Genomic DNA, 115,343 nt, shown 5'->3' on the forward strand with positions numbered 1-115,343 from the left:
CCTTGGAACGAAACCTGGAATGGTTTCATCGACAGAAAGGCAGCCTTCGCCAGTTGTTAAATAAGCTTTTTCAATGGAATGGCTGATGATTTTAGGATTGAATAAAGCGTAGCTGTATTGCTTGTCATTTTCATCTTTAACGTGCACAGCAATCATTCTTTTGGAAACATTTATTTGCGGAGCAGCTAAGCCTACCCCGCCTCTTAATCCATACTTATCTGCTAATTCGGGATTTTGGCTATTTATTAAATATTCCATCATGCTTTTTAGAATGTTTTTTTCCTCTTCGCTTGGTGGCATGATAACTTCGCTTGCCACTTGTCTCAATGTCGGATGGCCATCGCGAATAATATCTGTCATTGTTATCAAAATAATCACTTCCTTGTATCTAACTGTTTATAAAAGTAGTCTAACAGAGATAGAATAAAAAGTTAATAAATGAGAATAGTACTTTATGCAAGAAGATAATTAGATATACCTATAATATATTATAGGACAAGCTAATATGTTTATAATATAAAAATATTTCTAAAGTCATCAGTGCTGCCTGTTAAAAAAATTGGAAACGGACAATTACGCAGGGAAGAATGGAGTTTTTATTAGATTCTTAAAACAGTCTAGATGATTAAGACGAAGGGAACCATTATTGTCAAAGTACAGAAGAATCGATATAGTAATAAGAAAGTGAGGAGGAAACAAATGAAACGAAGTGTTTTAATTAGTACAATTATGCTATTTACGATAATTGCTGCTGGGTGCAATTTTAATTCTCCAAGTGAGAAAATGTATGACAAACTAGAAGAAGTAGTTAAGATTGAAAGTGGTTTTGAAGAACAGCAAGATCCTCTTGTCAAATTAGAAAAGAAGGAACAAGATATTTATTCTAAAATAATTAGTCTTGGATTAGAGGATATGGATGAAATTACAAAATTATCGGACGAAGCTCTAGAATCCATTTCCAAAAGAAAAGAATATATGGATAAAGAAGCAGATAGTATAAAAAAGTCACAAGAAAAGTTTGAAACAATAACAACAGACATAGAAGAACTAGAAAAAAAGGAGGAAAAATCATTAAAGGATAAAGCGGATAATCTATACCAAACAATGATGGCCCGTTATAAAGAACATGATAAATTATACGCAAATTACATAGAAGGGCTTAATAGTGATAAAAAGCTTTATGAAATGTTTAAAGATAAAGATGTGAATATGGATGATTTAGAAAAACAGGTAAAAAAAATCAATGATACGTATGAGAAGGTTTATGAAAATAACAAAACATTTAATGAATTAACGAAGAAATATAATGATTTGAAAGTAGACTTCTATAAAGAAGCCGGCATAAAAATCAAAATGAATGAAGAGGAAGAAGAAAAATAAAGTAATATTTATTACTTGTAGCTTGTCGACAAAAAGATATTGGAGAAGTAAAAATGCATTTTCATGCGTTGCTTGGAGTGGAGGGGGTGAGACTCCTGTGGGATTAGCGAGACAGTCTAAGACCCTGCAGGCTGTAAGCCGAAGCGGCTTAGCGCGAGCCCCACGGAAAGCGAACCCCCGGAGCGGAAAGTAACGTCTAAATTCAAAGAGATTAATAAATATACTTTACTCAAACTTCTATTTCCAAAATACAGGAGTTTGTCTACAGTCTGAAGTAATATTTATTACTTGATTATTCCTTTTATCTATCCCATTAAAATTTTTATAAGTTACAAAATAGAGAGGACAAACGGAGCATGAATTTTGCTTCTTTGGACACACTTTGTTTTGTGGCTTTTTTTGTGGGATAATATTTCAGAATGTAGGAGGTGCTTTGTAACATGCAGTATTCAAAACATACGGAGTTCATAATAGAAAAGAAATGATTTTTCGACACTTTCGCAAGTTATTATAAAACAGTTGCAAATAGTGTTTTCTGTATGATACAGATGTTGTGTTGCAAATAATACAGATGTATTAATTTCATGTAAAAAAATAATAAAAACTTCGAGCTTAAAGATTGACGGATAATATTTAAGTATATTAAACTTATAAATGTATTGAACAGTTGTATTAATATTTACATATAAATAATTGATACAGTCTATACGGAAACCGAATTAATTTTATAAGACGTTTTTTCTTGCGTATTTTGTGGAAAACTGTTTAAGTATGGTTTTTTTTGTTGCTTAGAGCGATATGCTTTAAGGAATAGAAAGCGTTACCCAACTAAGTGTTTACCACATGGCAACACATTGTAAACATCTATTTGTTTTTACAGAAAAAAGTCTTTTAATATGAAAGGAAAGGGTGGCTTTAATGGCTTCTAAAACAAAGAAGGCACAATTTGATGTGCAAGCACAGCTTGAACAAGTGGCAAACCAATTTCAAACACTTCAGATTTTAAATGAAGAGGGCGAAGTTGTAAACGAATCTGCAATGCCTGATTTAAGTGATGAGCAATTACAAGAATTAATGACTCGTATGGTTTATACTCGTATTCTTGATCAACGCTCTATTTCCTTAAACAGACAAGGTCGCCTAGGTTTCTATGCACCTACTGCAGGACAAGAAGCTTCACAATTGGCTTCACAATTCGCATTAGAAAAAGAAGATTTTATTCTTCCAGGATATCGTGATGTTCCACAAATTATCTGGCATGGACTTCCTTTATCTCAAGCATTCTTATTCTCACGTGGTCACTTCCAAGGAAACCAAATTCCTGAAGGTGTAAACGTAATTTCTCCACAAATCATTATTGGTGCACAATACATCCAAACTGCTGGTGTAGCATTAGGAATGAAAAAACGTGGTGCTAAATCTGTTGCAATCACTTATACAGGTGATGGTGGGGCTTCACAAGGTGATTTCTACGAAGGAATTAACTTTGCTGGTGCATTTAAAGCTCCTGCAATTTTCGTTGTACAAAACAACCGTTTTGCAATTTCTACTCCAGTTGAGAAACAATCTGCCGCGAAAACAATTGCACAAAAAGCAGTTGCTGCAGGTATCCCTGGAATTCAAGTAGATGGAATGGATCCATTAGCAGTTTACGCTGCTGTACGTGAAGCTCGTGAAAGAGCAATCAACGGTGAAGGTCCAACATTAATCGAAACTTTAACTTACCGTTATGGTCCACATACAATGGCTGGGGATGACCCAACTCGTTACCGTACTGCTGATCTTGATAGTGAATGGGAAAAGAAAGACCCATTAGTTCGTTTCCGTAAATTCCTAGAAAACAAAGGCATTTGGAATGAAGAGAAAGAAAATGCAGTTATCGAGCGTGCTAAAGAAGAAATTAAAGAAGCAATCAAAATTGCTGATGAAGCTCCAAAACAAAAAGTTACTGACTTAATGAACATCATGTATGAAGAGTTACCAGTTAACTTAAAAGAACAATATGAAATTTATGCAGCAAAGGAGTCGAAGTAAGCCATGGCGCAAATGACTATGATTCAAGCAATCACTGATGCGTTACGCACAGAATTACGTAATGATCCAAACGTATTAGTATTTGGAGAAGACGTAGGTGTAAACGGCGGTGTATTCCGTGCGACAGAAGGTCTTCAAAAAGAATTCAGCGAAGATCGTGTATTTGATACTCCATTAGCTGAATCTGGAATTGGCGGTTTAGCAATCGGTTTAGGACTTCAAGGATACCGTCCAGTACCGGAAATTCAATTCTTTGGTTTCGTTTATGAAGTAATGGATAGTATTTCTGGACAAATGGCTCGTATGCGCTATCGTTCAGGTGGTCGCTACAACGCACCAGTAACTATTCGTTCTCCATTTGGTGGTGGAGTTCATACTCCTGAACTTCATGCCGACAGCTTAGAAGGATTAATGGCACAACAACCTGGTCTTAAAGTTGTTATCCCATCAACTCCTTATGATGCTAAAGGTTTATTAATTTCTGCTATTCGTGATAACGATCCGGTTATCTTCTTAGAGCATATGAAATTATACCGTTCATTCCGTCAAGAAGTTCCAGAAGAAGAGTATACTATTCCTCTTGGAAAAGCGGATGTAAAACGTGAAGGTAAAGACCTTTCTATCATTACTTATGGAGCAATGGTTCAAGAGTCTATTAAAGCAGCAGAAGAATTAGAAAAAGAAGGATACTCAGTGGAAGTAGTTGACTTACGTACTGTAAGCCCACTTGATATCGAAACAATCATTGGATCTGTTGAAAAAACAGGTAGAGCTGTGGTAGTTCAAGAAGCACAAAAACAAGCTGGTATTGCAGCTAATGTTGTTGCTGAAATCAATGATCGTGCAATTCTAAGCTTAGAAGCTCCAGTTCTACGTGTAACTGCACCAGATACTGTTTTTGCATTTACACAAGCTGAAACTGTATGGCTTCCAAACTTTAAAGATATTATTGAAACAGCTAAAAAAGTTCTAACTTTCTAATTAAAACCGAATAATATTCGCACAAGAATTAGAAGATAAGTTAGTTAAAAGAAGAAAATTTTTTCATAAGATATTAGGAGGTTGTCACATTGGCTTTTCAATTTAGATTACCTGACATTGGTGAAGGTATTCACGAGGGCGAAATCGTAAAATGGTTTGTTAAACCAGGCGATAAAGTTCAAGAAGATGATGTATTATGTGAAGTTCAAAATGATAAAGCAGTAGTAGAAATTCCTTCCCCAGTTGAAGGTACTGTAGAAGAAGTGAAAGTGGAAGAAGGAACTGTTGCAGTAGTAGGAGATATCTTAATTACATTTGATGCTCCTGGATATGAAAACCTTCAGTTCAAAGGCGATCATGGTGATGAAGCTCCAGCTGCTGAAGAAGCAAAACCTGAAGCTGTTGAAGAAAGCAAAGGTCAAGAGGCAGAAGTTGATCCAAGCAGACGTATTATCGCAATGCCTTCTGTACGTAAATATGCTCGTGATAAAGGTGTAGAAATTCAACTTGTTTCTGGTACTGGTAAAAACGGACGTATTTCTAAAGAAGATATTGATGCTTACTTAAATGGTGGTGCAACACCTGCTAGCCAACCAGCTGCAGAAGCTGCTCCAGCAGAAACAGCAGCGGAAGCTCCTAAGCCGCTTGCTATTCCAGAAGGTGACTTCCCAGAAACTCGTGAGAAAATGAGCGGAATCAGAAAAGCTATTGCTAAAGCAATGGTAAATTCTAAGCACACTGCTCCTCACGTAACATTAATGGATGAAGTAGAAGTGTCAAAATTAGTTGCACACCGTAAGAAATATAAAGAAGTTGCTGCTGCAAAAGGTATCAAATTAACTTTCTTACCTTATGTAGTAAAAGCTTTAACAAGCGCATTAAAAGAATTCCCAGCTTTAAACACATCATTAGATGATGCTACAAGCGAAATCGTTCATAAGCATTACTATAATATCGGTATTGCTGCTGATACAGAAAAAGGTTTATTAGTTCCTGTTGTTAAAAATGCTGATCGTAAAGGTATCTTTAACATCTCTAACGAAATTAATGAACTTGCTGTTAAAGCAAGAGACGGTAAATTAGCTCCAGCTGAAATGAAAGGTGCTTCTTGCACAATTTCTAACATTGGATCTGCTGGTGGACAATGGTTTACTCCAGTAATCAACCATCCTGAAGTTGCTATTTTAGGTATTGGTCGTATTGCTGAGAAAGCTATCGTTAAAGATGGAGAAATTGTCGCTGCTCCTGTATTAGCACTTTCTTTAAGCTTTGACCACAGAATGATTGACGGAGCTACTGCTCAAAATGCAATGAATCATATTAAACGTTTATTGAACGATCCAGAACTATTGTTAATGGAGGCGTAAAAACATGGTAGTTGGAGATTTTCCTATTGAAACAGATACTATAGTCATTGGTGCGGGTCCTGGTGGATATGTTGCAGCAATTCGTGCAGCACAATTAGGACAAAAAGTTACAATTGTTGAGAAAAACGTATTAGGTGGAGTTTGCTTAAACGTTGGATGTATTCCTTCAAAAGCTTTAATCTCTGCTGGACACCGTTACGAGCATGCTGCACATTCTGCAGACATGGGTATTACAACTGAAAACGTAACAGTTGACTTCTCTAAAGTTCAAGCTTGGAAAGACAGTGTTGTTAAAAAGCTTACTGGTGGAGTTGAAGGTCTATTAAAAGGGAACAAAGTTGATATTGTATACGGTGAAGCATATTTTGTAGATGCTAACACTTTAAAAGTAATGGATGAAAAATCATCTCAAACTTATACTTTTAAAAATGCAATTATCGCAACTGGATCTCGTCCAATCGAAATTCCTACTTTCAAATTCTCTAAACGTGTTCTTGACTCAACTGGTGCACTTGCACTTCAAGAAGTTCCAGAGAAAATTGTAGTAATCGGTGGAGGATACGTTGGTACTGAGTTAGGTGGAGCTTATGCTAACTTTGGTACACAAGTAACAATCCTTGAAGGTGCTGATGAAATTCTTGGTGGTTTCGAAAAACAAATGTCTTCATTAGTTACTCGCAACCTTAAGAAAAAAGGTGCTGAGATCATTACAAAAGCAATGGCTAAAGGTGTGGAAGAAACAGACACTGGCGTTGTTGTTAAATATGAAGTTAAAGGCGAAGAAAAATCAGTGGAAGCTGATTATGTATTCGTAATGGTTGGTAGAAAACCTAATACAGACGAACTTGGTTTAGAACAAGTTGGTATTGAATTAGGCGAACGCGGAATCATTAAAACAGATAAGCAATGCCGTACAACTGTAAGCAATATCTTTGCTATCGGTGATGTTATTTCTGGTCCTCCATTAGCGCATAAAGCTTCTTATGAAGGTAAAATTGCTGCTGAGGTTATTGCTGGACATAACTCAGAAATCGACTATTTAGGAATTCCTGCAGTAGTATTCTCTGAGCCAGAATTAGCAACTGTTGGTCACACAGAAGCTTCTGCTAAAGAAGCTGGTATCGAAGTGAAAGCTGCTAAATTCCCATTTGCAGCAAACGGTCGTGCGTTAGCACTTAACGATGCTGAAGGTTTCTTGAAGCTTGTTACACGTAAAGAAGATGGTCTTGTAATCGGTGCGCAAATCGCTGGTCCAAGTGCATCTGATATGATCGCTGAATTAGGCTTAGCAATCGAAGCTGGTATGACAGCTGAAGATTTAGCTATGACTATCCATGCTCATCCAACTTTAGGTGAGGTAACAATGGAAGCAGCGGAAGTTGCAATTGGCAGCCCAATTCATATCTTACGCTAATTATAAAAAAGAAGTCCTCGTCCCGAGGGCTTCTTTTTTTTATCTTAAAAACGATTCGAGAAAACTTTTTTTGTATCTAATCTAGTTTTAGGGAAGAAAATTAGCTAGTAGAATTTAGACATATTACTGTTTTTTGAAATGAAATAATTATAAAATAAAACAAAAGATTGGTACATATACTAGTATTAATTGTTAATGGAGGAAAGGTGGTGTTTTTCTTGAAGGTTTATACAGCAATTTTATTTCAGCTAATCATTTGGAGTGGGTTTTCTATTATTGAATGGTTATCAAGATATGATTTAATTTTATATAAGGTGTTTATGTTTGGTGTGTTCTTTTATTTAGCGATTATCATAGGAAATACAATTATAAAATCAACAAGAAAAACAATGCTAGCCACCATGATCAGTTTATCCATTTACGGTTCTTTTCATTTAATTATGACAATTATATCAGTTGTATAAATCATATAAACATAACACTATGATTTATTTTAAATATAGTCTTTCTTTAGAAGTGAAGAAGAAAACAGTTCTCTTTAACCTAATATTGCGAAAAGAGCAGACTTTTTCTCATTATGAAATTTCTCCTATACAAATATTCAGCACAAAAAATGCCTTAATCTAAAAATAAAGGCATTTTTTAATACAACTAAATTCTTAAGTAGTTATAATCTCCTTTTTGTTGATTTTTTTCCAAAAAAGCTACTAAAAACGGTGGAAATCGCTAGAATTAATAAGAAAAATACAAGAAAACTAAAAATAAACGGAATAGGATGGAAAATAGTTTTTGATTGCACCGGCGATTCGAATGTAATTTCTAAAGGGTATGCCTCAACGGAAGTGGGCAGCAGCTTTTTTTGTTCAGCAAATGGGATTGGACCACCGAAATGGAAAGCCTGTTCTAATTGTTCAGGTTTTTGTGCCACATAATTTTTAAAAATAAACGGAGAAACTAGGCTAATTAGTAAACTGATAATCATGATAACAATATATTTTTTCAAAAAGGAAAACTCCAATCTTTCTATATACAATAAACAAATGCTGTCTTTTCATTTATTACCAAATTAAAGACAGGAATACCCTATATATGGCATCCCTGCTCTCCAAAATTTATTTATCTTATTGCACGATGCTCTTTAATAACACGAAGCTTTTTGAAATCGTAATCCTCAGGACCCTGAACAGGCAATCCTGCCTCCATATTTCTTTTTATATAAGCAAGGTTATCTTCTGTAATAATTTCGCCAGGAATGAAAATAGGGATTCCTGGAGGGTATACCATAATAAACTCCGCAATTACTCTTCCCACTGAATCATCAAAATCGATTAATTCGGTTTCTGAGTAGAATGCATCTCTCGGCGTTAGTGCCAGTAAAGGGATGTTTGGCAGCATCACTCGTGCTTCTACTTTTGAAGCCTTATCTTTTCGTTCTACTGCAAGAGCTTTTAAGGCGTCAATTAAAATATTGGCCTCTCTTTCGGAATCCCCTGGTGTAATAATGCACAGAATATTATACAAATCGGACATTTCTACTTCAATGCGATAATGTTTCCGAAGCCATTCTTCCGCATCGTGGCCAGTTAAGCCAAGGTCTTTCACAGATATAATGAGTTTTGTTGGGTCATAATCGAAAGCAGAATCTGATTCCAGAATTTCTTCGCCCACACAATATAGATGTTCTACGTCATTAATCTGTCTTCGAATGTATTGTGCAAGATTAATCGTTTTATCAATCAGCTCTTTTCCTTCTGTTGCAAGACGCTTTCTGGCAACATCTAAAGAGGCTAGCAGCAAATAGGAAGTACTAGTTGTTGTCAACATACTTAAAATAGATTGTACACGTTTATAGCTAATAAGGTCGCCTCTCATATTTAAAATAGAGCTTTGTGTCATCGACCCACCGAGTTTATGCACACTTGTTGCGGCAATATCTGCTCCGGCTTGCATTGCAGACATTGGCAGTTCCTCGTGAAAATGAATGTGAACTCCATGTGCTTCATCTACAAGGACAGGGATATCATAGGAATGCGCCAAATCTACAATCGTCTTTAAATCAGCAGAGATGCCAAAATAAGTTGGATTAATAACTAAAAGCCCTTTAGCATCTGGATGAATATCTAAAGCATGTTGAACAGACTCGACGGTGATTCCATGAGAAATTCCAAGATTCTTATCTACTTCAGGGTGGATGAAAATTGGAATTGCTCCAGCAAATATTATGGCAGACATAACAGATTTATGGACATTTCTAGGAACAATAATTTTATCTCCTGGGCCACAAACACTCATGATCATCGTCATGATAGCACCACTTGTGCCTTGAACGGAAAAGAAAGTATGATCTGCTCCAAATGCCTCAGCAGCAAGCTGCTGTGCATGTTTAATCATCCCTTTTGGATAATGAAGATCATCAAGAGGACCAATATTAATAAGGTCTATCGAAAGGGCGTTTTCTCCGATAAAGTTTCTAAATTCTGGATCCATTCCATTCCCTTTTTTATGACCGGGTATATGAAATTGAATCGGATCCCTTTTAACATGTTCCAATAATCCGTGGTATAACGGTGTTTCGTGTTGTGACAATTTATTACCACACCTCTTTATTTAGTATTTTTATGCAATTTTAAGCGAACTTTATTTAAATTTCTTATGTACATCTAAAAATTTTATTGTACATTGCTGCCGCTATTCTGTCTTTAATTTCATTACTCTTAACAAGTTTTACCCTAATCTCAAAATATAAAAATCAGAAAACAAAAGAATTATAGCATTTTTTATTTTCTTTGCATACAATTAGTTTTCACTATAGGAAAAAGAATTATTTTTTTTCTCTATTTTTTCTTTCTTCAGTTTAGCTAGTAGAGGAAAGGAACTTGGGAAAAGAATCAATATTTTACTTTCTTAGCTACTTAAATTACAATAGTTTTTATCTGAAAAACTTCAATTAATAGGATGTGGAAATATGGATTATCAATACCCAATCGATATTGATTGGTCAACGGATGAAATTATTACTGTCGTTAAATTTTTTGAATGCATTGAAAAAGCATATGAAAAAGGGGTAGAGAAGGCAGAATTAATGGAGCAATACCGTGCCTTTAAAAAAATTGTCCCAGGAAAAGCGCAAGAAAAAAAAGTATGTGATGAATTTGAAGAAGTAAGTGGTTATTCAACCTATCGAACCATCAAAAAGGCGAAAGAAGCTTCGGATGATAGTAGAATAAAGATGTCATGATAGGTGATATAAAATATTTTGCTTGTAACTTTTTACAAAAAGATAATGAAAAACTGTAAACAAACCGCTGATTTTAGTTTGCTTACAGTCTAGGAGGCTGTATAACGGCCTCTTTTTTCATAGCTAATCCAAATCTAATACTCCAATGATAATTTATAAATGGGAAGCAGGGTATCATAAGTTTTTTCAATTAATGCAAGCAGTTCTTCTCCATTTGATAGAATAGAATCTCCAGCAGCGATTTTCTGACCTACTAAAAATTCAGCTTTTTTTACATCACGGAATCTTGTTAAGGCTGCTTCTAAGTTTGTCTCTCCAATTTTAACTGCATCTTTTTTCATATGGTCCATGGATAGAACATAATCTTGTGGCAAAGTGGACTGCAGAATCTCATAATTTGCCAAAAAACCTTCAGCGATTTCTTTCTTTTTTGGAAGTTCATATATATATGCTAACCAAATAAAGACATGGTCATCAAATAAGCCGACTTGGAAATGTGGATGTTGTTTGTAGCCTCGTTTATTACTTGCGATGGCAAGCCAAGTATCCTTCGGCGGGTTAACTGTTCGTCTTGCATGTTTTGCAATATGTAGAAACATTTCCATGCCAAGCTTTCCAGACAGCTCTTCAGTAAGCTGTGTGCCAATTTCGCGAAACTTTGGCTGAATTCTTTCCTGAATCGCTTCCATTCGAGCATCTAGTCCATCAATTGTAAAGGTATCAAAATCTTTTTGTGTAAAACCAGTGAATGCCATTATTTCTTATCTCCTTTTTAGTTTATCTCCATTGTTTACGGGTAAATACTGTATATAAAATCAAGTAAGCTATTTAGTCACTTAAAATGTAGCTTCAACTTAGCTAGCCTTTTCGCAAATATTGTAGCATACATAAATAATATTATGAAGGAATTTGGATTACGCTGGGTTATAGCACAAAATAGGAGCAAGCTAATTAGTTTCCACATAATATATATGAAATCAACAGAAATGCAAGTCGATGAAAGGGGTGTTCTGTCAGTGAAACAATTGATGAATTTAGCGAAGAAAATGGAAGTGGAAAAGGAAAAAAAAGCTGTTCTTCGTCTAGAAATGGATTATGAATTGGCTACCTTATTCGATGCGATGAATGAAAAGGATGAAAAACAAAAAAAATTAAGTAAGCAAAAGTTAGAAAGAATTAGGCAGGAACTTCTAAGACTTAAAGCATTATAACTAATGAATAAGCTGATAGGTAATCATGCAGCTGACTCTATAGGAAGCAACCTTTCATTCCTATAAAGTCAGCTGCATGATTTTGCATACCAATAGAAAAATGAGCTTTAGAAATATTGTTTAGCTTAAATGGACGTTGTCACCGCATTGACGAAGAGAATTGGAAAGGGAAGGGGGTATAGGCTGGGCTCTTAGTAATAGACTTTAAGAAGAAAATACATAATATTATCCAAAGAACCTGTATTCATAGAATTTTCTTATTTTATGATACTATATAGAAGAAGGATAGATTTTTTAGAAGTATGTTTAGGGATGATCTAAGCTAAAATATAGGAAACGATGAAAAAAAGAATGTAAAGAAGGGTTGAGAAGATGACAAATTGGCTGGAAATCGATAAATATGCGAAAGAATGGATTAAAGAGGCAGGAGCAAGAATTATCAAGTCTTTTTCTTCTGAGCTCATTATTCAAACGAAATCAAATAAAAATGACTTGGTCACCCAAATAGATAAGGGGACAGAAGAATTTTTGATTAATAAGATCAATAAAGTTTTTCCTTCCCATCGTATTTTAGGCGAAGAGGGAGTATGTGAGGCACTAGAAGATTTGAAAGGGATAGTCTGGATTATTGATCCTATTGATGGAACGATGAATTTTGTCCATATGCAGCGGGATTTTGCCATCTCTATTGGAATTTATGAAGATGGAGTAGGAAAGATTGGTTTAATATATGATGTAGTGGCAGACGAGCTGTACCATGTTCGAAAGGGAAATGGTGTTTTTATGAATGACTTAAAGCTATTACCTTTAAAAGATACGGCCGTGGATGAGGCTATTATCGGATTAAATGCTACATGGGTAACAAAAAATAAACGGATTGATCCGACTATCTTAGAACCACTTGTAAAAGCATCAAGAGGAACGAGATCTTTTGGATCTGCCTGTTTAGAATTAGCGTACATAGCAGCCGGAAGAATGGATGCTTATTTAACCTTAAGATTATCGCCTTGGGATTATGCAGCAGGTAAGATAATGGTTGAAGAGCTAGGCGGCAAGGTAACAACTTTAAGAAACGAACCGCTTGATTTATTAACGCAACAATCTTTTTTTGCATCCAAACCTGGATTACATGATGAAATACTTCAAAAATATCTAAAAGATGGAAACTGGTAAGAGTTGTTAAGGCTAGTTTTCGGTTACATGAAGAACTTTCTTTTTTTTATGGGATTTTAAGAACCAAATTCCACAGAATAGGCAAAAACAAATAAGAGTACCAGCTAATGTTTTTTCTAAAATACATATTCCGATGCTTATAAAACTAGATGCCCCATAAACGTTATAGTAAAAATATGGATAATTATCAAAATTCATGTTTATCTTCCTTTATTATGGTCTATATTTATCAAAATTAATAGCGTATGATAGTAAAGAAATCCCACAGCGAAATGTTGTGGGTATTTTTTAATCGTGTCTCCTCTATCATACTATGTTATGGAATGGAAAGAACAGCCATAATGTAAATAAATTGTTATATTCAAGCATAAAATGATGATAAAATAAATTTTTTTATCAAAATAACGTTTACATTTGTTATTTTGATAAAAGGTTTTAGGTTTCTGTGAAATTATGTGATATAATGACTCAGTTATAATATTATTAAAAAAATAAATTAATCCAGATAGACATATTTAGGTAGGAGTGAAATTTTTGAAAATTAGAGAAGATATTCGTAACATTGCTATTATTGCTCACGTTGACCATGGGAAAACAACTTTGGTTGACCAGCTGTTAAAACAATCCGGCACATTCCGTACAAATGAACATGTGGAAGAACGTGCAATGGATTCCAACGATTTAGAAAGAGAACGTGGAATAACAATATTAGCGAAAAATACTGCTATTCAATATAAAGATAAACGTATTAATATCCTAGACACACCAGGACATGCTGACTTTGGTGGAGAAGTAGAGCGTATCATGAAAATGGTTGATGGTGTTCTACTTGTTGTTGATGCATATGAAGGTTGTATGCCACAAACACGCTTCGTATTAAAAAAAGCTTTAGAGCAAAACTTAACTCCAATTGTTGTTGTTAACAAAATTGACCGTGACTTTGCTCGTCCTGCTGAGGTTATTGATGAAGTATTAGATTTGTTTATTGAGTTAGATGCGACAGAAGAACAATTAGAATTCCCTGTTATCTATGCATCAGCTATTAATGGTACAGCTAGCACAAACCCTGAAAAACAAGATGAAAACATGCAATCATTATATGATGCAATTGTAGATCATATTCCTGCACCAGTTGACAATCGCGAAGAGCCTTTACAATTCCAAGTAGCTCTTTTAGATTACAATGATTATGTTGGAAGAATCGGTATCGGTCGTGTATTCCGCGGTACGATGAAGGTTGGTCAACAAGTAGCGTTAATGAAATTAGATGGAACAGTGAAGCAGTTCCGTGTAACAAAAATCTTTGGTTTCTTCGGATTAAAACGTCAAGAAATTGAAGAAGCATACGCTGGAGATTTAATCGCAGTATCAGGAATGGAAGATATAAACGTTGGTGAAACAGTATGTCCATTTGAACATCAAGATGCACTACCAGTTTTACGTATCGATGAGCCAACTCTTCAAATGACATTCTTAGTTAATAACTCTCCTTTTGCAGGTAAAGAAGGTAAATATTTAACTTCAAGAAAAATTGAAGAAAGATTGCGTGCACAATTAGAAACAGATGTAAGTTTACGTGTTGAAAATACAGACTCACCAGATGCATGGACGGTATCAGGACGTGGAGAACTTCATTTATCTATCTTGATTGAAAATATGCGTCGTGAAGGTTACGAGCTTCAAGTGTCAAAACCTGAAGTTATCGTTAAAACTATTGATGGAGTTCGTTGTGAGCCAATTGAACGTGTACAAATCGATGTTCCTGAAGAGCATACAGGTTCAGTTATGGAATCGATCGGTGCTCGTAAAGGTGAAATGTTAGATATGATCAACAACGGTAATGGACAAGTTCGTTTAATCTTTAACGTACCTGCTCGAGGACTTATTGGTTATACAACTGAATTTTTAACATTAACACGCGGTTATGGTATCATCAACCATACATTCGATAGTTATCAACCAATGGCATCAGGTCAAGTTGGTGGACGTCGCCAAGGTGTATTAGTAAGCATGGAGTCTGGAAAATCATCTACTTATGGAATTATGCAAGTAGAAGATCGTGGAATTATCTTTGTTGAAGCTGGGACTGAAATTTACGAAGGAATGATTGTTGGGGAACATACTCGTGAAAATGACATCACTGTTAATATCACAAAAGTAAAACAAGCAACAAACATCCGTTCAGCAAACAAAGACCAAACGGCAACAATGAAAAAACCAAGAATTATGACTTTAGAGGAATCCTTAGAATACTTGAACGATGATGAGTATTGTGAAGTAACTCCTGAATCAATTCGTTTACGCAAAAAAATCTTAAATAAAGCAGAACGTGAAAGAGCTGGCAAGAAGAAAAAATCTGCTGAATAATAATAGATAAGGAAGTCATCTGTTGATGGCTTCTTTTTTTTATTTTGAGTGAAGTGGAGGTATAGGCTTTAACTGAGAATGCAAGCAAGGAAACTAAGTGATTGTGAACAAAGAAGAGTCTTCTGTGACTGTAAGGAAGTTGGAAGAATGGTGTTCATTATTTTGAATTGTGAGAGAGGGAAACGGAGTTCATGGAGAAATGAACACCATTTTTGCATTGGGAATGTAGAAAATGGTGTTCATCGAGGGAATGAAAGCCACATTCAGCATGGAGAATGTAGAAAATGGTGTTCATCGAAGGAATGAAAGCCATATTCAGCATTGGGAATGTAGAGAATGGTGTTCATCGAGGAAATGAAAGCCACATTCAGCATGGAGAGTGTAGAGAATGGTGTTCATCGAAGGAATGAAAGCCACATTCAGCATGGAGAGTGCAGAAAATGGTGTTCATCGAAGGAATGAAAGCCATATTCAGCATTGGGAATGTAGAGAATGGTGTTCATCGAGGAAATGAAAGCCACATTCAGCATGGAGAGTGTAGAAAATGGTGTTCATCGAAGGAATGAAAGCCATATTCAGTATGGGGAGAGCAGAAAATGGTGTTCATCGAAGGAATGAAAGCCACAATCATCATTGGGAATGTAGAGAATGGTGTTCATCGAGGGAATGAAAGCCACAATCAACATGGAGAGTGCAGAAAATGGCGTTCATCAAGGAAATGAAAGTCACTTTTTGCATGAGGACAAAGAAATCAGAGTGAAAGGTCATGGAGACCAGCTCTCGTAGCTCTCATAAGTTAAACCCAATCTCTAATCGTAATAGAAGCACATATTCAAAAATAAATTAGTTGTATTCTTCAACCAACCTCTAAACTTATAATTAGTAAATAAAGGAAAATGAGGAATGGGAAATGAAAATTTTTCGATTTAATAAAGAGTCTGGAAAGCAAATCACTCAATTTAATTCCTGTTTTATTATGAATCGTATCCTGGAAACTAAGAAAGAAGCATATTTTGGATGTATGTATCTTGAAGAAAATGGGATTATTGGTTTACATCAAGCTGTAATACCACAACTTCTGTTAATTGTTAACGGCATAGGCTATGTTCGAGGAGAAAAGAATGAAGGTTTCAAGTTAGAAGTGGAGAGGCGGTGTATTGGGATAAAGAGGAATGGCATGAAACGAAAACAGATATTAGCTTAACAGCCATCGTTATTGAAAGTGAAGAGATAATGCCTGATTTAATGATACCATTAAAAGAGAAGAGCATATAAAAAAGAAGACCTTACTAAAAGATCTTCTTTTTATTTATAATGCTTGTCTACTTACCAATCATCTTCTTGAGTTTTGTTTTGATAAAGAACAAAGTTACCCGAATCGATTCTTTTCTTTGTGTTTTTGGCGATTCTATCATCACACTCATTACACATATACGTATGGATTGGCCGATTTCGTAGTCGTTTTGCCTGAAAGGAGTTTTCGTCTATATCTTCAATTTTATCACATATCACACATTTAACTTTCAATAGTTGCACCTCTAATCATAAAATAGATTATAGGCACATTATAATATATAATCGTATAGAAAATCGAATTTTAATCTCTTATATGATTATTTGATTGTTCATCTTGGTTATTTTTCAGCTCTTTTTCTTCTTTATCATTCAATTTTTCATTTGATTTTTTGAGATCTCTATCTGGCTCATTTCGAATCATATCCGCTGGTACCTCTGGGATAAGTCTTCCACTAATATCAGCTAGTTCATTGAATATACCTTGAATAGGTTTTCCATTTTGAATATCTTCCCCAATTTCTTTCAGTCTTGCATTAATGTCAGGATCGGCAATGACAACTGCATTGGCGCCATCAGGATCATTTTTTAAACTCTCGGCTACTGCGTATTTTATTGAACCAACCTCAGAACGATCTAGGTCAGCGTTGACGTCAACCCCTACGAGCGCATATTTACCGATTACTACCGCTGTTGCATCATTAACATTATCAATGCTTGTTGCAAGAGCTACGAGCCTTTTGGCGATATCCTGTCCAGTCTTCCGGTCAACCCTTTGGTTGGTAGAATTTTTTACATTTGTAACTTGAGGGCTGTTTTCTCTATTCTCAGATTGCTGGCTATTTTCTGCGTTATTATTTGTGCATCCTGTAAGAAGAAAAAGGACTGCGATGAAGAAAAACCATTTTTTCATAAAATTCCCTCCTTTAATATTGAAACCTACAATTAAAAGTGTACATTTCCCCTGATTTGTAGATGGAAATGAGCATTTTTACGATTTTTTACACTTCCTCTCTCTTTATTGTGCAAAATATCTTCTATCTTTATTCGATAAAACATATATTTTACCAAGGTTCTTTCCGTTACACGGATAAGTGCAGCAATATATGACGTTTTAGAGCAGGGGGCATCGGTTTGAGTAAAATTTACGTATTGGATACAAATGTCTTGTTACAGGATCCTTATTCTATTTTTTCTTTTAGTGACAATGATGTAGTAATTCCAGCAGTAGCTTTAGAAGAGGTAGACAGCAAAAAACGGTACATGGATGAAATCGGAAGGAACGCAAGACAAATATCTAGATTGATCGATAACTTAAGAGAGTCAGGAAAGTTGCACGATAAAATTCCATTGGAGAATGGTGGAACTTTACGGATAGAATTAAACCACCGTTCTTTTCACGAACTGCAAGAAATATTTGTCGAAAAAACAAATGATAATCGCATACTAGCAGTCGCAAAAAATTTATCAATAGAAGAAAGTAAAAAAGAAAATGGACGAACCGTTATTCTTGTTAGTAAAGATACACTCGTCCGTGTAAAAGCAGATGCAATTGGTTTGAAGAGTGAGGATTTTTTAAGTGATCGAGTAGTAGAAAATGAACATTTATATACTGGTTTTATGGATGTACAAGTAACCATAGATATATTGAATAACTTTTATGAAAATGGTCAACTCCCGATTGCAGAAATTGGGAATGGAAATTATTATCCAAATCAGTTTCTTATTTTAAAGGATGTATTGGGATCTTCCTCTTCAGCATTAGCTATTGTAGATTCATCGAGGAAGTTTGTTAAAAAGCTAGTGTTTGATCATGAGCATATTTGGGGGATCCGTCCAAGAAATGTGCAGCAAACGATGGCGATTGAAATGCTATTAAAAAAAGACATGCCATTAGTGACGTTAATAGGAAAAGCAGGTACAGGAAAAACACTATTGGCATTAGCATCTGGATTAATGCAGACAGAAGATTTTGGAGACTACAAAAAATTATTAGTGGCAAGACCGATTGTCCCGATGGGAAAGGATTTAGGTTTTCTTCCTGGTGAAAAGGAAGAAAAATTACGACCGTGGATGCAGCCTATTTTTGATAATCTTGAGTATTTGTTTAATACAAAGAAACCAGGAGAACTAGAAGCAATTCTGGCGGGAATGGGATCTATTGAAGTAGAGGCATTAACATATATTAGAGGAAGAAGTATTCCAGACCAGTTTATTATTATTGATGAGGCCCAGAACTTAACGAAGCATGAAGTGAAAACGATTTTAACAAGGGTTGGAGAAGGTAGTAAGATTGTTTTGATGGGAGATCCTGAACAAATTGATCATCCTTATTTAGATGCTTTTAATAATGGATTAAGCTATGTAGTAGAACGTTTTAAAGACCAACCGATAGCAGGTCATGTAAAATTAGTTAAGGGAGAAAGATCTTCTTTAGCTCAGCTTGCCGCAGATTTATTATAATTTAACGGGAAACAATGATACGCCATCTGTTAATAGCTAGATGGCGTATGTGTGAATGAATAACATTATGTAATTTTAAATGCTCTGACATTTTTGATAGGAGTTTGTTCTGGGCCTTTTGTTTGATCGAAAATATGTACAGGACCATCTTCTGTAAGCGGTTTTCCTTTTACGCAAAATAATAAGAAGATCGAACCGATTTCTTCTAAAGGAATCGCATATTCTTCTTCTTCTGTTGTGATTAAAAGAGTTTTTGCCTCTTCCTGCGGTTCTGCATTTTTTATAAAGGGAGCTAAAGCCATATAGAAGGTTCCGGTTAGCATTTCCACTTTTTTATAGGTTTTTGTGGATTGTTCTGGGGCTTTCGCTCCATCTGTAATTTCTTGATCCCAGTGCTTGGAGGCTTCTTTTGTATACGCTTCTAATTCGTCCTTTACTTCAACTGGGGCAAATACAGTATCAGCTGTTTGTTTTCGATCATCAAAGATCCAGACAGTAGGATCAATAGTAATCGGAAAATTTACCAACCCAGAAACTTGAATAATACTATTCATTTTTATATCTCCTCCGTATGTGTGTTCTTTGTTATGTATAAAAGTTCTGCAAATTAGTATTGCTTCTAAAAGAAAATATCTTAAATTGGCTAAATTTTAATTGGCAGATTAAAACAGTTGTTATGTTAAGTATAGCTTTTTCTTGTCTTTCTGTCATTCGAGATGATAGAACGCAAACTTTTAAATTTTTTAAAAGGGATTGTTCTTGCAATTTTTCTAGGTTGAGTTTAAACTTTATAGATAGGATAATCGCTCGGAAACGGGGGGATAAGATTGACTTCTGAAATGATTATTAATCATAAAGAAAAAGCAAATGAGTTATTGATAGCAGATGCTGAAAAAATATTAAAACTAATTAAAGTTCAGATGGATAATTTAACAATGCCACAATGCCCTCTATATGAAGAGGTTTTGGATACGCAAATGTATGGATTGTCTAAAGAGATAGATTTTGCTATTCGATTAGGTTTAGTAGAAGAACAGGTTGGTAAGAAAATTTTAGATGAATTGGAAAAAGAGCTATCGATTTTGCACGAAGCATCTATAAGAAAATAAAAAGTAAACTCAAACAAAAGCATGTATTGTTTGAGTTTTTTTAGTGGCTATGTGTATTATTTGTAAATAAGGGAAGTACATACGAACAAAGGCAAATCTTTTGGCAATTTATAAGCTCACTTGAGCCCATAAGCTTGTAAGTAACATCCAATGTAGAGTAAGTAGCGGATAAGAATAAGCAATTTGTTATGATTAATAACAGAAAGCGGCCCAATATTTTAAGAGAATGAAAATTAGAAGTTTATCCTTTTCAGCAGGAAAAAGATAAGACACAACGAATACTCTAAATGAGGAGATTGAATAAGGGATGCGGTTGAATGATAAAGAAGATATTAAAATCGTATGATTATACATTAATTATAGCAATGGTATTATTAATTCTATTTGGATTGATTATGATTTATAGTGCTAGCATGGTTTCAGCAGTCCAATATTATGGAGAAGACAGTAGTGATTTTTTTTATAAAAGACAACTAAAATATATTATCATTGCCGGGATTGCTTTTGTGATAGTGGCAATTTTTCCATATAAGGCATTGTTAAGCAATAAAATATTAGTACCAATGGTATTTGGCTCTATTATTTTTTTAAGTGGAATCTTTTTATTCGGTAGTGTTTTTGGAAATGCGCAAAGCTGGTATAAAGTAGGAACAGCAAGTCTTCAGCCAGCTGAGTTTGTTAAATTGGGTGTGATTATTTATCTATCGGCAATTTACTCTAAAAAACAGGCGTATATAAATGAATTTAATCGAGGCGTTGTTCCCCCGCTAGCATATTTGGTTATTGTTTGTGCATTGATTATTCTTCAGCCGGATTTTGGTACAGCAGCGATTATATTTATGATTGGTGCTACGGTTATTTTATGTTCAGGAATGAACTGGAAAAACTTGTCCAAGTTGATGCTGATTGGCTTGGCGTTTTTATTATTACTTGTTTTAATCCTCCAGCTTGCAGGAAAGAGTATTTTTACAGAAAAGCAAATGGCGAGAATTTTCGTTTTTCTAGATTCGCCTTTTGCTGAAGATGTTGTACAAGAATCTGGTTACCATATGAGTAACTCTCTTATCGCTATTGGATCTGGTGGTCTAAAAGGGGTAGGTTTGGGACAAGGTGTCCAAAAACTGGGTTACTTAACAGATGGCCATACTGATTTTATTATGGCAGTAATTGCTGAAGAACTGGGTATTTTTGGTGTCGGATTTGTAGTGGTAGGGCTCAGCTATATTGTTTTAAGAGGCATTTATACAGGATTAAAGTGTAAAGACCCGTTTGGGAGCTTATTAGCAATCGGTATTTCCAGTATGATAGGAATCCAAGCTTTTATCAATATTGGAGGAGTTTCTGGATTAATACCATTAACAGGTGTCCCGTTACCTTTTATTAGTTACGGAGGATCATCTTTATTACAATTGTCCATTGGAATGGGGATTCTTGTCAATGTTTCCATGTTCGTGAAATATGAAAGAGTTTATAAGCCGAAAGAAGAGAATGTTTCAGATATAGCAGTGAAGAAACAGCCTACTTCCAGTTTTGTTCGACCAAACCGTCATTTTTAAACAATTCAATAAAATGGCTGGGATATAAGTTTTCCAGCTAAAGAAAAACCAAAACCATGATACGAAGATATTAAAGCATTTCGTATCTGATTTTGGTTTTTTTATCTTTGTTTATAGAAGTAATACTAAGAAAACAGGTTGATTCATTTGCTTCCTTGCTAAAAAAGGCTATAATGAATAGAGTGTCTTTTTATTTGTAAAACGCTCTCGAGGAAGTTGTGATAAATGTTAAAGTTTACCAATAATGTGACAACTGAAGTTTTTAGTGTAAAAAGAGAGAAATATTCATGAAAATATGGTTTAATAGCAAAAGAGTCTTTTTTTAACATTGCTATGATGTTAAATGTGAATAATGACACAATAAAATGAACGGTATTTTATATAGTATGATATCTTTTTGTATGTAATGAAAGGGGAGATATGATCAAATGGCTAATTCTCGCGTTTATCCTGAAGCCAAATTGACGAATCAACAATCAGAAACAAGTGCTTGGAAGGATTTTCTCGCATTAATTAAAATAGGAATCGTAAATTCAAATTTAATCACCGTGTTTACCGGTATCTGGCTTGCAATAGTCTTCACAGATGCAAAGTTTCTAGAGCAAATTGATACGGTATTATATACTTTAATCGGATCAGGATTAATTATGGCAGGTTCCTGTGTTTTAAATAATTTTATTGATCGTGATATTGATCCATTAATGGAAAGAACGAAGTCCAGACCAACAGTAACAGGAAAAGTGAAGCCTGCAAAAGTTGCTGTTTTAGGTTTTGGTTTTCTCTTCATTGGTACTTTATTCCTGTTATTAACAACAATAACTGCAACTGTCATTGCTTTAATCGGTGCATTTAGCTATGTCGTTGTCTATACTATGTGGACAAAGCGTCGACTAGTATCTAACACCGTAATAGGAAGCTTTTCAGGAGCATTTCCACCACTAATTGGATGGGCTGCCATTGATCCTGGCCTCCATGTGATGGCTTGGAGCTTGTTTTTAATTATGTTTGTTTGGCAGCCGCCACATTTTTATTCTTTAGCAATTCGAAGAGCAGAAGAGTACCGAGCAGCAGGAATTCCAATGCTCCCTGTTGTTAAAGGTTTTGAGGTAGCAAAAAGGCATACGTATATATGGATTATTGCTTTATTTCCGCTGCCATTTTTGTTATACCAAATCGGTATTCCATTTTTAATATTAGCAACATTATTAAATATCGGTTGGGTTATTACGGGGATACGAGCAAGTAAAAAGGAAGATGAATACAAATGGGCAACAGCAATGTTCATTTATTCCATTCAATATTTAACAATATTATTTGTCTCAATGGTAGTATTTACATTATTCTAAAAAGGAATTGTTTATAGGGGAGAACATTTCAAGGAGAATAATGGTTGATTTCTTATTGGTTAAAGCTTGATGCTTTTTCCGATAAGAAACATTAATATCCTGAAACTTGGAGCAGTCTGAATACATATAGACTTCGATGGGATTAGTGAGACAGAGGAGACCGAGCAATGCTCGCTTTCGTCAGAAAGGTCGAGGGTGTTGCCTGGTTAACGGCACTAAATTTGCGAACCAGTCTTATTGAAAAGGGAATTTTGGGAGTTTGTTAAACAAAGAGGTAAATACTTTATGGAGTGGATAGCTAAATGGAATTTACATTACCGATATTGCCGACAATTAGTACTACGTTTATTATTTTAAGTGCGATTTTTGTAGCGATTGGTTGGGGATTAATTAAGCAGAAAAAAAGACAACAACACCAGACTGTCATGTTATTTGCAGCGATTTTCGCGGTAATCTTTTTCGTCATTTATGCATCAAGAACGATTTTTATTGGTAACACTTCTTTTGGAGGACCAGATGATATTAAGATCTACTATACTATATTTCTTATCTTTCATATCACCTTGGCCACAATAGGTGCTGTATTAGGAATTATTATGTTGTATACAGGTTATAAGCAGCAATATGCAAAGCACCGAAAGTTAGGACCGATCACAAGTATTATTTGGTTTATTACAGCTATTACAGGAACAGCGGTTTATTTACTACTCTATGTTTTTTATCATGGAGGAGAAACGACATCTGTTATTAAAGCAATATTAGGTTTTTAAAAATAACATGTAAAAATGCTTCTAAAAAACAGAAGCATTTTTTTTATTGGTTTCTAATGGCGAAATGGATGGTTTTAAATGTAACTTTATTTACATAATTGAAAAACTACTTCTTCTATTAAAATTATTTAAATTAAGTTATACTATTTAGTAAGAAAGCCACATATATTAATAGAAACAATGCTAGAGAGGGGGGAATCCTCTGAAAATTTTATTAAGAACTGTCATAATTATTGCAATATTATCGGCGATTGGATTCTATTTTAGTATAGCAGATGATAATAATCAGCCAGATGTATTAGTTGAAAATGGTGATAATCCTAAAAAAGTAGAGGATAATCTCAAAGAAGCAAGTAAAAATACGCAAGTTTTGCCAGCTCCTAAAGAGGGGTTAGGGAGCTTAATCGGTAAGAGTACAAGTGAACTCAAAAAGAAGTATGGGAAGCCAGCGAGAATTGATCCTTCCGCTTATGAATATGACTGGTGGATATTCAATAAGGATGACTCTAAGTATTTTCAAGCTGGTATTCTTGATGACAAAGTAGTTACCATTTATGCAATTGGCAGCTCAGTGAATGTTACGCCTTATAAAATTGGACAAGAAGTTGGAGATATTTATACAATGACTCCAATTGAAACCAATATTAGCTTTAACTACGAAAATTCCTCCTACCGTTTTGAATTATCGGAGGATGAAATAAATAACCGCCCACTTATTCAAATTGGAGATTATTATGCACAGCTATACTTTGATAAATTTAATGGTACTCTATCAAGTATTCGGTATATGGATGCCCGAACGTTACTTCATTTAAGACCATATGAATTAGTTTATCGGGGAGAACTATTAGAGACACAGAGTAATGTGGAGAATAATGAAGCAATACAAGAAGGAAACGAGCGACAAATTCTAGATATGACAAATGTATTAAGAAAAAGATTCAAGTTAAATACAGTTGAATGGGATCAGCCTACTGCGGTAGTAGCATTAGGCCATAGTAAGGATATGTTTGATACCGAAAACTTTTCTCATACATCTGAGAAGTATGGTGATTTAGAGGACCGCTTAAAAGCAGGTGACATCTTATATCAAGTTGCTGGGGAGAATATCGCTGCAGGGTATTCAGATGCTCCCGCAGTAATGGAAGGTTGGCTAAATAGCAAAGGGCATCGAGAATGTTTATTAAATGAGAAATTTACACATCTTGGAGTAGGAGTATTTGATAAATACTATACACAAAATTTTATCGAAAAATGGTAAGAGTAGAAAAAGAAACAGTCGGCAAACTCAGCGGAGGAGTGGTCGGCTGTTTTTTTTATCTGAGTTGTTGGTGTATGGTAGGGATAATTACATAGCAGGATTTGGTTATCTTTAACCAATCTTATTAGTTACAGGGTTTTAGGGAAATATGAAGAGAAATGCACACTTTTTACAAAGCTGTCATAAAGTAATATAGGCAGATGTATCAAATTAGAGGTGAAATAATGATGGCTGATAAAAAACTTCATCCTTCTGTAGAAGAATTTAAAGCATTTGTAAAAGCAAACCCTAAAATATTGAAAGAGGCAAGAAGTGGGAATGTGACATTACAGGAATTATATGAGGATTGGTATTTATTAGGTCCAAATGATACTAGATGGGATGGTTTATTAGAAGGTAGTGCTGAGTCCACCCAAAAGAAAGAAGAGGCATCAGGTAATCGGACTGTATGGATGTCTAATATTGTTGATACATTAAAGAATATGGACCAAAATCAAATCCAAGGATACTTGGCAAACTTAAACCAAGCTTTAGGTACGTTGCAAGGTGTTATCTCTCAATTCGCTCCCAATAGTGGTTCTAGTGGAACATCTGCGCCAACAGAACAAAAACCTTCTGGACCATTTTCTTTTAGGAAAGATTAAATAGGAGGATTATATGAGACAGAATATTAAAGAATATATTGCGCAGAATACAGAATTGCAACAGTTTATACGAGAACAGCCACAATGGTATAGAGAATTAAGCAGAAATCCAAATCAGTTAGAAGTCTTTGAGATTGCTTCCCTTCATTATTATAAAAAAACCATCCCAGATCATGTGGAAAAGTTTTCGAATGGTGTACAAATGGCGTCTATGATGGTTAGCATGTTTCAGGCAATGAATGCACAATCTTAGGTCTTTAGAAGTCAATAAATACTTTGAGTAAAACAAACAGGAATGGTAATACTAACGAAAACATTATTAAAATTACCAGGAGTGTTTATGTTGAAAAAATTCGGATTGATTTGTATTCCTGCTTTTCTCCTTTTAACTGGGTGTAGCCATGATATACCTGATCCAAAAGTAAAACCTCATAAGGAAGCAGTAAATGGTGTAATCTCATCAAATATGGCTGTACAAGCCTCTACTACTTATAGAGATACAGAAAAGATGGCTGTGCATCATTTAGTGAAGGGAAATAAAGTATTTGTAGAATGCAGAGTAAAGGACTATTCATTCAGAGAAGATAGCCAGGGGAAATTAGGTAAAATAGTTTTAGAAGTTGATGGTCAGAAGTATGAATATTCTTCTGCTGCCTTTGTAATTGAAGGACTGAAAGCAGGAAAGCATACGATTAATCTTTCTGTTATAGATGCAGCAAGTAAGGAAATGCAATATCAGAAGTCATTTCAAGTAATGATTAAAAGTTAGATAAAAAAGGATATCACATTCCTTTTCTTTCTAGTGTCTTTCATGTAGAATAAGAGGTGGAGGTGAGCGAATACGTGCTTGCGACAACTGAAATACTCCTTATTCAAGAGGAAGCAGAAGAGATTGCTGAAATGATATTAGAATCAGATGTTGCAGAACAATACCGTATTTGTTTGGCCAATATACAATCAAATAAGGAAACACAGCGGAAAATTCATTCTTTTAACAAAATGAAAGAGCTATATGAAGAAGTTCAGCGTTTTGGAAAATATCATCCTGAATATAAAAAAGTGATGATGGAAATAAGACAGCTTAAACGCGAGATGGATTTAGATGATAATGTAGCAGCATTTAAAATTGCTGAGAATGGTTTACAAAAGCTTTTAGATGATGTTAGTGTTATTATTGGACGTTCTGTTTCTACTTTCATTAAAGTACCAACAGGTAATCCATTTTTTGATGAACTTTCTGGCTGCTCCGGAGGTTGTGGTAGTGGTGGAAGCTGTAGTTGTTCTGCATAATATACTTAAAAGCAATGATCCTAGATGATCATTGCTTTTCTATTTTCTTTTCCTATGCTATTATGATAAATAATGGTATTTAAAGGGGTTAAATTATGCTAGGGCAACGACAAGGGATTATTGTTTGGTTATTTTCACTAAAACAAGCAAAAATGTTAAGAAGATATGGGAATGTTCATTTTATTTCCAAAAGGTTAAAATATGTTGTGCTCTACACAAACCAAAGTGACGTAGAAAGCATAATGGAAAAAATAAATGCTCATTCTTTTGTTAAAAAGGTAGAACCTTCCTATAAACCATTTTTAAAAATGGAATTTGAAAATTCGCGGCCAGATAAAGCGAAAGAATATGATTATAAAATGGGAATTTAATAGCTGCTTAAAAGATAATAAGAGCAGTATGGACGAAGCTTAGTTAGAAGGATTAACTTCTGCGACTAAGTCATCATCCATACTGTTTTTTTCTTTAATATAATTCCATTTAAATTGGGAAGGGGAGTAAAAAAAGCCTGCAGGCAAATACCTGCAGGCTCCTTCCACATCCTTATTATTCATAAGGAAAGAAGGTAAAGGGAGAGGAGAAACCGGAGGAAAACTTAGGGGAAACGTAAGTCTTCTCCGCGGTTGGCAACAACATCCTCGAATAGATGCTGTTAATTACATTATCCCCAACCATGGAACACTTATACCTAATCAAAATAATTTTTTTGGATAAAGTAAGATAGTCTTCTTTTTTAGTTAATAGGTGGAATAAAACTATTCATGGTATAAATAGTAAAAAATCTTTAAAATGTTGGCTCGCTATAAGGTTTATGGTAGGATAGGGAAGGTAAAAGCAGTTAAAGTAAAATTAGGGTTGTGGTGATTGAAATGAGAGTTGTCTCCGGTAAAAATAAGGGGATTCCATTGAAGGCAGTGCCTGGTAACTCGACTAGACCTACTACAGATAAAGTCAAAGAAGCCATCTTTAACATGATAGGTCCTTACTTTCAAGGAGGAGAAGGCCTTGATTTATTTGCTGGGAGTGGTGGACTAGGTATTGAAGCTTTAAGTAGAGGATTGGATCTTGTTATTTTTGTAGACAAAGAAGGAAAAGCGATACATACGATTAAAGAAAATCTTTCTATATGCAAATTAGATAGCCAAGCAGAGGTATATCGCAACGATGCGGATCGTGCTTTAAAAGCATTACAAAAAAGAGAAAAAAGATTTGATTATATTTTTTTAGATCCGCCATATAAAAAGCAGCAGTTGGAAAAAATGCTAACATTTATTGATGAAGCAGGTCTCTTAAAGGAAGACGGAGTTATTGTTTGTGAACACGGTTCGGAAATTTCTTTGCCTGAGGCAGTTAGCAGACTTCAACAAGTGAAACATGAAAAATATGGAATAATTGCGGTTTCTATTTATTCCTTACAAAATGGTATGGAGGACTAAGAAATGGCTAGTATAGCAGTTTGCCCAGGTAGTTTTGATCCGATAACGTACGGTCATATTGATATTATTAAACGATCAGCAAAGGTATTTGACCATGTATACATATGTGTATTAAATAATTCTGCCAAAAAACCTTTTTTTTCAGTAGAGGAAAGATTAGCGTTAATTAGAGAAGTAACAAAAGATATTAAAAATGTTTCTGTGTCGTCCTATGAAGGGCTTTTGATTGATTATGCAAAAAGTGTAAATGCAAATGCAATTATTAGAGGGTTACGAGCTGTATCAGACTTTGAATACGAAATGCAGATTACCTCTATGAACCGAGTTTTATCAGATGATATTGAGACATTCTTTATTATGACAAATAATCAATATTCTTTCTTAAGTTCAAGTATAGTGAAAGAAGTCAGTAAGTATGATGGTGACATTTCGGAGCTTGTCCCAAAGATTGTTCATGATGCGTTAAGAGCAAAGTTTCATAAAAATCGTCCCTAACGCTTTCTCTCCAGTAATATGAATAAAAAAGGACTTATTGCCTAAAAGATTTTTATATCTTTATGGCAATAAGTCTTTTTTATACTTCTTCTCTTGGAGATAATCTTTTTACTAAGATAAAACAATAAATTGTCAAGGAAATAATCGTTACAATTGGACCCCATGTGCTAATATTTTCAAATATTTGTTGAAAGAAAGCTCCCTCCTGTTTTAATCCTGGAATTGCAATCGTTGGAGCATCTTTTGCCAAAAAGGTTTTGTTAAAGAAATCCCAAGCGATAAATGTATAAATACCGGAGAAGATTGCTTGCATTATTCTTGCTATAAAAAATGGTTTAAAGCGAATATCTGTCTGTGCTAGAATACTTGCAACCTGCGCTTGTACACTCAAACCACTAAAGCCGAGAATACAGCTAGTTAGGATTGCTTGATGCATAAGGGTAGAAGTTTCTACCTCACTTGTTAATTGACTTCCTAATGTAATTTCAAATATCCCAGCAATGAATGGAATCGTTAATTCGCCAGAAAAAGTGAATAGCTGGAAAATAGATTCTAACAATTTAGCAACAAAAGAAGTAATATGTAAGTGAAATAGTAATCGATTAATAACGGAAAAAAGAATAATGAAGCCACCGACCATTAATAATGATTGAATTGAAGAAGTAACGGCATCACCCATTAATTTGCCAAGCGGACGCTTGTCTTTTAATCGAGTTTGATGTAATTCCCGTAATGCTCTTTTGATAGAGGCTTTTTCAGTTGCCTCCTGTTTCTTTATTTCTGTGTCCTTGCCATGAAATCTCATAAAAAGTCCTACTGTAAAGTTGGCTAAGTAATGAGAAAAGGCAAGAAGTAGTCCTAGTTTGGGACTATGAAAAAAAGAAGCTGAAACTGCACCAATAATAAACATTGGATTAGAAGCGTTAGAAAAAGAAACGAGTCTTTCAGCTTCTGTTCTTGTTAATTGTTTTTCTTCACGCATTCTTGCTGTTAATTTTGCTCCAGTAGGAAAGCCTGATACCATGCCCATTGCCCAAACAAATCCACCTACACCTGGAACTTTAAAGAGAGGTCGCATAATGGGTTCCAATAAAACACCAATAAAACGAACTACACCAAAACCGATTAAAATTTCGGATAAAATAAGGAAAGGAAGAAGTGAAGGAAAAACAATCGTCCACCATGTGTTTAGTCCATTTTTGGAAGCGTCAACTGCAACTCCTGGAAAAGAAATTAGAGCAAGAGCTAATAGGGACGCAGATAAAGCGAGTACGATTGTCTTAAATTTTGAGCGTAACAAATTATATTGCTCCCCCTTCAAATAGAAAATAGTAGGTAAGTATTCTTTTTTATAGAAGAAAGACTGTTTAAGAAACATATTTAATAAAAAAGAATACTTGTACACAAACAGCCTGAAGAATATCCCTCTACCAATCAATATACTCATAACATAAAAAAAAAGACCATAAGAATATATAGATTATTATTTTGATAAGAATAGGTGGGACAATATGGAACGCCCAAAAATTGGATTAGCGTTAGGGTCAGGTGGAGCGAGAGGATTTGCACATATTGGTGTAATAAAAATACTTAGAGAAGAGAACATCCCAATAGATTATATTGCTGGTAGCAGTATAGGTGCTATAGTTGGCTGTCTATATGGAGCAGGATCCGATATTGAGCGATTATACACTTTATCCAAGTTCTTTAAAAGAAAATACTATTTGGATTTTACTGTGCCTAAAATGGGGTTTATCGCTGGGAACCGTGTAAAGGAATTAATTCATTTGTTTACCTATGGAAAAAATTTAGAGGAGTTAGATATCCCTGTTGCCATTGTTGCGACAGATTTGTTAACAGCAGAAAAAGTAGTTTTTACAAAAGGGCCCATTGCTGATGCTGTTCGGGCAAGTATTTCTATTCCAGGCATATTTGTTCCAGAAAAAATTGACGGGCGATTGCTTGTAGACGGAGGAGTAATCGATCGTGTTCCTGTCTCAGTTGTGAAGGAAATGGGAGCAGATATTGTAATTGCTGTCGATGTAGCAAAAGTAAACATTCATACAGATATTTCTAATATTTATGATGTAATTATGCGTTCATTAGATATCATGCAAATGGAACTAGTAGAATCACGCGAGGTAGCAAGTGATGTGATGATTAAGCCGCCTGTTGAAATGTTTAATAGTAAGGCATTTACTGATTTGGAGAAAATTATTAAAATAGGGGAAACAGAAACGAGAAGATATATAGAAGGGATTAAAAAGGAAATCAGAAAAAAAGAAAGAAGGAAAAAAAGTAATTAATAGAGTAAACAAATAAAGATTAAAGGTTCTCGATTTACTACAGTGGAGGGCCTTTAATCTTTAAGCTGTTTATAAAGAACTCCAACCAATAAACTAGTCCTTGCATAGGAATTATTTCATGATTGGAGGTTTGGTGTAATCCATCTCTAATAGTTGATGCTGAACAAGATTAGGAACACCTAAAGCATAAATTTGCGAAGCGCGAATATCTAATGCGATTTTTTCTTTATCAAAAGCAGAAAGCTTACTGATAATTGGCAGCTGAAACTGCTTCTTTTTTTCTTTTAAATAGAGACGGCCATTTACAGTTGTACCAAGTAAACGAATAAAACTTGGCTTCAATGAAGACTGCATTTTTGCCTTTTTGGTGTTTGTTAAAATATGTACGCAAATTCTTTGCAGCCTTGTCCATGTATATCTTTTCGTTTTTACTAAACGAATAAAATCCTGAAAAGAGGATGCTGTTTTTACATATTTGAGGAAGCGATACTCTAAACCTTCCTCCATCTCATATATGGTAGCTAGCTCTTCTGCTGTTGACTGAAGGAGACGGAATTTTAAATAGTGCCAGTAATTCTCCCAAGTATGATAAGCGAGGTATGTTTCCTTATACTGCTGTAGTATTTGATAACTACTTGCGGGGAGGAAGGGTTCTATTTTTTTTATGTCTCCCTTGGCATGCAATAATTCTTCACGAATGCTTGTTGCGCTAGCTATCGTATCCGAAGTAAATGTTTTGTCATGATAGTCTGCTTTCATGCGGGCAACTGTGCAAATTTCCATAGGATACTTATTGGTATGCACCGCCTTATAATATTCATATCCTAAGATGTTATTTGGCATACTAAGATTTAGCGTGGTGTGATCATCACTATTTGTTAATTCTTTTATCGCTAATGATTTAGCTTTCGGATAGCTTATTCCTTGTTTCATAAATCTCTTAACAAGTAAATCCTCTTCTGTCTTTTGCTCTTGCAGCTTGGTAAAAATCTGATGAAAAGCATCAATGCTGCCTGATTCACTGCCAAAACATAAGAAATTACAACTTAAGCTTTGCAAAATATCAACAGCGCCAGAAGCAAATACGGCAGCATGCTGTGTGGCAAAAGCATAAGGAAGCTCCACAATAAGATCTACTCCACTTTCCAAAGCCATTTCTGCTCGAGCCCACTTAGAAACAAGGGCAGGTTCTCCTCTCTGCAGAAAAGGACCACTCATAACAGCAACCACAATATCTGCCTGTGTTAGTTCTTTCGCTTTTTGGATATGATACAAATGTCCATTATGAAATGGATTATATTCTACTACTATTCCAACTGCTTTCATCACATTCTCCCTAACTAGTTTCTTTATGGTTGTATTAATAAAAGTTTATCCTAAAAATAGTGGTTATAAAAGAGAAACCTATATGATTTGCTTGTTTTAATAGAACCGAGGTTTTAATAGGGCTGTCTACTTTCTAATATAGTTTCTATTCTACGAATTTTAGAAGGTAAAGCTTTGCTAATAGCTTAAATGGAAAGCAAAGGGGAGAGAAATAAAAATCATTTAGGAAGTTTTGGTTGCAATTCTGATGAATATGGGTAGAATAGAAAAGAAATCACGAAATATGGTCGTGATTCAGGACATATCTCTTATTATTTACTGTAAAGAAAAAATATTGACAAATAATTATATGAAAGCTATAATTACCTTTGTTGCCTTGGGGTGATATATATGAAATGGACGTTAAGCCAGTTACAAAAATTTCGAAGTAAGGGATTGCCAATTGATGAAACAATAAATATGGATGAGATCAAAGAAACAGATCCAACCATAAGAAAAGTATCTCCTATTCATATAACAGGACGTACGGATATTGATTCAACGAAAGTGACTTTTCATTTAAATATAAAAGGATCGCTCGTGCTACCTTGCTCTCGTACTTTAGTAGACGTGGATTATCCAATTAATGTTGAAACAACAGAAACCTTCCTATTAAAAGTTTCGGAATATGAAACAGACGAAGAGGAAGTTCATCAGGTGAAAGGGGATGTAATTGACTTAAAGCCAATTATAGCCGAAATACTTTTACTTGAGGTACCGATGCAAGTCTTCTGTGAAGATGTAACAGAAGAGGGAGCTCCGCAATCAGGAAATGATTGGGAAGTAATCCAAGAGCAAGATTTACAGGAGAAGAAAGTTGATCCTCGTCTTGCAGGACTTGCTAAGTTTTTTGAAAATGAGTAAATAAACTCATATTTAATTATGCAAAAGAAAAATGTGAGATTGGAAATATCTTTTCTCATTACTTTCTTAATACTCTTTAAGGAGGTGGGACGAATGGCTGTACCTTTTAGAAGAACATCTAAAACTGCAAAGAGAAAACGTCGTACACATTTTAAATTACAAGTGCCTGGTATGGTAGAATGCCCTAACTGTGGTGAAATGAAACTTGCTCACCGTGTATGCAGCGCTTGCGGAACATACAAAGGGAAAGAAGTTGTAAGCAACTAATTATCTTTTTTGTTGATTAAAAGCACAAGAACTTAAGTTCTTGTGCTTTTTTCCATGTTATCGTTATTTTTATAAAATAGCTGAGGTAAAATAAAAGGAAGTTTTGAAAGTTAGAAGAAAATACATATTAATGAGGTGTTGAGCAATGATTGTCGTAAGTTCTTGTTTAGCTGGTCTGAAAGTTCGGTATAATGGGACGGATTGTTTAGATGCCAACATAGAAGCGTTTATAAAAAAAGAAAGCATAAGAACGGTTTGTCCGGAATTATTGGGAGGCTTCTCTACTCCGAGGGAGCCAGCCGAGATAGTCGGAGGGGATGGTTATGATGTTCTCGATGGAAGAGCGTTTGTTAAAGATGCTAAAGGAAATGATGTGACACAAATGTATATCGAAGGGGCTAATAAAACGTTAGTTTTTATTAAAGACTTGGAGGCAGAAATGGTAGTCTTAAAAGAAAATAGTCCTTCTTGTGGTAGTGGTAGTATATATTCAGGGAGCTTTGATGGCACAAGAATGGACGGTGTGGGTGTAACCACAGCGCTTTTAAGAAGAAACGGTATCAAAGTGGTATCGGAAGACGAATTATTTTCTTGAATAGATCTTTAAGCAGTTTTGCGTGCCATTAATTTTTCTTTCTGTAATATGAATAAATCAGTCTATCTTTTCTAGTAGATGCATATGTATGAATAAAAAACACTAGGAGGGTACACTGATGACAACAACAAGACAAGATGCTTGGTCAAAAGATGAAGATATTTTACTTGCTGAAATTGTTCTTCGTCATATTAGAGAAGGCGGTACACAGCTTCAAGCATTTGAAGAAGTGGGGAAGTTATTATCAAGAACAAGTGCAGCATGTGGATTTCGCTGGAATTCATATGTACGCAAACAATATAAATCTGGTATAGAACTTGCCAAAAAACAAAGAAAGCAATTGAAAAAGACAAATGTAGCAGAAGAGTTTTCTCAAGAAGAAGTAACTGGCCAGCCTGCTATATCTCCAACTCCTATACAGAATCAATTTGATGAAATGATGATATATTTAAAAGATTTATATGATAAAGCAACTAAGTGGGAACAAGAAAATATAGACTCTTCCACCGTTAAAGAGAAAACGAAAGAATTAGAGGAAAAGCTAGCGTTATTAAAGAAGGAAAATGAAGAACTGCAAAGTGAATTAGATTCCATGGAAGGTGCTTATAAAGCATTAGTGGAGCTGATGGAAAAAGCAAGACAAATGGTGGTTTTTAAAGATGAGGATAAACTTCCCAAGGTATAAGTAAGATTTTCTTTAGCTGAAATGCTAATGGCATCTATTTCTATAATAATTAGATCAAATAAATATTCTATATTGCAGGAGGAATCCTGTCAGTTAGGAAGCATCCGCTCAAAACTCCTGTATATAAAAGGTGAGGCAGAGGAGAATCAATGGATTCACTTGACTCCCAAGGAGAATATGAGCGGCTGCTTTATATAAACCATCAAAATCTCCCTATGTAAAGAAAACAAAATCAATTTGATTTTGTGAGTATAATACCGCGTTTTCCCCATTAAAGTTGTCACATTCTTCTCTAATTTTATTCCTTCTATATTATTAAACCTTAAAAAATCTCTTTTATAGATTATCTTTCAATAACTGTGTGATTCCACTCGTTTTTTAGCTTTCGTTTCGTTTTTTAGGGCAAGAATAATATTTTATTTTTTTCTATTGCTGTGATTTTCGTACTACAAACATTTCAGAAAATGTTAATATATAACTAACGATAACTTGAAACGATAAAGGAGCTTCTGATGAAAATTGCAATTATTGGAGCTGGGGCAATTGGCTTATTATGTGCATACCAGTTAAAGGAAAAGCATGATATCACCTTATATGTTCGGTCAAAGAAGCAATACGAGCGAATCTTAGAGGAAGGAATATATTATAAAGTAAATGACGAAAAGAAAAATCGAACAGTACACGTACGGTTTTTTGAAGAGTGGAATGGACTAGAAGAGCTGACAATCGTGGCAGTGAAGCAATATCAATTATCGTCCATTTACGAGAAGATGGAAAAAATGGGTGATAAAATAAAGGCAATGTGCTTTTTACAAAATGGAATGGGACACATAGAGACAATTAGGAATTCGCGAGTTGCTAATATATTGATAGGAATTGTCGAACATGGAGCGATGAAGGAAGATGAGCAAACAGTCATACATACTGGTGTAGGAGCAATAAAAATAGCTTGCTTAAAAGGAGAAATGGACGATATACTTACCAAGCTCACAACAGCGACCAATAAAGACTTTTTATTTATAATGGAGCATAATTATGAAATAATGCTGCCAAAAAAATTAGTCGTAAATTGTCTTGTAAATAGTTTAACTAGTATTTTGCAGGTGCCAAATGGTGTTTTGCTGGAAAACGCTTATTATTCTGAAGTGATGACTATGTTTATGAATGAGGTATTAGATGTTTTAACGATAAATGAAGCTGATAAAGAAATTTATCGAGAGTATTGTTTGGAAGTCATACGAAAAACAGCTTTAAATAAATCTTCGATGCTAAAGGATATGGAGGCGGGAAGGCCTACGGAAATAGATGCAATTTTAGGATACATAATAGAGGAAGCAAAAAAGAAAAAGCAGAGTGTGCCTATTGCAAAGGTGGTTTATCGGATGATTAAAGGAAAAGAACGAGAAAGAGAGGTGTTTATCCATGATTAATCTAACTTCACAGCTCATTAGTTTTCTCGTGGTTTTTCCTATCTTTACATTGTTTATTGTTTTTGTTATTAGTAAGTTGATTACAAAAAAGCACCGTCTATCTATACATCTAGCCCTAGATATAAGTACCATCTTTTTTATTGTTTCTGTCCATTTTCTTATTCAATCCATCTGGCATACTTCGCTCTTATTGTATATTGTGATATTTATCTTGTTGATTGGCATGTTATTTGTTATTATTCATTGGAAGTTTAAAGAGGAAATACAATACAAAAAAGTATTTAAAGGAATTTGGCGTGTAACCTTTCTTCTTTTTTTCCTTTTATATATTGTATTGCTCGTTTATGGCCTTATATTATCTATATGGAGAACACTTGGAATGATATAATAATTGATTATAATAAAGTAACTTAAATGGTTTTAGCAAGCCAGTGCTCCTTTAAATGAATAGGTGGGCTCGAACTGGCAGATGCTAAAAAGAAAATAAATCGAAAAGATAAGGCTTATAAGCAACTTTTTTTCTTTTATAGTAAAGGGATGCTATACTTTTCTATGTGGCGAAATAAAATGAATGTTTTTTATAGCTGGATGATAAGCTCGTGGTTGGACTCCCACTATAGAAAGAGTCTTTAATAAGGAGAAAATACATATATAAGGAAAACTCGAATAGGAGAAAGGAAGTACATAGATGGAGATGATGAATCTCTCTTTGCCTGTGGCAAATAAATTCGTAACAGATTATTTAGAACAAAAGAATAGTGCGGAAGACTTTTTTCATTATTCTTATCTTGATAATGGTAGCTATGAGAAGAGAGTTAAAGAATTAGAAACGAGAACTTTTATGAGGAATGATCTTGCAGATTATATTGCAGATTACATGAAAAAGTTCCCTCAAGGTGAAAAGGTGAGGCAATCCCTTTCTAAATTAAGAAAGGAAAACAGTGTAGTTGTTATTGGTGGACAACAAGCGGGTGTTTTAACAGGACCGTTATACTCCATTCATAAAGTAATTAGTATTATCTTGTTAGCTAAACAAAAAGAAGAAGAATTAGGTATCCCGGTTGTGCCAGTATTCTGGATAGCGGGAGAAGACCATGATTATTTAGAAATTAATCATATTTATACACCAGGTAAGGAAAAAATGAAGAAGATAGTTTTTCCGCAAAGAGTGTTGGATAAAAGAATGGCTTCCGATATATTGCTGGAAAAAGAAGTCTGTATAGAATGGCTGGAAAAAGTCGTTGAATCCTATGGTGAAACAGATCATTCTAAGCCTTTGTTGGAACTTTTGCATAGCGCTGTCCATGAATCCACCACGATAGTTGACTTCTTTAGCTATATTACTATGAGTTTATTCCAAGATTATGGATTACTATTGGTCGATTCTGGTGATAAAGAGATTCGCAAGTTGGAGAAAGAAATTTTCCTTAAACAAATTAATGAATTTCAAAAATTGGCAGATTCCGTTTCAGAACAACAAAAGTTAGTACAGGAGAAGGGATATTCTCTAGTTATCGAAATGGCAGAAAATCCTGTTAACTTGTTTTATTATGATGAAGCAGAGCAAGAAAGAGTATTGCTGCAATACGATGAAATAGAAAACTGTTTTATCGGGAAAGATAGAACGGTATCTTTTACAATGGAACAGTTAATAGAGATTGCAAGTGAATTCCCTCAAAGGCTTAGCAATAATGTGGTAACAAGACCAATAACGCAAGATTTATTATTTCCTACTTTAGCATTTATTGGCGGACCTGGAGAGATTGCATACTGGGCGGAACTTAAAAAGGCTTTTGAGCACCTAGGGATTAAAATGCCGCCTGTTATTCCTCGCTTAAATATTACACTCTTAGAGAGAAGCGTGGAAGCAGACATAGAGGAACTAAAATTATCGATAAAGGATGTTCTTGTAAATGGAACCTCTGAAAAATGTGCGGAATTTTTAAAGTCTGTCTCGAATGAACGGATTGAACAGATACTTAGTGAGTTAACAAATATAATCAAAACGAAATACGATCAAGTGGAAGAGGAAATGAAGGCGGAGTATAAAGGCTTACTGCCGTTATTAGAAAAAAATGAAGATTTCTTAGTTAGCCAGGTTGAATTTTTGCAGAACAAAGTCGATGCTTCCGTAAAATTAAAGCATGAAGTACTGGTAAATAAATTCAATCGCATTGAACAAAATTTAAAACCAGAAGGATCTCCACAAGAAAGAGTTTGGAATATCACTTATTTCTTAAATAAATATGGTATGGATTTTATTCAAAGTGTAATGGAATTGCCAATGGATTTTGATGGAACACATAAGGTTATTAAATTATAAGGAAGAAAAGAATGATTGCCGTCCTAATTATAGGAAGGTTCAGACTGTCGACAAACTCCTAATTCAGTAATTAGGAGTTTGTCTTAGTTTATACATATACATTCTTTTAAATAAGAATTGATTTCCATTGCAGGGGTTCGCTTTCCGTGGGGCTCGCGCTGAGTCGCTGCGGCTTAAAGGCCTGCAGGGTCTCAGACTGTCTCGCAGATCCCACAGGAGTCTCACCCCTTCCACTCCAATCAATGCATAATAATTCCATTTACATTTCCTAAATTCCTTTTGTCAATAAGCTGTACCGTCCTAATTATAGGACGGTTTTTTTATTGTTATAACGTATTTTCATTCCTTCCTCTAGGTTTGTCTTTTAGAAAATAAACAGTCAATTCTCAAAAAGTAGTGACAAAGAAACCTATTTATTCTTTTCAAAATTATTATTTTTGTTGCAGGAAATATACAAAATAGATAGAATTAAAATTAATAGTGGAGGAAAGTGGGGGAATGTGGTACATTGAGGTTAGAAAGTGGGGGACAAGGGTATGTTTATGGGTGAATATCATCATAATGTTGACGCAAAAGGACGTATCATTGTTCCTGCGAAGTTTAGAGAGAACTTAGGTGAGACCTTTATTCTAACCCGTGGCCTCGATCGATGTCTTTTCGGTTACCCACTGAATGAATGGGAGATAATTGAAGACAAGCTCAAGCAATTGCCCTTAACCAAAAAAGATGCTAGAGCATTTACCCGATTTTTCTTCTCCGGAGCAACAGAATGTGAGATTGATAAACAAGGTCGCATTAATATTGCCTCCCCCTTATTTCAATATGCACAGCTAGAGAAGGAGTGTGTTATTCTCGGTGTTTCTAATCGTATTGAAATATGGGATAAACAAGAGTGGGAAAATTATTTTTCCGAATCAGAGGATTCTTTTGCAGAAATTGCAGAGAATATGATTGGGTTTGATATTTAATTTTTTCACTATGTACATAATAAATACTACCTACAAGAAAAATTTATAGACAGGTGTGGATTCATGTTTAATCATACAACAGTATTACTGAATGAAGCGGTCGATGCTCTCGATATTAAGCCAGATGGAATTTATGTGGATTGTACTTTAGGCGGAGCAGGGCACAGCGAATTAATTCTTTCCAAATTATCAGGCAGCGGAAGATTAATTGCATTCGATCAAGATGAAATAGCCATAAAAAATGCACAAGAAAAATTAGCCCCATATAAGGACAGATTGACGATTGTCAAAAGTAATTTTCGTTATCTAAAAGAAGAAATTCACAACTTAGGGATTACACATGTAGATGGAATTCTTTATGACTTAGGTGTTTCTTCTCCGCAATTAGATACTCCTGAACGCGGATTTAGTTATCATCATGATGCACCGCTTGATATGCGCATGGATAACGAAGCGGATGTTACTGCATATGATGTAGTCAATTCTTGGTCATATGAATCATTAGTTAAAATTTTCTTTCGTTATGGTGAGGAGAAATTCTCTAAACAAATAGCAAGGAAGATTGAGGCAGCAAGAGAAAATCGGCCAATTGAAACGACTGGAGAGTTGGTTGAATTAATCAAAGAAGCTATTCCAGCGCCAGCTAGACGAAAAGGTGGTCATCCTGCTAAAAGAGTTTTCCAAGCAATACGAATTGCTGTTAATGATGAACTTGGCGTATTTGAAGCTTCGTTAGAGCAAGCTATTACGTTGTTAAATCCAGGCGGAAGAATCAGCGTTATCACTTTCCATTCTCTTGAAGACAGAATCTGCAAGTCGACATTTAAAAAGATGAGTGACCTGCCGCCATTGCCGCCAGGACTACCGGTTATTCCAGATGAGTTTAAACCAGAATTGAAATTAATTACAAGAAAGCCGATTGTTCCATCAGAAGAAGAATTAGAATTTAATAACAGAGCAAGATCAGCGAAACTACGTATTGCAGAAAAACAATAACCAAAGGGTGCGGGAGGTAATTAAATGAGCAACTTAGCAAGAAAAATTCAGCAGGATCAATATCAACAACAAGAAGAAAAACAGTCGGTTAAAAAGGTTATTAAACAGACTAAATCATTATTATCTCCTGGAGAGAAGATTTTAGGAATTGCCTTTGTAGCGATTATTTGTATTGGCGGCGTAAAAATTGTAAGCAACCAATCGGAGATTTATCAAGTAAATAAAGATATTCAAGTAGCGGAAAGCTCCATTAATTCGCTTGAAAAGTCAAACAAGGAATTAGATACACAGGTCAAGGATTTAAGCAGCTTTGAACGCTTACGCGAAGTAGCAGGGAAATTAGGTTTAGATTTTAGTAAAGATAATGTAAAGGTTGTGCATTAAGCAATGATTCGAAAACAACCTAATATTAATTTTGGAGCAGCCATCCTTTTTATTCTCTTTTGTCTGCTCTTTTTTGTTTTAGTTATTCGGTTTGTCTATATTCAAGCGACAGGAGAAGTGTCAGGAGTAGAACTAGCTGCACAAGCAGAAAAAAAACATAACACTTCTCGTGTGCTAGAGGCTTCTAGAGGAAGTATATTAGATCGCAATGGGGACGTAATTGCGGAGGATGCAGTTTCTTATAAGCTAGTTGCTGTAACGGATAAATCATTGAGTAAAAATCCGGATAAAAAAGTTCATGTTGCAGATCCTGAATTGACAGCTAGAGAATTAGCGAAATATATCGATTTAAAAGAATCGGAGATTTATAGAATTTTAACCAAAAAGGGCGCAAAACAAGTGGAATTTGGGGAGGCCGGAAAGGATCTTTCCTATGAGACGAAAAAGAAAATTGAAGATTTAAAGCTTCCTGGTATTCAAATTGTCGAAGGGAAGAAGCGTTTCTATCCGAATGGAATCTTTGCTTCCCATGTTATCGGCTATTTGGAAGAGGATGATGGTAAAGAAACAGGTAGATTAGGTATTGAAGAAAGCTTAAATAAAATGCTGACAGGCACAAATGGCAGTATGCAGTATAGTAAAGATATATGGGGTTATATTTTGCCGAACAGTAAGGATAAAATCGTGCCTGCTCAAAATGGCAAGGATGTTTATTTAACACTCGATAAGAAAATTCAATCCTTTTTAGAAGATACGATGAATAAGGTGAATGCGGAATATGATCCTGTAAAAATGATTGCGATTGTAGCTAATCCGAAAACAGGGGAAATATTAGCGATGAGTCAAAGACCGTCCTTTGATCCTGAAACAAGAGAAGGTATTACAGCTTCCTGGCATAATGAAGCAATCGAAACCAATTATGAACCAGGATCCACGATGAAAATCTTTACCTTAGCTGCAGCAGTAGAAGAAGGAGTATTCAATCCAAACGAGGAGTATCAGTCAGGCAGATATGAAGGAATAGGAGATCATAATAATGGAGCTGGTTGGGGACCTATTTCCTATTTGGAAGGTGTTCAGCGATCTTCCAATGTAGCGTTCGCGAAACTTGCTAAGGAAAAAATCGGCTTTGAGACATTCAGAGAATATTTAACAAAATTCGGCCTTGATCAGCCAACTGGCATCGATCTGCCAAAAGAAGCAAATAGCTCGATTGTATTTAATTGGCCAATCGAAAAAATTACTACTGCTTTTGGTCAAGGTACTGCTTTAACGCCAATTCAGCAAATTCAAGCTGCAACAGCTATCGCCAATGATGGAAAAATGGTAAAGCCGTATGTTATTGAACAGATTAAAGATCCAAATACAGGAAAAATCATTAAAAAAGGCGAGACAAAAGTTGCAGGAACACCAATTTCTGCAAAAACAGCCAAAGAAGTCCGCGATATTCTTGAAACAGTTATTACGAGTAAAAAAGGGACTGGTTACAAAAAATTCAATATTGATGGATATGATGTTGCCGGTAAAACAGGAACCGCACAAATTCCTAAAAGCGGCGGTGGGTATTTAAAAAGTAAAAATGATTACATCTTTTCTTTCTTAGGAATGGCTCCGAAGGATGATCCTGAATTAATAATGTATGTTGCTGTTCAGCAACCAAAGTTAAAGGAAACGGAAACTGGGTCTGAACCAGTCGCTGAAATTTTCACTTCAGTAATGAAGAGCAGTCTACAGTATATGGATATAGTTCCAACAAAAGAAGTAATTTCGAAGCCAATCGAAATTCCTAATTTAAGTGGAATGACTGCAGAAGAAGCGAAGAAAATTCTGGAGGATAAAAGGCTGAATGCCGTTATTATCGGAGACGGCAAGACAGTGGAAGAACAGCTGCCAGTCAAAGGAGATACTTATCTAAAAGGCGAGAAAGTAATCTTAAAGACGGATGGGAAAGAAACAGTCCCTAATATGAAGGGCTGGTCATTACGCGATGTTTTAAAAGTAGCGGACCTCAATAAGCTGAAACTTGAAAGTTCCGGCAGTGGTTATGTGTCCTCCCAAAGTATAAAAGCAGGGTCTAAGATTAAGGAAAACGATAAGTTATCGGTTAAGTTAAAAGAACCAGAGTAAGAGAGCTTCACTACATTTTTGAGATGTAGTGAAGCTTTTTTGTTGGAGATGGACGCGGTATTGTATACTAGAAATAAGCGTTCGTTTGTAACGCTTTAGTATAATAGGAGGGTGAAAAAGTGTATAAGAAAAGAAGGGAACCACTGGAATTAGCTTTATTAAAATCATTAAATAGCCGAATGGAATTATCTGATGAATTGAAGACAAAGTACTTAAATCAAGGGAAAGGCTGGGAAGGAGAGAGGAAGTTTGATGAGCATTTAAGGGATTTAGCCCCAAATAGTATTGTATTAAATGATTTATTATTACAATCACACCAGACGACATTTCAAATCGACTCCTTATTGATAGAAGGAGAGGCACTTCATCTCTATGAAATTAAGAACTACGAAGGTGACTTTTATTATGAAAATGATCGATTCTATAAGAAAAACAATAAAGTAGAAATCAATAATCCTATTACTCAATTAAAACGAACAGAGTTCCTGTTAAGACAATTAGTTCACCAGCTTGGTTACTCTATTACAATTATTCCACATGTTGTTTTTATAAACCCCGAATTTATCTTATATCAAGCTCCACTTCATTTGCCTTATATTTATCCCAACCAATTAAATCGTTATGTTAAATTATTAGAAAAAAATAGATCACAAGTAAAAAAACAGTATGCGCTCTTAGCTGAAAAGTTGATCGCTCTTCATATGGAAGATTCATCTTATCGAAGAATGCCAAGTTATACCTATGAAGAACTTAAGAAAGGAATCCTTTGCGAAAAATGCAACTCACTGTTTATTTCAACAGAACGCGCAATGATCAAATGTAATGTATGTGGATATACAGAAAGCTTGGAGTTAGCAGTTTTACGAAGTGTTAAAGAATTTAAGCTGCTTTTTCCAGAAAGAAAGATAACGACAAAAGAAATATATGACTGGTGTTTGATATCGGGAGGAATGCGGAGGATTAAGAGAATATTAGATAAGCATTATAGGCTTATTGGTATACATCAGTGGGCGTATTATGAGTGAAAGATAGTTTTCACAGAAGAGATGAACGCCAAAATTAATAGAAGAAGCAGGGAAAGTGGTTTTCATCGGGAGGATGAACGCCAAAATAATTAGAAGAAGCAGGGAAAGTGGTTTTCATCAAGGGGATGAACGCCGAAATAATTAGAAAAAGCAGGGAAAGTGGTTTTCATCGGGAGGATGAACGCCGAAATAATTAGAAGAAGCAAGGAAAGTAGTTTTCAACAAGGGGATGAACGCTAAAATAAGCAGAAGAAGCAGGGAAAGTGGCTTTCATCGGGAGGATGAACGCCGAAATAATTAGAAGAAGCAAGGAAAGTAGTTTTCAACAAGGGGATGAACGCTAAAATAAGCAGAAGAAGCAGGGAAAGTGGCTTTCATCGGGAGGATGAACGCCGAAATAATTAGAAGAAGCAAGGAAAGTAGTTTTCAACAAGGGGATGAACGCTAAAATAAGCAGAAGAAGCAGGGAAAGTGGCTTTCATCGGGAGGGTGAACGCCAAAATAAGCAGAAGAAGCAAGGAAAGTGGCTTTCATCGGGAGGATGAACGCCGAAATAATTAGAAGAAGCAAGGAAAGTAGTTTTCATCGGGAGGATGAACGCCAAAATAAGCAGAAGAAGCAGGGAAAGTGGTTTTCAACAAGGGGATGAACGCCAAAATAATTAGAAAAAGCAGGGAAAGTGGTTTTCATCGGGAGGGTGAACGCCAAAATAAGCAGAAGAAGCGGGGAAAGTGGTTTTCAACAAGGGGATGAACGCCAAAATAAGCAGAAGAAGCAGGGGAAGTGGTTTTCATCAAAGAGATGAACGTCAAAATAAGCAGAAGAAGCAAGGAAAGTGGTTTTCAACAAGGGGATGAAAACCACAATAACTAGAAAAAAAAAACAAAAGTGGCTTTCATCAACAAAACATCCCTCATACAAAAATCCCTACCTTTTTTCCAAGCAACGAACAAATACTCTCCGTTCTATTCCGATTCGTACAAGCATATATTTCAATTGAGCTAGTATAAAGGAGGTTCCATCTGTATGCGGGTTTCAAATGTAACCGTTCGGAAGCGATTGTTGATAGCGCTTGTTGCTGGGATAGTTATTTTTCTCATAATTGATACAAGATTGGCGTATGTTCAATTTTTTCTGGGGGACGAGCTTACAACAAAAGCAAAAAATTTATGGAGTAGACAAATTGCTTTTGAGCCACAACGAGGAGAGATCTTGGATCGTAATGGAATAGCGCTTGCGACTAATGTCAGTGCGCCAACGGTTTATATAGTACCACGCCAAATTAAAGATCCAGCAGACACCGCTGAAAAGCTTGCAGAAGTATTAGAAGCAGATAAGGAATCTGTTTATAAGCAGATTATCCAAAGGGAGATGAGTGTTCGTTTAAAAGAAGGTAGGAAAATCACGCATGAAAAGGCCAAAAAAGTTCGTGCACTTGATATAGACGGTGTATATATTGGTGAAGATTCGAAGCGATCTTATCCTTTTGGAAACTATTTATCCCATGTATTAGGGTTTGCTGGTATTGATAATCAAGGGCTAATAGGTTTAGAGTTGGAATATGATGATGAGTTGAAGGGAAAGAAGGGATCTGTTCAATATTATTCGGATGCAAAAGGACAGAGAATGAATGATATGGCTGATGCCTATGAAGCGCCGGTTAATGGGAATGATTTAGTCCTTACCATCGATACAAAAATTCAAACGATTGTAGAAAGAGAATTGGATATAGCCCAACAAACCTATGATCCTGAATCGATTATCGCACTTGCAATGAACCCGAAGACTGGCGAGGTTTTGGCGATGTCAAGTCGTCCAGGCTTTGATCCATCAGATTTTCAAAATGTGGATTCCACTGTATATAATCGTAATTTACCGATATGGAGTTCATATGAACCAGGATCTACCTTTAAAATTATTACATTGGCAGCAGCCTTAGAAGAAGGAAAAGTAGATTTAGATAAGGATACTTTTTATGATAAAGGGTATGCCGAAGTAGGTGGAGCAAAACTTAAATGCTGGAAGCGAGGAGGACATGGCTCGCAAACGTTTTTAGAGGTCGTTCAAAATTCTTGTAACCCTGGTTTTGTAGAATTAGGGGAACGTCTTGGCAAAGATAAGCTGTTTCAATATATTCGTGATTTTGGATTTGGGCAAAAAACAGGAATTGATTTACAAGGGGAATCTAAAGGGATTTTGTTTAACATGGACAGAGTAGGACCAGTGGAGCAAGCGACAACAGCATTTGGTCAAGGCGTCGCCGTAACGCCAATTCAACAAGTTACAGCATTATCTGCCGCCATTAACGGGGGCACTTTATATACTCCTTATGTAGCAAAAGAATTAATTGATCCATCTACTGGTGAAGTGGTTATGGAGAAAAAGCCTGTTGCAAAAAGAAAGGTAGTTTCTGAAGAAACATCTAAAGAAGTAAGACGGGCATTAGAAAATGTTGTGGCAAAGGGATCTGGAGGCAAGGCCTTTGTGGAAGGCTATCGAGTTGGTGGAAAAACAGGGACGGCGCAAAAAGCTTCAGGTGGAAGATATTTAGAAAATAATTATATACTATCCTTTATCGGCTTTGCACCTGCTGATGATCCTGAATTAGTCGTGTACGTGGCAGTAGATAACCCAAAAGGAACGGTGCAATTCGGTAGTGCGGTTGCTGCTCCAATTGTTGGCGCGATTATGGGAGATAGTTTGAGAGCACTTGGTGTGGAACCTCGTAAAGATCAAATTGACAAAGTATATAAATATCCGGAAAATCCATTAATAGAAGTGCCAGACCTTGTCGGGCATACGAAAAAAGATATCAGTGAAATGTTTATTAATCTTAAAATTGATTCAAGTGGAAGCGGGGATACGGTGATTAAGCAATCTCCAGAGCCTGGAACAAAAGTGAAGGAAGGATCAACTATTTTGGTTCAATTTAATTAATTGGAAGAGATGCGGCAGCATAATACGTGCCGCTTCTCTTCCTCTATAAAAAAGCCTCTTGAGCCTTTTAATCCAAGAATAGAGCTCGTATGTAAATAATTAAAATTTTCCTCTATCTTAAATTATTCTTCTAATATAAATTCTCCAACAATAAGGTACAACATAGATAAATTTTTTTTAATCATGTAAAATAAAATACGCTAAGAAAATTGTATAATCTATATGGCTGATTCATTATTTAGTATATAATTAATATTTATGAGCAATCAAAGATTACATATAGAGCTAGAGAAAAGAGGAATCAAAAAGCGATGCAATTAAAAAAACTTATTGAGAGTTTACAGCCATACACTCCTTATACCGGAGAAGATGTGGAAATAAAATCAATAGAGAATGATAATCGCAAAGTATCAGATGGCAGTCTTTTTATTTGTATAAAAGGTTATACAGTCGATGGCCATGATTTTGCCCAAAAAGCATACGAATCTGGGGCAGTCGCTGTCATAGCGGAAAGAAGTCTGTCCTTGCCTATTCCAGTGATCGTTGTAAAAGATACAAAAAGAGCTAGTAGTGTGCTTGCAGATGTATTTTATCAAAAGCCGACTCAAAAGCTTCAGCTTATTGGAATAACAGGTACAAATGGAAAGACAACAACTAGCCATTTAATAGATGCTATTTTAAAAGAGGCAAATAAAAAAACAGGAATCATCGGTACGATGTATACCAAAATCGGTGAGCAAATACAAGAAACAAAAAATACAACTCCAGAAGCTGTGACCCTGCAGAAGGTGTTTCATCAAATGGTGGAGCAAAAAGTTGATACAGCTGTTATGGAAGTATCTTCCCATGCCCTTGTAGAAGGCAGAGTATTTGGTTGTGACTATGATATTGCTGTTTTTACCAATCTAAGTCAAGATCATTTAGATTATCATGGTACGATGGAAGAATATAAAAAAGCGAAAGGGTTGCTTTTTACAAGACTAGGAAATGCCTTTTCGTCTGAAAAGCCAAAATTTGCTATTCTCAATAAAGATGATGCAGCAGCGAATGAGTATGAAACCATTACAGCCGCTCATATTCTTACATATGGAATTGATAAAGAAGCTGATATAATGGCAAAAAATATAAAAATTACGGCAGCAGGCACATCATTCGATTTACATACTCCGCTTGGCATACATTCTGTCCAATTAAAAATGGTTGGGAAATTTAACGTGTATAATACACTAGCAAGCATTGGTGCTGCAATCGCAAGTAATATTCCAATGGAAGTGACCATCAATGCGCTAGAAAAGGTAGCAGGAGTCGCAGGGAGATTTGAAACGGTTAATGCCGGCCAAGACTTTTCTGTGATCGTTGATTATTCACATACACCTGATAGTTTGCAAAATGCTTTGCAAACGGTAAAAGAATTTGCTAAGAATAAAATATATGTGATCGTTGGCTGTGGGGGCGATAGAGACAAGACGAAACGTCCTTTAATGGCGAAAATTGCTTGCGAGGAAGCGAGTTATGCAATCCTAACTTCCGATAATCCTAGAAGTGAAGATCCGCTTGCCATATTAAAAGATATGGAGGAAGGAGTTAGGGCTGAACAGAATTATACGATAATCTCTGATCGCAAAGAGGCTATTGCCTTTGCTGTTGATCAAGCGCAGCCTGATGATGTTATTCTAATTGCAGGGAAAGGGCATGAAACGTATCAAATTATTGGTTCTAAAGTGTTGGACTTTGATGACCGTTTAGTTGCAAAAGAAGCGATAGAGGAGAGAAAAAATGACACTGTCCTATAACTTAGTCCTTCAAGCTATTCCCGAAGCAAAAGGGTTTGTGAAAGAAGATTTGCTTTTTCAAACCGTGTCATTCTTAGCAGAGTGCGAACAGCCAAAAGGACTGTTTATTCCATTTTATAAAGATAGTTCTGGTGATTTGAGTGCTGCTATAACAAATGGAGCAATTGGAGCGATTTGGGAAGAGGGGATGAAACTCCCATCCTATACACCAAATCATTTTCCGATTTTTTATACAAAAGATTTAAAGGAAGGCATATTAAAAATGAGTAAAATTTACGAGCAACAATTACAAGCACAAGAAAAAACAACTAAATTTATTTTTTTGCAAGAAAACAGTCTGAATTCCCAGATGGAAACATATGATATAGCGGTAATTAGAGAGCATGTATTAAATACAAATAATCAAATGAAAGGAGGGAATTAAAATGCAGGAGAAAGTTATCTTTTTTACGATTCTATTAGGCTTTTTAATAACAGTATTAATTTCTCCCTTTTTTATTCCCTTCTTGCGAAGATTAAAATTCGGACAAAGCATTAGAGAAGAAGGACCGAAGTCTCATCAGAAAAAAACGGGAACGCCAACTATGGGGGGCTTAATGATTATTTTCTCCATTGTTGTAACGACATTGGTAATGATTAATAAATTTTCAGAGCCAACAATTAAGACGTATTTATTACTTTTAGTATTAGTCGGATTTGGATTGTTAGGCTTTTTAGATGACTTTATAAAAGTAGTGATGAAGCGTAATTTAGGATTAACTTCTAGACAAAAGCTATTAGGGCAGATAATTATTTCGCTTATTTTTTACTTTGTTTTACGCGAAAACGAATTTTCCACTGCAATTTCGATTCCTTTTGTAGATAAACCACTAGAATTAGGGTGGTTTTATGCGCTATTTATTATTTTTTGGTTAGTTGGATTTTCTAATGCGGTGAATTTAACCGATGGCTTGGACGGATTAGTTTCTGGAACTTCTGCTGTGGCATTTGGAGCGTTTGCTGTCCTTGCATGGAGTCAATCACAGTTTGAAATTAGCATTTTCTCGGTAGCCATTGTGGGCGCAGTTTTAGGATTTTTAGTATTCAACGCCCATCCAGCAAAAGTATTTATGGGAGATACTGGTTCACTTGCCCTTGGAGGTGCTATTGCAGCGATTGCTATTTTAACAAAGACAGAAATTTTATTAATATTAATAGGTGGAGTATTTGTTATTGAGACACTTTCTGTCATTCTTCAAGTAATATCTTTTAAATCAACAGGGAGAAGAATTTTCCGTATGAGCCCATTACATCACCATTATGAACTAGTTGGCTGGTCTGAATGGCGAGTAGTTGTCACATTTTGGACGGTTGGATTATTATTTGCCGCTTTAGGAATTTATATTGAGGTGTGGTTATAATGAAGCAGATTAATGATTATCATCATAAAAAAATTCTGGTATTAGGTCTTGCTAAAAGTGGAATAAGCGCAGCTCAATTACTACATAATTTAGGTGCCTTTGTAACAGTAAATGATAGTAAGCCATTAGATGAAAATCCAGAAGCACAAGGCTTATTAGAACAAGGAATCACGGTTATTTGCGGAAGTCATCCTATTGAATTGCTGGAGGAGGGTTTCCAGCTGATCGTAAAAAACCCTGGAATTCCTTACTTTAATCCAATGATTAAAGGGGCAGTGGAGCGTGGCATTCCTGTAATCACAGAGGTAGAACTAGCATACAGAGTGTCCGAAGCTCCTTTTCTTGCAATCACTGGGTCAAATGGGAAAACAACGACCACAACCTTATTGTTTGATATGTTAGAAATTGATAAGAAAAAGCCTTTGATAGCCGGGAATATTGGAACAGTTGCTTCTAATGTAGCCCAAGTTGCAGAGGAAGATAATAAAATAGTGATTGAATTATCCTCCTTTCAATTAATGGGAATTGAAAAATTCAAGCCGAAAATTGCGATCATTACAAATATTTATGAGGCGCATTTAGATTATCATGGGACACGGGAAGAATATGCGAAGGCAAAAGGAAACATTACGAGAAACCAAGATGAAAGTGACTATTTAATTGTGAACGTCGAACAAGAGATTGTCATGGATATCGCGAACAGAAGCAATGCAACGATTATTCCTTTTTCTGCAAAACGTGAACTTGAGTTTGGGGCCTATATAAAAGATAATATTATTTATTTTAATGATCAAAAAATTATGGCACTATCAGATATAACGTATTTAAGTGCATTAAATTTAGAAAACATCCTTTCATCTGTTGCAGCAGCAAAATTATCAGGTGTAACAAATGAAAGTATTTTTGCAGTATTAAGTACCTTTAAAGGGGTTAAGCATCGTCTGCAATTTATTAAAGAAATAAACGGACGGAAATTCTATAATGATTCGAAAGCAACAAATATCCTGGCAACACAAAATGCCCTTGCAGCCTTTAATGAACCGGTTATTCTGTTAGCTGGTGGACTGGACCGCGGAAATGAATTTGATGAACTCATTCCATCTCTTAAAAATGTAAAAGCTATGATTACTTTTGGACAAACTGCTGAAAAAGTGGAGAAGGCAGGCAAGCTTGCAGGAATAAAAACCATTAAACGCGTCGATAATGTGGACAAAGCAGTACCTGTTGCCTATGACTTATCAGAAAGCGGAGATGTTATTCTTCTTTCCCCAGCATGTGCAAGCTGGGATCAATATAAAACTTTTGAAGTCAGAGGAGACATTTTTATCAATGCGGTGCATATGCTTAAATAAGGGCTTGTCTGTAAGTAGGCGTTGAAAGAAAATTTAAGATCTATATGGATAGAAATAAAAAAGTATCCATATAAAATACTTACTTAAAAGTAAGCTCTGTAAATGATAACAAGGTTAGTAGAAAAAGGCTAAAGGTTTCATTTCATCTAAATTAGGGTGGAAGGAACGCTCTTTTCCCTTATTCCTAGTTTAACCGATAATTTACAGAGCTTTCTTTTTTTATCCGATTCCTCAGTAGTATACAAAGAAATCTGGGTATAAATCGCTTTTCTTTGTTGCAAGCCCTTAATCTTGCAGGTTCGAGGTGTTAATGGTGCCATCAAAAAAAACGACTCCAGATATAATTCTAATGATTATTACATTTACGTTGCTAGCGATAGGGTTAATCATGGTGTATAGTGCTAGTGCTGTAATGGCTGAACGAAATTTAGGTGATTCTTTTTTCTTTGCTAAAAGGCAAATGCTTTTTGCAGGAGTCGGAATTGCAGCAATGTTATTTATTATGAATCTTGATTACTGGATATGGAGATCTTGGGCTAAACCGATTATTATTGTTTGTTTTATTTTACTTGTCGTTGTTTTAATTCCTGGGGTGGGGTTAGTTCGAAATGGTTCGCAAAGCTGGATCGGAGTAGGTGCTTTTTCTATTCAGCCCTCTGAATTTATGAAAATAGCAATGATTCTTTTCTTGGGAAAATTTCTATCAGAAAATCAAAAGCATATAACCTCCTTTAAAAAAGGGTTACTTCCCTCATTAGGTCTGGTATTCCTTGCCTTCGGAATGATTATGCTTCAGCCGGATTTAGGTACTGGGACAGTTATGGTTGGAACTAGTATTGTCATGATTTTTATTGCTGGTGCTCGCATTCGTCACTTTGTTATATTAGGTCTTATTGGGGTAGCTGGTTTTATCGGTCTGGTTGCATCAGCTCCTTATCGGATTAAAAGGATAACATCCTTTCTGGACCCATGGTCAGATCCATTAGGAAGCGGATTTCAAATAATCCAATCTTTATATGCAATTGGTCCAGGCGGTTTATTCGGTTTAGGACTTGGGGAAAGCAGACAAAAATTTTTCTACTTACCTGAGCCGCAAACCGATTTCATTTTTGCGATTCTGTCAGAAGAATTAGGCTTTATCGGCGGTTCGCTGATTTTATTATTATTCGCGCTTTTACTTTGGAGAGGCATAAGAATTGCATTAGGAGCTCAAGATTTATTTGGGAGCTTTGTGGCAGTCGGGATCATTTCCATGGTTGCAATTCAAGTTATGATTAACATTGGGGTGGTAACAGGGCTAATGCCAGTTACAGGGATTACACTTCCGTTTTTAAGCTATGGCGGCTCATCGCTGACACTTATGTTAATAGCAATAGGCATCCTTCTAAATGTGAGCCGATTTTCGCGGTATTAAATGCAGCCTCATTGCTAGGAAATTTTTTGATGAAATTTATAGAAACCTAGTGGAGAGAATACGTTCTCTTTACTAGGTTTTTTTGTGGAGAGCTAAAGAGTGTTTATCATGGTAGTCTCTGTTTCAGAGGGAAGAAATGTTGTAGAATACAAAAAATTTATTTTTTTCACACATATGATAAATCCTTTTCAAACATGACAATATGACATGTAGGAAGACGAAATGTATTACATTTCATTATCATTTTCAAGATATTCATAAAGCAAGTTTAAAATATAGTACAATAAGGTATCTATTATTTGGGAGATGACGGCAAAGCTAAAAAATATCTAAAAAAATAGCAGAAGATTATTTTTGTTTTATGTTATTTGAAGCTATAATGTAAAAGAGAAGAAAACCACGTTTTTTTCAGGAAAAGTAGAGATGAGAAGTATTTTGAGGTGGAAAGAATGAAAATAGTAGTAAGCGGCGGAGGAACAGGGGGACATATATACCCTGCATTAGCATTGATTCGCGAAATAAAAAGAGAAGTGAAGGATGCTGAATTTCTTTATATCGGAACAGAGCAAGGGCTAGAAAGTAAATTAGTTAGACGAGAAGATATTCCATTTAAAACAATACATATCACAGGGTTTAAACGAAAACTTTCCCCAGAAAATGTGAAAACAGTTTGGCGATTTATTGCAGGTGTACAAAAAAGTAAAGCGATTTTAAAAGAATTTAAAGCAGACGTTGTCATCGGAACAGGCGGATATGTTTGTGGTCCGGTTGTATATGCGGCAGCTAAGCTTGGAATACCGACTATTATTCATGAACAAAATAGTGTTCCAGGGTTAACCAATAAGTTTTTAAGTAAATATGTCGATAAAGTAGCGATTTGCTTTGAAGAAGCGGCTTCTTTTTTTCCAGATAAAAAAGTAGTGATGACCGGGAATCCAAGGGCATCCGAAGTGTTAAATCAGGATGGAATAAAAGGTCGCTTATCAGTCGGATTAAAATTAAAAGAACCCGCTGTTCTTATTGTTGGCGGTAGTAGAGGAGCAAGACCGATAAATGATGCTGTAATTGCAGCTTTACCACAATTAGGGGAGAAAGCTTATCAAGTTCTTTATGTAACAGGAGAGGTGCACTACGAAGCGGTAAAGAAAGAAGTAGAGCGTGTCGGCAATCCAGAAAATGTTATTATTAAGCCATTTGTCCATAATATGCCTGAAGTATTAACGAGTATTGATTTAACTGTTGCAAGAGCTGGCGCAACAACACTAAGTGAGCTAACCTCGCTTGGTATTCCGAGCATTCTTGTGCCAAGTCCTTATGTAACGAATAATCATCAAGAAAAAAATGCGCATGCATTAACGAGTAATGGAGCAGCCAGAATGCTTCTTGAACAGGATATGAATGGCCAAAAATTGATAGAAGAAATGGATGCAATCATGCTTAATCCTGTTTTGCTAAAGGAAATGAAAGAGGCTTCCAAAAAATTAGGTATTCCTGATGCGGCAATGAGGTTGTATAATGTCATGAAGGAAGTAATCGATAACAAGAAAAAATAAGATAGCAAATAGAAAATTTGTTTGTTAGGAAAAGGTGGACAACCTATTGAAATGTTATGTACTATTTCCTTATTTAATAATACCGGGGTGATTTTTTGGAAAAAGGGAAGGTAGTTTCTTTAGAAGATAGAATTCCAAAATTAAAAGAGCAGAGACGAAGAAAAGCAAATCGTCGCCTTATTTTCCTTCTCCTTCTATTCTTCCTAATCATCGTTTGCGTTATATACTTCCAATCGCCTTTAAGTCATGTGAAAAACATCGAAATTACGGGTAATCATTTATATTCTTTTGAAGACTTGGAGAAAATGAGTGGAATTGACAGCAAAACAAATATTTGGACAATCAAAAAAGACAAGCTCACAGAGAAATTAAAAGACTCAGGCGGGATTAAATCTGCTAAGATTTCTATTGTTTTTCCAAATACTGTTCATATAGACGTAAAAGAGTATAGGAAGATTGCTTACTTTGAAGTAAAGAATGAATTTATTCCACTTCTTGAAAATGGGGAGATGTTGCATGACAGAGCTATGACCAATAGTCCCTATGATGCTCCAATTATTAAGGATATAAAGAGCGAAGATAATAAAGTAATCAAAAAAATAGGGGGAGAACTAAATAAACTGTCAGCAGAAGTGTATAACGCAATTTCTGAAGTAAGGTATACTCCTAAAAATACAGATAAGTGGCGTGTTACTGTATATATGAATGATGGAAATCAGGTATTAGCTTCTTTATCCTCTTTTTCGGATAAGCTGCAGCATTATCCATCCATCATTTCCCAGCTGAATACAGATAAAAAAGGCGTTATTGATTTAGAGGTAGGTTCTTATTTTAAAGCTTTTGATTCGGAAGGGGAAAAGAATGGTGAAGAATAATAAAAGAAGAAGAAATGTTATCTTCTCCTTAGTTTTTCTTGTACTTGGATTTATGATCTCTTTTTCCTATCAAAATACAAAAAAAGATGAAGGGAAAGCAGTGAGTGAGAGCCAATTTGAAAGAGATTTGGATTTGCGCAATGAGCTAATTGAGCAGGAAGAAAAGAACAATAAGTTGTATAAGGAGTTAAAGGAAAACCAAAGGGACTTGCTTCAATTAGAGAAGAAACTTTCTAACGAAGCAGAGACTTATTATAACTTGGCAGAAGATGCGGAAAAATACCGGATATATTTAGGAAAGGTTGCAGTAAAAGGGGAAGGAGTACAAATTGCTTTGGAAGATGGTGAGTATAATCCAAAGGAAGATAATGTGAATAATTATTTGGTTCATGAGCATCATGTATTTAAAGTGATCAACGAGCTTTATATTGCTGGTGCAGAAGCGATTAGTATCAATGGACAAAGGCTAGCACATAATTCTTATATCCTTTGCAATGGTCCAGTAATTGAAATTGACGGTTATCAGCACCCAGCCCCATTTGTTATTACGGCAATTGGCGATAGCGATGTGTTAGAAGGCGCAATAAATATAAATGGTGGCGTAAAGGATTTGTTAGTAAATGATAATGTAAGATTTACGCTTGAGAAAAAAAGAATGATCCAAATGGATCCTTTAAATGTTAATTAACGATAAGTATGATTTAGAAAGTATGATGCGCTTTGAATAAGAAATTTATAACGATGACGGGAATTACACTTATTGCAGGGTTTATGATAGCAGTTCAATTTCAGACAATAAAAGAACCTGTTGTACGAGACACGAGAGATACTTGGGAGTTAAGAGAAGATCTTATCCATGAGAAAAAATTAGAATTAAAGTTAATAGATGAGATACGTTCGACAAATGGAAAGATAGAAGAATATGAGAATGAAACCCCAAGAAGCAAAGAAGCGGTATTGAAAGAGACTTTGGCAGAATTAAAGCAGGAAGCGGGCTTAACAGAAGTAACGGGAAATGGAATTGTCTTAAAGATTGAGTCTGTCAGTACAGAAATGCTTTTAGGTGAAAATCCTGGAGTAGTTACCTCTGAATTATTACAACGGTTAGTAAATGAATTAAATTTATATGGTGCTGAGGAGATAGCGATAAATGATAATCGTTATGTAAATACAACTGTTATCCGTGAAATTAACAATGTGTTAAAAATGGATGGGAATCCCCTAAACCAGCTGCCAATTGAAATAAAAGTGATAGCGAAGGATGCTAACACTGTTGAAAAACTGTTTAATTACATGAAGGTTTCAAAGTCAGCAGATGAATTTTTCTTATCTAATCTGTTATTGAATGTCGAGATGCCAAAGGAACCAATCAAAATACCAGCATATAGCAACCCCATAAATATCCATTATATGAAGCCCGTAAGTACAAGTAAAGGAGGAGATTCTTAATGTGGCTTCCTATATTTGGGCTGATTGTTGGGATTGTATTAGGATTATTAACCGATATAAAAGTGCCAGACGAATATGCTAACTATTTATCAATTGCTGTTCTCGCTGCACTGGATACTTTATTTGGAGGGATTCGTGCTCATCTGCAAAATATATTCGACGAGAAAGTATTTGTAACTGGGTTCTTCTTTAATATTGCTCTTGCAGCAAGTTTAGCTTTTCTAGGTGTACATCTTGGTGTAGACTTATACTTAGCGGCTATTTTTGCATTTGGTGTTCGACTATTTCAAAATATAGCTGTCATTCGCAGTATTATCTTAAAGAAATCAAATACGCATTCTCTTGAAAAAAATGAAAAAAGTTGACAGAGAAAAAAGGGAATATATTAGTTTTGGCGAATAATTTAAATATTAATAGATATGTGGAAGTGAATTACGATATTTCCTTGTGAAATAAGTAATTAGTCCTATTTGTAGTAAAAAAGACCAAAATTGTATTGACACTTTGCGAAAACTTAGTGAAAATATGGTGTTGCCTGGTATACAATAGAATAGTTGTGAAGATTATATTATGTATATCAAAAAACTATGTAAATAGCAGACGTTACTTCTGATAAAAAAAGTTGAATTTTTTGACTGTATGACATAACTTGTTGTTCACATTATTTAAAATGCAAAAGGAGGTGCCCGAGAATGAACAGCAATGAACTTTATGTGAGTCTAGACATCGGTACATCCAGCATAAAAGTAATCATTGGAGAAATGATTAACGAATCTTTAAATATTATTGGTGTAGGCATCGTCCCATCAGAAGGTTTAAAAAAAGGTTCAATTGTGGATATAGATGAAACCGTTCATTCTATTCGACAAGCAATAGAGCAAGCTGAAAGAATGGTTGGGATGGAGATAAAGCAAGTAGTTGTTGGCGTTTCGGGAAATCATGTTAATCTGCAAACCTCACGTGGGGTAGTTGCAGTTTCAAGTGAAAATCGCGAAATTACAATTGAAGATGTAATTAGGGTAAAGGATGCTGCACAAGTAGTTTCCATTCCCCCTGAAAAAGAGATTATTGATATTATTCCTAAACAATTTATTGTCGATGGATTAGATGAAATTACTGATCCCCGAGGAATGATTGGTGTACGATTGGAAATGGAAGGTACTATTATAACTGGAAGTAAAACCATTTTACATAACACCTTAAGATGTGTGGAAAGAGCAGGACTTGAAATTCAAGATATCTCCTTGCAACCACTTGCTGCAGGATCTTTTGCGCTTTCAAAAGATGAGAAAAACTTAGGAGTGGCGTTAATAGATATAGGCGGAGGATCTACAACTATTGCTGTATTTGAAAATGGATTCCTTAAAGCCACTAGCGTTATTCCTGTAGGTGGAGATCATATTACTAAAGATCTATCCATTGGTCTTCGAACTACAACAGAAGATGCCGAAAAAATTAAAATAAAGTATGGTTATGCTTTTTATGATCATGCTTCTGAAGAGGAAGTATTCAGCGTTCCTATTATAGGAAGCGATCAGCATCAGCAATTTAATCAATTGGAGATTTCTGATATTATAGAAGCTAGATTAGAAGAAATCTTTGAACTTGTTGGTCATGAACTAGCTAGACTAGGAGTATATGATCTTCCAGGAGGATTTGTATTAACTGGAGGAGTAGCTAGTACGAAAGGAATTTTAGAATTAGCGCAAGATATTTTCCAAAGCCGAGTTAGAATTGCTATTCCTGATTATATTGGAGTTAGAGAGCCACAATATACTACTGCAGTTGGTTTAATTAAATTCTCCTATAAAAATAGTAAACTTCAAGGTGGAAATATCCATAACCCTGTTGCTGTTCCTGCTGAAACAAGGGAAAAAGCTCAGAAAACAGCATCCCAAAAACAAGCTTATGAGAAAAAACAAGTGGAAAAAGAACCTTCAAAGTTTAAGAAATTTATGGGATATTTCTTTGATTAATGAAATGTCTTAATAGAAAAACATAATTTTGATAAAAAAGAACTTCGAGAAGGCTGAGAGTCGTTTAGGGTCAGTCTAGGTATTAAAATGGTATGTTACTCCATATCACCAAGACTTGAGATGCGGACAGTTCGATACTGCTGAATATCGACGAATTAGGAGGATTTGTCATGTTGGAATTTGATACAAATATAGATTCACTAGCTGTAATAAAGGTTATAGGTGTAGGTGGCGGTGGAAATAACGCTGTTAACCGAATGATTGAGCATGGCCTACAAGGGGTAGAGTTCATTGCTGTAAATACAGATGCACAGGCATTAAATTTATCTAAAGCAGAAATCAAAATGCAAATTGGTGGAAAACTTACAAGAGGATTAGGGGCAGGTGCAAATCCTGAAGTAGGGAAAAAGGCTGCTGAGGAAAGCAAAGAACAAATTGAAGAGGCATTAAAAGGAGCAGATATGGTCTTCGTTACGGCAGGAATGGGTGGCGGAACTGGAACAGGTGCTGCACCAGTTATTGCTCAAATCGCCCACGACCTAGGCGCCTTAACAGTAGGGGTAGTAACAAGACCTTTTACTTTCGAAGGAAGAAAAAGATCCACACATGCTGCAAGCGGGATTACAGCATTGAAGGATGCTGTCGATACATTAATCGTTATTCCAAACGACCGCTTACTTGAAATCGTAGATAAATCAACTCCGATGCTTGAAGCGTTTAGAGAAGCGGATAATGTATTACGCCAGGGTGTACAAGGTATCTCTGACTTAATCGCAACACCAGGGCTGATTAACTTAGACTTCGCTGATGTGAAAACAATTATGGTGAATAAAGGTTCTGCACTTATGGGGATAGGTGTTGCAGCAGGGGAAAACCGTGCAGCTGAAGCAGCGAAAAAAGCAATTTCTTCACCACTTCTGGAGACTTCCATTGATGGAGCACAAGGAATATTGATGAATATTACCGGTGGAACGAATTTAAGCTTGTATGAAGTACAAGAGGCAGCCGATATTGTGGCATCTGCTTCCGATCAAGATGTAAACATGATTTTCGGTTCTATTATTAATGATGATTTGAAAGATGAAATTGTTGTTACGGTGATTGCTACTGGCTTTAACCAAGATTTATCGCAGCTCCAGCCAGATAGACCTGGATTTGGCGGCTTAAAGCCAAATAACAATAACGCAAACCCTGTCAACAATCCGGTTAACAATAGAGAAGTAAAACGTGAAGAGCCGCATGTGCAAAAAGAACAACAACAACCAAGAAGCAATGCGCAACAACCAGAAGATGCTTTAGATATTCCGACATTCTTAAGAAATAGAAACCGCAGAAGGTAATTATTTCTTTAGCAAAAACCTTTCCATTTTTTCATAATGGAAAGGTTTTTTGTTTTATCTTCCAGGAATAAAGTAATCTCCCCTTTTATTTAGAGTAAAACTCATCACTTCTTTTATTCTTCCCTTTTTATTCCTTTGAATTAGTAAAAAAACTGATAATATTTCGCTAGAACTTAAAGTTTTTAACCGAGGAGATATAGTGACAAAAACCGTTAGAAATAGAGCAAATTTCTGATATTTTGATTACAGAAAGTGACAGAATTTCAAGAACAAGTACGTTATACTTTTTCGTAACAGATTAGTAGAGAGAAGATTTACTTCTTTTGTTGCTTTTATGAAGGAGAGGAGGAATTACATGCTTGGCCATTTATTTAGATGTGATATGGCTATTAAATTTTTTGTTTGACAGTTTATTACTATATTTAACAGGCATTCTATTAAAGAAAAAAATTATCCATTGGCGAATATTGCTTGGAGGGTTAATTGGTTCCCTTATTATCCTTTTTTCGATAACGCCGCTTAGTCCCTATACTAATCATCCCATATCGAAACTTCTATTTTCTATCGTGATGGTAGCAATGGCTTTTGGATATAAGCGATTTCGTACCTATATCCAAGCATTAATGATATTTTACTTAGCTACTTTTTTAATTGGGGGAACTTTGATAGGTGCTCATTATTTTATTCAGTTTGATTTCAATCTTTCTTCTTCTGTCCTTCTTGCAAGCATTAAAGGCTTTGGTGACCCGATAAGTTGGCTTTTTGTTTTGTTAGGATTTCCGATTGCTTGGTACTTTTCGAGAAGAAATGTGGAAGGGATGGAAGTGACAAAGATTCAATATGAACAGATAATCGACGTTATTTTTCAAGTAGGGGGAAAAGAATTTTCTATCAAGGGTTTGGTGGATAGTGGTAATCAAGTATATGATCCCATTTCCCGCCTTCCCGTAATGTTTGTATCTTTGAAAAATATAGAAAAGGATATGCCAGCAGAAATAATTCGTCTCACGGACCAGCCAGAAGCTATTATCTATGGCAGTCAACCAATCGCACCAGAATGGGAAAGCAAGATGCGAATTATTCCATATAAGGTAGTCGGCAAGGACCACCAGTTACTTATTGCCGTGAAACCAGATTCTTTGCTTTTAAAAAAAGAGCAGGAAGTAATTGCAGTGGAAAAGGGATTAATCTCGTTTACCAATCAAGTTCTATCTGCTGAGGGCATATTTGATTGTATTGTTCATCCAAAAATGCTCTTAGGAAAAAAATCAATCGAAGAAAAAGTTAGTTAATATACTATACTCACGAAAATCATCGTTTAGAAGGAGGAAATGCACATGAGTAAATGGAAGCTTCGCTTATCTTATTATTGGTACAAATTACTGATAAAACTTGGACTGAAAACAGATGAAGTATTTTATATTGGTGGAAGTGAAGCACTGCCTCCTCCGTTAACGAAAGAAGAAGAGGAAATCCTTTTAGAAAAACTTCCAAAAGGAGACCAAGCAGCTCGTTCGATGCTGATAGAGAGAAATTTACGCCTTGTTGTTTATATCGCAAGAAAGTTTGAAAATACTGGGATTAACATCGAAGATTTAATCAGCATTGGCACAATCGGATTAATTAAGGCGGTTAATACGTTTAATCCGGAAAAAAAAATAAAACTGGCCACATATGCTTCAAGATGTATTGAAAATGAAATTTTGATGTATTTGCGCAGAAATAATAAAATCCGTTCAGAGGTTTCATTTGATGAGCCGTTAAATATAGATTGGGATGGAAATGAACTTCTTCTCTCCGATGTTATGGGCACAGAGGATGATATTATTACGAAAGATTTAGATGCAAGTGTAGATAAAAAGCTATTAGTAAAAGCGCTTCACCAATTGTCTAACAGAGAGAAACAAATCATGGAATTACGGTTTGGTTTAGGAACGGGAGAAGAAAAAACGCAAAAGGATGTAGCAGATATGCTTGGGATATCCCAATCGTATATTTCTCGCTTAGAGAAAAGGATTATTAAAAGACTACAAAAAGAATTTAATAAAATGGTCTAAAAAATTTTTTCGTTCGGAAAGCCTTGTCCCACATAAATTCAGTTGAAATTAGCGTAAATAGGAAATTTAACAAAAATTCATCCCATGCATATTTTTCCTTCTCGGGGAGATACTGTTTTTTGTACAGCAGCTCCTGTGAGGAGGGAAATAGATTGACTCGAAATAAAGTAGAAATTTGCGGTGTGGATACATCAAAGCTTCCAGTATTAAAAAACGAAGAAATGAGATTGCTCTTCAAGCAAATGCATGAGGGAGATACATCCGCAAGAGAAAGTCTCGTAAATGGGAATCTCCGCCTCGTATTAAGTGTGATACAACGATTTAATAATCGAGGAGAATTCGTGGATGACTTATTTCAAGTGGGTTGTATTGGTCTAATGAAATCTATCGATAATTTTGATTTAAGTCAAAATGTTAAGTTTTCCACCTATGCTGTTCCGATGATTATTGGAGAGATTCGTCGTTATTTACGCGACAATAATCCAATTAGGGTTTCCAGATCTCTGAGAGACATTGCTTATAAGGCATTACAGGTCAGAGAAAGGTTGATGAATAAAACATCAAAAGAACCAACAGCTGAGGAAATTGCCAAAGAGTTAGACATTCCACATGAAGATATTGTTTTTGCATTAGATGCTATTCAAGATCCAGTATCGCTTTTTGAACCAATCTATAATGATGGTGGAGATCCGATTTATGTAATGGATCAATTAAGTGATGAAAAGAATAAGGATATACAGTGGGTGGAAGAATTAGCATTAAAAGAAGGAATGCGCCGATTAAATGATCGAGAAAAGTTGATATTGCGAAAGCGGTTTTTTCAAGGGAAAACACAAATGGAAGTGGCAGATGAGATAGGCATCTCACAAGCGCAAGTCTCAAGATTGGAAAAAGCTGCTATTAAACAAATGAATAAAAACATTCAAAGCTAAATAGGAATAAAACAGGTTAGACTTCTTAAAGTAGGTACTTTAATGATTGTCTAGCCTTTTCTATTGGTAAAAAGGGAGAGGAATGGCAGGTTAGAAAAGAGCGAGTTTCGAATTTCATAAAATGCAACCTTATTTCTACAGAAAAATATGTTTTTCTGTGACCAATGACAGCTCTATATGGTAAACTAAAACAAAAAGATGGGGTTAGATAATGGAACCTTTTATTTTAAGAAATAAGCAGTTTTTCAATCTTGATTTATGGGAGCAGCAGTTTCCGAATCTAATAGCTGGTTTCACAACAAAAAATGGTGGGAAAAGTAAAGGCGATTATGCAAGTTTAAATATGGCGTTTCATGTAAATGATCAAAAGGATACAGTGGTTGCAAACCGTAAGGAACTAGCACAAAAATTATCTTTCCCATTAGAGCAATGGGTTGGTGCTGTGCAAACACATCAAGTTAATATTGTGGAAGTAACACAAGCACATTTAGGTATGGGTGCAAGCGATTATGATAGTGCGTTAAAAGATACGGATGGTTTGTTTACTTTTGAAAAAAATATATTATTAACTTTATGTTTTGCAGATTGTGTTCCTTTATATTTCATTCATCCAGCTACAAAAGCAGTAGGTATCGCTCATGCTGGATGGCAAGGAACCGTAAAAGGCATTGCCGGGGAAATGATGAAAGTTTTTGCTTCTCATAAGATACCAAGAGAAGAAGTGCTCGCCATTGTTGGTCCTTCTATCTCAGAGCGCCATTATGTCGTGGATGATCGTGTTATTAATGAAATAGAAAAGGCAATACAATCAGAACACAAGCCATTTAGTACTATTTCTCCAGGACAATACAGACTGAATTTACAAGAAGCAAATAAGCAGATATTGTTAGAAAGTGGTATGCTCGAAAGTAATATTCATCTAACCGACTATTGTACTTACGAAGATGATGCATATTTTTTCTCTCACAGAAGAGATAAAGGGAACACTGGGAGAATGATGAGTTATATTGGATGGAGAGAGGAAGACGAAAATTAAATGTTAGTGAAAGATAATCTTAATGGAATAAAACAAGAAATAGTAGCAGCATGTAAAAAAGTGAATCGTCAGCCAGAAGAGGTTACGATAATTGCTGTCACAAAATATGTTACAATAGAGCGAGCAAAAGAAGCACTCGATGCTGGCATTGTTCATTTAGGAGAAAATCGTGAAGAAGGATTATTAGCAAAATATGATGTTCTTCAAGACAAGCCTATATGGCATTTTATCGGATCATTGCAGACGAGAAAAGTAAAAGGTATTATAGATTATGTAGACTATATTCACTCATTGGATCGACTTTCTCTAGCAAAAGAAATACATAAAAGAGCGAATCGAACCATAAAGTGTTTTGTACAGGTTAATGTTTCCAATGAAGAGTCAAAGCATGGAATGAAGCCAGAGGAAGTTATCGATTTTGTTAAACAGTTGTCCGAATATCCTCATATTCAGGTAGTTGGATTAATGACGATGGCACCATTTACAGATGATAAAGAATTCTTGCGTGAGTGCTTTCAGAATTTAAAAAGCATTCAAGAAGATGTTAAAGGACTACAATTACCATATGCTCCATGTACAGAGCTTTCTATGGGAATGTCAAATGATTATTCTATTGCGATCGAAGAGGGAGCAACGATGATAAGAATTGGAACTGCTTTAGTAGGAAGCGAGAATTAGGAGGCAAGTGAAATGAGCATAAAATCAAAAATTAAAACGTTTTTCTTTTTAGAAGATGAAGATTATGAAGAAGAGCAAGTAAACTATCAAGAAGAACCAAGCGAGCCGGCAAGGAATTATAAGCAGCCTGTACAGCATACTCACAGTCAGCATAACCATAACCATCATATTCAGCAGCAACAACCGAAAAACAGTCAAAATGTTGTGAGTTTACAAAGTGTACAGAAGTCATCGAAGGTATTTTTAGTGGAACCTCGTGTGTACGCAGAAGCACAAGATATTGCTGATCAATTAAAAAATCGTCGTGCAGTTGTTGTGAATTTACAGCGCATCGAAAAAGACCAAGGAAAGCGTATAATTGACTTCCTAAGTGGCACTGTTTATGCTATCGGTGGCGATATCCAGAAAATCGGTACGGATATATTCTTATGTACACCAGATAACGTAGAAGTTTCCGGGAATATCTCGCAAATCCTGCAAGATGCAGAATACGAAAATACGAGGTGGTAAAACCGAATGACAATGATTATTTATTTGTTAGCTAGATTATTACAGTATTACTCTTATGCTTTAATTATTTACATTCTAATGTCATGGATTCCAAATGCACGCGAAACGTCAATTGGAATATTCCTAGCTAGAATTTGTGAACCATATTTAGAGATTTTTAGAAGGTTTATTCCGCCTCTTGGCATGATTGATATTTCGCCAATTGTTGCTATCTTCGTATTAAATCTTGCAGGAATGGGAATTCAACAATTAGGATTTTGGTTTATATAAAAAGTCAAAAGAGGATGGGACAATACAAAATATATAATGCATAAAGACGAACAATCTCTAATTAAGTAGTAAAACCAATTCGTTCCATTGCGCTACAGACCCACGATGCGCCGGGGAGCAACCTAAGTCTCCTCGGCTAAAGCCTGTAGGGTCTTAGGTTTTGCTCTACTTCCCGCAGGAGTCGAGGGTCCTCCGCTCCATTCCACTCCGTTTTTAAAGGTTGTTTCGTTCCATTATTTTTTTTAAAAGAAAATATAATTATTAGGAAAAACGGAGCAGATTGAATACACGTAGACTCCTATGGGATCTGCGAGAAAGTCCGAGACCCTGCAGGCGAAGCCGAAGCGGCTCGGAGCTCGCCCTATGGAAAGCGAAGTGTATTCAGTCTGCGGTGACTAACCATAAAACCCATTCAGAATGAAAATAACAAACAATTATACGAGAATTTGATTAGCATCTTCATATAATTGTTCGGATTTATATTTGGTTGGAATACTTTTGTCCCAGCCCTTTTTCTATGCCAAAAAGGAGTTACAAAGATGTCAATTTATCAACATTTTCGTCCGGAAGAAAGAGAATTTATCGATCAAGTGCAAAATTGGCGAAATTATGTCGCGGATACTTATGCGCCGAAATTGACTGATTTTTTGGATCCGCGTGAACAAAAAGTCCTTAGGATGATTATCGGAGAAAATCAGGAAGTAAAATATGCATTTTTTGGCGGACATGAACAGGCGGAAAGAAAACGAGCTATCCTTTACCCTGAATATTATCAACCGATGGAAGCAGATTTTAATTTAGCCTTATTAGAAGTGAATTATCCCAAGAAATTTGTTACGATAGAGCATCCTCATGTTTTAGGAAGTTTAATGTCGCTTGGATTAAATAGAAGTAAATTCGGAGATATATTCGTTCTTGACGGGGATATTCAAGTTGTCGTTGCTGGTGAAGTTGAGGATTATGTAAGACTTCAACTTGATTCTATCGGAAAAGCAAAGGTAACACTTGCTGCTGTACCTTTAGAAAAAATAATTTTAACAGAGGAACACTGGACAGAGATGACTACGACTATTACGTCGCTTCGACTTGATGCGATTCTTGCTGCTATTTATAATTTTTCAAGAGAAAAAGCAAAAAACTATATCACCCAAGGCTTAGTAAAAGTTAACTTTACTTTAAATGAAAACGTCGCTTTTATGTGTGAAGAAGGGGATGTATTCTCAGTGCGCGGAGAAGGCAGAGCGACGATTAAATCGATTGAAGGCAAAACAAAAAAAGATAAATGGAGGATTGTAGTAGGTAAATTGAAGTAGAGAATCGAAAATGAAGGAATTCCCAGAATTTCTATTTCAGACAAAAAACATAGTTTTTTTATTGTATATATATGATACAATATTTTTTAGCAGCATTATTTTTCATGTTTCTTCTTATTTTTTAAAAATAATGCAGGAAATCCGATAATACTGTCGAAATAAGGATGATACATAAAGAAATTGAAGTTTGGGAGGTGGCTTTATGCCATTAACGCCGTTAGATATTCATAACAAGGAATTTGCCAAAGGCTTCCGTGGTTATGATGAAGATGAAGTAAATGAATTTCTTGATCAGGTAATTAAAGATTATGAAAATATTATCCGCGAGAAAAAAGAACTGGAAGAAAGATTAAACGAGTTAACTGACCGTATCGGCCACTATAATAATATTGAAGAAACATTAAATAAATCAATTGTTGTAGCACAAGAGGCTGCTGAGGAAGTTAAACGTAATGCACAAAAAGAAGCAAAACTAATTATTAAAGAAGCGGAAAAGAATGCAGATCGAATTGTGAACGAATCACTATCAAAGGCGAGAAAGATCGCGCTTGAAATTGAAGAATTGAAAAAGCAGTCAAAAGTGTTCCGTACACGTTTCAAAATGTTGATTGAAGCACAATTAGATATGTTAAACAACGATGATTGGGATCATTTATTAGAATATGAATTAGATGCATCAGAGTTAAATTCCACAAAATAAAGACCATAGTCTTGACGATAAGGTAGAATTGCAATATAATTTTTCACAAATATATATTCATGTAGCGTTGATAGGGATAGTAGATTGTCAAAAACTTATGAAAAGCGAATCAGGGATGGTGTAAGCCTGATATAAGTTGGCAATTGAAAATCACCCTGGAGTCTTTTTCTGAAAAGTTAAGTAAGAAAAAGCGGTTCATTGCCGTTAAAAAATGTCTAAGTGGATAAAAGTTATTTTTATCTATAAGGGTGGTACCGCGGGAACCTAATGGAAAAACCTTCTCGTCCCTTTCGTGGGGATGAGAAGGTTTTTTGCTGTCTATACTGAATTAGAGAATATTGGTTAGATGGAAGTATACATGAAAAAAGAGAATTAAGTTGGAGGAAGAAAATGGAATATAAAGATACGTTGCTCATGCCAAAAACAGCATTTCCGATGAGAGGAAACTTGCCTAATCGTGAGCCTGAAATTCAAGCGAAATGGAAAGAAATGAACATCTACGAAAAAGTACAGGAACGTACTCAAGGTCGCCCAATGTTTGTTTTGCATGATGGACCTCCATATGCAAACGGAGACATCCATATTGGACATGCGCTTAATAAAATTTTAAAAGATTTCATTGTTCGTTATAAATCAATGACTGGCTTTCAAGCACCATATGTGCCAGGATGGGATACACACGGTCTGCCAATCGAACAAGCTTTAACCAATAAAGGGGTTAAACGTAAAGAAATGACGATTGCTGAGTTCCGTAAACTATGTGAAGAATATGCATTAGGGCAAATCGACAGTCAACGAGAACAATTTAAACGCTTAGGAGTTCGCGGAGATTGGGAAAATCCTTATATTACTTTAAAGCCTGCATATGAAGCACAGCAAATTAAAGTGTTTGGAGAGATGGCGAAAAAAGGCTATATTTACAAAGGTAAAAAGCCAGTTTACTGGTCTCCAACAAGTGAATCAGCTCTTGCTGAAGCTGAAATTGAATATAAAGATAAAAAGTCTGCTTCCATTTATGTTGGCTTTAAAGTAAAGGATGGCAAAGGGGTTCTAGAAGAGGATGTACAAATCGTTATCTGGACAACTACTCCATGGACAATTCCTGCTAACTTAGGTATTTCTGTTCACCCTACTTTAACGTATGTTGTAGTGGAAGAAAAAGGCAGCAAATACTTAGTAGCACAAGACTTACTGGAAAGTGTTAAAACAGAAATTGGCTGGGAAGAAGCGAAAGTAGTTCAAGAATTGAAAGGGAAAGACTTAGAGTATATTCTAGCTGCACATCCAATCTATGGCCGTGATTCTTTAGTAATGTTAGGAGAACACGTAACAACAGATGCAGGTACTGGATGTGTTCATACTGCTCCTGGACATGGGGAAGATGACTTCTTAGTTGGGCAAAAATACGGATTGGAAGTTCTTTGTCCTGTTGATGATAAAGGGGTTATGACAGAAGAAGCACCTGGATTTGAAGGGTTATTCTATGATAAAGCGAATAAGCCGATTACCGAAAAACTGGAAGAGGCTGGAGCATTATTAAAGCTGCAATTTATCACTCACTCCTATCCACATGACTGGAGAACGAAAAAACCAGTTATTTTCCGTGCTACCGCACAATGGTTTGCTTCTATTAAAGACTTTAGAAATGAACTATTAGATGCAGTTAAAGAAACAGCTTGGGTTCCGGCATGGGGCGAAACAAGATTATTTAATATGATTCGTGATCGTGGAGACTGGTGTATTTCAAGACAACGTGCATGGGGAGTGCCAATTCCTGTATTTTATGCAGAAAACGGTGACAGCATTATTACGGATGAAACGATTGAGCATATTTCTAATTTATTTAGAGAAAATGGTTCAAATATTTGGTTTGAAAAGTCTGCGAAGGAATTATTACCAGAAGGATTTACACACCCTGGAAGCCCTAATGGAGAATTTACGAAAGAAACAGATATTATGGATGTATGGTTCGACTCTGGTTCTTCTCACCAAGCTGTATTGCTAGAAAGAGATGATCTGCAGCGTCCTGCTGACTTATATCTAGAAGGTTCTGACCAATATCGCGGCTGGTTTAACTCCTCTTTATCTACAAGTGTAGCGGTAACTGGTAAAGCACCTTATAAAGCTGTTTTAAGTCATGGCTTTGTTTTAGATGGAGAAGGCCGTAAAATGAGTAAGTCACTAGGAAATGTAATGGTTCCTGCAAAAGTTATGAATCAATTAGGTGCAGATATTTTACGCCTATGGGTAGCTTCTGTAGACTTCCAAGCAGATGTACGCGTATCTGATGCTATATTAAAACAAGTAACAGAAGGATATCGTAAAATTAGAAATACATTCCGTTTCTTATTAGGAAATCTTGCTGATTTCAATCCAGAAACAGATGCACTTTCCTACGATGAATTACGTGAAGTTGATCAGTTTATGCTGATTAAATTAAATAAATTGATTAAAAACGTAACAGAATCCTATGATAAATATGACTTCTCTACGATTTATCATAATATTAATAATTTCTGTACACTGGACTTAAGTGCATTCTATCTTGATTTTTCAAAAGATGTACTTTACATTGAAGCAGCAAATAATAAAGAAAGAAGAGCGATTCAAACCGTTCTTTACGAAAGCTTAATCAGCTTAACAAAATTAGTTGCACCAATCTTACCGCATACTGCGGATGAGGTATGGGATCATATCTCTTCTGCACAAGAAGAAAGTGTACAGCTAACTGATTTCCCAGCATACACAACATTTGAAAATAGTGATGTGTTAGAAGAAAAATGGAATAAATTCTTGGTTGTACGTGATGATGTGCTGAAAGCTTTAGAAGAAGCACGTAATCAAAAAGTAATCGGTAAATCACTTGCAGCGAAAGTAACATTGTATGTAAATGAAGAAGTAAATAGCCTTCTAAATTCCATTCAAGAAAACTTACAGCAATTATTTATCGTATCAGGTTTTGAAATTGCTGGTGCATATAATAGCGCACCTGAAGATGCTTTAAAACTTGAAAATGCAGCTATTGTTGTTACAAAAGCAGATGGTGAAACATGTGAAAGATGCTGGACTGTAACAACAGATGTCGGTAAAGTGGAAGCACATCCAACACTATGTGAACGATGCGCACATGTAGTAGAAGAAAATTATTAATAATTTTTTATATGAGGCTGAAATATAAACTTTCAAGCCGAAGTTAACCCCAAATAAGGATACGAAAAAATATTTCGTATCCTTTGTTTGGGGTTTTTTTGATAAAAGGAAAAAAGTTTAGGAAAAGCCTTTTATTGGGAAAAGAAAACAGAAAAAGTGATTACATAGTGTGAAAGACATTCCTGGCTATTATCATAAAGCGGAGGGGATTTTTTATACATGTGAAAAGAAGTGAAATACTTCCACCTCCGTTAATAGTTGTTATGCCTGTTAAATCTTTAATCGGTTTTTGTCTCCCTCAATGGAAATGCTAAAAATAATTAAAGAAACGGAGGTAATGGAATTGAATTCTACTATTGAAAAGCTTTATACAGAACTCCGTATGACACAAATTGAATTAGTAACAACGTTAAGAGTAAAAAGAGATTCAAAAATAAATAAATATATTGAAGATGAACTAAAAGATGTAGAAGAAACGATGCAAAAGTTAGAAACTGGTAATTTTGGAATGTGTGAAATGTCAGGTGAATTGCTGCCATTTGATTTGTTGGAGATGATTCCGACAATTAGGACAAAGGACGATATTAACAGCATTCAATCCTATTATCGAAAGTCAATCCACTGATTAATACACTAGCTTCAAATAGAAATATGCGGCCAAGCTATCGTTTTCATCTAGTTTATGCTAAAATGCTAAAGGAGACTCGAGAATGGAGGAAACTTTAGTGTTTTATTACATAATTGCAGCTATTATTATTATTATTGATCAATGGACAAAATGGTTAGTTGTAAAAAATATGGAGCTGGGAGAAAGCATCGAGGTAATAAAAGATTTTTTCTACCTAACATCTCATCGTAATAGTGGAGCTGCATGGGGCATGCTGGAAAATCAAATGGTATTTTTCTATATTATCACCGTCATTGTGGTGATTGGGTTAATTTATTTGATTCAAACTGGTACAAAAGGAAAAATGCTGTATGGCGTTTCACTTGGTCTAATTTTGGGTGGTGCGCTTGGTAATTTTATCGACCGGGCCAGACATCAATATGTAGTCGACTTTATCAATACGTATATCTTCAATTATGATTTCCCTATATTTAATATTGCAGACTCATCTTTAGTAATTGGTGTTATTTTATTAATCCTAGTGATGCTGAGGGAGGATAGAGACGCAAAGAAGGAGAAGAAACATGGAGAAAAAGGAACATATCATTCAAAGTGAACAAGTAAATGAACGAATCGACAAGATTGTTTCCACAATTAATGCAGATTGGTCCAGAACGCAGGTTCAACAATGGATAAAAGACGGTCATGTAACTGTTAACGGACAAACTGTCAAAACAAAGTATAAAGGTGTTTTAAATGATATAGTAGCTATTGAAGTACCAGAAGCAGTGGAGTTAGATGTAGAAGCAGAGGAAATGGATTTGGATATTTATTATGAGGATCAAGATGTTATCGTAGTAAATAAACCAAAGGGAATGGTTGTACATCCAGCACCTGGCCATGTAACAGGAACATTAGTAAATGGTCTGATGGCGCATTGTAAAGATCTTTCTGGGATTAATGGGGTGATGAGACCAGGGATTGTCCACCGAATTGATAAAGATACGTCTGGTCTGCTGATGGTTGCTAAAAATGATGCTGCGCATGAAAGCCTAGTGAATCAATTAGTAGCAAAAACGGTAACGAGAAAATATAAAGCATTAGTACATGGTTCTATTCCCCATGATTATGGGACAATTGAGGCACCGATTGGTCGTGACACGAAAGACAGACAAAGTATGGCTGTTGTAGATAAGGGGAAACACGCGGTTACTCATTTTCACGTGCTAGAAAGAATAGCGGAATACACCTATATTGAATGTCAATTAGAGACGGGACGTACCCACCAAATTCGTGTGCATATGAAGTATATCGGCTATCCGCTTGTGGGAGATCCTAAATATGGACCAAGAAAAACATTAGATATTGGCGGTCAGGCACTTCATGCTGGCTTACTAGGATTTGAACATCCACGAACAGGAGAATATCTAGAGTTCGAAGCACCTTTACCTAAAGAATATGAACAGCTTTTAGATACATTACGAAATAATCGTTGACAAGAGTTCTATCTTATATTAAGATAACTTTAGTTGAATAAGTCCTTTAAATCAATCCCGTGAGGTTGAGAAGGTAACGGATTATAGCTATTTTAAGTAATAGCTATCTTAGTATACGTATATCCTCTCATCCAAAAGGGTGAGAGGATATTTTTTTTAAAGATTGAATTCACAGCATGGATGGTGATCGAGATGTCAAAAAAGGCACTTGTACTAGACGATCAAGCAATAAGACGAGCATTAACTAGAATCGCTCATGAAATTATTGAAAAGAATAAAGGGATAGAAAATTGTATTCTAGTTGGCATTCGGACAAGAGGTATCTATATTGCAAACCGTCTTGCCGAAAAAATTGCCCAAATAGAAGGAAAGCCAATCGAAGTTGGAGAGTTAGATATTACGTTATATCGAGATGATTTAACGAAGAAAACAAAGAATGAGGAACCATTAGTAAAAGGATCAGATATTCCAACAGATATCCAAGGCTTAAAAGTCATTCTGGTAGATGATGTGTTATATACAGGTAGAACTGTTCGTGCCGGAATGGATGCACTGATGGATTTGGGAAGACCAGCATCTATACAGCTTGCGGTTTTAGTGGACAGAGGTCATCGAGAACTTCCGATAAGAGCTGATTATGTAGGGAAGAACATTCCAACTTCCAGTTCAGAAAAAATTGTAGTCGAGCTTGATGAAGTCGATGGACATGATGAAGTAAATATATTTGAAAATTAAATAGATCCCTTTTAAAAGCAGTCCTGTGAGGCTGAAAAGGGGAGTTTTTCTAAGGTTTCTTTAAACCTGCTTAAAACCCCTTTTTGCTGCGCAGAAAAGGGGTTTTATTTTTTCAATAGGGGATATTAATAACTTACTCAATTTTTTAAAACAGAAAGAGGAGACAGAAATGAACGAAACAAAACCCTTATTAGGAATTAATGATAAACCAAGTGCTCTTCAATGGATTACCTTAAGCTTACAGCATTTATTCGCCATGTTTGGCGCAACTGTATTAGTACCATTCTTAATTGAATTGAGTCCAGCGGTCGCTTTAGTCTCAAGTGGAATAGGTACACTCGCATTCTTAATCATTACACAATTTAAAGTACCTGCATATTTAGGCTCCTCTTTTGCTTTTATCGCACCCGTTATCGCGGCGAAGACAATGCCGGGCGGCGGGCCAGGCGCAGCAATGATCGGAACCTTTATTGCCGGAATTGTGTATGGAATTGTTGCCTTAACGATTAAAAAAGCAGGATATCGTTGGATTATGAATATCTTGCCACCGATCGTTGTCGGACCTGTAATCATGGTAATCGGATTAGCGCTTGCTACAACTGCGGTTGGACAATCAATGTATATGAATAATGGAGCTGAGAATCAAGAATACAGCTTACTTTATATCTCTGTAGCATTAGTGACATTACTTGCAACCATCCTTTTCACGATGTTTGGCAAAGGAGTATTCAGCTTTATCCCAATATTAGCAGGTATCGTAATCGGCTATGTCTATGCCCTGCTTGTAGGAGTGGTTAACTTTCAAGGAGTCTTGGATGCCAAATGGTTTGCAATGCCAGACTTTATCTTCCCATTCGTAGATTATCCTGTAACAATAAACCTTGCCCTACTAACAATTTTTGTTCCAGTGGCAATCGTGACACTAACGGAGCATATCGGTCATCAGCTTGTATTAAGTAAAGTAGTTGGAAAAGATTATATAAAAGATCCTGGCCTTCACAGAAGTATTTTAGGAGATGGAACTGCAACGATTATATCTGCTTTAATGGGTGGACCTGCAAAAACAACTTATGGAGAAAACATAGGGGTTTTAGCAATAACGAGAGTGTATAGTGTATATGTTTTAGGAGGAGCAGCAGTATTAGCAATAGGTTTTGGCTTTATCGGCAAAATTGCGGCCCTTATACAGTCTATCCCAACACCAGTAATGGGAGGCGTATCTATCCTTCTTTTCGGAATTATTGCATCATCTGGATTAAGAATTATTGTAGAAGCAAAGCTTGATTTTAATAAAAACCGCAATTTAGTTATTGCATCTGTCATCCTTGTAACTGGAATAGGCGGATTCTCGATTCATATGGGAGAACACTTTAAACTAGAGGGAATGGCTTTTGCTGCAATCCTCGGAATTATTTTAAACCTAGTATTGCCTGGTAGAGAAAAAGCAAAAGAAGATTTATTCGAAGAATCAATCGCAGTAGATGAAACTAAATAAGAACACCTTTTAAACAAGTACAGAGAGACTTATAAGGGTGCCAAAAACGATGCATAGATTATAGCCGCAGGTTTACTTTGCCTAAATCTATGCAAAAGTGAAATTTTTGACGCCCTAACGAGTATGTTAGGGCGTTTTTTTTGCGAAGTGAAGTTAGTAAACAGCAGCAAATCACGGGAGGTAGTATCATGGAAAACTTATTAACGACGACTGAGTTAACCGTTACAGAGATTCAGGAAATCTTAAGAGATGCACAAAGATTTGCAGATGGAGAAATATGGCGGCCGGCAAATCAATGTTTTATAGCAAATCTTTTTTTCGAAGCTAGCACGAGAACAAAAAGCAGCTTTGAAGTAGCGGAAAGAAAGTTAGGACTTGAAGTGATTCCTTTTGAAACGACAACCTCAAGTGTTGTGAAAGGAGAAACACTATATGATACTGTTCGAACGCTGGAATCAATAGGAGTAAATGCTGTAGTCATAAGGCACGAAACTGACCGCTACTTTGATGAGTTAGTCGGAAAAGTAAATATACCAGTCCTTAATGCAGGAGATGGCTGTGGTCATCATCCTACTCAATCATTGCTTGACCTTCTAACCATACAGCAGGAATTCCAACGCTTCAACGGCTTAAAAGTAAGTATTATCGGTGATATTAGCCATAGCCGTGTCGCTAGATCTAATGCAGATGCTCTGACAAGGCTAGGGGCAGAGGTTGTTTTTTCCGGACCAAGAGAATGGTTTGATGAAACAGTCTTACAAGATGCAAATTATGAAGATATTGATACAGCGATTGAAACATCCGATGTTGTGATGCTGCTGCGTGTCCAACATGAAAGGCATGGCGATGAAAGAGCTGTTTTTGACAAAGAAAGCTACCATAAGCTTTATGGATTAACAATAGAAAGAGAAAGAAAAATGAAGCAAGGAAGCATTATTATGCATCCTGCCCCAGTAAACAGAGATGTTGAAATTGCCGATGAACTTGTGGAATGCGAACGCTCCAGAATTTTTAAGCAAATGGAGAATGGTGTGTTTATCCGCATGAGTGTACTAAAAAGATCATTAGAAAATATCGGAGGGAGAAATGAACATGTCAATACTTATCAAAAATGGCCAGTTGCTTAATACTACAGGGGAATTAGAACAGAACGACATTTTGATTGAAAATGGAGCAATTAAGATGATTGCAAAGGAAATCAATGTAACTGCAGAGGAAGTGATTGATGCAGCTGGAAAAGTGGTTGCGCCAGGCTTTATTGATTTGCATGTTCATTTAAGAGAGCCAGGCGGCGAAAAGAAAGAAACGATTGCAACAGGGACAATGGCAGCAGCTAGAGGTGGATTCACAACGATTGCGAATATGCCAAACACTAGACCTGTGCCTGACACGGTCGAAAATCTACATAATTTAAATGAAAGAATTAAAAAAACAGCCAATGTAAATGTTTTACCGTATGCCTCCATTACAATTAGACAATTAGGGACAGAGCTTACTGATTTTAAGGCACTTAAAGAATTAGGAGCATTTGCCTTTACAGATGATGGCGTAGGAATTCAAGAAGCTGGCCAAATGCTTGAAGCAATGAAGCAAGCTGCTGCGTTGGATATGGCAATTGTCGCTCACTGTGAAGACAACAGCCTCATTAATAAAGGTTGTGTCCATGAAGGGGAATTTTCGAAGGCGAACGGTGTAAATGGAATACCAAGTGTTTGTGAATCAGTCCAAATTGCAAGAGATGTTCTTTTAGCAGAAGCAACAGGCTGTCATTATCATGTTTGCCATATCAGTACAAAAGAATCTGTACGTGTTGTAAGAGATGCGAAAAAAGCTGGAATAAGAGTGACTGCAGAGGTATCACCACACCACTTACTATTAGCAGATACAGATATTCCTTCCCTTGACACGAATTATAAAATGAATCCTCCTTTAAGAGGAACAGAGGATCGTGCTGCTCTAATCGAAGGGCTGCTAGATGGAACAATTGATTTTATTGCAACAGATCATGCACCACATACAGCAGAAGAAAAGGCACAGTCGATGCAGCTTGCACCATTTGGAATTGTTGGTTTAGAAACAGCATTTCCGCTCCTTTATACGAACTTTGTAAAAACAGGGGTCATGACGCTGCAACAGTTAATGGATTATCTAACGGTAAAACCAGCTCAAAGCTTTAAATTGGATACGGGAACATTAGAAACAGGAAAGAAAGCGGATATCGTAATACTTGATTTAGAAGAGAAAAATAAAATTGATCCTGAAACATTTTTATCAAAAGGAAGAAATACCCCATTTGCTGGTTGGGAATGTCAAGGTTGGCCAGTTACAACAATTGTTAGTGGAAAGATTGCTTGGAGAAAGGAAAGTGTACACGCATGAAAAAACAACTAATTCTTGAAGATGGCACAGTATTTATCGGGAAAGGCTTCGGTGCCGATACAGAAAAATTTGGTGAAATAGTATTTAACACAGGTATGACAGGCTATCAGGAAATTCTATCCGATCCATCCTACTGTGGACAAATTGTCACACTTACGTATCCTTTAGTGGGGAATTATGGCATCAATAGAGATGATTTTGAATCGATAACGCCTGCTATCCATGGATTTATTGTCAAAGAAGTGTGTGATTTCCCTTCAAACTGGCGAAATGAACTATCATTAGACGAATATTTTAAACAAAAGAAAATTCCCGGAATTGCAGGAATAGATACGAGAAAATTAACCCGTATTATCCGTCAATATGGAACGTTAAAAGGCGCCATTTGCAGCATCGAAGAAAATGCGGAAGAAGTAATTGCAAAATTAAAAGGTATTACATTAAGTGCAGAACAAGTAAAGCAAGTTTCAACAAAGAAACCTTATCCAAGCCCTGGCCGTGGAAGCCGCGTAGTGTTAGTAGACTATGGCATGAAGCATGGTATTTTACGAGAATTAAATAAACGAGATTGTGATGTAATCGTTGTTCCTTATAACACTACAGCAGAAGACATTCTAAATTTAAGTCCAGATGGTGTGATGTTATCTAACGGACCTGGGGATCCAAAGGATGTACCGGAGTCCATTGAAGCAATTAAAGGAATTATTGGGAAAGTACCGTTGTTTGGAATCTGTCTAGGTCATCAATTGTTCGCACTTGCAAGTGGGGCAAACACGGAGAAAATGAAGTTTGGTCATAGAGGATCAAACCACCCAGTGAAGGATTTATTAACAGGGAAGGTTTCGCTGACATCGCAAAACCATGGCTATACAGTAGAGGAAGAATCTATTAAATATACAAACTTAGAAATAACACATATTGCTTTAAATGATGGAACAATTGAAGGCCTACAGCATAAAGAATATCCAGCATTTACCGTACAATATCATCCAGAAGCTTCACCTGGACCAGAGGATGCCAACTATTTATTCGATCGTTTTATGGAAATGATACAATCTCACAAACAGGAAGGTGCCGCATATGTCAAAGCTTAAAAGTATTAAAAGTATATTAGTAATCGGATCAGGACCAATCATCATTGGGCAGGCAGCAGAATTTGACTATGCAGGAGCGCAAGCATGTATCGCTTTAAAGGAAGAAGGCTATCGTGTTATTCTAGTAAACTCCAACCCTGCGACCATTATGACAGATACAGAAATGGCAGATAAAGTGTATATAGAACCATTAACACTTGAATTTGTCAGCAGAATTATCCGCAAAGAGCGACCAGATGCTATTCTCCCAACATTAGGAGGGCAAACTGGCTTGAACCTTGCTGTTGAGCTTTCCGATGCTGGTGTGTTGAAGGAATGTGGAGTTGAAGTACTTGGAACAAAGCTATCTGCCATTCAGCAAGCAGAAGATAGAGACCTTTTCCGTAATTTGATGAATGAATTAGGTGAACCTGTACCAGCTAGTGATATTATCCACAATATGGAGGAAGCAAAAGCTTTTGTGGAGAAAATTGGTTATCCGGTTATCGTCCGACCTGCTTTTACACTAGGAGGAACTGGTGGAGGGATTTGCCATAATGATGAAGAATTAGAAGAGATCGTAACAAGCGGCTTGAAAAATAGCCCAGTTACACAATGTTTATTAGAAAAAAGCATCGCGGGCTTTAAAGAAATTGAATACGAAGTAATGCGTGATAGCAATGATAACGCGATTGTAGTATGTAACATGGAAAATATCGATCCAGTTGGGATTCATACAGGTGACAGTATTGTCGTGGCACCAAGCCAAACATTAAGCGACCGTGAATATCAATTACTAAGAAATACATCTTTAAAAATTATCCGTGCCTTAAAAATCGAAGGTGGCTGTAACGTACAGCTTGCCTTAGATCCAGATAGCTTTCAATACTATATTATCGAAGTAAACCCAAGAGTAAGTCGTTCATCTGCCCTTGCTAGTAAAGCAACTGGCTATCCAATTGCAAAGCTGGCGGCAAAAATTGCAGTAGGCTTAACATTGGATGAGATGATGAATCCTGTCACTGGAAAAACTTATGCAAGCTTTGAGCCAGCCCTTGATTATGTTGTAAGTAAAATCCCACGCTTTCCTTTCGATAAGTTTGAATCAGCAAAGCGTAATTTAGGGACCCAAATGAAAGCAACTGGGGAAGTAATGGCAATTGGCCGTACTTTTGAAGAATCTTTACTAAAAGCGATCCGCTCTCTAGAAGCAAAAGTATATCATTTCTCTCTAAATGCAGCAGATGAAACAAGTGATGAATTACTCGAGAAACGAATAAGAGTTGCCGGTGACGAAAGATTGTTTTATATAGCAGAGGCACTTAATCGGGGCATAAGCATAGAAACCATTCATGAGTGGAGTAAAATTGATCTCTTCTTCCTTTTCAAACTGGAAGGCATTATTAAGTTTGAGAAAGAGTTAGTTAACCATCCATTTGATGAGGAGTATGTAAAAGAAGCAAAAGAAAAAGGATTCGCTGATATTCAGCTTGCAAAGCTTTGGAACACAACAGAACTTGAAATATATAACTGGAGAAAAAAGAAAGGCATTGTACCTGTCTATAAAATGGTTGATACATGTGCTGCTGAATTTGAATCAGAAACACCATACTACTATGGAACATATGAAGAGGAAAATGAATCCATTGTCACAGATAAGAAGAGCATTGTTGTCCTTGGTTCGGGTCCAATTCGTATCGGTCAAGGAATTGAGTTTGACTATGCAACGGTTCATTCTGTTTGGGCAATCAAGGAAGCAGGCTATGAAGCAATAATCATCAACAACAATCCAGAGACTGTTTCAACAGACTTTAGTATTTCAGATAAACTTTACTTTGAGCCACTTACAATTGAAGATGTCATGCATATCATTGATTTAGAAAAGCCAGAGGGAGTAGTGGTTCAGTTTGGCGGACAGACAGCCATCAACTTAGCTGGTCCATTAGCAGAGCGTGGCATCAAAATTTTAGGAACATCTCTTGAAGATTTAGATCGTGCGGAGGACCGTGATAAGTTTGAACAAAGTCTTCAAGCCTTGGGTATACCACAGCCAGACGGAAAAACAGCGTTAACAGTTGAAGAAGCAATTGTCGTTGCACAATCAATTGGCTACCCTGTACTAGTAAGACCATCTTATGTATTAGGTGGAAGAGCAATGCAGATTGTTTATAAAGAAGAAGAGCTGGTTCCTTATATGGAGAATGCAGTTAAAGCAAGTCCGGGACAGCCAATCTTAATTGATCGATATTTAACAGGGAAAGAAATTGAAGTGGATGCAATCTGTGATGGCACTGATGTAGTAATTCCAGGAATTATGGAGCATATTGAGCGAGCGGGAGTACACTCAGGCGATTCGATCGCAGTCTATCCGCCACAAAGCTTATCTGCAGAAATCAAGCAAACATTAGTAGATTATACAACAAGGCTGGCAAAAGGGTTAAAAATCGTTGGTTTGCTGAATATCCAGTATGTTGTATCCAAAGGCGAAGTTTTTGTACTAGAAGTAAATCCTCGCTCTAGTAGAACAGTACCTTTCTTAAGTAAAATTACGAATGTGCCAATGGCGAAAATAGCTACTAAAGTTATTTTGGGTACTTCCTTAAAAGAACAAGGCTATCAATCCGGCTTAGTAGTAGAGAAGTCTGGTGTTTATGTGAAAGTTCCAGTATTCTCTTTTGCAAAATTACGAAGAGTAGATATTACCTTAGGTCCTGAGATGAAGTCAACAGGAGAAGTAATGGGGAAAGACATCACTCTTGAAAAGGCTCTTTATAAAGGGTTAATTGCTTCAGGAATGAAGATTAAAACATTCGGAACTGTTCTGATGACAATTGGCGATAAAGATAAGGAAGAGGCTTTACAGCTTGCAAAAAGATTTACGAATATCGGCTATAGCTTAATGGCAACAAGTGGAACAGCAGCTTTCCTTGAAAGCAATGACATTCCAGTAAAAGTGGTTGGCAAAATCGGTGGAGAAGGCCATACATTAATTGATGTCATCCGCAATGGAGAAGCACAATTTGTCATTAATACCTTCTCCAAAGGCAGTCAGCCAGCAAGAGATGGGTTCCGTATCAGACGTGAATCTGTCGAAAATGGGATTCCGTGTTTAACTTCTTTAGACACAGCAGAGGCGATCCTGCGAGTAGTTGAATCCATGACGTTCTCTACAGAGGCAATGGAGCCAAGCAAAAAGCAATCGGAGGCAGTGTTAATATGATCAAAAATGAAATCTGTACAGTAGTTGATCAGAAGGAAATCGCGGAGAATATTATGGAGCTCACCTTAACAGGTGGGCTTGTCTCTGAAATGAACGAGCCAGGTCAATTTGTTCATATCAAAGTAAGTGATCATTCTGCACCGTTATTAAGACGTCCAATTAGTATTTGCCACATTGATCAGGAAAGAAAAACATTTACGATGATCTACCGTGCAGAAGGAGCTGGCACCAAGCTTCTTGCCAAAAAACAAGCAGGAGAAGCTATTGATATCCTTGGTCCATTAGGAAATGGTTTCCCAATTGAAGAAAGTAAGTCAGGGCAGACAGCATTATTAGTTGGTGGAGGAATTGGAGTGCCGCCATTATATGAATTAGCCAATCGTCTAGTTGCCAAAGGAGTAAAGGTAGTGGCTGTATTAGGCTTTCAAACAGAATCCGTTGCTTTTTATGAAGAAAAGTTTGCCAAACTCGGGGATACGTATATCGCTACAGTAGATGGTAGTTATGGTACACAAGGATTTGTGACAGATGTTATTTTTCAAGAAAAACTAGAATTTGACGTATTATATTCCTGTGGACCAACACCAATGCTTAAAAATCTAGAAAAAACATTTCCAGATAAAAAGGTGTTCATTTCTTTAGAGGAAAGAATGGGTTGTGGGATTGGTGCGTGCTTTGCTTGTGTATGTCATACAGCAGATGATCCAACAGGGTTTAGTTATAAGAAAGTATGTACAGATGGACCAGTATTTAGAACAGGGGAGGTTGTCCTATGAACCGACTTCAGGTAAAGCTTCCTGGATTAGAGCTTAAAAACCCGATTATGCCTGCTTCTGGCTGTTTTGGATTTGGACGGGAATACAGTAATTTATATGATTTAAGCAAGCTTGGTGCTATCATGATTAAAGCGACAACTGTGGAGCCACGCTTTGGCAATCCTACACCAAGGGTCGCAGAAACTACTTCTGGGATGCTCAATGCTATCGGTCTTCAAAATCCCGGTCTTAAAAAAGTAGTTGGGGAAGAATTGCCATGGCTAAGTCAGTTTGATGTACCAATTATTGCAAATGTTGCTGGATCCGTTGAAGAGGATTACGTTGAAGTGGCGAAAGAGATTTCCAAAGCTTCGAATGTCGCCGCATTAGAATTAAACATTTCTTGTCCGAATGTAAAAACAGGAGGAATTGCTTTTGGAACAATCCCTGAGGTTGCAAAGGAATTGACGAAAAAGGTAAAGGAAGTATCAGAGGTTCCGGTATATGTAAAGCTATCTCCCAATGTGACAAATATTGTGGAAATGGCAAAAGCAGTGGAAGCAGGAGGGGCAGATGGGATTACCATGATTAATACGCTTGTTGGCATGCGTCTGGACTTAAAGACAGCACAACCCATTCTAGCGAACAAAACGGGAGGCTTATCTGGACCAGCTGTTAAACCTGTAGCAATTCGAATGATTTATGAAGTAAGTCAAGCGGTAAATCTGCCGATTATCGGAATGGGCGGTGTATCGTCGGCTGAGGATGTCCTAGAGTTTTTCTATGCTGGTGCAAGTGCAGTAGCAGTCGGGACAGCAAACTTTGTGGACCCATTCATTTGCCCAAAAATAATCGAAGAATTACCTGAGCTTTTAGATAAATACGGATTTGAACATATTTCAGAAGTAACTGGAAGGAGCTGGGGAAAGCATGAACAATTCGCTTATCATCGCGCTTGATTTTGCAACAAAGGAAGAGGTGCATTCCTTTTTGAGCAAATTTAATGGAGAATCTTTATTTTTAAAGGTAGGAATGGAACTTTTTTATAAAGAAGGACCAAGCATTATCAAGGAATTAAAAGAGCAAAATCATCAAATTTTCCTCGACTTAAAATTACATGATATCCCTAATACCGTTGGAAGTGCGATGAAAAATATTGCTAGCTTAGGCGTTGATTTAGTAAATGTCCATGCAGCCGGCGGAGTGGACATGATGGCTCGGGCAGTGGAAGGACTTGAAGCAGGGACACCATCTGGAATGAAGCGAGCAAAATGTATTGGAGTAACTCAGCTAACAAGTACGTCTGAAGCAAGCATGCAAAAAGAGCAGTTAATTTCAGTACCTTTAGTAGAGTCTGTTTTACATTATGCAACGATTACGAAAGAGGCTGGATTAGATGGCGTTGTTTGCTCCACATTAGAAGCTGGGGCCATTCGTGAACAATTAGGAGAATCGTTTCTCACTGTAACACCTGGCATTCGATTACAAACAGATCAAGTACAGGATCAAGTACGCGTTGCAACACCTCAAGTTGCCCGTGAGAATGGTGTATCAGCAATAGTTGTTGGTCGTTCGATTACAAGAGCAGAAAATCCATATGAAAGTTATACATTATTTAAATCAGAGTGGGAGGGCATTATGCTATGAAACATGAAATTGCTGAACAATTACTAGAGATTAAAGCTGTTTTTTTACAGCCAAATGATCCATTTACTTGGTCTTCAGGATTAAAATCTCCAATCTATTGCGATAATCGCTTAACTTTGTCTTATCCTAAGGTGCGTAAAAATATTGCGACAGGGTTAGCTGATTTAATTAAAGAAAATTTCCCCGAAACAGAAGTAGTGGCTGGAACAGCGACAGCAGGTATTCCTCATGCTGCTTGGGTAAGTGATATTTTAGATTTACCAATGGCATACGTCCGCTCAAAAGCAAAAGCGCATGGAAAAGGAAATCAGATTGAAGGAAAAGTGGAAAAGGGCCAAAAAGTAGTCGTCGTCGAGGATTTAATTTCTACTGGGGGGAGTGTCATCACAGCTGTTAATAGTTTACGAGAAGCAGGTTGTGAGGTTCTTGGTGTCGTTGCGATTTTTACATATGAATTACCAAAGGGCAAAGAACTCCTTGGGGACGCTGAGATTACAGCCTACTCATTAACAGACTATTCGAGCTTATTAGATGTAGCACAGAAACAAGGCTATATTCAAGAAGGAGATTTGGCAAGCTTAAATGCTTGGAAGGAAAGTCCGGAGAATTGGGGATAGATTAAGGAGTGAACAGCACTTTTATGTAAAGTGCTGTTTTTTAGTTTGAGTAAAAAAGTTTGTTATTGTTTGGGATTTGGTGAGAAGAATTGTTCAATAGAGGCATGAAAATGGAAGGGTGAAGGGGGGGTGGCGAAAAGTAGCGTTTATAGGGATGGTGAACGCCAAAATGGATGCAGGAAGTAAGAAAAATGGTGTTCATAGAAGGGATGAACGCCAAAATTGGGGTGAGATGGAGGAGAAGTGGTGTTCATAAAAAGGATGAAAACCAAAATTGGAGTGAGATGGAGGAGAAGTGGTGTTCATAGAAGGGATGAACGCCAAAATTAGTGCAAGAGGAAGAACAATGGTGTTCATAAAAGGTATGAAAACCAAAATTAGTGAGGGAAGTAAAAAAATTGGTTTTCAGACGGATTTACCATAAGTTACATGCACAATCAAACAAAAACGAGAGGCAGCTAAAGACCTCTCGTTTCAAACTATTTAGCTTTTTTTCAAGCGAATAACCGTTTCTTCATCTGGAGTAACATAAACAGTTTGCTGATTATCATATATGACAAAGCCTGGCTTTGCGCCACTTGGCTTTTTCACATGACGTACTAATGTGAAGTCAACGGGAACAGAGCTAGATTGGCGTGCTTTACTGAAATAAGCTGCTAATATTGCTGCTTGCATGATTGTTTCCTCGGAAGGCTCTTTGCTGCGAATGACAACATGGGATCCAGGAATATCCTTTGTATGCAGCCAAATTTCATCTCTAGCTGCAACTTTATTTGTTAAGTAATCATTTTGTTTATTATTCTTTCCGACGATAATTTCTGTGCCATCGGACGAAACATAGTAGTCTAAGACAGGCTTTATATTTTGCGGCTTTTTATTTTGCTTTTTCTGTCTTTCTCTAAGGTAACCTTCTTCCACTAACTCTTCGCGAATTTCTTGAATATCCTTCGGAGAGGCAGCAAGAATTTGCTGATATAGTGTTTCAAAGTATACATATTCTTGGTCTGCTAGTTTAATTTGTTCCTTAATAATATCAATCGAATTTTTTGCTTTTTGATATTTTGTAAAATATTTTTGCGCATTTTCAGAAGGCGACAGTCTTGGACTAAGCGGAATCTTAACGGTTTTACTCTCTTCATCATAATAATTGATTACTTCTACTTCTGACAGGCCTTTTTTAACCGCATAAAGGTTTGCTGTCAAAAGTTCACCAAGTAATTGATATTGTTCTGCATTTTCAGCTTCCGACAAAGAACGTTCTAGTTTTTTTATTTTCTTTTTATTTTTTTCACGTTCATTTACAATAAACCGTTCTAAATCATTGCTTTGCTGTTTCACACGGTCTCGTTCTGCTTTTCCGAAATAATAGCGATCGAGCATTTTACTTAATGTAGGAAAGGACTTCACGTTTCCTTTGACATGCTCCATTGATAGGCAGTAAAAATATTCTTTCTCTGGAGTATCCATAATAGAAGGAGCATAATTGCCATTTTTTATTGGCTCCATTACCATAAGAAAAGCTTTTGGCAAAGTTTCACGGTTGGCAAGACCTGCCTGATAGACCATTTCTTTAGCAACTAGTGGAGATAATCCGGCAAATTGCTGGACCAGCTGTTTGTCCAATTTTCCGCTATTAAAATCAATAGCTCTTAGAATATCTTCTTCTGTTGCAGTATAAGGATCTTGTTTTTCTTGTTTTGGCGGTGCTAAATACTCATAACCGGGAAGAATAGCTCTATGACTATTAACAGCATACGAAATATGTTTAATGCTATCTAGAATAGTATTTTTATCGCGGTCAACCAAAATGATATTGCTGTGTCTCCCCATTATCTCGATCATTAGTTTTTTATAGGAAGTATCGCCAATTTCATTTCTTCCCCTAATTTCTAAAACAATGATTCGTTCATTGTCTATTTGATAAATGTCTTCTATAAAATAACCTTCTAAATGCTTGCGGAGAAGCATGCAGAACATTGGTGGTTCTTTAGGATTTTCATAATTTTCTTCCGTAATTTGAATGCGGGCATAACTAGGATGAGCAGATAATAGCAATTTCTGATTTTTTCCATTAGCTCGAATGGATAAAATAATTTCATTCGTAAAAGGCTGTTGAACTTTATTAATTCGGCCTCCTAGTAAAAGCTCTTTTAATTCAAGAGACATTGCGCGTGTAAATAAACCATCAAATGACATAACTAACGACCTCATTTATAATAATTTCCCTCTTTACTCTATCTTTATTGGGGAAGAAATACAAGGATTTGGGTTGAAAATGCTTGTGATTTTGCTATAGATGCAAGAATAACGAGAAGTGGAGGCAGCCTTCGATAAGTTTTAATTTGTAAAAAATAGATGATATCTAGGCATATGGTATTTTTTCTCATAATAAATAGGAATTAAATCTCTATCCTTAGCATTTTTTCGGCCAAGCTTGAATATGATTCTCTTAGAGTGGTGTTGGGACAACTATGTATGTTAGTAAGTTGCTAACTTTTGTTCAAAACAGCTACGAATTTCTTCGCTGCTACTATAGCGAACGGTGAATGAAAAAGGGGGAAGTGAGATGGCCGGATGAACTATCATGAAATGAACGAAAAAGAAGTAGAACAAACATTGAATACTGATTTTTCGGCTGGGTTATCAGATGAAGAAGCGGAAAAGCGACGAAAGAACTTTGGATACAATGAATTAGAGGAAGGAGAAAAGCAATCACTCCTGCTTATTTTCTTCAGTCAATTTAAGGATTTTATGGTACTCGTTCTTTTAGCTGCCACGCTTATTTCAGGTTTATTAGGCGAATATATTGATGCAATTGCGATAATTGCAATCATCATTCTCAATAGTTTTCTTGGATTTTTTCAAGAGATAAGAGCAGAAAAATCATTATCTGCTTTAAAAGAATTATCACAGCCTCATGTTCAGGCACTTCGGAATGGAGAATGGGTTAGTCTATTATCGAAGGAGCTAGTTCCTGGTGATGTCATAAAATTCGCGAGCGGGGATCGAATAGGAGCAGATGTCAGAATTATTGAATCAAGAAGCCTGGAAGTGGAGGAATCTGCGTTAACCGGAGAATCTGTGCCAGTTCCTAAAACAGTATCTGCAATCAAAAATAATAATCTAGCACTTGGTGATATGGAAAATATGGGTTTTATGGGAACAATGGTATCCCGTGGAAGTGGTGTCGGGGTTGTTATTGGGACAGGGATGAAAACAGCAATGGGGCAAATTGCTGATTTGCTGCAAAATGCAGATTCTGTTACCACCCCGCTGCAAAGACGTTTGGAGCAGCTAGGGAAAATTCTCATTGTCACAGCATTACTATTAACCGTATTAGTTGTGGTGATTGGGGTTCTTCAAGGGAATGATTTATACACAATGGTACTAGCCGGTGTATCATTAGCGGTAGCCGCGATTCCAGAAGGCTTGCCCGCGATTGTAACGATTGCTCTATCTCTTGGTGTTCAGAAAATGATTCGCAAAAATGCTATTGTCAGAAAGCTTCCTGCTGTCGAAACTCTTGGCTGTGCTTCAGTCATTTGTTCTGATAAAACCGGAACATTAACGCAAAATAAAATGACAGTAACCAAAACTTGGATTGGCGGAAAAACATATACGGTAGATGGAACCGGATATGAGCCGCAAGGGCAATACTATGTAGGTGAACAATTAGTAAATCCAGCAAAGGATAAGGCACTACAACAGCTTTTAACCTTTGGAATGCTTTGCAACCACGCCGAGATTTTGCAAAAAGATGATGATTATGTTTTAAATGGGGATCCGACGGAAGGTGCGATTTTAGTTGCCGGGATGAAAGCGGGATTCACTCGTGCTCAATTATTAAATCAATTTGCGATTGTCAATGAATTCCCTTTTGATTCTACAAGAAAAATGATGAGTGTTGTGGTGAAAGATCCAACTGGACGTCAATTTGTTGTTACTAAAGGTGCACCTGATGTCTTAATTGGTCAGAGTAAATCAATACTTTTCGAAAATCGTTCGCAAGCTTTAGGAAATAAGGAAAAGCAAGTGGTTCAAGATGCGATCAATGGCTTAGCTTCCCAGGCGCTTCGTACCATTGCGATTGGCTATAAGGAAATTTCACCAAATACCCTTATTATGCATGAAAGAGAAGCAGAAAAGGATTTAATTTTCATCGGTCTCCAAGGAATTATTGATCCGCCAAGGCCAGAAGTAAAACAAGCTGTAAAAGAATGTAAAGAAGCTGGTATAAAAACAGTAATGATTACAGGAGACCATGTTATTACTGCAAATGCTATTGCGAAACAGCTAGGCATTGCCAATAATCACTCTAAAGTAATGGAAGGGAAAGAGCTTTCAGATCTAAGTTTAAAAGAATTAGAGGATATCGTTGAAGATGTTGCTGTATTTGCACGAGTTTCGCCAGAGCATAAATTGAAGATTGTTCAGGCGTTTCAAAATAGAGGGCATGTAGTTGCGATGACTGGGGACGGAGTAAATGACGCTCCAGCGATAAAGAAAGCTGATATCGGAATTGCAATGGGAATCACAGGCACGGATGTCGCAAAGGAAGCATCTTCTTTAGTATTGATGGATGATAATTTTGCGAGTATTAAATCTGCTATTGTAGAAGGAAGAAATATTTATGAAAACATTCGTAAATTTATCCGCTATTTACTTGCTTCAAATGTTGGGGAAATACTGGTGATGTTATTTGCGATGCTATTAGCACTTCCTTTGCCGCTTGTTCCTATTCAAATTTTATGGGTGAATTTAGTAACAGACGGTTTGCCAGCGATGGCCTTAGGCTTAGATAGACCGGAAGATAATGTTATGAAAAGAGGACCGCGTAGTCCGAATGAAGGTGTATTTTCTAGAGGATTGGGCTGGAAGGTTATCTCTCGCGGGTTCTTGATCGGTGTTTCGACTATTCTAGCCTTTATGTTTGCCTATAACAATAATCCAGAAAATCTTGAATATGCCCAAACCGTTGCTTTTATAACATTGGTACTTGCCCAGTTAATTCATGTATTTGACTGCCGCAGTGAAAAATCCATTCTTTCAAGAAATCCATTTGGCAATATGTACTTAGTTTGGGCTGTGATTTCTTCCTTAGTATTGGCACTTATTGTTATTTACGTGCCAGGGCTGCAAGAAATCTTCCATACACTGCCAATAGCAATGAAAGATTGGCCAATGATCATCGGATTCGCCTCCGTACCAACTTTTTTACTCGCAGGATCATTTTTATTAAGTAAATCAAAATAAAATATGTTATAATCCAAAAGGTAGTAGAGATCACTCTATTACCTTTTATTTATTTGATGCTGTTTTTAATGCTGATTTCTAAAAGGTTAGTAACTATATAATGTATAATGAGAAATGATCGAGTAATAAAGCAGCGATTAAACATTGTGGAAAAAGCACAAGCAACATTAATTCGCACATTTTTTAGAAAACGGATGTGTCAGTATAATGAAAAGCATGACTGGATTTGGAAGAGCAACAAAACAATATCACCATTCAACACTTCATATCGAAATAAAGTCGGTCAATCACAGGTTTAGCGATCAGATTATTCGGATGCCAAAGCAATTTCTATATTTGGAAGATCAAATAAAGAAAATTATTTCAAACTATATACATAGAGGTAGAATCGAAGTATTTGTAACATTAGAGGATGAAGACAAAAAAGGTCAAGAAATTATAGTGGATTGGCCATTGCTTGATCAATACTATCGATTGCTTCAGCAATTAAAAGACAAATATTCTATCAAAGAGCCCATCTCGCTTCGTGATTTATTAAATCAAGAAGAGTGTTTTCAAATAGTAGAACGAGAGCTTGATATGGAAGAACTATCAGAAGTGTTGCTTGTTACAATGGAAGAAGCGGTTGTTCAATTAAATAGGATGCGCACTATTGAAGGAGAGGAATTATCCAAAGACTTAGAAAGCAATCTTAAGCAGATAGAAAAGCTAGTTGCGAAGTTACAGTCATTGGCTCCAGAAGTGATAGCACAATACCGTGAAAAGCTCAAGGCAAGAATAGAAAGTTATTTAACGGAACCGATTGATGAAGCACGCCTTATTACAGAAGTGGCGATTTTTGCAGATAAAGCAGATATTAATGAGGAATTGGTTAGATTACATAGTCATATTAGACAGTTTTGTCAAATTATGGAAGAAACTAACCCGATTGGAAGAAAGCTTGATTTCTTACTTCAAGAAATGAACAGAGAGGTTAATACCATTGGCTCCAAAGCTAATTCAGCTGATATTGGAGCAAATGTGGTGGAGATGAAAAGCTGTTTAGAAAAAATGAAAGAGCAAATTCAAAATATTGAATAATAAGGGTTTAGAATAAATCTTCCTAGTTAAAACTAAAAATAATAAGATTGGAGAAGACGAATGTCCATAAAATTAATCAATATTGGTTTTGGAAATATAGTTTCTGCAAATAGAATTATCTCTATTGTCAGTCCAGAATCTGCTCCTATTAAACGTATTATCCAAGATGCTAGGGATAGAGGATCCTTAATAGATGCAACGTATGGACGAAGAACAAGAGCTGTTATTGTGATGGACAGTGACCACGTTGTTCTTTCAGCAGTTCAGCCAGAAACAGTTGCACACCGTTTAAACGATCGTGATGAGATCATAGAGGAAGGGTAGGAGAAAAATTTGGTAGAAAAGGGACTTTTAATCGTTTTATCTGGACCTTCTGGTGTAGGGAAAGGAACAGTGAGAAAGGAAATCTTCTCACAAAAAAATACATCCTTTGAATATTCTATTTCCATGACAACCAGATCACCGCGCGCTGGTGAGGTAGATGGAGTAGATTACTTCTTTAAATCAAGAGAAGAATTTGAGAATTTAATTGAACAAGGAAAATTACTAGAATATGCAGAGTTTGTTGGAAACTACTATGGTACACCTGTTGACTATGTAAGAGAAACAACATTAAAGGGCAAAGATGTCTTTTTGGAAATTGAAGTAGAGGGTGCGAAACAGGTTCGTGAGAAGTTTCCAGATGGATTATTTATCTTCTTGAGCCCGCCGAGTTTATCAGAGTTAAAAAATCGTATTGTGACAAGAGGAACAGAGTCAGAAGAAATTATTAACAACCGCATGAATGTGGCAAGAGAAGAAATAGAAATGATGCACTTATATGATTATGTCGTAGAAAATGATACAGTAGAGAATGCTTGTGAAAAAATAAAAGCAATCATTGTTGCAGAGCATTGTCGCAGAGAAAGAGTAGAACCAAAATACAAAAAAATGCTGGAGGCTAATTAATCTATGTTATATCCATCTATTGATAAATTAATGACAAAAATCGATTCCAAATATTCATTAGTATCTGTTGCTGCAAAAAGAGCAAGAAAGCTACAAACAAATGCGAAACCGCAATTAGCAAAATATGTTTCTCATAAAAATGTCGGGAAAGCATTAGAAGAAATCAACAAAGATCAATTAACTTATCGTGTGAATACACCCAATGGCGCAAGCGAGGAATAATTAATATTTAATCAATATAGTACGGAATAAAAGGCTTAAGTAAAAGGAATGATTCCATTTACTAAGTCTTTTTTCATGGACATAATGATTATTTAATTATATGCTAACAATAATAAAAGAAATGCAAATCTTACATATGGCTGAAGTTTAAGCATATTGATTCTAACAAAGTTGGGGGAATTTCTGTTCAGGATTGCTCACATTTTTTATGAGCAACTTGCTTCTTTAATTCAATAGCCTTATTCATAAACAAACAATATATCTTATTCTTAACGAAAAAAAGATTCATATAAGTCTGACAGATACAAATGGTTCAACTAACCGGTAAGAGAGGGTGAGGGACAACTTCTCTGACTGATGATATGATCATAAACTTTAGAATAAAAAGAAAGGAAGTAGGCACATGATGTTGAATGGCAAGAAGATTCTTCTGTGTGTAACAGGGGGAATTGCGGTATATAAGGTATGTGCTTTAACTAGTAAATTAACGCAAAAGGGTGCAGATGTGAAGGTTATCATGTCGGAATCGGCAATGGAATTTGTGAATCCATTAACCTTTAATGCCCTCTCTAAAAACGAAGTATATACAGACACCTTCGATGAAAAAGATCCAAAAGTGATAGCACATATTGATTTGGCTGATTGGGCTGATCTAATTTTAGTGGCCCCAGCAACGGCCAATGTGATTGGAAAGATTGCAAACGGTATTGCGGATAATATGATCACAACAACTTTGCTTGCAGCAACAAGTGACGTTTGGATTGCGCCAGCGATGAATGTACATATGTATGATCATCCTGCTGTTATTAAAAATATTAACACGCTTCATGACTATGGTTACCGTTTTATCAACCCAGGTGAAGGCTATTTAGCATGTGGCTATGTCGGAAAAGGAAGATTGGAAGAACCGGAAATGATTGTTCAGCATATGGAGGACTATTTTTCCGATAATAACAAGAACAAAATCCTAACTGGAACAACCGTCCTCGTGACTGCTGGACCAACGCGTGAAAAAATTGATCCAGTTCGTTTTATTTCTAATCACTCCTCTGGAAAAATGGGATATAGTATTGCTAAAAAAGCAATTGCGTATGGGGCAGATGTTATTTTAGTATCTGGACCTACGAATCTAGCTCCACCAAAAGGTGCTCAAGTTATTTCAGTGGAAAGTGCGGAAGAGATGTATAACGCTGTAATGACATCCAGAGAAAAAGCTGACATTATTATTAAAACAGCTGCGGTAAGTGACTATAAACCCACGATTGTTTATGACCACAAAGTGAAAAAGCAAAGTGGTCCCGAAACAATTGAATTCACGCGGACCCAAGATATTTTATCCGAACTTGGAAAAAGAAAAGAACAGCAGATTCTCATTGGCTTTGCAGCAGAAACGCAAAATATGGCTGAATATGCAATGGATAAATTAAAACGGAAAAATGCAGATATGATTGTGGCTAATAATGTAAATAGACAAGATTCTGGCTTTGGAACCGATACAAATCTTGTGACGATGTACAAGAGAGATGGAACTTCTATCGAATTACCGCTTCTTTCTAAGGATGAAGTAGCGGAAAAAATCTTGGAACAAGCTATGTTGATGAAGGAAGCTGTTCAAAAATGACGGTAGCCAAAGTAATTGTCGATGTACCGGCAAAACAAACGGACAGACCCTTTGATTATCTAATTCCAGAAGAATTGGAAGATGTTATTCAACCAGGAATGCGCGTAATTGTTCCATTTGGTCCTAGAAAGGTGCAAGGTTTTGTGGAAAGCATAGAAGAAACCTCAAGCTTTAAATCATTAAAAAAAATCATAGAACCGATGGACTTAGTGCCCGTTTTAAATAAAGAACTTTTATCTCTTGCTGACTGGTTGTCCCATTCTACGCTCTGTTATAAGATTTCTGCTTTTCAAGCGATGTTACCACCGGCTTTAAAAGCTAAATATGAGCGTAAAGTAAAGAAGGTATCTGGGGAAGAAGAGAAGATGGCTGAAGGGGTAGCCGCTCTTTTTACGAAAACGGGAGAAGTGGTTTGGGAGGAAGCGTTAAAGAATGTATCTCTTTCTTCCTTACAAAAGGAAGTGAAGAAAGGAACAATCGAGGTTTCCTATGAGGTACAATCAAGAGGCAAGAAGAAGAAGGTAAAACATATTTATCCTCTTCTAAATAGGGAAGAATTACTTCATTATGAAGACTCGCTGAATAAAAACGCTAAAAAACAAAAAGAATTATTGGTTTATTTTAGTGAGCATCCAGACCCAATCGAACAAAAGCAACTACTTACGAAATTGAGTATTTCAACAGCTGTAATAAAAGGCTTAGTCGAAAAAGGGCTTCTTGCAGAAATGGAAAAAGAAGTATACCGCGATCCTTATCAAGAGCGGGAGTTTGAAAGAACATTTGCCTTGCCTTTAACCGATGATCAGGCGAAAGTGGTGGCGCCGATTCATCAAGCGGTAGAACAAAATCAGCATGAAGTTTTTCTGTTGTATGGTGTAACCGGTAGTGGGAAAACAGAGGTATATTTACAATCCATTGATAAAGTGCTGGCAAAGGGAGAAGAAGCAATTGTGCTTGTTCCGGAAATAGCGCTGACACCACAGATGGTCAATCGCTTTAAAGGCCGCTTTGGCGATCAGGTTGCCGTTCTCCATAGTGGGTTATCGGTGGGAGAAAAATATGATGAGTGGCGGAAAATCCAAAGAAATGAAGTAAAGGTGGTAGTTGGAGCTAGATCTGCTATCTTTGCGCCATTTACAAATCTCGGGCTTATCATTATTGATGAAGAGCATGAAATGACATATAAGCAAGAGGAGAATCCTCGCTATCATGCTAAAGATGTCGCGATCGAGAGAGGGAAAAAGCATGGCTGTCCGATTATTTTGGGTAGTGCCACGCCATCTTTAGAAAGCTTTGCAAGAGCTCAAAAAGGTGTATATTCTTTACTGTCCCTTCCAAATCGTATGAATAACCAAGAACTCCCAAAAGTGGAAATTATTGATATGCGAGAAGAATTGAGAAGTGGTAATCGTTCCATGTTTTCCGAAGTGTTGCTGGAAAAACTAAAAGATCGTCTAGAAAAGAAAGAGCAAACAGTATTGTTTTTAAATAAACGGGGACATTCCTCCTTTGTCATGTGCCGTGATTGCGGTTATGTGGTGAAATGTCCAAATTGTGATATTAGCTTGACCTATCACCGTTTTCAAAATCAGATGAAGTGCCACTATTGTGGATATGAAACGTATACGCCTACCACTTGTCCAGAATGCAGCAGCGAGCATATTCGATATTTTGGCACAGGGACGCAAAAGGTAGAAGAAGAGCTGACGAAAATTTTGCCTGAAGCAAGGGTTATTCGCATGGATGTCGATACAACAAGTCGAAAGGGAGCCCATGAAAAGCTGCTGCAAAAATTTCAAGAGGGAGAAGCAGATATTCTATTAGGCACCCAAATGATTGCCAAAGGACTAGATTTCCCAAGAATTACGCTAGTTGGTGTACTGTCAGCTGATACAATGCTTCATTTGCCAGATTTCCGCTCATCGGAGAAGACCTTTCAATTACTGACACAAGTAAGCGGAAGAGCAGGCAGACATGAATTGCAAGGCGAAGTAATTTTCCAAACCTATACGCCAGAGCATTATAGTATTGAGCTTGCGAGCGAACAGGATTATGACCGTTTTTATGAAACAGAGATGATGATTCGCAGACAACATGCTTATCCTCCCTACTATTTTCTTACGATGATTACGATTAGTCATGAAGAGCTAATGAAAGTAGTCGGGGTTGCGGAAAAAATCACGCAGATCGTCCGAAATAGATTATCACCGCAAACGGTTATTTTAGGACCAGTCGCTTCACCAATTGCTAGAATAAAAAATAAATATCGCTATCAATGCCTAATAAAGTATAAACAAGAACCAAACTTAGAAGAAGTTTTAAAATCAATATTAGATCATTACCAAACAGAAATAAGCACAAACGGCCTACAGATTTCGATTGATGTTAATCCGTTTATTTTGATGTAATGTTCTGTAGAGTAATCGAACTGTTTGATCAGATTGTAACTAGTAAGACCATAGTATTAAAAAAACATGGGTAGGGTCTCAGTCAATGACCTTACCCATGTTTTTTCTTTCGTTAATTATTTTCCTTCTCCAAATAATAAATGCCAACCTGAATATTTTGTTTATGGTTCCCGAAATGTTCCCCGAATATAGTTAATCCACCAACTCTTTCAGATTCCTCTTCGACCGCAATTCTCAGAGTGAGGAAAGGAGAGCTCTCAAGCTGTAATTCATTAATCGTTACGCTCGAAAAGGGTTCGCCATCAATCCCTGTATCGATTTTATTCACTCTGATCGTTTTTAACAAACCGTACTGACTAAATTTATCATTCCACCATTTTGGTGTATAGCGACCTCTCACATCAGAAAAATTACCGGGAACAGTGTATGTACCGAGCTTTACATTATTTAAATAAAATGTTATGTCGCTCGGCCAAACATTATTGGAAAGTGGGAATTCAGAAGCAAGCTCCAGACTGATTTCTACCATTTCTGGAATTTCATTTGGTCCTAGTAAGTTAGGGATTTTATACTCTACAAATCCTTGAGACAACCATAATAGCTGGGCGTCCACTCTTTGGCTGTCCATAAAATATTTTGGATCATCTGCTTTCCCGATTATTTCTTTTTCTGTTGCGATCCCACAAGTAGGCTTTACAGAAAAATCTGTATAATGGCCAATTTTTAAATCAGTTTCGTGTAGTTGATATTCTTTAAATATTTTTCGTGGAAAATGAATTTCAATATTGTCTATCGCTAAATAAACAATTTTTTGGAGTCCTGATTTTCCAGGGATTCGTTCCGATTTAACAATCCCTGCTTCTTCTAGCTTTTGAATATGACGGGTAACAATGGCGGCGCTTATGCCTAATTGTTTTGCTAAATCAGAAATATTCATGTTGTTTTTTGCGAGAATTTCTATAATCTCTATTCTTGTTTCACTAGCAAGGGCTTGATAAATATGAAAATAGTCTTTTGAAATTTGTATTTGCATAGCAATCTCCTTTAACTTTATGGTTAAAAAGTAGCTTGTCTGTTTATTTTATCATTCACAGTGTTTAACTACAATAGAAAACACTAAAAATATTGTTTAAATAAGATTGACAACGCTTTCTTATGTTGTTAAATTAATAGTGTAATAAGAAGTTGTGCAATTACTTTAACTTTTTAGTTAAAGATTTTTATTAAGTGTTAAGTTAAATAAAAGGAGGAATTAATGTGGGGGCAAAGAGCAAGCTTTGGAAGTATGTTGGTGTGATTGGACTCTCAATCAGTATTTTAGCAGGCTGTGGCGATTCAGAAGCAAGTAGCAGTGCCAAGAATGAAATAACGTTTTGGAATCCGTTCACAGGTCCAGATGGAAAAAATATGCAGGCGATGGTAAATGAATATAATAAAACAAATCCCGAGTACAAAATCAAAAACGTCTCTTTAAAAGAAGGAGATATGTATACGAAAATTCCAACGATTGTAAACTCTAAAAAGAATATTCCAGATTTAACAATTGTCCATGCAGAACGAATTAAACAGTTTAAAGATAATGATATGCTGACTTCTTATAATGACTTGCTTGCAGATTTTCCGGAAATTAAAGCAGATAACTATGTAGCAGAAGCTTGGAAGATTGGAGAACTAGATTCAGAGCGTTATAGTATCCCGTTAGATATTCATACTTTCGGTCTTTACTACAACAAAGATTTAGTTGATCAGTATTTGCCGACAGCATTGGATGACAATATCGTTACATTTGATGAAATTAAACAAGTTGGCGAGAAAGCCCAAAAAGATAAAATCAGAGCACTAGGGGTAACGTGGCTAAAACCTAATTTCTTGTCCTTGTATGCACAAAATGGTGGTGAGTTAACAGAAGATGGTATTCAACCAACTTTAGTTAACCAAGCAGCAAAAGATACTTTTAATCTATGGAGAGATTATGTAAAGGCTGGTTATACAACAAAGGATGGAGAAGATCCGACCCAAATGTTCTTAACTGGAAAAGTTGTCTTTCTTCCTGAAGGAATTTGGATGCAAAACCAAATTAAAGAATCAAAGGTAAATTGGGGTTTAACTAATGCGCCTCAATTATCAGATGATCTATCAAAAGCGGTCAACTGGTCTTCTTCTCACCAATTTGTCATGTTGAAAGATGACTCACGTACGGAGGAAAAAGAAAAAGCTGTTGTGAAGTTTTTAGACTGGGTTCGTGATAATTCAATGGAATGGGCAAAATCGGGACAAAATCCAGCTACGCTTGCGCTTTTAGAAAATGAAGAATATAAAGCAATGCCACAATCCTTCTTCTTGGCAACACCTGAACAACAAGCAACATTAAAAATCTTTGACTATAAATACAATGGTTATGTTTCAGAACTATTAGATTCTAAAGCTGGGGATGTTGTATTCTCCAAAACAGAAACAGACAAAGCATTAGCAGATATGGAAAAAGAAATATCTGCTAAGGTAGAAAAAGATAATTCGAATTAATGTTTGCCAAAAAGTAAAAACGCTTACTTATAGAGTGATTGGAGAAGCCGCTGACTTTAACAAGGTAGTGTTTACTGTTGTGGAATATTATTATGCGAATTCTTATTGAACTTTATCCTAAACAGCTAATGGAATAAAAAGCAAGCAGCCTAAATATAGAAACAAAAGTGCAGCAGGAAATCGAAGTATTTAGGCTGTATGCTCAAACTAGAATAAGATTAAAATCTTATTCTAATAGAAGCGAGAGGAAAGGAAGTAGGGCGTATGGAAACTGTTCCCGCTACGAAAAATGTAAAACAAATGAAATTAAAAAACTCCAGAAGTACATCCTTTGCACCATGGCTATTTTTAGCCCCTCATTTGATCATTTTTGGAGTGTTTTTTCTTATTCCAATCTTTTTTGGAATTTATATTTCTTTTACAGAATGGGATTTAATTAGTTCGCCAATTTTTGTTGGATTGGATAATTACAAAGAATTATTACTTCAACCAGACTCCGTCTTTTATGAACAACTTCATAATGGGTTGAAAAATACCTTTTTATTTGTTCTATTTACTGTCCCATTTTGTATTATTGTACCTCTGCTTCTTGCAGCAGCTTTGAACACAAAACCAGTTCTATGGAAAGTATTTCAGTCTTTATTCTATTTACCATCATTGTTTGCAATTTCTGCTGTCATCATTATTTGGGGGCTTATGTTTAATGTAACATATGGTCCAATTAATAATATTTTCAATCTGGAAACCGTTTGGACTGGTACTCAGCCATATGCATGGATTGCATTGGTAGCAGTAACAGTTTGGTGGACGATTGGAGGAAATATGATCATTTACCAAGCGGCATTGAATGGTATTCCGAAAGATTATTATGAAGCGGCAGATATTGATGGCGCATCTCCTTTTCAGAAGTTTATGAAAATTACCCTTCCGAGCATTAGAGGTCAAATTCTATATACGGTTGTTATTACAACCATTGCTCAATTTAATGTTTATGGACAGCCGTTGATGTTAACAGGTGGCGGTCCAACAGATTCAACAAGGGTGTTATTAATGGATATTCAGCAAAATGCCTTTGGTTCAGGTCAATCAATTGCGGGGATCTCGTCGGCGATGGCTGTTATTCTTGGACTTTGTATAATGGTTGTTGCATCATTACAATTCTTTTTCTTGAGAGAGAAGAAGAATTAATTAAAGGAGGAAGAGTATGAGCAGTAAAAGAATCAATCCACTACCTAAAATAATCGGGTTTGCCTTTTTGCTTATCATGGCTGTGATTTGGATTATTCCTTTATTATGGGGAGTTGTAACCTCCTTTAAATCAGAGATAGAACTACAAACAGTAGGCTTTAAATTTCTTCCCATTGAATGGGTACTGACAAATTACACGACTTTATTAGTTGATAATACAAGTACACCATTGGTTCGTTGGTTTACAAATTCAGTTGTTATTTCTGTGTCACACACATTATTAGTATTAATTGTGGTGACATTATCAGCCTTCGCTTTTAGTAGATTGAATTTTAGAGGGAAAAATGGTTTGTTTGCCTTTTTAATGGCAACGATGATGTTTCCTGGTGTAGTAAATCTTATTCCTCTCTATAAAATCATCGATATTCTTGGTTGGGTAAATTCTCCGATTGCGATGATTGTTCCAGGCGCAGCAGGTGTATTCAATATTTTTCTAGTTAGACAATTTATGAATAATATTCCTCTCGAATTTGATGAAGCAGCTCGTATGGATGGGGCAAGTGATTTTCAAATTTTAGGTAAGGTAATTTTGCCTTTGATCAAACCGGTTCTCCTTGTTGTTGCCTTATTTTCCTTTACAGGATCATGGAATGACTTTTTATGGCCATCAATTGTTTTTAATGATATAGAAAAAATGCCGATCACACCGGGGCTGCAGCTATTGCAAGGGATGTATCAAGCACAGCCAACCTTATTAATGGCAGGCGCATTGGTTGCGATAATTCCCACCTTTATCCTGTACCTATTCGCACAGAAATATTTCTTAGAATCAATGTCCTTATCAGCTGGAGTGAAAGGATAATGAATAGAAAACTAGAAAGAAATTTAGTGAGAATAGTAGGCGTTTGGCAAATCGTTGATGGACTTATTACGATCCTGCTATATGGAACAGTAAAAAAGGTAGAAGGTGCTAAGCTTGTGGAGGACTCGGCTTTTGTCTATATAAAAGCGATGGAATCTTATGTTGGAAGTATCTATATATTCATTGGTATGTTTGGGGCTTTATTAATTGGTCTAGGATTAATAAATTTAGTCTGTGCCAAGAAATATATGATAGATGATCAAGTTCATGTAAAGGTTGCCGTATGGCTGTTTGTATGTGGAGCACTATCCTATATCATCATGGATATTATCAGTCTAGTTTTATGTATGTCAGCGGGTATTTTAGTTTTAGCAAAAAATAAATCTATTCGAAAAATAAATAGGACAATAAATAAACGAGTCGGAGGTATAAATTAATGAATGTATTGCATCCAAATCCTCAGTTTCACAGAGTGGAATGGGTTTCTTTAGATGGAAAATGGAAATTTGCGTTTGATGATAAAAAAGTGGGAGACAAAGAGAGATGGTATGACTCTTTTCCAGAAAGCCAAACAATCAATGTGCCGTTTACTTATGAGACGAAAGCGAGCGGCGTCAATCAGCAAGAACATCATGAAACAGTATGGTATGAAAGAACAATCGTAATCGATGATACAAAGAAGCATCCAATTGTCCATTTTGAAGGAGTAGATTATGAGGCTTTTATCTATGTAAATGGGAATCTTGCCACGATCCATCAAGGAGGTTACCATGGTTTTTCTGTGGATGTAACTGACTTTGTAACAACTGGAGAGAATAAACTAACTATTAAAGTCAAAGATTCAAAGGATTGTGCACAACCAAGAGGAAAACAGCGCTGGCATGATGAGAATTTTGGCTGCTGGTATGTTCAGACAACAGGAATATGGAAATCCGTTTGGTTGGAATATGTAAATGAGTTTCACTTAAATCATGCGAAAATTACACCATTATTTGATGCCCAACAAGTAGCGATTGAAGTAGAAACAAAAGGAATTCCGCTAACGGCAGATGGCTATAAAATAGTGGCATCCATCCAATTTGACGATAAAGTAATCAATGAATTAACAGCTAATATAATTGATAATGCAGCGTCCCTTACTGGAAGTGTATTAGAAAGACTGGATCCATGGACAATGAAAGTATGGAGTCCAGAAAGCCCTAAATTATATGATTTGACGCTTAAATTGTACCACCATGATGAATTACTGGATGAAATTCACTCTTATTTTGGTATGCGCAAGATATCTATTGAAGGAAATAGAATTCTTCTTAATAATAGAGAGTTATATCAACGCTTAATTTTGGATCAAGGCTACTGGGAAGAATCAGATTTAACACCACCAAGTGTTGCGGCGTTGGAAGAAGATATCGATAAAATATTAGAGTTGGGATATAACGGAGTTCGTAAGCACCAAAAAGTAGAAGACAGCAGATTTTTATATTTAGCAGATAAGAAAGGGCTTCTTGTCTGGCTGGAAGTTGGTTCAACGTATGGCTTTAGTGACAAAGCAGTCCGCAATTTTACCCATGAATGGCTGGAAATTGTGAAGCAAAATTACAACCATCCGAGTGTGATTACATGGGTGCCATTTAATGAATCGTGGGGCATTGGCGATATCCATCATGATAAGCAGCAACAAGCTTTTACGGAAAGTATCTATCATTTAACTAAAGCGTATGATCGTAATCGCCCTGTTATCACAAATGATGGCTGGGAACATACTATTTCCGATATTATCACCCTTCATGACTATGAGGAATATGGAGCGTTGCTTGCAAGTAGATATAAAGACAGCGACAAGTTAATGTCAAATGGCATCCAGTTCAATAAAGGTTTTTATGCTTTTGCAGATGGTTATCCGTATAAAGGACAGCCAATAGTTATTTCAGAGTTTGGCGGAATCGCTTTCCAAACAGAGGAAGGTTGGGGCTATGGGAATCAAGTGAAGGATGAAGAAGCGTTCTTTAAACGTTTTGAAGACATCCACCATGCAGTTCAGGATTTAGAATACGTATGTGGTTATTGTTATACACAACTAACCGATGTCCAACAAGAAGTAAATGGCTTACTTACAATCGATCGGAAGCCAAAAGTTTCTGTAGAGAGAGTAAGACAAGTAAATACCCGAAGATTATAATCATAGGAGTGTATACGATGACGAGACAAGAATATCCCCGTCCGCAGTTCGTACGTGACCAGTGGATTAACTTAAATGGAACTTGGCAATTTCAGTTTGACGATAAGAATGTTGGTGAACAAGAGCAATATTTTAATAAAGAAACACTGGATAAAGAAATACAAGTACCGTTTGTTTACCAATCTAAGTTAAGTGGAATTGGGGAAAGAACCATTCATGAATATGTATGGTATAAGAAAGAAGTAGTGATTCCTAAATACGCAGATAAACGAACGATCTTGCATTTTGGTGCAGTAGATTACTATTGCAAGGTATACGTGAACGGAAAATTTGTGGGAGACCATGAAGGCGGGCATACTTCATTCTCATTTGATATTTCGAATTATTTATTAGACGAAAACCAAAGTATTACTGTTAAAGTCTATGATCCTATCAAAGATGAAACCATTCCACGAGGGAAGCAGTTCTGGGAAGAAGAACCAAGGGCGATTTGGTATACGAATTCTACAGGGATTTGGCAGACGGTCTGGGTGGAACAAGTAAATAATGATTATCTGGAAAAAGTTCGATTTACTCCTGATCTAGACCGCGGTGTCGTCTGGATGGATTTTGATTTAAATAAAGAAGCAGAAATATCAAAAGCGAATTATTATGTGAAATACAAAATAAGTTTTAAGAATATTTTAATTGCGGAAGATCGAATTAAAATGAATAATCTTGCGGAAAAACGTGCGGTTGATATTATCCAAAATAAAATCTTTCGCACAAATTTTCACGATAGCGGCTATACTTGGTCACCGGAACACCCAAATGTATTTAACGTATCTATCGAACTTTGTGATGAAAAAGGAATCGTTTTAGATAAAGTACAATCTTATTTCGGCTATCGAAAAGTTCATACAGAAAATGGTATGGTTTATTTAAACAATAAACCATATTATCAAAAGCTGGTTCTTGATCAAGGTTATTGGCCAGAGGGGCTTTTAACGGCGCCGAAAGCAGAAGATTATAAAAAGGATATAGAATTAGCGAAAGAAATGGGATTCAATGGCTGTAGAAAGCATCAAAAAACAGAAGATCCTCTCTTCATGTATTATGCAGATACATTAGGTTTTCTAGTATGGGGAGAATGTGCATCTGCTCCTGTTTATACAAAAGAAGCGGCGACAAGATTAATGAAGGAATGGATGGAAATAGTCGATCGTGACTATAATCACCCTTCTATCGTTACTTGGGTTCCCTTAAATGAAAGCTGGGGTATTCCGGATATTCATCATGATAAAAAACAACAGCATTTCTCTACAACCATGTATCACATGCTCCATGCTATTGATGGTACACGTCTGGTTATCTCAAATGATGGCTGGGAAGCAACCGTTACAGATATCTGTGCGATTCATAACTACGGTCATGGAAATGCCGATGAAAAAGCGAAGTATCAATACTTCAAAGAGTCCATATCTACAGTTGATAATTTACTTACACATTCACATAGTAAATGGGAAGTGTATGCAGAAAACCACTCCCACCAAGGAGAACCAATCCTGTTAACAGAATTCGGAGGCATCACCTTTAAAATCGGCGAACAAAGCGGTTGGGGCTACACTTCTGTGGAGAACGCAGAAGATTATATAACAGAATACCGCAAAATCATGGAAGCAATCTTTCAATCAAAGGGATTATGGGGCTATTGCTATACGCAGCTGACAGATGTTGAACAAGAAATTAATGGGATTTTAACGTATAATCGGATTCCAAAATGCGATTTATCCAAGATTAATGAACTGAATAATCTCTTCTTTCCCGAGCGATTGGCGATTAAAGGGAAGGCGGCTAATGGAGGCATAAACTAACTAGATAATCTGTAAAGACCAACAATCTCTCATTTAGCTATTAGCTAATGGTTATTTTCTAATGCTGGTTGTTGCTGGTTTAAATGTAGTCATGTTTAAAAACTAATTTGTTCCAAACTATACTTATCAACAGTAATATGTTAAAATGTTCAAGGCTCATGACAGCGAAAATGATGGATGGTTTCAAGTTATCCTGAGTTTCCTGACATGGGTTTTTATTTTGTCCGCTCAAAAAATAGTAACGAACGAATTAATTTCCAAAAGGAATACATAGCTATTTAGTAGCAGGGTTTGATAAAATACAAAAAGGAATGAGTTTTAGCATAGGCTGTTTGTCTGAACAATAATGGCAAGACTGTCTTCGATTAATACTAGCAAACCTTTAATCGACTATCTCTCTTAACGTTTGGAGGAAATAATGTGGCAGTAAAACAAATTGTAATGTACCCGGATCCGGTGTTAGAAATACCATGCGCGGAAGTTACAGTCTTTGATAAAAAATTAGCAAAGTTATTAAACGATATGTATGATACAATGATTGAATTTGACGGAGTAGGACTAGCTGCTCCACAAATCGGTATATCGAAACGCATTGCTGTAGTAGATATTGATGATGATATGGGTACACTGGAATTAATTAATCCCAAATTATTAGAAGTAAATGGCTCTCAAGTTGGTCCCGAAGGATGTTTAAGTTTCCCGGGATTATTCGGAGATGTCGAAAGACCATTGTCTATTACAGTAGAGGCGCAAAATAGAAAAGGAAAAAAATATATAATAGAAGCAGAAGAATATTTAGCACGAGCAATTTTACATGAAATGGATCATTTAGATGGAGTGCTATTTACATCAAAGGTAATTCGCTATCTAGAGGAAGATGAGCTAGAAGGAGTGGAAGCAAATGACTAAAGTAGTGTTTATGGGAACCCCGGATTTCTCTGTTCCTGTATTACAAAGATTATTAGAAGAAAAGTATGAAGTAATTGCGGTTGTGACACAGCCTGATCGTCCTGTGGGCAGAAAAAAGGTGTTAACCCCGCCGCCAGTAAAGGTAGAAGCTCTAAAACATGATATCCCTGTCTATCAACCAGAGAAGATTCGTCAATCAGACGAGCTGAAAGCTATTATCTCTTTGAACCCGGATATTATTGTGACTGCTGCGTTCGGTCAAATTTTGCCAAAAGAGCTATTAGATGCACCAAAATTCGGCTGTGTGAATGTTCATGCGTCCTTGCTTCCTGAATTAAGAGGAGGAGCTCCAATTCATTACAGTATTTTACAAGGAAAAGAAAAAACCGGTATTACGATTATGTATATGGCGGAGAAGTTGGATGCTGGTGATATTATTTCAGTTGCGGAAGTGGAAATTGAAGAAGAAGATACAGTAGGGACACTGCATGATAAATTAAGTCGTGTCGGAAGTGATTTATTAGCGGAAACTTTGCCTAAACTGTTAGCAGGAGAAATTACACCAATTCCGCAAAATGATGAGGAGGCGACGTTTGCGCCAAATCTGAAGCGTTCGGACGAACAAATTGACTGGACTGTTTCTGGAGAAGAAATTTACAATAAAATACGTGGACTAAATCCTTGGCCAGTAGCTTTCACTCTTTATCAAGGAAAGGTGATGAAAGTATGGGCGGGGAAGAAAGTGGCGAAAAAGAAAGATGCCGCTCCTGGAACGATTGTCGACATAACAGATCAAGGTCCAATTGTGGCAACAGGTAATGACACATACATTCAATTAACAGAAGTACAACCAGCGGGCAAGAAGAAAATGGACATCAGCGAATTCTTACGTGGGGCTGGCAGTAAAATGCAAGTAAATGAGATATTAGGAGTTACGAATGAAGAAAACTAAAAAAAATGTGCGAGAAGCAGCATTAGATATTTTGGAAGGTATACAAAAAAATCAAGCGTATAGTAACTTATTGCTAAATACGACGATTAAGAAAAATGAGATTCCATCTAAAGATATCGGTTTGTTAACAGAAATTGTTTATGGAACGCTGCAACGAAAAATGACCCTTGAATTTTATCTACGTCCTTTCCTCAATAAAGGAAAGAAAATAGAAGAGTGGGTTTATATTCTTCTGCAGATGACTGTCTATCAAATTGTTTATTTAGATCGTATTCCCGATCATGCTGCCATAAATGAAGCAGTAGAAATTGCTAAAAAAAGGGGTCATAAAGGAATAAGCGGCTTTGTAAATGCTGTACTAAGAAATATGCAAAGACAAGGCTTGCCATCCTTTCATGAGATTCAAGATGAAATAGAACGACTTTCCATTGAAACAAGTCATCCAACTTGGCTTGTAAAAAGATGGGTCGAGCAGCTTGGTGTAGAAGAAGCGAAAAAAATGTGCGAAATTAATCTAACAGCACCGATGCAAACTGCAAGGGTTAATACAACAAAGGTTTCTGTAACGGAATGTATAGAACTTTTAACAGAAGAAGGATTTCAAGTAGAAGCAAGTGAGGTAATTCCAGAAGGGATTAAAGTTTTAAAGGGAAATATCGCTCATTCATCTGCTTATGAAAAAGGGCTGCTGACGATTCAAGATGAAAGCTCGATGATTGTTGCTTATGCACTAGATTTAGACAAACCTTATTCCGTATTGGATGCTTGTGCAGCTCCAGGTGGTAAATCTACTCATATTGCAGAGAAGATGAATAAGGACGGCAACATCCTTTCTATTGACCTTCATGACCATAAAGTAAAGCTGATTAAGCAAAATGCAGACCGCTTAAATTTACCAACGATTGAAACGAAGGCAATGGATTCAAGAAAGCTGGACAAAAGCTTGGAGCAAGAAAGCTTTGATCGAATTCTGTTAGATGCACCATGTTCAGGGTTTGGCGTAATGAGAAGAAAGCCAGATATGAAATATACAAAAACAGAAGCAGATGTCGATCGGCTGCAGAAAATTCAGTTGGATTTACTAGCATCTGTTTCCCTGCTTTTAAAAAAAGGTGGAATATTAGTATATAGTACCTGTACCATTGATAAAGCAGAGAATGAAGAAGTGGTGGAGAAATTCTTAGCTGCCAATACGCAGTTTGAGAGAGATAGTACATTGGCAGATCGTCTGCCTCAAGATGTAAAGAATTACGCAGAAGGAAATGAATTACAGATATTACCGCAATATTTTGGCTCAGATGGCTTTTATATTGCAGCATTAAGAAAGAAGGTGCAATGATGGAACAAGTAAAAACATCATCAAGAAGAAGACAAAAAGCAGAACCAACTATTCCCTCGATATACTCAATGGAATTGCAAGCACTAAAGGATTGGCTGACAGCGCATAATGAAAAGGCGTTTCGTGCGGATCAAATTTTTGAATGGCTATATAAAAAGAGAGTAACCTCTTTTGAAGACATGTCTAACTTATCGAAAAATTTACGTTTAATGCTTCAGGAAAATTTTACGATTACAACATTAAATACGCTTATTCAGCAAACATCAAATGATGGGACTATTAAATTTTTATTTGAATTACATGATGGATATTCCATTGAAACAGTTTTAATGCGCCATGATTATGGTAATTCTGTTTGTGTAACAACCCAAGTTGGCTGTCGAATCGGCTGTACTTTCTGTGCTTCTACATTAGGTGGATTAAAAAGAAACTTAGAAGCAGGAGAAATCGTTGCACAAGTCGTAAAAGTACAACAGGCATTAGATGAATTAGGCGAACGTGTAAGTTCAGTTGTTATTATGGGAATTGGGGAACCATTTGATAACTTTACTAGTATGTTAAGTTTCCTCAAAATTATTAACCATGAACAAGCATTAAATATTGGAGCAAGACATATCACTGTGTCAACCAGTGGGATTATCCCGAAAATTTATGAATTTGCGGATCAAAATATGCAAATTAATTTCGCGGTTTCCCTGCACGCGCCAAACACAGAGTTAAGAAGCAGACTAATGCCAATTAACAGAGCGTATAAATTACCTGATTTAATTGAAGCTATCCGCTACTATGTGGATAAAACAGGTAGACGTGTAAGTTTTGAGTATGGTTTGTTTGGGAACGTAAATGATCAAGTTGAGCATGCGGAAGAGTTAGCTGAGCTTGTGAAAGGAATCAAGTGTCACGTAAACTTAATTCCTGTTAACTATGTACCAGAAAGAGATTATGTAAGAACACCGAAGGATCAAATCTTTTTATTTGAAAAAACGTTAAAGAAACATGGAGTAAATGTAACAATCCGTCGTGAGCAAGGTTCAGATATCGATGCTGCATGTGGACAGCTTCGTGCGAAGGAGAGAAAAGAAGAGACGAGGTGATCACCTTTGAGTCAAATTTTTATGACTGATAAGGGGAAAGTTAGACAACATAATGAGGATAGTGGAGCAATTATTAGAAATAAAAGCGGTCAACGCCTTGCCATCGTAGCTGATGGCATGGGTGGACACCGTGCAGGTGACGTTGCAAGCTCACTCACTGTTGAGAAACTGACAGAACTTTGGACAATGGTTGAGGAAATTAAAACAGCAGATGAGGCAGAAAACTGGTTGGAATCCAATATTTTAGAGGTCAATCAATATGTTTTCGATTATGCTTCCACCCATCCAGAATGTGAAGGCATGGGTACTACTATTATAGGGGTAATCAGTACGGAAAATTTTGCGACGATTGCTCATGTGGGAGACAGTCGGTGCTATCTTTATAACGAAGATGGCTTTAAACAAATTACAGAAGATCATTCCTTAGTAAATGAATTAGTTCGCATGGGCCAAATTTCGAAAGAAGATGCAGAGCATCATCCCAGAAAAAATGTTGTTTTGAGAGCGCTTGGAACAGATGCTCAGTTAAATATTGATGTGATGACCATTATATTTGAAGAAGGCGACATCATATTTATTTGTTCTGATGGACTATCGAACAAAGTAACGGATCAACAAATAAAAGAGATTCTTGAAAAAGAGATTACATTAGAAGAAAAGGCTTCTACTTTAATCGAAACTGCCAATATAAATGGCGGAGAAGATAATATTACGGTCGTTATTTTGGAGTATGGGGATGGTCATCAAGCAGGTGAAGGGCAATGATGATTGGAAAAAGAATAAGTGGCCGTTATAAAGTCTTAGAGATGATTGGCGGAGGTGGAATGGCAAACGTCTACCTTGCGCATGACATGATTTTAGATCGAGATGTAGCAGTGAAGATGCTAAGACTCGATTATGTCAATGATGAGGAGTTTATTAAACGATTTCATCGCGAGGCGCAATCTGCTACAAGCTTAGCTCATCCGAATGTCGTCAATATATATGATGTAGGAGAAGAAGGAGACATCTATTATATTGTTATGGAATATGTGGAAGGCGATACACTGAAACAATACATACATAAAAACTCACCACTTTCTGTAGAGACAGTTATCGCAATTATGCAACAAATAACATCAGCAATCGCACATGCACATCAAAATAATATAATCCATCGCGATATAAAACCGCATAATATTTTAATAGATAAAGAAGGAAAAGTAAAAGTAACCGATTTTGGAATTGCGATGGCGTTAAGTGCGACAAGCATCACGCAAACAAATTCTGTGCTAGGCTCTGTTCATTATTTATCACCAGAACAAGCTCGTGGTGGAATGGCGAATAAAAAATCTGATATTTACTCTCTTGGGATTGTAATGTTTGAATTATTAACAGGGAGATTGCCTTTTTCTGGTGAATCAGCTGTTTCGATTGCTTTAAAGCATTTGCAGTCTGAAACTCCTAGTGTTAGAAGATGGAATGAAGCGATCCCGCAAAGTGTGGAGAATATCGTCTTAAAAGCTACTGCGAAAGATCCTTTTTATCGGTATAATAGTATGGAAGAAATGTCAGAGGATTTGCAAACAGCTTTAAATTTAGAGAGACTAGATGAACCCAAGTTTGCAATACCAGTTGATGACGAAGCAACAAAAGCAATTCCGGTTATTACAAATGATGGTTTATATAAAAATTTTGATGAGACGATTATTCATACAAATGAAAAAGAAGATCAAGGAAAAACCTTGGTAAAGGAATCTCCAAAAAAGAAAGAAAAGAAAGAGAAAAAGAAGAAAGCTAAGAAAAAGGGAAAGAAAATTGCTGCGATTATTATTTCAACCTTTCTCGCCTTGCTATTAATAATGGGACTAGTATTATTTCTTCTGCCAGATTTACTTGCACCAGAAGATATAGTTGTTTCTGATGTCGCTGGTTTAGAATTAGATAAAGCAAAGACAACGCTCGAAGAAAAAGGCTTCGTAGTGTCTGATACTATTACCTTAAATAGTGATGATGTGGAAAAAGGTCATGTTATTAAAACAAGTCCTAGTGCAGGCAGCGCGCGAAGAGAAGGGACAGAAATTACTATTTATGAAAGTCTTGGAAAAGAGACGGTCGTTCTCAGTGATTATGTAGGAAGAAAATATGATGATGTGGTGAAACTATTAGAATCAGAAGGATTCGATTTTAAAGATATTGAGCCTATCGAAGTATTTGATGATAGTGAACCAGGAACAATATTAGAACAAAATATTAAGCCAAAAGAGGAAGTAGTACCAAGTGAAACATCATTAGAATTTACAATTAGTAAAGGTGCACAATTGATTAGTGTCAAGGATTTATCGGATTATACGAAAAAAGAAGTAAATGACTATGTGGACGATGTTGGTTTAACGGTAACTTTTAAGGAAGAATATAGTGACACAGTGGAAAAAGGTCTAGTCATTTCTCAAACGCCTGAAGCTCGTACTAATTTGAAAAAAGGAGCAGAAATTACTGTTGTTCTTTCTAAAGGAAAAAAAGAAGTCCAACCGAAAGAAGTAATGAAAGAAATATCTATTCCATATGAACCGACGGAAATGACTGCTGATGGGAAGCCGGTCGAACAAACAGTAAGAATATATATTGGTGATTTTAATAATAGTATGACAGAACCAGCTGAAACATTTAAGATTACCGAAAATACTAAAAAGACAATCTATCTGCAAATTCCTGAAGGGCAAAAAGGATATTATCGAGTGCAGATTGACAGTGTGGTCATTCTTGATGAAGAGGTTCCTTATCCTAACTAGTAATTGGTTTGAATTAAGCAAGAAAGGGAATGCTTTTTAAGTAGGTAGTTTCTAATAAGCTGTCGTTTTTTTAATAGTTTTTAGAGACACGCAAGAACTTTTATAAGCGAGTTGAAGTAAGTAAGGAGCGTTATATTTATGCCTAAAGGCAAAATTATTAAAGCGTTAAGTGGATTTTATTATGTATTAAGTGAGGGGCAATTAATACAGTGTCGCGGTCGAGGCGTTTTTCGAAAAAATAAGATAACTCCTTTAGTAGGCGATGAAGTCGTTTTTCAGGCAGAGAACGCAACAGATGGCTATATTCTAGAAGTAAACGAAAGAAAAAATGAATTAGTTAGACCACCGATTGCCAATGTGGATCAAGCAATTCTTGTCTTTTCTAGTGTGGAACCTGATTTTAGTACTGCATTATTAGATCGTTTTCTAGTATTAATTGAATACAATAGAATTGATCCGGTAATCTGTATGACAAAAATGGATTTAGCAAGTAGTGAGGTGGTTGAAAAGATGAAGGAGTACGCAGCACAATATGAAGCTGTGGGGTATCCTGTCATTTTAACCTCTTCTGAAACCGAAGCGGGTATAGGACAGCTGCTGCCTTATTTAAAGGATAAAATATCGGTATTTGCCGGACAATCGGGAGTAGGAAAGTCTTCTTTGTTAAATGTAATTAGACCTGATTTAGACTTAAAGACAAATGAAATCTCCTCCAGTTTAGGAAGAGGAAAGCATACAACAAGACATGTAGAGCTTATCTCAATTGGAGATGGACTTGTCGCAGATACACCTGGCTTTAGTTCACTGGAGTTTCTAGAAATTGAAGGAGAAGATTTAAATTATTGTTTTCCTGAAATAGAAAAAACAAGCGAAAACTGTAAGTTTAGGGGCTGTCTACATCTTTCAGAACCAAAATGTGCAGTGAAAGAAGCGGTAGAAAATAATGAAATTCCAACTTATCGTTATGAGCACTATAAAGATTTCTTACAAGAAATTAGAGATCGAAAACCGAAGTATTAGTTTTTTCTGATTAGGAGAGAATTCTATATTCCATTTTGGGAGCTTGGGGAGAGATGAGAAGACCGGGCATATACACCTAAAAACGATTGAATTCTTGGAAATCACATCTCAATAGACTTTTACTTATTTTGTATTTACAGCCTTAAAGCAGATTCTTTCTATATAGCCGTTTGGACTATTTATCTGGATTGATTAGTAATCAAAGTAGATAAAGAAGACAAAGGCATATAAAAAAGGATCTGTATTTTTGTATAGAAAAGTAATAAGAGGAGGAGAAATATGATTGTTCATATTATGGCTGGAGGACCAAAGCAGTATATTCCTAATTTAGATAACTATTCAAAAGATATTTGCTGGATAGGTGTGGATAGAGGTGTTATGTATTTAATCGAAAGATCCTTGCCGATTTATGCTGCTTTTGGTGACTTTGATTCTATTTCGGAAACAGAACTGCATGCGATGGAGGAAAAAACAGGGATTATTAAACGTTTTAAACCAGAAAAAGATGAAACAGACATGGAACTTGCTCTTTTATGGGCTATTAAAGAAGGTGCAACGACTATTCGGTTATTTGGTGCGACAGGGGGAAGACTCGACCACACAATCGCAAATCTGCAGCTATTACTACGAGAAGCGTTAGACAATAAGCATATTCAACTAGAAATAATCGATAAACAAAACAGCGTATCTGTTGTACAAGCAGGATCTTATACGGTAAAAAAACTGGAGGAATATAAATATATTTCATTTTTCCCATATAGTACAAAGATTGTAGGTCTATCTTTAGAAGGTTTTAAATACCCTTTAGTAAGGAGAAATCTTCCTGCTAGCAGCACATTGTGTATTAGTAATGAACTAATTCGAGAAACTGGTACTTTTTCCTTTGAAGAAGGCATATTAATGGTAATAAGAAGTTGTGATTAAAATCTGATAAATGATGGTACTAATAATTTTTATCTTAATAGGAAATGTGAGTGCTAGCGATGTTTATTGATTAAGGAGGGACAGTATTCATGAGATTTTATACCATTAAATTGCCGAAATTTTTAGGAGGACTTGTCCGGGCGATGTTGGGGACCTTTAAAAAGGATTAACAACGGATTCTGCGAATTTTTTTAGTAAAGACAACCATTCGCGATATTGGCGGGAAATTTCAAGGACTTACGGTACTTATACGACTTGCCTATTGTAGTTTGGAGACAAAATAAAAAAGGACATGTAACATGTCCTTTTTTATTGCGATCTGATTAAACACGTTCTACTTTACCAGATCTTAATGCTCTAGCAGAAACCCAAACACGTTTAGGTTTACCGTCTACTAAAATACGAACCTTTTGAAGGTTAGCTCCCCAAGTACGTTTGTTAGCGTTCATTGCATGGGAACGAGCATTACCTGTAGTTGTTTTTCTTCCAGTGATAACACATTTACGTGGCATGTATATTTCCCTCCTTATTACAGAAACCCATTAAAATGAGTTTGAAAAGTCATAGATAGCAATTTACTTATAGTCTGCTAAATAATCCTCGTTACAGATACCTTAATAATTTATCATACAACTTAAATGAATGCAATAGTTGGATGAAAAGCTTTCAAGAAAATTTCCTTGACATGTCTTTCCTTATTAAACAAATCCGTTTATCTCAAGACTTTATGGGAATAGTAAAACAAGTAGGTGTTTTCTGAATTTATCCCAATGCTTTAATAGAAGGGTTATTTTGTTATATAATAATAATAAGCTTTTTAACTATAGCTTTCAAAAACGTTTTGATTATAGTAAAATGTCAGTAGTCAAGGAGCAATTCCAAAGGGGGAAAACTCATGTCCATTGAACTAAGAACGAATTTCGGACAAATTGATATATCTACAGAAGTTATCGCTACAATCGCAGGTGGGGCAGCAGTAGACTGCTACGGTATCGTTGGAATGGCGTCGAAAAATCAAATTAAAGACGGTTTAACAGATATTTTGCGAAAAGAAAACTTTACACGTGGTGTAATCGTTCGAAAAGTTGAAGAAGAAGTACATATTGATATGTATATCATTGTAAGTTACGGAACGAAAATCTCCGAGGTTGCGCACAATGTTCAATCGAAAGTAAAATACACACTCAATAAGACAGTTGGACTTGCCGTTGACTCGGTTAATATTTACGTTCAGGGAGTTCGTGTGACGAACCCGTAGTAGAGGAGGAAACACAG

The 115,343-nt window shown here is 36.2% G+C and carries 111 protein-coding genes, 1 pseudogene and 1 other annotated feature (2 of these 113 running past the window's edge); of the genes and pseudogenes, 100 read left to right on the plus strand and 12 right to left on the minus strand.

Annotated features, from left to right (window positions below; all coding sequences use genetic code 11):
• On the minus strand, positions 1–369 hold the 5' portion of the coding sequence (def, locus tag NST77_RS04925) for a peptide deformylase (protein ID WP_163188094.1). The gene continues 186 nt to the left of window position 1, outside the view; only the first 369 of its 555 coding nucleotides appear in the window; the start codon lies at positions 367–369; its stop codon lies beyond the left edge, outside the window.
• A 252-nt stretch (positions 370–621) separates the two neighbouring features.
• Between def (NST77_RS04925) and NST77_RS04930 the strand changes: the two genes are divergently transcribed.
• From NST77_RS04930 to NST77_RS04955, 6 genes are all read left to right on the plus strand, one after another.
• Entirely contained in the window at positions 622–1,380 is a 759-nt protein-coding gene (locus NST77_RS04930; RefSeq protein WP_123257402.1) for a YkyA family protein, read from the plus strand.
• Positions 1,381–2,298: 918 nt separating this feature from the next.
• A complete protein-coding gene (gene pdhA / locus NST77_RS04935) occupies positions 2,299–3,414 on the plus strand; it encodes a pyruvate dehydrogenase (acetyl-transferring) E1 component subunit alpha (protein ID WP_095329053.1) in 1,116 nt (371 codons plus the stop codon).
• A 3-nt stretch (positions 3,415–3,417) separates the two neighbouring features.
• Entirely contained in the window at positions 3,418–4,395 is a 978-nt protein-coding gene (locus NST77_RS04940) for an alpha-ketoacid dehydrogenase subunit beta (protein WP_095329054.1), read from the plus strand.
• A gap of 89 nt (positions 4,396–4,484) precedes the next feature.
• Positions 4,485–5,762 carry a dihydrolipoamide acetyltransferase family protein gene (locus NST77_RS04945; protein ID WP_095329055.1) on the plus strand — a complete coding sequence of 426 codons (1,278 nt, stop codon included), beginning with the start codon at positions 4,485–4,487 and terminating at the stop codon, positions 5,760–5,762.
• Between the two features lie 4 nt (positions 5,763–5,766).
• Complete coding sequence (gene lpdA / locus NST77_RS04950; RefSeq protein WP_047942998.1) at positions 5,767–7,176, plus strand: dihydrolipoyl dehydrogenase; 1,410 nt, start codon at positions 5,767–5,769, stop codon at positions 7,174–7,176.
• Positions 7,177–7,385: 209 nt separating this feature from the next.
• Entirely contained in the window at positions 7,386–7,640 is a 255-nt protein-coding gene (locus NST77_RS04955) for a hypothetical protein (RefSeq protein WP_371000611.1), read from the plus strand.
• Positions 7,641–7,843: 203 nt separating this feature from the next.
• Here NST77_RS04955 and NST77_RS04960 read toward each other — a convergent pair whose 3' ends face one another.
• Together NST77_RS04960 and NST77_RS04965 are read right to left on the minus strand one after the other, a co-directional pair.
• Positions 7,844–8,179, minus strand: a complete 336-nt coding sequence (locus NST77_RS04960) for a hypothetical protein (protein ID WP_095329057.1) — start codon at positions 8,177–8,179, stop codon at positions 7,844–7,846.
• 113 nt (positions 8,180–8,292) lie between these two features.
• The gene (locus NST77_RS04965; RefSeq protein WP_123257403.1) at positions 8,293–9,762 is read right to left on the minus strand and encodes an aminotransferase class I/II-fold pyridoxal phosphate-dependent enzyme; all 1,470 of its coding nucleotides are present in this window, start codon (positions 9,760–9,762) and stop codon (positions 8,293–8,295) included.
• 379 nt (positions 9,763–10,141) lie between these two features.
• Between NST77_RS04965 and NST77_RS04970 the strand changes: the two genes are divergently transcribed.
• Complete coding sequence (locus NST77_RS04970; RefSeq protein WP_095329059.1) at positions 10,142–10,414, plus strand: UPF0223 family protein; 273 nt, start codon at positions 10,142–10,144, stop codon at positions 10,412–10,414.
• Between the two features lie 134 nt (positions 10,415–10,548).
• On the opposite strand, the gene NST77_RS04975 is transcribed toward NST77_RS04970, so the two are convergent.
• Complete coding sequence (locus NST77_RS04975; RefSeq protein WP_123259636.1) at positions 10,549–11,169, minus strand: YktB family protein; 621 nt, start codon at positions 11,167–11,169, stop codon at positions 10,549–10,551.
• 261 nt (positions 11,170–11,430) lie between these two features.
• On the opposite strand from NST77_RS04975, the gene NST77_RS04980 reads away from it, so the two are divergent.
• The 6 genes and pseudogenes from NST77_RS04980 to NST77_RS05005 all read left to right on the plus strand — a co-directional run bounded on the left by NST77_RS04980 (position 11,431) and on the right by NST77_RS05005 (position 16,440).
• Positions 11,431–11,625: a hypothetical protein gene (locus NST77_RS04980; protein ID WP_047943020.1), complete on the plus strand. Its 195-nt coding sequence runs from the start codon at positions 11,431–11,433 to the stop codon at positions 11,623–11,625.
• 372 nt (positions 11,626–11,997) lie between these two features.
• Complete coding sequence (locus tag NST77_RS04985; RefSeq protein ID WP_095329061.1) at positions 11,998–12,798, plus strand: inositol monophosphatase family protein; 801 nt, start codon at positions 11,998–12,000, stop codon at positions 12,796–12,798.
• Positions 12,799–13,332: 534 nt separating this feature from the next.
• The gene (typA, locus tag NST77_RS04990; protein ID WP_095329063.1) at positions 13,333–15,165 is read left to right on the plus strand and encodes a translational GTPase TypA; all 1,833 of its coding nucleotides are present in this window, start codon (positions 13,333–13,335) and stop codon (positions 15,163–15,165) included.
• Between the two features lie 78 nt (positions 15,166–15,243).
• Entirely contained in the window at positions 15,244–15,471 is a 228-nt protein-coding gene (locus NST77_RS04995) for a hypothetical protein (protein WP_341122760.1), read from the plus strand.
• A gap of 134 nt (positions 15,472–15,605) precedes the next feature.
• Positions 15,606–15,731, plus strand: a complete 126-nt coding sequence (locus tag NST77_RS05000) for a hypothetical protein (protein ID WP_268926838.1) — start codon at positions 15,606–15,608, stop codon at positions 15,729–15,731.
• A 344-nt stretch (positions 15,732–16,075) separates the two neighbouring features.
• A pseudogene (locus NST77_RS05005) lies at positions 16,076–16,440 on the plus strand (cupin).
• A gap of 51 nt (positions 16,441–16,491) precedes the next feature.
• Here the strand turns inward: NST77_RS05005 and NST77_RS05010 are convergent.
• Both NST77_RS05010 and NST77_RS05015 read right to left on the minus strand, forming a co-directional pair.
• On the minus strand, positions 16,492–16,692 hold the full coding sequence (locus NST77_RS05010; protein WP_047939878.1) for a YlaI family protein: 201 nt from the start codon (positions 16,690–16,692) through the stop codon (positions 16,492–16,494).
• A gap of 70 nt (positions 16,693–16,762) precedes the next feature.
• Positions 16,763–17,371, minus strand: a complete 609-nt coding sequence (locus NST77_RS05015; RefSeq protein WP_123257405.1) for a YhcN/YlaJ family sporulation lipoprotein — start codon at positions 17,369–17,371, stop codon at positions 16,763–16,765.
• Between the two features lie 221 nt (positions 17,372–17,592).
• Here NST77_RS05015 and NST77_RS05020 point away from each other — a divergent pair, with 221 nt between their 5' ends.
• On the plus strand, positions 17,593–18,921 hold the full coding sequence (locus NST77_RS05020; protein ID WP_123257406.1) for a PhoH family protein: 1,329 nt from the start codon (positions 17,593–17,595) through the stop codon (positions 18,919–18,921).
• Positions 18,922–18,986: 65 nt separating this feature from the next.
• On the opposite strand, the gene NST77_RS05025 is transcribed toward NST77_RS05020, so the two are convergent.
• Positions 18,987–19,475 (minus strand): peptidyl-prolyl cis-trans isomerase, encoded by a 489-nt coding sequence (locus tag NST77_RS05025; RefSeq protein WP_123257407.1) that lies wholly within the window; start codon positions 19,473–19,475, stop codon positions 18,987–18,989.
• A gap of 273 nt (positions 19,476–19,748) precedes the next feature.
• On the opposite strand from NST77_RS05025, the gene NST77_RS05030 reads away from it, so the two are divergent.
• The 12 genes from NST77_RS05030 (at position 19,749) to coaD (ending at position 28,828) form a co-directional block, all read left to right on the plus strand.
• Complete coding sequence (locus tag NST77_RS05030; RefSeq protein ID WP_341122761.1) at positions 19,749–20,030, plus strand: YlaN family protein; 282 nt, start codon at positions 19,749–19,751, stop codon at positions 20,028–20,030.
• Between the two features lie 317 nt (positions 20,031–20,347).
• Complete coding sequence (locus NST77_RS05035; RefSeq protein WP_123257408.1) at positions 20,348–21,586, plus strand: FtsW/RodA/SpoVE family cell cycle protein; 1,239 nt, start codon at positions 20,348–20,350, stop codon at positions 21,584–21,586.
• A gap of 428 nt (positions 21,587–22,014) precedes the next feature.
• Positions 22,015–22,932 carry a heme o synthase gene (cyoE, locus tag NST77_RS05040; RefSeq protein ID WP_095329068.1) on the plus strand — a complete coding sequence of 306 codons (918 nt, stop codon included), beginning with the start codon at positions 22,015–22,017 and terminating at the stop codon, positions 22,930–22,932.
• Between the two features lie 302 nt (positions 22,933–23,234).
• Positions 23,235–23,702, plus strand: coding sequence for a DUF420 domain-containing protein (locus NST77_RS05045; RefSeq protein ID WP_123257409.1), 468 nt, complete (start codon positions 23,235–23,237; stop codon positions 23,700–23,702).
• Between the two features lie 370 nt (positions 23,703–24,072).
• A complete protein-coding gene (locus NST77_RS05050; protein WP_235973322.1) occupies positions 24,073–24,963 on the plus strand; it encodes a CAP domain-containing protein in 891 nt (296 codons plus the stop codon).
• A 200-nt stretch (positions 24,964–25,163) separates the two neighbouring features.
• Positions 25,164–25,607 (plus strand): YlbD family protein, encoded by a 444-nt coding sequence (locus tag NST77_RS05055; protein ID WP_341122762.1) that lies wholly within the window; start codon positions 25,164–25,166, stop codon positions 25,605–25,607.
• Between the two features lie 13 nt (positions 25,608–25,620).
• Complete coding sequence (locus NST77_RS05060; RefSeq protein ID WP_123257411.1) at positions 25,621–25,860, plus strand: YlbE-like family protein; 240 nt, start codon at positions 25,621–25,623, stop codon at positions 25,858–25,860.
• A 90-nt stretch (positions 25,861–25,950) separates the two neighbouring features.
• A complete protein-coding gene (locus NST77_RS05065) occupies positions 25,951–26,376 on the plus strand; it encodes a hypothetical protein (protein WP_341122763.1) in 426 nt (141 codons plus the stop codon).
• A gap of 74 nt (positions 26,377–26,450) precedes the next feature.
• On the plus strand, positions 26,451–26,897 hold the full coding sequence (locus tag NST77_RS05070; protein WP_047939888.1) for a YlbF family regulator: 447 nt from the start codon (positions 26,451–26,453) through the stop codon (positions 26,895–26,897).
• 95 nt (positions 26,898–26,992) lie between these two features.
• Positions 26,993–27,268, plus strand: coding sequence for a YlbG family protein (locus NST77_RS05075; protein ID WP_047939889.1), 276 nt, complete (start codon positions 26,993–26,995; stop codon positions 27,266–27,268).
• 498 nt (positions 27,269–27,766) lie between these two features.
• Positions 27,767–28,333 carry a 16S rRNA (guanine(966)-N(2))-methyltransferase RsmD gene (gene rsmD / locus NST77_RS05080; RefSeq protein ID WP_171509510.1) on the plus strand — a complete coding sequence of 189 codons (567 nt, stop codon included), beginning with the start codon at positions 27,767–27,769 and terminating at the stop codon, positions 28,331–28,333.
• 3 nt (positions 28,334–28,336) lie between these two features.
• Complete coding sequence (gene coaD, locus NST77_RS05085) at positions 28,337–28,828, plus strand: pantetheine-phosphate adenylyltransferase (protein WP_095329075.1); 492 nt, start codon at positions 28,337–28,339, stop codon at positions 28,826–28,828.
• A 79-nt stretch (positions 28,829–28,907) separates the two neighbouring features.
• On the opposite strand, the gene ylbJ is transcribed toward coaD, so the two are convergent.
• Complete coding sequence (ylbJ, locus tag NST77_RS05090) at positions 28,908–30,128, minus strand: sporulation integral membrane protein YlbJ (protein ID WP_341122764.1); 1,221 nt, start codon at positions 30,126–30,128, stop codon at positions 28,908–28,910.
• Positions 30,129–30,339: 211 nt separating this feature from the next.
• Between ylbJ and NST77_RS05095 the strand changes: the two genes are divergently transcribed.
• Entirely contained in the window at positions 30,340–31,134 is a 795-nt protein-coding gene (locus NST77_RS05095) for a patatin-like phospholipase family protein (protein WP_123257413.1), read from the plus strand.
• A gap of 111 nt (positions 31,135–31,245) precedes the next feature.
• Here NST77_RS05095 and NST77_RS05100 read toward each other — a convergent pair whose 3' ends face one another.
• Positions 31,246–32,460: a nucleotidyltransferase gene (locus NST77_RS05100; protein WP_341122765.1), complete on the minus strand. Its 1,215-nt coding sequence runs from the start codon at positions 32,458–32,460 to the stop codon at positions 31,246–31,248.
• 390 nt (positions 32,461–32,850) lie between these two features.
• Between NST77_RS05100 and NST77_RS05105 the strand changes: the two genes are divergently transcribed.
• The 49 genes from NST77_RS05105 to NST77_RS05345 all read left to right on the plus strand — a co-directional run bounded on the left by NST77_RS05105 (position 32,851) and on the right by NST77_RS05345 (position 85,346).
• Positions 32,851–33,363 (plus strand): YceD family protein, encoded by a 513-nt coding sequence (locus tag NST77_RS05105; protein ID WP_061796783.1) that lies wholly within the window; start codon positions 32,851–32,853, stop codon positions 33,361–33,363.
• A gap of 93 nt (positions 33,364–33,456) precedes the next feature.
• On the plus strand, positions 33,457–33,630 hold the full coding sequence (gene rpmF, locus NST77_RS05110) for a 50S ribosomal protein L32 (RefSeq protein ID WP_016200993.1): 174 nt from the start codon (positions 33,457–33,459) through the stop codon (positions 33,628–33,630).
• A 145-nt stretch (positions 33,631–33,775) separates the two neighbouring features.
• Complete coding sequence (locus NST77_RS05115) at positions 33,776–34,225, plus strand: DUF523 domain-containing protein (RefSeq protein WP_095329079.1); 450 nt, start codon at positions 33,776–33,778, stop codon at positions 34,223–34,225.
• A gap of 118 nt (positions 34,226–34,343) precedes the next feature.
• Positions 34,344–34,910, plus strand: a complete 567-nt coding sequence (locus NST77_RS05120; protein WP_095329080.1) for an RsfA family transcriptional regulator — start codon at positions 34,344–34,346, stop codon at positions 34,908–34,910.
• 512 nt (positions 34,911–35,422) lie between these two features.
• Entirely contained in the window at positions 35,423–36,340 is a 918-nt protein-coding gene (locus tag NST77_RS05125; protein ID WP_341122766.1) for a 2-dehydropantoate 2-reductase, read from the plus strand.
• Entirely contained in the window at positions 36,333–36,728 is a 396-nt protein-coding gene (locus NST77_RS05130; protein ID WP_095329082.1) for a DUF3397 domain-containing protein, read from the plus strand. Before NST77_RS05125 ends, NST77_RS05130 begins: the two co-directional genes overlap by 8 nt.
• 300 nt (positions 36,729–37,028) lie before the next feature.
• On the plus strand, positions 37,029–38,663 hold the full coding sequence (bshC, locus tag NST77_RS05135; RefSeq protein WP_341122767.1) for a bacillithiol biosynthesis cysteine-adding enzyme BshC: 1,635 nt from the start codon (positions 37,029–37,031) through the stop codon (positions 38,661–38,663).
• Between the two features lie 536 nt (positions 38,664–39,199).
• The gene (gene mraZ, locus NST77_RS05140) at positions 39,200–39,631 is read left to right on the plus strand and encodes a division/cell wall cluster transcriptional repressor MraZ (RefSeq protein WP_047939902.1); all 432 of its coding nucleotides are present in this window, start codon (positions 39,200–39,202) and stop codon (positions 39,629–39,631) included.
• Positions 39,632–39,694: 63 nt separating this feature from the next.
• Positions 39,695–40,627, plus strand: a complete 933-nt coding sequence (gene rsmH, locus NST77_RS05145; protein ID WP_095329084.1) for a 16S rRNA (cytosine(1402)-N(4))-methyltransferase RsmH — start codon at positions 39,695–39,697, stop codon at positions 40,625–40,627.
• Positions 40,628–40,651: 24 nt separating this feature from the next.
• On the plus strand, positions 40,652–41,011 hold the full coding sequence (gene ftsL / locus NST77_RS05150) for a cell division protein FtsL (protein ID WP_095329085.1): 360 nt from the start codon (positions 40,652–40,654) through the stop codon (positions 41,009–41,011).
• A 3-nt stretch (positions 41,012–41,014) separates the two neighbouring features.
• On the plus strand, positions 41,015–43,138 hold the full coding sequence (locus NST77_RS05155; RefSeq protein WP_341122768.1) for a penicillin-binding protein: 2,124 nt from the start codon (positions 41,015–41,017) through the stop codon (positions 43,136–43,138).
• 119 nt (positions 43,139–43,257) lie between these two features.
• The gene (locus NST77_RS05160; RefSeq protein WP_095329087.1) at positions 43,258–44,163 is read left to right on the plus strand and encodes a nuclease-related domain-containing protein; all 906 of its coding nucleotides are present in this window, start codon (positions 43,258–43,260) and stop codon (positions 44,161–44,163) included.
• A gap of 1,026 nt (positions 44,164–45,189) precedes the next feature.
• Positions 45,190–47,100, plus strand: a complete 1,911-nt coding sequence (locus NST77_RS05165; RefSeq protein WP_095329088.1) for a stage V sporulation protein D — start codon at positions 45,190–45,192, stop codon at positions 47,098–47,100.
• 311 nt (positions 47,101–47,411) lie between these two features.
• Complete coding sequence (locus NST77_RS05170; protein WP_123259630.1) at positions 47,412–48,893, plus strand: UDP-N-acetylmuramoyl-L-alanyl-D-glutamate--2,6-diaminopimelate ligase; 1,482 nt, start codon at positions 47,412–47,414, stop codon at positions 48,891–48,893.
• On the plus strand, positions 48,877–49,317 hold the full coding sequence (locus NST77_RS05175; RefSeq protein ID WP_123257421.1) for a hypothetical protein: 441 nt from the start codon (positions 48,877–48,879) through the stop codon (positions 49,315–49,317). The genes NST77_RS05170 and NST77_RS05175 overlap by 17 nt, the downstream gene beginning before the upstream one ends.
• A gap of 1 nt (position 49,318) precedes the next feature.
• A complete protein-coding gene (gene mraY / locus NST77_RS05180) occupies positions 49,319–50,293 on the plus strand; it encodes a phospho-N-acetylmuramoyl-pentapeptide-transferase (RefSeq protein WP_095329091.1) in 975 nt (324 codons plus the stop codon).
• Positions 50,293–51,645 carry a UDP-N-acetylmuramoyl-L-alanine--D-glutamate ligase gene (gene murD, locus NST77_RS05185; RefSeq protein WP_095329092.1) on the plus strand — a complete coding sequence of 451 codons (1,353 nt, stop codon included), beginning with the start codon at positions 50,293–50,295 and terminating at the stop codon, positions 51,643–51,645. Before mraY ends, murD begins: the two co-directional genes overlap by 1 nt.
• Positions 51,646–51,958: 313 nt before the next feature.
• The gene (spoVE, locus tag NST77_RS05190; protein ID WP_047939912.1) at positions 51,959–53,059 is read left to right on the plus strand and encodes a stage V sporulation protein E; all 1,101 of its coding nucleotides are present in this window, start codon (positions 51,959–51,961) and stop codon (positions 53,057–53,059) included.
• A 449-nt stretch (positions 53,060–53,508) separates the two neighbouring features.
• Positions 53,509–54,612 (plus strand): undecaprenyldiphospho-muramoylpentapeptide beta-N-acetylglucosaminyltransferase, encoded by a 1,104-nt coding sequence (gene murG, locus NST77_RS05195; RefSeq protein WP_163188546.1) that lies wholly within the window; start codon positions 53,509–53,511, stop codon positions 54,610–54,612.
• 95 nt (positions 54,613–54,707) lie between these two features.
• Complete coding sequence (locus NST77_RS05200) at positions 54,708–55,487, plus strand: cell division protein FtsQ/DivIB (RefSeq protein ID WP_341122769.1); 780 nt, start codon at positions 54,708–54,710, stop codon at positions 55,485–55,487.
• Positions 55,474–56,175: a DUF881 domain-containing protein gene (locus NST77_RS05205; RefSeq protein WP_341122770.1), complete on the plus strand. Its 702-nt coding sequence runs from the start codon at positions 55,474–55,476 to the stop codon at positions 56,173–56,175. The genes NST77_RS05200 and NST77_RS05205 overlap by 14 nt, the downstream gene beginning before the upstream one ends.
• Before the next feature lie 32 nt (positions 56,176–56,207).
• On the plus strand, positions 56,208–56,936 hold the full coding sequence (locus tag NST77_RS05210; protein ID WP_371471169.1) for a DUF881 domain-containing protein: 729 nt from the start codon (positions 56,208–56,210) through the stop codon (positions 56,934–56,936).
• Positions 56,936–57,301, plus strand: a complete 366-nt coding sequence (locus NST77_RS05215; RefSeq protein WP_095329099.1) for a small basic family protein — start codon at positions 56,936–56,938, stop codon at positions 57,299–57,301. The genes NST77_RS05210 and NST77_RS05215 overlap by 1 nt, the downstream gene beginning before the upstream one ends.
• 327 nt (positions 57,302–57,628) lie before the next feature.
• Positions 57,629–58,912 (plus strand): cell division protein FtsA, encoded by a 1,284-nt coding sequence (gene ftsA / locus NST77_RS05220; protein WP_095329100.1) that lies wholly within the window; start codon positions 57,629–57,631, stop codon positions 58,910–58,912.
• 170 nt (positions 58,913–59,082) lie between these two features.
• The gene (ftsZ, locus tag NST77_RS05225; protein ID WP_123257427.1) at positions 59,083–60,252 is read left to right on the plus strand and encodes a cell division protein FtsZ; all 1,170 of its coding nucleotides are present in this window, start codon (positions 59,083–59,085) and stop codon (positions 60,250–60,252) included.
• A gap of 359 nt (positions 60,253–60,611) precedes the next feature.
• Entirely contained in the window at positions 60,612–61,544 is a 933-nt protein-coding gene (gene spoIIGA, locus NST77_RS05230) for a sigma-E processing peptidase SpoIIGA (RefSeq protein ID WP_163184929.1), read from the plus strand.
• A 45-nt stretch (positions 61,545–61,589) separates the two neighbouring features.
• Complete coding sequence (gene sigE / locus NST77_RS05235) at positions 61,590–62,309, plus strand: RNA polymerase sporulation sigma factor SigE (RefSeq protein WP_095329103.1); 720 nt, start codon at positions 61,590–61,592, stop codon at positions 62,307–62,309.
• 152 nt (positions 62,310–62,461) lie between these two features.
• Positions 62,462–63,241: an RNA polymerase sporulation sigma factor SigG gene (sigG, locus tag NST77_RS05240; RefSeq protein WP_047939922.1), complete on the plus strand. Its 780-nt coding sequence runs from the start codon at positions 62,462–62,464 to the stop codon at positions 63,239–63,241.
• Between the two features lie 211 nt (positions 63,242–63,452).
• Complete coding sequence (gene pgeF, locus NST77_RS05245) at positions 63,453–64,277, plus strand: peptidoglycan editing factor PgeF (RefSeq protein WP_095329104.1); 825 nt, start codon at positions 63,453–63,455, stop codon at positions 64,275–64,277.
• Positions 64,278–64,955: a YggS family pyridoxal phosphate-dependent enzyme gene (locus NST77_RS05250; RefSeq protein WP_095329105.1), complete on the plus strand. Its 678-nt coding sequence runs from the start codon at positions 64,278–64,280 to the stop codon at positions 64,953–64,955. It abuts the gene before it with no gap.
• A 12-nt stretch (positions 64,956–64,967) separates the two neighbouring features.
• Positions 64,968–65,465, plus strand: a complete 498-nt coding sequence (locus NST77_RS05255) for a cell division protein SepF (protein ID WP_095329106.1) — start codon at positions 64,968–64,970, stop codon at positions 65,463–65,465.
• 6 nt (positions 65,466–65,471) lie between these two features.
• Positions 65,472–65,735: a YggT family protein gene (locus tag NST77_RS05260; protein ID WP_095329107.1), complete on the plus strand. Its 264-nt coding sequence runs from the start codon at positions 65,472–65,474 to the stop codon at positions 65,733–65,735.
• A gap of 539 nt (positions 65,736–66,274) precedes the next feature.
• Complete coding sequence (locus tag NST77_RS05265; RefSeq protein WP_095329108.1) at positions 66,275–67,048, plus strand: YlmH family RNA-binding protein; 774 nt, start codon at positions 66,275–66,277, stop codon at positions 67,046–67,048.
• A 202-nt stretch (positions 67,049–67,250) separates the two neighbouring features.
• Positions 67,251–67,748 (plus strand): DivIVA domain-containing protein, encoded by a 498-nt coding sequence (locus NST77_RS05270; protein ID WP_016201026.1) that lies wholly within the window; start codon positions 67,251–67,253, stop codon positions 67,746–67,748.
• Between the two features lie 58 nt (positions 67,749–67,806).
• Positions 67,807–68,040, plus strand: a binding site (T-box leader).
• A gap of 98 nt (positions 68,041–68,138) precedes the next feature.
• The gene (gene ileS / locus NST77_RS05275; protein ID WP_095329109.1) at positions 68,139–70,898 is read left to right on the plus strand and encodes an isoleucine--tRNA ligase; all 2,760 of its coding nucleotides are present in this window, start codon (positions 68,139–68,141) and stop codon (positions 70,896–70,898) included.
• A 343-nt stretch (positions 70,899–71,241) separates the two neighbouring features.
• Positions 71,242–71,523, plus strand: coding sequence for a hypothetical protein (locus tag NST77_RS05280; RefSeq protein ID WP_095329110.1), 282 nt, complete (start codon positions 71,242–71,244; stop codon positions 71,521–71,523).
• 85 nt (positions 71,524–71,608) lie between these two features.
• Entirely contained in the window at positions 71,609–72,121 is a 513-nt protein-coding gene (lspA, locus tag NST77_RS05285; RefSeq protein WP_217279702.1) for a signal peptidase II, read from the plus strand.
• Positions 72,090–73,001 (plus strand): RluA family pseudouridine synthase, encoded by a 912-nt coding sequence (locus NST77_RS05290; RefSeq protein WP_095329111.1) that lies wholly within the window; start codon positions 72,090–72,092, stop codon positions 72,999–73,001. The genes lspA and NST77_RS05290 overlap by 32 nt, the downstream gene beginning before the upstream one ends.
• Before the next feature lie 192 nt (positions 73,002–73,193).
• Positions 73,194–73,736: a bifunctional pyr operon transcriptional regulator/uracil phosphoribosyltransferase PyrR gene (pyrR, locus tag NST77_RS05295; protein WP_095329112.1), complete on the plus strand. Its 543-nt coding sequence runs from the start codon at positions 73,194–73,196 to the stop codon at positions 73,734–73,736.
• A 169-nt stretch (positions 73,737–73,905) separates the two neighbouring features.
• Positions 73,906–75,231, plus strand: coding sequence for a solute carrier family 23 protein (locus NST77_RS05300; protein ID WP_095329113.1), 1,326 nt, complete (start codon positions 73,906–73,908; stop codon positions 75,229–75,231).
• 188 nt (positions 75,232–75,419) lie between these two features.
• A complete protein-coding gene (locus NST77_RS05305; RefSeq protein WP_123257432.1) occupies positions 75,420–76,358 on the plus strand; it encodes an aspartate carbamoyltransferase catalytic subunit in 939 nt (312 codons plus the stop codon).
• The gene (locus NST77_RS05310; RefSeq protein ID WP_123257433.1) at positions 76,324–77,610 is read left to right on the plus strand and encodes a dihydroorotase; all 1,287 of its coding nucleotides are present in this window, start codon (positions 76,324–76,326) and stop codon (positions 77,608–77,610) included. Before NST77_RS05305 ends, NST77_RS05310 begins: the two co-directional genes overlap by 35 nt.
• Positions 77,607–78,704 carry a carbamoyl phosphate synthase small subunit gene (locus NST77_RS05315; RefSeq protein WP_095329116.1) on the plus strand — a complete coding sequence of 366 codons (1,098 nt, stop codon included), beginning with the start codon at positions 77,607–77,609 and terminating at the stop codon, positions 78,702–78,704. Before NST77_RS05310 ends, NST77_RS05315 begins: the two co-directional genes overlap by 4 nt.
• Positions 78,691–81,903, plus strand: a complete 3,213-nt coding sequence (gene carB, locus NST77_RS05320) for a carbamoyl-phosphate synthase large subunit (protein ID WP_123257434.1) — start codon at positions 78,691–78,693, stop codon at positions 81,901–81,903. The genes NST77_RS05315 and carB overlap by 14 nt, the downstream gene beginning before the upstream one ends.
• Positions 81,900–82,679 (plus strand): dihydroorotate dehydrogenase electron transfer subunit, encoded by a 780-nt coding sequence (locus NST77_RS05325; RefSeq protein ID WP_095329118.1) that lies wholly within the window; start codon positions 81,900–81,902, stop codon positions 82,677–82,679. Before carB ends, NST77_RS05325 begins: the two co-directional genes overlap by 4 nt.
• The gene (locus NST77_RS05330; RefSeq protein ID WP_123257435.1) at positions 82,676–83,617 is read left to right on the plus strand and encodes a dihydroorotate dehydrogenase; all 942 of its coding nucleotides are present in this window, start codon (positions 82,676–82,678) and stop codon (positions 83,615–83,617) included. The genes NST77_RS05325 and NST77_RS05330 overlap by 4 nt, the downstream gene beginning before the upstream one ends.
• Positions 83,589–84,305: an orotidine-5'-phosphate decarboxylase gene (pyrF, locus tag NST77_RS05335; protein ID WP_095329120.1), complete on the plus strand. Its 717-nt coding sequence runs from the start codon at positions 83,589–83,591 to the stop codon at positions 84,303–84,305. Before NST77_RS05330 ends, pyrF begins: the two co-directional genes overlap by 29 nt.
• The gene (gene pyrE / locus NST77_RS05340; RefSeq protein WP_095329121.1) at positions 84,302–84,922 is read left to right on the plus strand and encodes an orotate phosphoribosyltransferase; all 621 of its coding nucleotides are present in this window, start codon (positions 84,302–84,304) and stop codon (positions 84,920–84,922) included. The genes pyrF and pyrE overlap by 4 nt, the downstream gene beginning before the upstream one ends.
• A 298-nt stretch (positions 84,923–85,220) precedes the next feature.
• On the plus strand, positions 85,221–85,346 hold the full coding sequence (locus NST77_RS05345) for a hypothetical protein (protein WP_268877106.1): 126 nt from the start codon (positions 85,221–85,223) through the stop codon (positions 85,344–85,346).
• A 59-nt stretch (positions 85,347–85,405) separates the two neighbouring features.
• Here NST77_RS05345 and NST77_RS05350 read toward each other — a convergent pair whose 3' ends face one another.
• Entirely contained in the window at positions 85,406–87,118 is a 1,713-nt protein-coding gene (locus tag NST77_RS05350; protein WP_163185029.1) for an NFACT RNA binding domain-containing protein, read from the minus strand.
• Positions 87,119–87,496: 378 nt separating this feature from the next.
• Between NST77_RS05350 and NST77_RS05355 the strand changes: the two genes are divergently transcribed.
• From NST77_RS05355 to priA, 7 genes are all read left to right on the plus strand, one after another.
• Positions 87,497–90,175, plus strand: coding sequence for a calcium-translocating P-type ATPase, SERCA-type (locus NST77_RS05355; RefSeq protein WP_163184939.1), 2,679 nt, complete (start codon positions 87,497–87,499; stop codon positions 90,173–90,175).
• Positions 90,176–90,379: 204 nt separating this feature from the next.
• Entirely contained in the window at positions 90,380–91,255 is an 876-nt protein-coding gene (locus NST77_RS05360; protein WP_163185032.1) for a YicC/YloC family endoribonuclease, read from the plus strand.
• 60 nt (positions 91,256–91,315) lie between these two features.
• A complete protein-coding gene (remA, locus tag NST77_RS05365; RefSeq protein ID WP_016201046.1) occupies positions 91,316–91,579 on the plus strand; it encodes an extracellular matrix/biofilm regulator RemA in 264 nt (87 codons plus the stop codon).
• 9 nt (positions 91,580–91,588) lie between these two features.
• Positions 91,589–92,203 carry a guanylate kinase gene (gene gmk / locus NST77_RS05370; protein ID WP_095329125.1) on the plus strand — a complete coding sequence of 205 codons (615 nt, stop codon included), beginning with the start codon at positions 91,589–91,591 and terminating at the stop codon, positions 92,201–92,203.
• 3 nt (positions 92,204–92,206) lie between these two features.
• Positions 92,207–92,425: a DNA-directed RNA polymerase subunit omega gene (gene rpoZ, locus NST77_RS05375; protein ID WP_047939945.1), complete on the plus strand. Its 219-nt coding sequence runs from the start codon at positions 92,207–92,209 to the stop codon at positions 92,423–92,425.
• A gap of 406 nt (positions 92,426–92,831) precedes the next feature.
• Positions 92,832–94,046, plus strand: a complete 1,215-nt coding sequence (coaBC, locus tag NST77_RS05380; RefSeq protein WP_341122772.1) for a bifunctional phosphopantothenoylcysteine decarboxylase/phosphopantothenate--cysteine ligase CoaBC — start codon at positions 92,832–92,834, stop codon at positions 94,044–94,046.
• Complete coding sequence (gene priA, locus NST77_RS05385; protein ID WP_095329126.1) at positions 94,043–96,454, plus strand: primosomal protein N'; 2,412 nt, start codon at positions 94,043–94,045, stop codon at positions 96,452–96,454. The genes coaBC and priA overlap by 4 nt, the downstream gene beginning before the upstream one ends.
• 112 nt (positions 96,455–96,566) lie before the next feature.
• Here the strand turns inward: priA and NST77_RS05390 are convergent, their stop codons facing one another.
• Positions 96,567–97,487 carry an ArsR/SmtB family transcription factor gene (locus NST77_RS05390; RefSeq protein ID WP_095329127.1) on the minus strand — a complete coding sequence of 307 codons (921 nt, stop codon included), beginning with the start codon at positions 97,485–97,487 and terminating at the stop codon, positions 96,567–96,569.
• A 224-nt stretch (positions 97,488–97,711) separates the two neighbouring features.
• Between NST77_RS05390 and NST77_RS05395 the strand changes: the two genes are divergently transcribed.
• From NST77_RS05395 to spoVM, 15 genes are all read left to right on the plus strand, one after another.
• Entirely contained in the window at positions 97,712–98,977 is a 1,266-nt protein-coding gene (locus NST77_RS05395; RefSeq protein ID WP_123257437.1) for an extracellular solute-binding protein, read from the plus strand.
• Between the two features lie 264 nt (positions 98,978–99,241).
• Positions 99,242–100,165 carry a carbohydrate ABC transporter permease gene (locus tag NST77_RS05400; protein ID WP_328587979.1) on the plus strand — a complete coding sequence of 308 codons (924 nt, stop codon included), beginning with the start codon at positions 99,242–99,244 and terminating at the stop codon, positions 100,163–100,165.
• 16 nt (positions 100,166–100,181) lie between these two features.
• Complete coding sequence (locus tag NST77_RS05405) at positions 100,182–101,027, plus strand: carbohydrate ABC transporter permease (RefSeq protein ID WP_095329129.1); 846 nt, start codon at positions 100,182–100,184, stop codon at positions 101,025–101,027.
• Positions 101,027–101,464: a hypothetical protein gene (locus NST77_RS05410; protein WP_095329130.1), complete on the plus strand. Its 438-nt coding sequence runs from the start codon at positions 101,027–101,029 to the stop codon at positions 101,462–101,464. Before NST77_RS05405 ends, NST77_RS05410 begins: the two co-directional genes overlap by 1 nt.
• Complete coding sequence (locus tag NST77_RS05415) at positions 101,464–103,206, plus strand: glycoside hydrolase family 2 protein (RefSeq protein WP_095329131.1); 1,743 nt, start codon at positions 101,464–101,466, stop codon at positions 103,204–103,206. The genes NST77_RS05410 and NST77_RS05415 overlap by 1 nt, the downstream gene beginning before the upstream one ends.
• Before the next feature lie 17 nt (positions 103,207–103,223).
• Positions 103,224–105,059 carry a glycoside hydrolase family 2 protein gene (locus NST77_RS05420; RefSeq protein ID WP_341122773.1) on the plus strand — a complete coding sequence of 612 codons (1,836 nt, stop codon included), beginning with the start codon at positions 103,224–103,226 and terminating at the stop codon, positions 105,057–105,059.
• Positions 105,060–105,479: 420 nt separating this feature from the next.
• Positions 105,480–105,968: a peptide deformylase gene (gene def / locus NST77_RS05425; RefSeq protein WP_095329133.1), complete on the plus strand. Its 489-nt coding sequence runs from the start codon at positions 105,480–105,482 to the stop codon at positions 105,966–105,968.
• Positions 105,961–106,920, plus strand: coding sequence for a methionyl-tRNA formyltransferase (gene fmt, locus NST77_RS05430; protein WP_095329134.1), 960 nt, complete (start codon positions 105,961–105,963; stop codon positions 106,918–106,920). Before def (NST77_RS05425) ends, fmt begins: the two co-directional genes overlap by 8 nt.
• A complete protein-coding gene (rsmB, locus tag NST77_RS05435; RefSeq protein ID WP_163184948.1) occupies positions 106,907–108,259 on the plus strand; it encodes a 16S rRNA (cytosine(967)-C(5))-methyltransferase RsmB in 1,353 nt (450 codons plus the stop codon). The genes fmt and rsmB overlap by 14 nt, the downstream gene beginning before the upstream one ends.
• Entirely contained in the window at positions 108,256–109,353 is a 1,098-nt protein-coding gene (gene rlmN, locus NST77_RS05440; protein WP_095329136.1) for a 23S rRNA (adenine(2503)-C(2))-methyltransferase RlmN, read from the plus strand. The genes rsmB and rlmN overlap by 4 nt, the downstream gene beginning before the upstream one ends.
• Positions 109,354–109,359: 6 nt before the next feature.
• Positions 109,360–110,118 (plus strand): Stp1/IreP family PP2C-type Ser/Thr phosphatase, encoded by a 759-nt coding sequence (locus NST77_RS05445; RefSeq protein WP_095329137.1) that lies wholly within the window; start codon positions 109,360–109,362, stop codon positions 110,116–110,118.
• The gene (gene pknB / locus NST77_RS05450; protein ID WP_445668905.1) at positions 110,118–112,124 is read left to right on the plus strand and encodes a Stk1 family PASTA domain-containing Ser/Thr kinase; all 2,007 of its coding nucleotides are present in this window, start codon (positions 110,118–110,120) and stop codon (positions 112,122–112,124) included. The genes NST77_RS05445 and pknB overlap by 1 nt, the downstream gene beginning before the upstream one ends.
• Positions 112,125–112,262: 138 nt before the next feature.
• Positions 112,263–113,144: a ribosome small subunit-dependent GTPase A gene (gene rsgA, locus NST77_RS05455; RefSeq protein WP_249878742.1), complete on the plus strand. Its 882-nt coding sequence runs from the start codon at positions 112,263–112,265 to the stop codon at positions 113,142–113,144.
• Positions 113,145–113,423: 279 nt separating this feature from the next.
• A complete protein-coding gene (locus tag NST77_RS05460; RefSeq protein ID WP_249878741.1) occupies positions 113,424–114,068 on the plus strand; it encodes a thiamine diphosphokinase in 645 nt (214 codons plus the stop codon).
• Between the two features lie 89 nt (positions 114,069–114,157).
• Entirely contained in the window at positions 114,158–114,238 is an 81-nt protein-coding gene (gene spoVM / locus NST77_RS05465) for a stage V sporulation protein SpoVM (protein ID WP_016201070.1), read from the plus strand.
• Between the two features lie 153 nt (positions 114,239–114,391).
• Here the strand turns inward: spoVM and rpmB are convergent, their stop codons facing one another.
• Complete coding sequence (rpmB, locus tag NST77_RS05470) at positions 114,392–114,580, minus strand: 50S ribosomal protein L28 (protein WP_016201071.1); 189 nt, start codon at positions 114,578–114,580, stop codon at positions 114,392–114,394.
• Positions 114,581–114,963: 383 nt separating this feature from the next.
• On the opposite strand from rpmB, the gene NST77_RS05475 reads away from it, so the two are divergent.
• Both NST77_RS05475 and NST77_RS05480 read left to right on the plus strand, forming a co-directional pair.
• On the plus strand, positions 114,964–115,326 hold the full coding sequence (locus tag NST77_RS05475) for an Asp23/Gls24 family envelope stress response protein (RefSeq protein WP_095329140.1): 363 nt from the start codon (positions 114,964–114,966) through the stop codon (positions 115,324–115,326).
• 16 nt (positions 115,327–115,342) lie between these two features.
• Position 115,343, plus strand: partial view of a DAK2 domain-containing protein gene (locus tag NST77_RS05480; RefSeq protein ID WP_341122775.1) — a 1-nt sliver only. The gene runs 1,679 nt beyond the window's last position; a 1-nt sliver of its 1,680-nt coding sequence is all that appears in the window; the start codon is cut by the window's right edge — 1 of its three bases falls inside, at position 115,343; its stop codon lies beyond the right edge, outside the window.

The sequence above is a fragment of the Niallia sp. FSL W8-0177 genome (genome assembly GCF_038006285.1).
GTDB lineage: Bacteria > Bacillota > Bacilli > Bacillales > Cytobacillaceae > Niallia > Niallia circulans_A.

Bases quoted from the DNA above. Each gene is read 5' to 3' on its own strand.
- NST77_RS05400 (WP_328587979.1), top strand. From the start codon at position 99,242: ATGGAAACTGTTCCCGCTACGAAAAATGTAAAACAAATGAAATTAAAA.
- NST77_RS05350 (WP_163185029.1), bottom strand. From the start codon at position 87,118: ATGTCATTTGATGGTTTATTTACACGCGCAATGTCTCTTGAATTAAAA.
- rsmB (WP_163184948.1), top strand. From the start codon at position 106,907: ATGAAGAAAACTAAAAAAAATGTGCGAGAAGCAGCATTAGATATTTTG.
- NST77_RS05075 (WP_047939889.1), top strand. From the start codon at position 26,993: ATGCTAGGGCAACGACAAGGGATTATTGTTTGGTTATTTTCACTAAAA.
- pyrR (WP_095329112.1), top strand. From the start codon at position 73,194: ATGTCAAAAAAGGCACTTGTACTAGACGATCAAGCAATAAGACGAGCA.
- rpmF (WP_016200993.1), top strand. From the start codon at position 33,457: ATGGCTGTACCTTTTAGAAGAACATCTAAAACTGCAAAGAGAAAACGT.
- rsmD (WP_171509510.1), top strand. From the start codon at position 27,767: ATGAGAGTTGTCTCCGGTAAAAATAAGGGGATTCCATTGAAGGCAGTG.
- murD (WP_095329092.1), top strand. From the start codon at position 50,293: ATGAAGCAGATTAATGATTATCATCATAAAAAAATTCTGGTATTAGGT.
- NST77_RS05125 (WP_341122766.1), top strand. From the start codon at position 35,423: ATGAAAATTGCAATTATTGGAGCTGGGGCAATTGGCTTATTATGTGCA.
- NST77_RS05215 (WP_095329099.1), top strand. From the start codon at position 56,936: ATGTGGCTTCCTATATTTGGGCTGATTGTTGGGATTGTATTAGGATTA.
- NST77_RS05095 (WP_123257413.1), top strand. From the start codon at position 30,340: ATGGAACGCCCAAAAATTGGATTAGCGTTAGGGTCAGGTGGAGCGAGA.
- NST77_RS05015 (WP_123257405.1), bottom strand. From the start codon at position 17,371: ATGAAAAAATGGTTTTTCTTCATCGCAGTCCTTTTTCTTCTTACAGGA.
- pknB (WP_445668905.1), top strand. From the start codon at position 110,118: ATGATTGGAAAAAGAATAAGTGGCCGTTATAAAGTCTTAGAGATGATT.
- NST77_RS05130 (WP_095329082.1), top strand. From the start codon at position 36,333: ATGATTAATCTAACTTCACAGCTCATTAGTTTTCTCGTGGTTTTTCCT.
- NST77_RS04930 (WP_123257402.1), top strand. From the start codon at position 622: ATGATTAAGACGAAGGGAACCATTATTGTCAAAGTACAGAAGAATCGA.
- pyrF (WP_095329120.1), top strand. From the start codon at position 83,589: ATGAACAATTCGCTTATCATCGCGCTTGATTTTGCAACAAAGGAAGAG.
- rpmB (WP_016201071.1), bottom strand. From the start codon at position 114,580: ATGCCACGTAAATGTGTTATCACTGGAAGAAAAACAACTACAGGTAAT.
- NST77_RS05100 (WP_341122765.1), bottom strand. From the start codon at position 32,460: ATGAAAGCAGTTGGAATAGTAGTAGAATATAATCCATTTCATAATGGA.
- NST77_RS05410 (WP_095329130.1), top strand. From the start codon at position 101,027: ATGAATAGAAAACTAGAAAGAAATTTAGTGAGAATAGTAGGCGTTTGG.
- NST77_RS05270 (WP_016201026.1), top strand. From the start codon at position 67,251: ATGCCATTAACGCCGTTAGATATTCATAACAAGGAATTTGCCAAAGGC.
- NST77_RS05300 (WP_095329113.1), top strand. From the start codon at position 73,906: ATGAACGAAACAAAACCCTTATTAGGAATTAATGATAAACCAAGTGCT.
- NST77_RS05105 (WP_061796783.1), top strand. From the start codon at position 32,851: ATGAAATGGACGTTAAGCCAGTTACAAAAATTTCGAAGTAAGGGATTG.
- NST77_RS05115 (WP_095329079.1), top strand. From the start codon at position 33,776: ATGATTGTCGTAAGTTCTTGTTTAGCTGGTCTGAAAGTTCGGTATAAT.
- NST77_RS05290 (WP_095329111.1), top strand. From the start codon at position 72,090: ATGGAGAAAAAGGAACATATCATTCAAAGTGAACAAGTAAATGAACGA.
- spoVM (WP_016201070.1), top strand. From the start codon at position 114,158: ATGAGATTTTATACCATTAAATTGCCGAAATTTTTAGGAGGACTTGTC.
- fmt (WP_095329134.1), top strand. From the start codon at position 105,961: ATGACTAAAGTAGTGTTTATGGGAACCCCGGATTTCTCTGTTCCTGTA.
- NST77_RS05045 (WP_123257409.1), top strand. From the start codon at position 23,235: ATGGAATTTACATTACCGATATTGCCGACAATTAGTACTACGTTTATT.
- cyoE (WP_095329068.1), top strand. From the start codon at position 22,015: ATGGCTAATTCTCGCGTTTATCCTGAAGCCAAATTGACGAATCAACAA.
- NST77_RS05025 (WP_123257407.1), bottom strand. From the start codon at position 19,475: ATGAATAGTATTATTCAAGTTTCTGGGTTGGTAAATTTTCCGATTACT.
- pyrE (WP_095329121.1), top strand. From the start codon at position 84,302: ATGAAACATGAAATTGCTGAACAATTACTAGAGATTAAAGCTGTTTTT.
- ileS (WP_095329109.1), top strand. From the start codon at position 68,139: ATGGAATATAAAGATACGTTGCTCATGCCAAAAACAGCATTTCCGATG.
- NST77_RS05260 (WP_095329107.1), top strand. From the start codon at position 65,472: ATGACAATGATTATTTATTTGTTAGCTAGATTATTACAGTATTACTCT.
- NST77_RS05165 (WP_095329088.1), top strand. From the start codon at position 45,190: ATGCGGGTTTCAAATGTAACCGTTCGGAAGCGATTGTTGATAGCGCTT.
- NST77_RS05265 (WP_095329108.1), top strand. From the start codon at position 66,275: ATGTCAATTTATCAACATTTTCGTCCGGAAGAAAGAGAATTTATCGAT.
- rsgA (WP_249878742.1), top strand. From the start codon at position 112,263: ATGCCTAAAGGCAAAATTATTAAAGCGTTAAGTGGATTTTATTATGTA.
- lspA (WP_217279702.1), top strand. From the start codon at position 71,609: ATGGAGGAAACTTTAGTGTTTTATTACATAATTGCAGCTATTATTATT.
- NST77_RS05155 (WP_341122768.1), top strand. From the start codon at position 41,015: ATGATTCGAAAACAACCTAATATTAATTTTGGAGCAGCCATCCTTTTT.
- ftsL (WP_095329085.1), top strand. From the start codon at position 40,652: ATGAGCAACTTAGCAAGAAAAATTCAGCAGGATCAATATCAACAACAA.
- NST77_RS05390 (WP_095329127.1), bottom strand. From the start codon at position 97,487: ATGCAAATACAAATTTCAAAAGACTATTTTCATATTTATCAAGCCCTT.
- NST77_RS04985 (WP_095329061.1), top strand. From the start codon at position 11,998: ATGACAAATTGGCTGGAAATCGATAAATATGCGAAAGAATGGATTAAA.
- rsmH (WP_095329084.1), top strand. From the start codon at position 39,695: ATGTTTAATCATACAACAGTATTACTGAATGAAGCGGTCGATGCTCTC.
- NST77_RS05415 (WP_095329131.1), top strand. From the start codon at position 101,464: ATGAATGTATTGCATCCAAATCCTCAGTTTCACAGAGTGGAATGGGTT.
- NST77_RS05405 (WP_095329129.1), top strand. From the start codon at position 100,182: ATGAGCAGTAAAAGAATCAATCCACTACCTAAAATAATCGGGTTTGCC.
- priA (WP_095329126.1), top strand. From the start codon at position 94,043: ATGACGGTAGCCAAAGTAATTGTCGATGTACCGGCAAAACAAACGGAC.
- carB (WP_123257434.1), top strand. From the start codon at position 78,691: ATGTCAAAGCTTAAAAGTATTAAAAGTATATTAGTAATCGGATCAGGA.
- NST77_RS04970 (WP_095329059.1), top strand. From the start codon at position 10,142: ATGGATTATCAATACCCAATCGATATTGATTGGTCAACGGATGAAATT.
- NST77_RS05120 (WP_095329080.1), top strand. From the start codon at position 34,344: ATGACAACAACAAGACAAGATGCTTGGTCAAAAGATGAAGATATTTTA.
- sigE (WP_095329103.1), top strand. From the start codon at position 61,590: ATGAGTAAATGGAAGCTTCGCTTATCTTATTATTGGTACAAATTACTG.
- NST77_RS04940 (WP_095329054.1), top strand. From the start codon at position 3,418: ATGGCGCAAATGACTATGATTCAAGCAATCACTGATGCGTTACGCACA.
- NST77_RS05170 (WP_123259630.1), top strand. From the start codon at position 47,412: ATGCAATTAAAAAAACTTATTGAGAGTTTACAGCCATACACTCCTTAT.
- NST77_RS05255 (WP_095329106.1), top strand. From the start codon at position 64,968: ATGAGCATAAAATCAAAAATTAAAACGTTTTTCTTTTTAGAAGATGAA.
- pgeF (WP_095329104.1), top strand. From the start codon at position 63,453: ATGGAACCTTTTATTTTAAGAAATAAGCAGTTTTTCAATCTTGATTTA.
- NST77_RS05310 (WP_123257433.1), top strand. From the start codon at position 76,324: ATGTCAATACTTATCAAAAATGGCCAGTTGCTTAATACTACAGGGGAA.
- mraZ (WP_047939902.1), top strand. From the start codon at position 39,200: ATGTTTATGGGTGAATATCATCATAATGTTGACGCAAAAGGACGTATC.
- mraY (WP_095329091.1), top strand. From the start codon at position 49,319: ATGCAGGAGAAAGTTATCTTTTTTACGATTCTATTAGGCTTTTTAATA.
- NST77_RS05460 (WP_249878741.1), top strand. From the start codon at position 113,424: ATGATTGTTCATATTATGGCTGGAGGACCAAAGCAGTATATTCCTAAT.
- NST77_RS05175 (WP_123257421.1), top strand. From the start codon at position 48,877: ATGACACTGTCCTATAACTTAGTCCTTCAAGCTATTCCCGAAGCAAAA.
- coaBC (WP_341122772.1), top strand. From the start codon at position 92,832: ATGTTGAATGGCAAGAAGATTCTTCTGTGTGTAACAGGGGGAATTGCG.
- NST77_RS04995 (WP_341122760.1), top strand. From the start codon at position 15,244: ATGCAAGCAAGGAAACTAAGTGATTGTGAACAAAGAAGAGTCTTCTGT.
- NST77_RS05250 (WP_095329105.1), top strand. From the start codon at position 64,278: ATGTTAGTGAAAGATAATCTTAATGGAATAAAACAAGAAATAGTAGCA.
- NST77_RS05205 (WP_341122770.1), top strand. From the start codon at position 55,474: ATGGTGAAGAATAATAAAAGAAGAAGAAATGTTATCTTCTCCTTAGTT.
- bshC (WP_341122767.1), top strand. From the start codon at position 37,029: ATGGAGATGATGAATCTCTCTTTGCCTGTGGCAAATAAATTCGTAACA.
- NST77_RS05305 (WP_123257432.1), top strand. From the start codon at position 75,420: ATGGAAAACTTATTAACGACGACTGAGTTAACCGTTACAGAGATTCAG.
- NST77_RS05355 (WP_163184939.1), top strand. From the start codon at position 87,497: ATGAACTATCATGAAATGAACGAAAAAGAAGTAGAACAAACATTGAAT.
- pdhA (WP_095329053.1), top strand. From the start codon at position 2,299: ATGGCTTCTAAAACAAAGAAGGCACAATTTGATGTGCAAGCACAGCTT.
- ftsA (WP_095329100.1), top strand. From the start codon at position 57,629: ATGAACAGCAATGAACTTTATGTGAGTCTAGACATCGGTACATCCAGC.
- NST77_RS05055 (WP_341122762.1), top strand. From the start codon at position 25,164: ATGTATCAAATTAGAGGTGAAATAATGATGGCTGATAAAAAACTTCAT.
- NST77_RS05420 (WP_341122773.1), top strand. From the start codon at position 103,224: ATGACGAGACAAGAATATCCCCGTCCGCAGTTCGTACGTGACCAGTGG.
- NST77_RS05060 (WP_123257411.1), top strand. From the start codon at position 25,621: ATGAGACAGAATATTAAAGAATATATTGCGCAGAATACAGAATTGCAA.
- NST77_RS05000 (WP_268926838.1), top strand. From the start codon at position 15,606: ATGGTGTTCATCGAAGGAATGAAAGCCATATTCAGCATTGGGAATGTA.
- NST77_RS05330 (WP_123257435.1), top strand. From the start codon at position 82,676: ATGAACCGACTTCAGGTAAAGCTTCCTGGATTAGAGCTTAAAAACCCG.
- NST77_RS04975 (WP_123259636.1), bottom strand. From the start codon at position 11,169: ATGGCATTCACTGGTTTTACACAAAAAGATTTTGATACCTTTACAATT.
- NST77_RS05475 (WP_095329140.1), top strand. From the start codon at position 114,964: ATGTCCATTGAACTAAGAACGAATTTCGGACAAATTGATATATCTACA.
- rlmN (WP_095329136.1), top strand. From the start codon at position 108,256: ATGATGGAACAAGTAAAAACATCATCAAGAAGAAGACAAAAAGCAGAA.
- rpoZ (WP_047939945.1), top strand. From the start codon at position 92,207: ATGTTATATCCATCTATTGATAAATTAATGACAAAAATCGATTCCAAA.
- remA (WP_016201046.1), top strand. From the start codon at position 91,316: ATGTCCATAAAATTAATCAATATTGGTTTTGGAAATATAGTTTCTGCA.
- murG (WP_163188546.1), top strand. From the start codon at position 53,509: ATGAAAATAGTAGTAAGCGGCGGAGGAACAGGGGGACATATATACCCT.
- NST77_RS05325 (WP_095329118.1), top strand. From the start codon at position 81,900: ATGATCAAAAATGAAATCTGTACAGTAGTTGATCAGAAGGAAATCGCG.
- NST77_RS05035 (WP_123257408.1), top strand. From the start codon at position 20,348: ATGATAAAGAAGATATTAAAATCGTATGATTATACATTAATTATAGCA.
- lpdA (WP_047942998.1), top strand. From the start codon at position 5,767: ATGGTAGTTGGAGATTTTCCTATTGAAACAGATACTATAGTCATTGGT.
- ftsZ (WP_123257427.1), top strand. From the start codon at position 59,083: ATGTTGGAATTTGATACAAATATAGATTCACTAGCTGTAATAAAGGTT.
- NST77_RS05315 (WP_095329116.1), top strand. From the start codon at position 77,607: ATGAAAAAACAACTAATTCTTGAAGATGGCACAGTATTTATCGGGAAA.
- coaD (WP_095329075.1), top strand. From the start codon at position 28,337: ATGGCTAGTATAGCAGTTTGCCCAGGTAGTTTTGATCCGATAACGTAC.